Annotated in this window: 104 protein-coding genes, 7 pseudogenes, 1 riboswitch and 4 other annotated features (2 of these 116 only partly in view); of the genes and pseudogenes, 83 read left to right on the forward strand and 28 right to left on the reverse strand. The window is 34.5% G+C overall.

Features of this window, described 5'->3' with window-relative positions; genetic code table 11:
• Positions 1 to 192, forward strand: the 3' end of a protein-coding gene (gene fumC, locus BGI23_RS08735; RefSeq protein ID WP_000456601.1) for a class II fumarate hydratase. Its footprint begins 1,197 nt before the window's first position; the window shows 192 of its 1,389 coding nt (coding positions 1,198-1,389); its start codon lies beyond the left edge, outside the window; the stop codon is at positions 190 to 192.
• Between the two features lie 64 nt (positions 193 to 256).
• Here the strand turns inward: fumC and BGI23_RS08740 are convergent, their stop codons facing one another.
• Together BGI23_RS08740 and BGI23_RS27210 are read right to left on the reverse strand one after the other, a co-directional pair.
• Positions 257 to 679 (reverse strand): PH domain-containing protein, encoded by a 423-nt coding sequence (locus tag BGI23_RS08740; RefSeq protein ID WP_000669080.1) that lies wholly within the window; start codon positions 677 to 679, stop codon positions 257 to 259.
• Positions 680 to 968: 289 nt separating this feature from the next.
• Positions 969 to 1,142, reverse strand: a complete 174-nt coding sequence (locus BGI23_RS27210) for a hypothetical protein (RefSeq protein ID WP_000153821.1) — start codon at positions 1,140 to 1,142, stop codon at positions 969 to 971.
• A gap of 225 nt (positions 1,143 to 1,367) precedes the next feature.
• Between BGI23_RS27210 and BGI23_RS08750 the strand changes: the two genes are divergently transcribed.
• Entirely contained in the window at positions 1,368 to 2,132 is a 765-nt protein-coding gene (locus BGI23_RS08750; RefSeq protein ID WP_001280289.1) for a DUF2087 domain-containing protein, read from the forward strand.
• A gap of 97 nt (positions 2,133 to 2,229) precedes the next feature.
• Positions 2,230 to 3,639, forward strand: a complete 1,410-nt coding sequence (locus BGI23_RS08755) for an MATE family efflux transporter (protein ID WP_070805700.1) — start codon at positions 2,230 to 2,232, stop codon at positions 3,637 to 3,639.
• A gap of 56 nt (positions 3,640 to 3,695) precedes the next feature.
• Here the strand turns inward: BGI23_RS08755 and BGI23_RS08760 are convergent, their stop codons facing one another.
• A complete protein-coding gene (locus tag BGI23_RS08760) occupies positions 3,696 to 4,394 on the reverse strand; it encodes a peptidase E (RefSeq protein ID WP_070805701.1) in 699 nt (232 codons plus the stop codon).
• 393 nt (positions 4,395 to 4,787) lie between these two features.
• On the opposite strand from BGI23_RS08760, the gene BGI23_RS08765 reads away from it, so the two are divergent.
• The 5 genes from BGI23_RS08765 (at position 4,788) to BGI23_RS08785 (ending at position 7,827) form a co-directional block, all read left to right on the forward strand.
• Complete coding sequence (locus BGI23_RS08765) at positions 4,788 to 5,186, forward strand: DUF3942 family protein (protein WP_001983153.1); 399 nt, start codon at positions 4,788 to 4,790, stop codon at positions 5,184 to 5,186.
• 102 nt (positions 5,187 to 5,288) lie between these two features.
• On the forward strand, positions 5,289 to 5,702 hold the full coding sequence (locus BGI23_RS08770) for a BlaI/MecI/CopY family transcriptional regulator (protein ID WP_070805702.1): 414 nt from the start codon (positions 5,289 to 5,291) through the stop codon (positions 5,700 to 5,702).
• 4 nt (positions 5,703 to 5,706) lie between these two features.
• Positions 5,707 to 6,519 carry a M56 family metallopeptidase gene (locus BGI23_RS08775; RefSeq protein WP_070805703.1) on the forward strand — a complete coding sequence of 271 codons (813 nt, stop codon included), beginning with the start codon at positions 5,707 to 5,709 and terminating at the stop codon, positions 6,517 to 6,519.
• A 55-nt stretch (positions 6,520 to 6,574) separates the two neighbouring features.
• Positions 6,575 to 7,129, forward strand: coding sequence for a TlpA family protein disulfide reductase (locus BGI23_RS08780; RefSeq protein ID WP_070805704.1), 555 nt, complete (start codon positions 6,575 to 6,577; stop codon positions 7,127 to 7,129).
• Between the two features lie 17 nt (positions 7,130 to 7,146).
• Complete coding sequence (locus BGI23_RS08785) at positions 7,147 to 7,827, forward strand: prolipoprotein diacylglyceryl transferase family protein (RefSeq protein ID WP_070807287.1); 681 nt, start codon at positions 7,147 to 7,149, stop codon at positions 7,825 to 7,827.
• A 50-nt stretch (positions 7,828 to 7,877) separates the two neighbouring features.
• Here BGI23_RS08785 and BGI23_RS08790 read toward each other — a convergent pair whose 3' ends face one another.
• On the reverse strand, positions 7,878 to 8,423 hold the full coding sequence (locus tag BGI23_RS08790) for a helix-turn-helix domain-containing protein (RefSeq protein WP_000427640.1): 546 nt from the start codon (positions 8,421 to 8,423) through the stop codon (positions 7,878 to 7,880).
• A gap of 150 nt (positions 8,424 to 8,573) precedes the next feature.
• Here BGI23_RS08790 and dsdA point away from each other — a divergent pair, with 150 nt between their 5' ends.
• Complete coding sequence (dsdA, locus tag BGI23_RS08795; RefSeq protein WP_070805705.1) at positions 8,574 to 9,908, forward strand: D-serine ammonia-lyase; 1,335 nt, start codon at positions 8,574 to 8,576, stop codon at positions 9,906 to 9,908.
• Positions 9,909 to 9,961: 53 nt separating this feature from the next.
• Here dsdA and BGI23_RS27220 read toward each other — a convergent pair.
• Positions 9,962 to 10,060, reverse strand: a pseudogene (locus BGI23_RS27220) (IS3 family transposase); the annotation flags it as partial.
• A gap of 407 nt (positions 10,061 to 10,467) precedes the next feature.
• Here BGI23_RS27220 and BGI23_RS08800 point away from each other — a divergent pair.
• Positions 10,468 to 13,284: an AAA domain-containing protein gene (locus BGI23_RS08800; RefSeq protein WP_070805706.1), complete on the forward strand. Its 2,817-nt coding sequence runs from the start codon at positions 10,468 to 10,470 to the stop codon at positions 13,282 to 13,284.
• Between the two features lie 159 nt (positions 13,285 to 13,443).
• On the opposite strand, the gene BGI23_RS08805 is transcribed toward BGI23_RS08800, so the two are convergent.
• Positions 13,444 to 13,671: a DUF3139 domain-containing protein gene (locus tag BGI23_RS08805; protein ID WP_000726844.1), complete on the reverse strand. Its 228-nt coding sequence runs from the start codon at positions 13,669 to 13,671 to the stop codon at positions 13,444 to 13,446.
• Between the two features lie 856 nt (positions 13,672 to 14,527).
• Here BGI23_RS08805 and BGI23_RS08810 point away from each other — a divergent pair.
• The 8 genes and pseudogenes from BGI23_RS08810 (at position 14,528) to BGI23_RS08845 (ending at position 20,631) form a co-directional block, all read left to right on the forward strand.
• Positions 14,528 to 15,076 (forward strand): TetR/AcrR family transcriptional regulator, encoded by a 549-nt coding sequence (locus BGI23_RS08810; protein WP_000949575.1) that lies wholly within the window; start codon positions 14,528 to 14,530, stop codon positions 15,074 to 15,076.
• A gap of 2 nt (positions 15,077 to 15,078) precedes the next feature.
• On the forward strand, positions 15,079 to 15,402 hold the full coding sequence (locus BGI23_RS08815) for a DMT family transporter (RefSeq protein WP_000995315.1): 324 nt from the start codon (positions 15,079 to 15,081) through the stop codon (positions 15,400 to 15,402).
• 23 nt (positions 15,403 to 15,425) lie between these two features.
• The gene (locus BGI23_RS08820; protein WP_041184198.1) at positions 15,426 to 15,767 is read left to right on the forward strand and encodes a DMT family transporter; all 342 of its coding nucleotides are present in this window, start codon (positions 15,426 to 15,428) and stop codon (positions 15,765 to 15,767) included.
• A 148-nt stretch (positions 15,768 to 15,915) separates the two neighbouring features.
• On the forward strand, positions 15,916 to 16,563 hold the full coding sequence (locus tag BGI23_RS08825) for a glycoside hydrolase family 18 protein (RefSeq protein ID WP_044790516.1): 648 nt from the start codon (positions 15,916 to 15,918) through the stop codon (positions 16,561 to 16,563).
• Between the two features lie 32 nt (positions 16,564 to 16,595).
• Positions 16,596 to 16,835, forward strand: a complete 240-nt coding sequence (gene dltC / locus BGI23_RS08830) for a D-alanine--poly(phosphoribitol) ligase subunit DltC (RefSeq protein WP_000807386.1) — start codon at positions 16,596 to 16,598, stop codon at positions 16,833 to 16,835.
• On the forward strand, positions 16,832 to 18,007 hold the full coding sequence (gene dltD / locus BGI23_RS08835) for a D-alanyl-lipoteichoic acid biosynthesis protein DltD (protein ID WP_000812862.1): 1,176 nt from the start codon (positions 16,832 to 16,834) through the stop codon (positions 18,005 to 18,007). Before dltC ends, dltD begins: the two co-directional genes overlap by 4 nt.
• A 460-nt stretch (positions 18,008 to 18,467) precedes the next feature.
• A pseudogene (locus BGI23_RS08840) lies at positions 18,468 to 19,220 on the forward strand (D-serine ammonia-lyase); the annotation flags it as partial.
• 163 nt (positions 19,221 to 19,383) lie between these two features.
• The gene (locus tag BGI23_RS08845; RefSeq protein ID WP_070805707.1) at positions 19,384 to 20,631 is read left to right on the forward strand and encodes a DUF445 domain-containing protein; all 1,248 of its coding nucleotides are present in this window, start codon (positions 19,384 to 19,386) and stop codon (positions 20,629 to 20,631) included.
• 32 nt (positions 20,632 to 20,663) lie between these two features.
• On the opposite strand, the gene exsE is transcribed toward BGI23_RS08845, so the two are convergent.
• Genes exsE through BGI23_RS08865 form a run of 4 tightly spaced genes read right to left on the reverse strand, consistent with a single transcriptional unit; the run spans position 20,664 to position 23,602 of the window.
• On the reverse strand, positions 20,664 to 21,620 hold the full coding sequence (gene exsE, locus BGI23_RS08850) for an exosporium protein ExsE (protein WP_044790512.1): 957 nt from the start codon (positions 21,618 to 21,620) through the stop codon (positions 20,664 to 20,666).
• Positions 21,617 to 22,687, reverse strand: coding sequence for a hypothetical protein (locus BGI23_RS08855; RefSeq protein WP_070805708.1), 1,071 nt, complete (start codon positions 22,685 to 22,687; stop codon positions 21,617 to 21,619). The genes exsE and BGI23_RS08855 overlap by 4 nt, the downstream gene beginning before the upstream one ends.
• The gene (locus BGI23_RS08860) at positions 22,680 to 23,123 is read right to left on the reverse strand and encodes a hypothetical protein (protein ID WP_070805709.1); all 444 of its coding nucleotides are present in this window, start codon (positions 23,121 to 23,123) and stop codon (positions 22,680 to 22,682) included. The genes BGI23_RS08855 and BGI23_RS08860 overlap by 8 nt, the downstream gene beginning before the upstream one ends.
• Positions 23,120 to 23,602, reverse strand: coding sequence for an RNA polymerase sigma factor (locus tag BGI23_RS08865; RefSeq protein ID WP_265153271.1), 483 nt, complete (start codon positions 23,600 to 23,602; stop codon positions 23,120 to 23,122). Before BGI23_RS08865 ends, BGI23_RS08860 begins: the two co-directional genes overlap by 4 nt.
• Positions 23,603 to 23,885: 283 nt before the next feature.
• Between BGI23_RS08865 and BGI23_RS08870 the strand changes: the two genes are divergently transcribed.
• The 6 genes from BGI23_RS08870 to BGI23_RS08895 all read left to right on the forward strand — a co-directional run bounded on the left by BGI23_RS08870 (position 23,886) and on the right by BGI23_RS08895 (position 30,308).
• Positions 23,886 to 24,524, forward strand: a complete 639-nt coding sequence (locus tag BGI23_RS08870; RefSeq protein WP_070805710.1) for a response regulator transcription factor — start codon at positions 23,886 to 23,888, stop codon at positions 24,522 to 24,524.
• Positions 24,525 to 24,528: 4 nt separating this feature from the next.
• Positions 24,529 to 25,629: a sensor histidine kinase gene (locus tag BGI23_RS08875; RefSeq protein ID WP_070805711.1), complete on the forward strand. Its 1,101-nt coding sequence runs from the start codon at positions 24,529 to 24,531 to the stop codon at positions 25,627 to 25,629.
• A gap of 123 nt (positions 25,630 to 25,752) precedes the next feature.
• Positions 25,753 to 26,691: an ABC transporter ATP-binding protein gene (locus tag BGI23_RS08880; RefSeq protein WP_070805712.1), complete on the forward strand. Its 939-nt coding sequence runs from the start codon at positions 25,753 to 25,755 to the stop codon at positions 26,689 to 26,691.
• Positions 26,692 to 26,728: 37 nt separating this feature from the next.
• On the forward strand, positions 26,729 to 27,838 hold the full coding sequence (locus tag BGI23_RS08885) for an ABC transporter permease (protein WP_070805713.1): 1,110 nt from the start codon (positions 26,729 to 26,731) through the stop codon (positions 27,836 to 27,838).
• 1 nt (position 27,839) lies between these two features.
• Positions 27,840 to 28,985 carry an ABC transporter permease gene (locus BGI23_RS08890; protein WP_000651868.1) on the forward strand — a complete coding sequence of 382 codons (1,146 nt, stop codon included), beginning with the start codon at positions 27,840 to 27,842 and terminating at the stop codon, positions 28,983 to 28,985.
• A gap of 111 nt (positions 28,986 to 29,096) precedes the next feature.
• Positions 29,097 to 30,308, forward strand: a complete 1,212-nt coding sequence (locus tag BGI23_RS08895) for a phospholipase D-like domain-containing protein (protein WP_070805714.1) — start codon at positions 29,097 to 29,099, stop codon at positions 30,306 to 30,308.
• A 54-nt stretch (positions 30,309 to 30,362) separates the two neighbouring features.
• On the opposite strand, the gene pyrH is transcribed toward BGI23_RS08895, so the two are convergent.
• The gene (pyrH, locus tag BGI23_RS08900; RefSeq protein WP_070805715.1) at positions 30,363 to 31,106 is read right to left on the reverse strand and encodes a UMP kinase; all 744 of its coding nucleotides are present in this window, start codon (positions 31,104 to 31,106) and stop codon (positions 30,363 to 30,365) included.
• 376 nt (positions 31,107 to 31,482) lie between these two features.
• On the opposite strand from pyrH, the gene BGI23_RS08905 reads away from it, so the two are divergent.
• The 6 genes from BGI23_RS08905 to BGI23_RS08930 all read left to right on the forward strand — a co-directional run bounded on the left by BGI23_RS08905 (position 31,483) and on the right by BGI23_RS08930 (position 41,617).
• Positions 31,483 to 32,754 (forward strand): cation:dicarboxylate symporter family transporter, encoded by a 1,272-nt coding sequence (locus BGI23_RS08905; protein WP_000713288.1) that lies wholly within the window; start codon positions 31,483 to 31,485, stop codon positions 32,752 to 32,754.
• 24 nt (positions 32,755 to 32,778) lie between these two features.
• Complete coding sequence (gene aspA, locus BGI23_RS08910) at positions 32,779 to 34,218, forward strand: aspartate ammonia-lyase (protein ID WP_070805716.1); 1,440 nt, start codon at positions 32,779 to 32,781, stop codon at positions 34,216 to 34,218.
• Positions 34,219 to 34,293: 75 nt separating this feature from the next.
• Positions 34,294 to 36,006, forward strand: coding sequence for an oxaloacetate-decarboxylating malate dehydrogenase (gene malS / locus BGI23_RS08915; RefSeq protein ID WP_070807288.1), 1,713 nt, complete (start codon positions 34,294 to 34,296; stop codon positions 36,004 to 36,006).
• A 65-nt stretch (positions 36,007 to 36,071) separates the two neighbouring features.
• Complete coding sequence (locus BGI23_RS08920) at positions 36,072 to 37,370, forward strand: sensor histidine kinase (RefSeq protein ID WP_083322689.1); 1,299 nt, start codon at positions 36,072 to 36,074, stop codon at positions 37,368 to 37,370.
• 2 nt (positions 37,371 to 37,372) lie between these two features.
• On the forward strand, positions 37,373 to 38,305 hold the full coding sequence (locus tag BGI23_RS08925; RefSeq protein WP_070805718.1) for a response regulator: 933 nt from the start codon (positions 37,373 to 37,375) through the stop codon (positions 38,303 to 38,305).
• A gap of 117 nt (positions 38,306 to 38,422) precedes the next feature.
• Entirely contained in the window at positions 38,423 to 41,617 is a 3,195-nt protein-coding gene (locus tag BGI23_RS08930) for a DEAD/DEAH box helicase (protein ID WP_070805719.1), read from the forward strand.
• Between the two features lie 94 nt (positions 41,618 to 41,711).
• Here the strand turns inward: BGI23_RS08930 and BGI23_RS08935 are convergent, their stop codons facing one another.
• Positions 41,712 to 41,846, reverse strand: a complete 135-nt coding sequence (locus BGI23_RS08935; protein ID WP_061657016.1) for a DUF3934 family protein — start codon at positions 41,844 to 41,846, stop codon at positions 41,712 to 41,714.
• A gap of 405 nt (positions 41,847 to 42,251) precedes the next feature.
• Positions 42,252 to 42,510: a binding site (T-box leader), on the forward strand.
• Positions 42,511 to 42,580: 70 nt separating this feature from the next.
• Here BGI23_RS08935 and asnA point away from each other — a divergent pair.
• A complete protein-coding gene (gene asnA / locus BGI23_RS08945) occupies positions 42,581 to 43,564 on the forward strand; it encodes an aspartate--ammonia ligase (RefSeq protein ID WP_070805720.1) in 984 nt (327 codons plus the stop codon).
• A gap of 141 nt (positions 43,565 to 43,705) precedes the next feature.
• Entirely contained in the window at positions 43,706 to 44,143 is a 438-nt protein-coding gene (locus BGI23_RS08950; protein WP_070805721.1) for a helix-turn-helix domain-containing protein, read from the forward strand.
• A gap of 194 nt (positions 44,144 to 44,337) precedes the next feature.
• Here the strand turns inward: BGI23_RS08950 and BGI23_RS08955 are convergent, their stop codons facing one another.
• A complete protein-coding gene (locus tag BGI23_RS08955) occupies positions 44,338 to 44,790 on the reverse strand; it encodes a VOC family protein (protein WP_070805722.1) in 453 nt (150 codons plus the stop codon).
• A gap of 348 nt (positions 44,791 to 45,138) precedes the next feature.
• The gene (locus BGI23_RS08960) at positions 45,139 to 46,368 is read right to left on the reverse strand and encodes an aspartate kinase (protein WP_070805723.1); all 1,230 of its coding nucleotides are present in this window, start codon (positions 46,366 to 46,368) and stop codon (positions 45,139 to 45,141) included.
• Positions 46,369 to 46,567: 199 nt separating this feature from the next.
• Positions 46,568 to 46,754, reverse strand: a riboswitch (Lysine riboswitch).
• Positions 46,755 to 46,945: 191 nt separating this feature from the next.
• Between BGI23_RS08960 and BGI23_RS08970 the strand changes: the two genes are divergently transcribed.
• The 3 genes from BGI23_RS08970 to BGI23_RS08980 are packed head-to-tail and all read left to right on the forward strand — an operon-like array spanning position 46,946 to position 50,094.
• Positions 46,946 to 47,854, forward strand: coding sequence for a DoxX-like family protein (locus tag BGI23_RS08970; protein ID WP_070805724.1), 909 nt, complete (start codon positions 46,946 to 46,948; stop codon positions 47,852 to 47,854).
• A 3-nt stretch (positions 47,855 to 47,857) separates the two neighbouring features.
• On the forward strand, positions 47,858 to 48,463 hold the full coding sequence (locus tag BGI23_RS08975; protein WP_070805725.1) for a DUF4166 domain-containing protein: 606 nt from the start codon (positions 47,858 to 47,860) through the stop codon (positions 48,461 to 48,463).
• Positions 48,464 to 48,468: 5 nt separating this feature from the next.
• The gene (locus tag BGI23_RS08980; protein WP_070805726.1) at positions 48,469 to 50,094 is read left to right on the forward strand and encodes a YndJ family protein; all 1,626 of its coding nucleotides are present in this window, start codon (positions 48,469 to 48,471) and stop codon (positions 50,092 to 50,094) included.
• A gap of 29 nt (positions 50,095 to 50,123) precedes the next feature.
• Here BGI23_RS08980 and BGI23_RS08985 read toward each other — a convergent pair whose 3' ends face one another.
• A complete protein-coding gene (locus BGI23_RS08985; protein ID WP_000070008.1) occupies positions 50,124 to 50,609 on the reverse strand; it encodes an 8-oxo-dGTP diphosphatase in 486 nt (161 codons plus the stop codon).
• Between the two features lie 170 nt (positions 50,610 to 50,779).
• Here BGI23_RS08985 and BGI23_RS08990 point away from each other — a divergent pair, with 170 nt between their 5' ends.
• From BGI23_RS08990 to BGI23_RS09005, 4 genes are all read left to right on the forward strand, one after another.
• Positions 50,780 to 52,024, forward strand: coding sequence for an N-acetylmuramoyl-L-alanine amidase (locus BGI23_RS08990; protein WP_070805727.1), 1,245 nt, complete (start codon positions 50,780 to 50,782; stop codon positions 52,022 to 52,024).
• 255 nt (positions 52,025 to 52,279) lie between these two features.
• A complete protein-coding gene (locus tag BGI23_RS08995; protein WP_048551857.1) occupies positions 52,280 to 53,692 on the forward strand; it encodes an S-layer homology domain-containing protein in 1,413 nt (470 codons plus the stop codon).
• Between the two features lie 195 nt (positions 53,693 to 53,887).
• Positions 53,888 to 55,150, forward strand: coding sequence for an MFS transporter (locus BGI23_RS09000; RefSeq protein WP_070805728.1), 1,263 nt, complete (start codon positions 53,888 to 53,890; stop codon positions 55,148 to 55,150).
• Between the two features lie 29 nt (positions 55,151 to 55,179).
• On the forward strand, positions 55,180 to 55,458 hold the full coding sequence (locus tag BGI23_RS09005; protein WP_000905834.1) for a hypothetical protein: 279 nt from the start codon (positions 55,180 to 55,182) through the stop codon (positions 55,456 to 55,458).
• A gap of 19 nt (positions 55,459 to 55,477) precedes the next feature.
• Here BGI23_RS09005 and BGI23_RS09010 read toward each other — a convergent pair whose 3' ends face one another.
• Positions 55,478 to 55,942 carry a hypothetical protein gene (locus BGI23_RS09010; RefSeq protein WP_070805729.1) on the reverse strand — a complete coding sequence of 155 codons (465 nt, stop codon included), beginning with the start codon at positions 55,940 to 55,942 and terminating at the stop codon, positions 55,478 to 55,480.
• A gap of 91 nt (positions 55,943 to 56,033) precedes the next feature.
• Here BGI23_RS09010 and BGI23_RS09015 point away from each other — a divergent pair, with 91 nt between their 5' ends.
• From BGI23_RS09015 to BGI23_RS09035, 5 genes are all read left to right on the forward strand, one after another.
• Positions 56,034 to 56,342, forward strand: coding sequence for a hypothetical protein (locus BGI23_RS09015; RefSeq protein ID WP_000661601.1), 309 nt, complete (start codon positions 56,034 to 56,036; stop codon positions 56,340 to 56,342).
• Positions 56,343 to 56,614: 272 nt separating this feature from the next.
• The gene (locus BGI23_RS09020) at positions 56,615 to 57,409 is read left to right on the forward strand and encodes a polyphosphate kinase 2 family protein (protein ID WP_070805730.1); all 795 of its coding nucleotides are present in this window, start codon (positions 56,615 to 56,617) and stop codon (positions 57,407 to 57,409) included.
• Between the two features lie 194 nt (positions 57,410 to 57,603).
• Positions 57,604 to 58,143, forward strand: a complete 540-nt coding sequence (locus BGI23_RS09025) for a PadR family transcriptional regulator (RefSeq protein WP_000678338.1) — start codon at positions 57,604 to 57,606, stop codon at positions 58,141 to 58,143.
• A gap of 35 nt (positions 58,144 to 58,178) precedes the next feature.
• A complete protein-coding gene (locus BGI23_RS09030) occupies positions 58,179 to 59,927 on the forward strand; it encodes an MFS transporter (RefSeq protein ID WP_070805731.1) in 1,749 nt (582 codons plus the stop codon).
• A 214-nt stretch (positions 59,928 to 60,141) separates the two neighbouring features.
• Positions 60,142 to 61,407, forward strand: coding sequence for an MFS transporter (locus tag BGI23_RS09035; RefSeq protein WP_070805732.1), 1,266 nt, complete (start codon positions 60,142 to 60,144; stop codon positions 61,405 to 61,407).
• A gap of 50 nt (positions 61,408 to 61,457) precedes the next feature.
• Here the strand turns inward: BGI23_RS09035 and BGI23_RS09040 are convergent, their stop codons facing one another.
• Positions 61,458 to 62,441, reverse strand: a complete 984-nt coding sequence (locus BGI23_RS09040; protein ID WP_070805733.1) for a ketoacyl-ACP synthase III — start codon at positions 62,439 to 62,441, stop codon at positions 61,458 to 61,460.
• 174 nt (positions 62,442 to 62,615) lie between these two features.
• Between BGI23_RS09040 and BGI23_RS09045 the strand changes: the two genes are divergently transcribed.
• Together BGI23_RS09045 and hflX are read left to right on the forward strand one after the other, a co-directional pair.
• Entirely contained in the window at positions 62,616 to 63,170 is a 555-nt protein-coding gene (locus tag BGI23_RS09045) for a cobalamin biosynthesis protein CbiN (RefSeq protein ID WP_070805734.1), read from the forward strand.
• A gap of 483 nt (positions 63,171 to 63,653) precedes the next feature.
• A complete protein-coding gene (gene hflX / locus BGI23_RS09050; protein WP_070805735.1) occupies positions 63,654 to 64,913 on the forward strand; it encodes a GTPase HflX in 1,260 nt (419 codons plus the stop codon).
• A 41-nt stretch (positions 64,914 to 64,954) separates the two neighbouring features.
• Here hflX and BGI23_RS09055 read toward each other — a convergent pair whose 3' ends face one another.
• On the reverse strand, positions 64,955 to 66,595 hold the full coding sequence (locus BGI23_RS09055) for a peptide ABC transporter substrate-binding protein (protein ID WP_070805736.1): 1,641 nt from the start codon (positions 66,593 to 66,595) through the stop codon (positions 64,955 to 64,957).
• Positions 66,596 to 67,112: 517 nt separating this feature from the next.
• On the opposite strand from BGI23_RS09055, the gene BGI23_RS09060 reads away from it, so the two are divergent.
• From BGI23_RS09060 to BGI23_RS09080, 5 genes are all read left to right on the forward strand, one after another.
• Positions 67,113 to 68,468 carry an RNA-guided endonuclease TnpB family protein gene (locus BGI23_RS09060; RefSeq protein ID WP_070805737.1) on the forward strand — a complete coding sequence of 452 codons (1,356 nt, stop codon included), beginning with the start codon at positions 67,113 to 67,115 and terminating at the stop codon, positions 68,466 to 68,468.
• Between the two features lie 339 nt (positions 68,469 to 68,807).
• The gene (locus BGI23_RS09065) at positions 68,808 to 70,019 is read left to right on the forward strand and encodes an MFS transporter (protein ID WP_070805738.1); all 1,212 of its coding nucleotides are present in this window, start codon (positions 68,808 to 68,810) and stop codon (positions 70,017 to 70,019) included.
• Between the two features lie 10 nt (positions 70,020 to 70,029).
• Positions 70,030 to 70,947: a cysteine synthase A gene (gene cysK, locus BGI23_RS09070; RefSeq protein ID WP_070805739.1), complete on the forward strand. Its 918-nt coding sequence runs from the start codon at positions 70,030 to 70,032 to the stop codon at positions 70,945 to 70,947.
• A 77-nt stretch (positions 70,948 to 71,024) separates the two neighbouring features.
• Positions 71,025 to 71,537, forward strand: a complete 513-nt coding sequence (locus BGI23_RS09075) for a GNAT family N-acetyltransferase (RefSeq protein WP_070805740.1) — start codon at positions 71,025 to 71,027, stop codon at positions 71,535 to 71,537.
• Positions 71,538 to 71,618: 81 nt separating this feature from the next.
• Positions 71,619 to 72,443, forward strand: coding sequence for a DUF4037 domain-containing protein (locus tag BGI23_RS09080; protein WP_070805741.1), 825 nt, complete (start codon positions 71,619 to 71,621; stop codon positions 72,441 to 72,443).
• Between the two features lie 39 nt (positions 72,444 to 72,482).
• On the opposite strand, the gene BGI23_RS09085 is transcribed toward BGI23_RS09080, so the two are convergent.
• A complete protein-coding gene (locus tag BGI23_RS09085) occupies positions 72,483 to 74,117 on the reverse strand; it encodes a putative polysaccharide biosynthesis protein (RefSeq protein ID WP_070805742.1) in 1,635 nt (544 codons plus the stop codon).
• Positions 74,118 to 74,337: 220 nt separating this feature from the next.
• Positions 74,338 to 74,560 (forward strand) — a binding site (T-box leader).
• 300 nt (positions 74,561 to 74,860) lie between these two features.
• Here BGI23_RS09085 and BGI23_RS09090 point away from each other — a divergent pair.
• On the forward strand, positions 74,861 to 76,198 hold the full coding sequence (locus tag BGI23_RS09090; protein WP_001088183.1) for a sodium-dependent transporter: 1,338 nt from the start codon (positions 74,861 to 74,863) through the stop codon (positions 76,196 to 76,198).
• Positions 76,199 to 76,238: 40 nt separating this feature from the next.
• Here the strand turns inward: BGI23_RS09090 and BGI23_RS09095 are convergent.
• Positions 76,239 to 76,944: pseudogene (locus BGI23_RS09095) on the reverse strand (polysaccharide deacetylase family protein).
• Positions 76,945 to 77,275: 331 nt separating this feature from the next.
• Here BGI23_RS09095 and BGI23_RS09100 point away from each other — a divergent pair.
• From BGI23_RS09100 to BGI23_RS09115, 4 genes are all read left to right on the forward strand, one after another.
• Positions 77,276 to 77,539, forward strand: coding sequence for a CD3324 family protein (locus tag BGI23_RS09100; protein ID WP_000878319.1), 264 nt, complete (start codon positions 77,276 to 77,278; stop codon positions 77,537 to 77,539).
• A 158-nt stretch (positions 77,540 to 77,697) separates the two neighbouring features.
• The gene (locus BGI23_RS09105; RefSeq protein WP_001015532.1) at positions 77,698 to 78,384 is read left to right on the forward strand and encodes a DUF421 domain-containing protein; all 687 of its coding nucleotides are present in this window, start codon (positions 77,698 to 77,700) and stop codon (positions 78,382 to 78,384) included.
• Positions 78,385 to 78,494: 110 nt separating this feature from the next.
• Positions 78,495 to 79,136: a FusB/FusC family EF-G-binding protein gene (locus BGI23_RS09110; RefSeq protein WP_070805743.1), complete on the forward strand. Its 642-nt coding sequence runs from the start codon at positions 78,495 to 78,497 to the stop codon at positions 79,134 to 79,136.
• 109 nt (positions 79,137 to 79,245) lie between these two features.
• The gene (locus BGI23_RS09115) at positions 79,246 to 79,446 is read left to right on the forward strand and encodes a hypothetical protein (protein WP_070805744.1); all 201 of its coding nucleotides are present in this window, start codon (positions 79,246 to 79,248) and stop codon (positions 79,444 to 79,446) included.
• Positions 79,447 to 79,610: 164 nt separating this feature from the next.
• Here the strand turns inward: BGI23_RS09115 and msrA are convergent, their stop codons facing one another.
• On the reverse strand, positions 79,611 to 80,147 hold the full coding sequence (gene msrA, locus BGI23_RS09120) for a peptide-methionine (S)-S-oxide reductase MsrA (RefSeq protein ID WP_070805745.1): 537 nt from the start codon (positions 80,145 to 80,147) through the stop codon (positions 79,611 to 79,613).
• A 194-nt stretch (positions 80,148 to 80,341) separates the two neighbouring features.
• Positions 80,342 to 80,587 (forward strand) — a binding site (T-box leader).
• A gap of 67 nt (positions 80,588 to 80,654) precedes the next feature.
• Positions 80,655 to 80,894, forward strand: a binding site (T-box leader).
• A gap of 152 nt (positions 80,895 to 81,046) precedes the next feature.
• Between msrA and ilvE the strand changes: the two genes are divergently transcribed.
• From ilvE to ilvA, 6 genes are read left to right on the forward strand one after another with little or no spacing between them, the layout of a single operon-like run.
• Positions 81,047 to 81,946, forward strand: coding sequence for a branched-chain-amino-acid transaminase (gene ilvE, locus BGI23_RS09125; RefSeq protein ID WP_070805746.1), 900 nt, complete (start codon positions 81,047 to 81,049; stop codon positions 81,944 to 81,946).
• Positions 81,947 to 81,968: 22 nt separating this feature from the next.
• Positions 81,969 to 83,684 (forward strand): acetolactate synthase large subunit, encoded by a 1,716-nt coding sequence (gene ilvB / locus BGI23_RS09130; protein ID WP_070805747.1) that lies wholly within the window; start codon positions 81,969 to 81,971, stop codon positions 83,682 to 83,684.
• Positions 83,681 to 83,911 carry an ACT domain-containing protein gene (locus BGI23_RS09135; RefSeq protein WP_000019911.1) on the forward strand — a complete coding sequence of 77 codons (231 nt, stop codon included), beginning with the start codon at positions 83,681 to 83,683 and terminating at the stop codon, positions 83,909 to 83,911. The genes ilvB and BGI23_RS09135 overlap by 4 nt, the downstream gene beginning before the upstream one ends.
• A 14-nt stretch (positions 83,912 to 83,925) precedes the next feature.
• Positions 83,926 to 84,933, forward strand: coding sequence for a ketol-acid reductoisomerase (gene ilvC, locus BGI23_RS09140; protein WP_070805748.1), 1,008 nt, complete (start codon positions 83,926 to 83,928; stop codon positions 84,931 to 84,933).
• A gap of 46 nt (positions 84,934 to 84,979) precedes the next feature.
• Entirely contained in the window at positions 84,980 to 86,653 is a 1,674-nt protein-coding gene (gene ilvD, locus BGI23_RS09145) for a dihydroxy-acid dehydratase (protein ID WP_070805749.1), read from the forward strand.
• A gap of 31 nt (positions 86,654 to 86,684) precedes the next feature.
• Positions 86,685 to 87,947 (forward strand): threonine ammonia-lyase IlvA, encoded by a 1,263-nt coding sequence (ilvA, locus tag BGI23_RS09150; RefSeq protein WP_070805750.1) that lies wholly within the window; start codon positions 86,685 to 86,687, stop codon positions 87,945 to 87,947.
• A gap of 79 nt (positions 87,948 to 88,026) precedes the next feature.
• Here ilvA and BGI23_RS09155 read toward each other — a convergent pair whose 3' ends face one another.
• Both BGI23_RS09155 and BGI23_RS09160 read right to left on the reverse strand, forming a co-directional pair.
• Positions 88,027 to 88,254, reverse strand: a complete 228-nt coding sequence (locus BGI23_RS09155; protein ID WP_048527275.1) for a hypothetical protein — start codon at positions 88,252 to 88,254, stop codon at positions 88,027 to 88,029.
• Positions 88,255 to 88,306: 52 nt separating this feature from the next.
• Positions 88,307 to 89,410 carry a CapA family protein gene (locus tag BGI23_RS09160; protein WP_070805751.1) on the reverse strand — a complete coding sequence of 368 codons (1,104 nt, stop codon included), beginning with the start codon at positions 89,408 to 89,410 and terminating at the stop codon, positions 88,307 to 88,309.
• Between the two features lie 212 nt (positions 89,411 to 89,622).
• Between BGI23_RS09160 and BGI23_RS09165 the strand changes: the two genes are divergently transcribed.
• The 3 genes from BGI23_RS09165 to BGI23_RS09175 all read left to right on the forward strand — a co-directional run bounded on the left by BGI23_RS09165 (position 89,623) and on the right by BGI23_RS09175 (position 92,592).
• Positions 89,623 to 90,339: a DUF554 domain-containing protein gene (locus tag BGI23_RS09165; RefSeq protein ID WP_070805752.1), complete on the forward strand. Its 717-nt coding sequence runs from the start codon at positions 89,623 to 89,625 to the stop codon at positions 90,337 to 90,339.
• Between the two features lie 18 nt (positions 90,340 to 90,357).
• Entirely contained in the window at positions 90,358 to 91,209 is an 852-nt protein-coding gene (locus tag BGI23_RS09170; protein WP_070805753.1) for a GNAT family N-acetyltransferase, read from the forward strand.
• Positions 91,210 to 91,377: 168 nt separating this feature from the next.
• Positions 91,378 to 92,592 (forward strand): multidrug efflux MFS transporter, encoded by a 1,215-nt coding sequence (locus tag BGI23_RS09175; protein ID WP_070805754.1) that lies wholly within the window; start codon positions 91,378 to 91,380, stop codon positions 92,590 to 92,592.
• A gap of 53 nt (positions 92,593 to 92,645) precedes the next feature.
• Here the strand turns inward: BGI23_RS09175 and BGI23_RS09180 are convergent, their stop codons facing one another.
• The gene (locus tag BGI23_RS09180; protein WP_044790449.1) at positions 92,646 to 93,407 is read right to left on the reverse strand and encodes a DODA-type extradiol aromatic ring-opening family dioxygenase; all 762 of its coding nucleotides are present in this window, start codon (positions 93,405 to 93,407) and stop codon (positions 92,646 to 92,648) included.
• Between the two features lie 202 nt (positions 93,408 to 93,609).
• Between BGI23_RS09180 and BGI23_RS09185 the strand changes: the two genes are divergently transcribed.
• The 8 genes and pseudogenes from BGI23_RS09185 (at position 93,610) to BGI23_RS09220 (ending at position 100,531) form a co-directional block, all read left to right on the forward strand.
• Complete coding sequence (locus BGI23_RS09185) at positions 93,610 to 94,533, forward strand: alpha/beta hydrolase (protein ID WP_001102550.1); 924 nt, start codon at positions 93,610 to 93,612, stop codon at positions 94,531 to 94,533.
• A 247-nt stretch (positions 94,534 to 94,780) separates the two neighbouring features.
• Complete coding sequence (locus tag BGI23_RS09190; protein WP_000389713.1) at positions 94,781 to 95,425, forward strand: LytTR family DNA-binding domain-containing protein; 645 nt, start codon at positions 94,781 to 94,783, stop codon at positions 95,423 to 95,425.
• A gap of 127 nt (positions 95,426 to 95,552) precedes the next feature.
• The gene (locus tag BGI23_RS09195; protein ID WP_000429781.1) at positions 95,553 to 97,067 is read left to right on the forward strand and encodes a succinyl-CoA:acetate CoA-transferase ScpC; all 1,515 of its coding nucleotides are present in this window, start codon (positions 95,553 to 95,555) and stop codon (positions 97,065 to 97,067) included.
• A 213-nt stretch (positions 97,068 to 97,280) separates the two neighbouring features.
• Positions 97,281 to 97,724: a GNAT family N-acetyltransferase gene (locus BGI23_RS09200; protein ID WP_070805755.1), complete on the forward strand. Its 444-nt coding sequence runs from the start codon at positions 97,281 to 97,283 to the stop codon at positions 97,722 to 97,724.
• A gap of 27 nt (positions 97,725 to 97,751) precedes the next feature.
• Positions 97,752 to 98,111, forward strand: coding sequence for a YunG family protein (locus BGI23_RS09205; RefSeq protein ID WP_000342916.1), 360 nt, complete (start codon positions 97,752 to 97,754; stop codon positions 98,109 to 98,111).
• Between the two features lie 53 nt (positions 98,112 to 98,164).
• Positions 98,165 to 99,490: a bifunctional S-methyl-5'-thioadenosine deaminase/S-adenosylhomocysteine deaminase gene (locus BGI23_RS09210; protein ID WP_142237735.1), complete on the forward strand. Its 1,326-nt coding sequence runs from the start codon at positions 98,165 to 98,167 to the stop codon at positions 99,488 to 99,490.
• A 196-nt stretch (positions 99,491 to 99,686) separates the two neighbouring features.
• Positions 99,687 to 100,064 (forward strand): annotated as a pseudogene (locus BGI23_RS09215) (HNH endonuclease); the annotation flags it as partial.
• 14 nt (positions 100,065 to 100,078) lie between these two features.
• Complete coding sequence (locus tag BGI23_RS09220; RefSeq protein WP_001015689.1) at positions 100,079 to 100,531, forward strand: SMI1/KNR4 family protein; 453 nt, start codon at positions 100,079 to 100,081, stop codon at positions 100,529 to 100,531.
• A 38-nt stretch (positions 100,532 to 100,569) separates the two neighbouring features.
• Here the strand turns inward: BGI23_RS09220 and BGI23_RS09225 are convergent.
• A pseudogene (locus BGI23_RS09225) lies at positions 100,570 to 100,893 on the reverse strand (nuclear transport factor 2 family protein).
• Positions 100,894 to 101,134: 241 nt separating this feature from the next.
• On the opposite strand from BGI23_RS09225, the gene BGI23_RS09230 reads away from it, so the two are divergent.
• The 5 genes and pseudogenes from BGI23_RS09230 to BGI23_RS09250 form a co-directional block, all read left to right on the forward strand.
• Positions 101,135 to 102,763, forward strand: coding sequence for a peptide ABC transporter substrate-binding protein (locus tag BGI23_RS09230; RefSeq protein WP_070805757.1), 1,629 nt, complete (start codon positions 101,135 to 101,137; stop codon positions 102,761 to 102,763).
• Positions 102,764 to 103,107: 344 nt separating this feature from the next.
• Positions 103,108 to 103,908 (forward strand): annotated as a pseudogene (locus BGI23_RS09235) (ABC transporter ATP-binding protein).
• Between the two features lie 123 nt (positions 103,909 to 104,031).
• Positions 104,032 to 104,412 carry a BA_1872 family lipoprotein gene (locus BGI23_RS09240; protein WP_044790445.1) on the forward strand — a complete coding sequence of 127 codons (381 nt, stop codon included), beginning with the start codon at positions 104,032 to 104,034 and terminating at the stop codon, positions 104,410 to 104,412.
• A gap of 307 nt (positions 104,413 to 104,719) precedes the next feature.
• Positions 104,720 to 106,765: a class I SAM-dependent methyltransferase gene (locus tag BGI23_RS09245; RefSeq protein ID WP_070805758.1), complete on the forward strand. Its 2,046-nt coding sequence runs from the start codon at positions 104,720 to 104,722 to the stop codon at positions 106,763 to 106,765.
• 117 nt (positions 106,766 to 106,882) lie between these two features.
• Positions 106,883 to 107,155: pseudogene (locus tag BGI23_RS09250) on the forward strand (SPASM domain-containing protein); the annotation flags it as partial.
• A gap of 121 nt (positions 107,156 to 107,276) precedes the next feature.
• Here BGI23_RS09250 and BGI23_RS09255 read toward each other — a convergent pair.
• Positions 107,277 to 107,807 carry a GNAT family N-acetyltransferase gene (locus tag BGI23_RS09255; protein ID WP_070805759.1) on the reverse strand — a complete coding sequence of 177 codons (531 nt, stop codon included), beginning with the start codon at positions 107,805 to 107,807 and terminating at the stop codon, positions 107,277 to 107,279.
• A 142-nt stretch (positions 107,808 to 107,949) separates the two neighbouring features.
• Here BGI23_RS09255 and BGI23_RS09260 point away from each other — a divergent pair, with 142 nt between their 5' ends.
• From BGI23_RS09260 to BGI23_RS09275, 4 genes are all read left to right on the forward strand, one after another.
• Positions 107,950 to 108,648: a response regulator transcription factor gene (locus BGI23_RS09260; RefSeq protein WP_070805760.1), complete on the forward strand. Its 699-nt coding sequence runs from the start codon at positions 107,950 to 107,952 to the stop codon at positions 108,646 to 108,648.
• Positions 108,638 to 109,705 carry a sensor histidine kinase gene (locus tag BGI23_RS09265; protein WP_070805761.1) on the forward strand — a complete coding sequence of 356 codons (1,068 nt, stop codon included), beginning with the start codon at positions 108,638 to 108,640 and terminating at the stop codon, positions 109,703 to 109,705. The genes BGI23_RS09260 and BGI23_RS09265 overlap by 11 nt, the downstream gene beginning before the upstream one ends.
• A gap of 82 nt (positions 109,706 to 109,787) precedes the next feature.
• Entirely contained in the window at positions 109,788 to 110,648 is an 861-nt protein-coding gene (locus tag BGI23_RS09270; RefSeq protein ID WP_070805762.1) for a M23 family metallopeptidase, read from the forward strand.
• Positions 110,649 to 110,661: 13 nt separating this feature from the next.
• Positions 110,662 to 111,510 carry an alpha/beta fold hydrolase gene (locus BGI23_RS09275; protein ID WP_044790441.1) on the forward strand — a complete coding sequence of 283 codons (849 nt, stop codon included), beginning with the start codon at positions 110,662 to 110,664 and terminating at the stop codon, positions 111,508 to 111,510.
• Positions 111,511 to 111,578: 68 nt separating this feature from the next.
• Here the strand turns inward: BGI23_RS09275 and BGI23_RS09280 are convergent, their stop codons facing one another.
• Positions 111,579 to 112,874, reverse strand: coding sequence for an Nramp family divalent metal transporter (locus BGI23_RS09280; RefSeq protein WP_070805763.1), 1,296 nt, complete (start codon positions 112,872 to 112,874; stop codon positions 111,579 to 111,581).
• Between the two features lie 478 nt (positions 112,875 to 113,352).
• On the opposite strand from BGI23_RS09280, the gene trhO reads away from it, so the two are divergent.
• Positions 113,353 to 114,312: an oxygen-dependent tRNA uridine(34) hydroxylase TrhO gene (trhO, locus tag BGI23_RS09285; protein WP_000246212.1), complete on the forward strand. Its 960-nt coding sequence runs from the start codon at positions 113,353 to 113,355 to the stop codon at positions 114,310 to 114,312.
• Between the two features lie 226 nt (positions 114,313 to 114,538).
• On the opposite strand, the gene BGI23_RS09290 is transcribed toward trhO, so the two are convergent.
• Positions 114,539 to 115,343, reverse strand: the 3' portion of a protein-coding gene (locus BGI23_RS09290) for a hypothetical protein (protein ID WP_070805764.1). It continues 671 nt past the right edge of the window; only the last 805 of its 1,476 coding nucleotides appear in the window; its start codon lies beyond the right edge, outside the window; it ends in the stop codon at positions 114,539 to 114,541.

The following is a 115,343-nucleotide window of genomic DNA, read 5'->3' on the forward strand; positions in this document are numbered from 1 at the left end:
GTGAATCGTTCATTAATGCTTGTTACTGCATTAAACCCGCATATCGGATATGAAAATGCAGCGAAAATTGCGAAGCATGCTCATAAAGAAGGGTTAACTTTAAAAGAAGCAGCATTGCAATCTGGATTACTAACAGAAGAACAATTTGATGAAATTGTCGATCCGAAAAAAATGATTGCTCCGAAAGAGTAATAAAAACGCCAAGATTCTTTGTTTAGAATCTTGGTTTTTTTATTACTGTAAGTGCCAAAATATATTATTTGTTAGCAGACATATTCAATATTTTCATATGTGGGCAGTTTTCTTTTAAAAGTGCAATGAATTTTTCTTCTTCTTGTGGTACGAAAGTTGTCACAGAGTCGAATAAATTATAATGGATTTCTAATTGCTGTCTAGTCCATTTCTTTGAATGAAGTTTTTTACCAGAGTATTTAATGTGGCGAATATCTTCAAAGGGAATTTCAGTACGTAGTATGAAACCATGTTTTACGAAAAGAGATGATTCCGTTACGTTATAGTGAGAGAAATAGAATGAAGAAAGATTCACGATATTTAGCAGCATCATGAGGGTGAAAAAAATAGAATTTTCATTTTGGAAAAATAGTGAAATGAAAAAAATCATGATAAATAATGTAATAAAAATGACGTGAAATGGATTTTTTTTCGCTTTAAATTTCAAGTTAGTCACCTCGGTATACGTGTACTTTAACTAAATTAAATCATAACATCGTAATAAAACGTGTGAATATGCATAATTGCATATTCACACGTTTTATTATTCATGTAAAATTTCTTGATGGGATAAATTCAAAAGAAGTTTTGTAATAGTGGAGTGGCATGAAGTGACTTACAAGAATAGAAAGATAGTGTTAGTCATAATTAGTTGTATGATGATTATGGGGAGTTGTGCTAATACATTTGTTGAAGATAGAAACCGAAAGCATACATTTGTACAAGCAAGTAAGGTTTTAGTTGAGACTGTAAATAGAATCTTTAAAAGATAAAGGTGTTTTCGTATACGGAAACACCTTTTTTGTAGTTAAAATTGAATGTACTTTCTCCCAATGTCCATATTCACTAATTGCATATGTATTTTGGGCAATTTGTTTAACAGTAAACCAAGGGTCGTGCAGAATAGTCATGTTTTGTTTCACATCCTATCGTAATTTATTTATTAAATACATTCGCTTTTTATTGCTTCATGTCCTTTTTGAAGAATATTTTATAGACGTTTTTTATAAAGGTCTGAAAAATAGGTAAACGAAACATTGAAATGTTTATTTCGTTTATGTTAAGATGATGAAGTGATAATAAACGTTATTGAAATTTGTTTATTTTAAAACGGACATTTTAAAGGAGTGTTTAGTATGAGCGATATTTCGGAGAAGTTTTGGGATGCGTCGGTAGAGGAATTGAAAAAAGGGTATGTGTTTGATGAGGAAACGGAAGAGTATATTTGTTTAGCTTGTGGAGAAACGTTTATTAAGGGTGTTATTTATCAAGATAATCAAGTTTTGTATGAAGCAGAGAAGTTTGTACAATTGCATGTGCAAAACGAACATACATCTATGTTTGACTATTTATTAAACCTTGATAAGAAGTATACGGGTTTAACGGATTTGCAAAAGAAGATGGTTCAGTTTTTCCATATGGGGCTGAATGACAAAGAGATTGTGAAAGAGATGGATGGCGGAAGTACTTCAACCATCCGCAATCATCGGTTTACACTTCGAGAGAAAATGAAGCAAGCGAAAGTGTTTTTAGCGTTAATGGAACTGTCAGAAGAAAAATCAAAAGTACAAACGAAATTTGTACCCATTCATAGAACAGCAACGATGGTAGATGATCGTTACAATATTACAGAAGAAGAAAATGATGAAGTATTAAAAACGCATTTTACAGAGGGATTAGATGGACCGCTTTCTAAATTTCCAAAAAAGCAAAAGCGTAAATTAATTATATTACGTCATTTAGTGACGAAGTTTGATAGTCATAAAAAGTACACTGAAAAAGAAGTAAATGCTATTATAGAAAGCGTATACCCGGATTTTGTAACTTTAAGAAGATATTTAATCGAATACGGGTTTTTAGATAGAACAGCTGATGGAAGCCAATATTGGGTGAAGTTATAATATAGGGAGAAGAAAATGAATAGAAGCACACCGTTATAACAACTATACAAAGAGATAGAAGTTGAAAAAAGATTTTTAATAAAAGGAGAAATGAAATTTGAAACCACCTACAGATAATAATAAAGAAGGTGCGGAGTCACAGAAGTTAAAAAGTGAGAGTAAACCGATTTGGAAATCGATGTCGATGTTTTTGGTACCGTTACTATTAAGTAATGTATTACAATCGGTTGGACAATTATTCGGTATGGTAGTAGTAGGAAGATGGCTTGGAGTGAATGATTTAGCGGCCATATCGGCATTCTTTCCTCTATTTTTCTTACTCGTTTCATTTGTAATTGGTATTGGTTCAGGTAGTTCTATTTTAATAGGTCAGGCATTTGGGGCAAAAAACGAAGATCGTTTAAAAGCGATTGTTGGTACGACGTTGACATTTACTTTTATTATTGGAGTTGTGTTAGCGATAGTAGGTAGTATTTTTGCAATGGATATTATGCGCCTTATGGGAACGCCAGAAAATATTATTGAAATAAGTGTACATTATGCACGTATTTTATTTATATCGATGCCAATCTTATTTTTATATTTCGCATACACAACGTTTATGAGAGGTACAGGAGATTCTAAAACGCCATTTTACTTTTTAATTGTAAGTACAGCGCTAAATATGATCTTATTACCAATCCTTATTTTTGGATGGTTAGGAGCTCCGAAATTAGACGTTTATGGAGCAGCCTATGCCTCTGTTATATCTACAGTTATTACGTTTATTGTCATGTTAGTGTATTTAAAGAAGAAAAATCACCCACTACAATTAGATAGTACGGTAAGGAAATATCTTCGAATGGATTGGGGTTTATTAAAGCTATTACTACGACTCGGTATTCCAGCGAGTATTAATATGATATTAGTTTCATTATCAGAAATTGCGGTAATCGCGTTTGTAAATCGTTACGGTTCGGATGCAACAGCGGCATATGGCGTTGTGAACCAAGTTGCAAGTTATGTACAAATGCCAGCCGTTAGCCTTGGTATTACAGTCTCCATTTTTGCTGCACAATCAATTGGTGCGAATCAATTTGATCGATTGCAGAAAGTTGTGAAGGCTGGAATTATTATGAACTACGTCATCGGTGGTGTGCTAATATCTCTCATTTACTTGTTCTCAAGAGACATTCTAGCACTATTTTTAACGAGTCAAACTACAATTGAAATTGCTCATAGCCTAGTTATGATCACATTATGGAGTTATTTAATTTTCGGTCATGCGCAAATTATTAGTGCGACAATGCGAGCAAGCGGTACAGTATTATGGCCAACTGTTATTGGCGTCGTATCAATTTGGCTTGTTGAAGTACCTGTAGCGTATTACCTTTCTTACCATACAAGTCTTGGCATAGAAGGGATATGGATTGGATACCCAGCAGCATTTATTGTTAGCTTAATCTTGCAATATGCATATTATAAGCTTTCATGGCAGAAGAAACGAATTACACGATTAGTGAGTTAAACACTAAAAATGTCCCTAAGTTACTATACTTAGGGACATTTTTTATAAGTGCAGATTTACAAATAGCTTTTTAAAGTAATATCAAAATGTTGTCTAATGAGTTTATTATTACTCATGTAAAACTCCCACGCTTTTTCTGGTTCACCGATAATTTCAAAAGATTCTTCTGTAATATATAAGGCGCAATTATCCTCTAGTGCAATGCCTTCTATATTACCTTGATGATTTTGTAAAAAGGAATGGAAGGCGTTCATTCTATTTAATTGATTATAATGTGGACAAAACCTTTTGTTCACAATGCCCCAGCCGTTGCTCTCTATATAACCAGATCCTTCATAATCTGATCGAATGCTAGATGTGAACCAACACATAGCACCAGCGCTGCATCCTGCAATGAGCGTTCCTTGTTGCAAAGCATATAATAATTTCTCATCTAGTTTATGTTCTTTCCATTGTGTAAGCATGTGAATATAGTTCCCGCCACCGAGATAAATTAAATCAGCTGACTGAATCATTTCGTCTATTTCATATTTAGAAGGTGTATCGGCTATAATACGTAAAATTTGTACGTCACAGTGTAATTGTTTTTCGAATGTGTCTAAAAATAATTTTATATAGCTTTCATCATCATGACTAGCTGTAGGAATGAATAATACTTTCGGATACTGTTTATTTGTTAATTCTATAAGTCGCTCATTAATAGGCGAGTGATTTGAATCTTGTAAATCACCGCCACCAATGACAGCTAATTTCATAGTAAAGCACCACCTAATCATTTTCGTTATATAAAAATTCGATAGAAGAGAGTTACATTCCTTCTGTGATGTAATGATTAAGTAGAAAATATAGTTTAAATATATCGGAATAATAAAGCAAAGGCTGGTTATATTGGGAAATGAATTAGAAACAATTTATTAATATATAATACTTCATACTATTGTTTCAAAATATGGAAACAATATGTTTAAATGGATATAAAGAAGCATGTATTCATATTGAATGAGTGATTATCCTTTAAAAAAGAATTGAAAATAATAGAGATTTTACAAATGAGTTTTTACTTTTAATAGGAAGTTGTATTACAATATGGTAAAATTATTTCAATATATTTATTTAATATAAAAATACAAAGAGGGAGCGTGAAAAAAGTGGATTTTCGATTTGAATTTACAACGAAGGTGAAGGAATACTTGGATGATGAGAAGGATGAAAAAATAATAAAAGATGGACATAGAGATATCATTTTTCAATATTTATATCCGCTAGAGAGTGAAATTGGTATTTATAAAAATCCTAACTTTACTTTTTTTGCATCAGGAAGACGCTCACATATCGTATTAGAAAACATTGAATTTAAAACAGAGGTAAATGTAAAAAGTAACATCATTGAAATTACAAAAATAGTGGATAATGTCGTTATCCCGTTAGATACTATCGTAGCGAAAGATCGGGAATTGTTTGCACTTGGACGTAATGAGAAGTTTAGTGTACAAATATTAGAGCAGTATCTCTTTGATACATTTGGTGAAAAATTAGGTTTAAAATGAATGGAATTGCCTATGATAGGTAGTTCATTTTTGTATATATCATTTACGTTTGACCTTTCATGTAATTTGTACTACAATTCGTAGTGTGAAAGGAGCCGCATTATGTTTACTCAAAACTATAAGCTAAATGAGCAAGGGTTAAATCATTTCTTTGGACCGCTTGAAGCAAAAATTATGGAGATTGTTTGGTCTAGCGAGGGTATTACGATTAAAGAAGTACAGCAGAAATTAAGCGAAGAATCACCTGTGAATTTTAATACTGTGATGACAGTTATGAACAGGTTAGTAGAGAAATTACATTTAGAAAAACAGACTGTGAAAAGAAGTGGCATATATCGTGCTGTACAAACAAAAGAAGAATTCTTATCCAATCAAACGAAGAAAATGACACAGGAATTGATGGGGGAATTTGGAGATTTAGTTGTAAATCATATGCTAGATGAGTTAGAGCAAGTTGATCCGACTTTAATAAAAAAGTTAGAAGATAAATTGATTCAGTTAAAAAAAGAGGATTAATGAAATGAAATGGCAAATGCGTAAAATCGTATTGTTAGCAGTCATTGTTAGTTCCCTCTTTTTTAGTATGCTATTGTATTACGTTACATATCCATTTCTGTTTCAAAATAAGGCGTTCTTTCTTTCGAATTTTTGCTTGTTTCAGTTAGAAAAACATATGAAAGAATTATCGCTCATTCGTATTATAATTGCTGGATTTTTACTACTTACTGTGTTTATCGTGTGCAAAAGAATATGGCGACAATTTTTCGATACTAAAAGATTACAAAAAGTACTTATCGCCTTCGTTCGAAAAGGAAAACAAATATATATATTGCCGACTGCGGAAGTTGCGGCATTTACAATTGGATTATTTCGTCCGAAAGTTGTCGTGTCAGAAGGGATGCTTCAAACATTTTCAGATGAAGAAATGGATGCGATTATTTTTCATGAAGAATATCATCAAAACAATCGAGATCCGCTAAAATTATTTTGTTTTACGTTATTAGCAGAAGGAATGATGTACATACCGATATTAAAAGGGTTGTTACAGCGGTATCATACGTATCAGGAGCTAGCTGCTGATAAATATGCGATGCAAAAAATGGAGTCTTCGTTTGAGTTAGGTAGCGCGTTATTAAAATTAATTAAAATAAAGGCAATGGAAAACCGATGTGTGACAGCTTCATTTGCAAAAACAGCAATAAATTTACGAATTGAGCAAGTGTTACATGAAAAAGTTGTTAAGCTTACTATTCCGTTACATACGAATTCGGTATATGTAACAGTAGGTTTATTCTGTATGTCGGTTGTACTGATTGTCGGAGAGTGCATATAGCCTCTTTTTTTTAAGAATTAACACTACTTTATGTAGTGTTTTGGGAGGAAGAAAAGTGAAGAAACTAATTGCTATTATACTGGCTGGGGCATTAATTTGGGCCGGAGTGAATTTTTATAATACAAAGAAAGAAGAAAAAGAAAGAAAAGCGAAACAAGCGGAATTACAAAAAACAGAAGTATTACCACAAGTAGGATTTAAAGCACCAGACATAACATTAAAAGGATTAGACGGGAAGCTGTATTCGTTAAATGATGCAAAAGGTAAACCATATCTTATTAATTTTTGGGCATCATGGTGTGGTCCATGTGAAATGGAGGCACCTGACTTAGTTCGTATGTATGATAAATATAAAAAGGATGTTGAAATCTTTGCGGTAAATGCAACAATAGGAGATCCAGTGCAAGAAGCGAGCGCTTTTGCGGATCGTCACGGATTTAAGTTTCCTGTTTTACTAGATATGGACGGAGTAGCCGGATTAGATTATAAAGTGTTTTCTTTACCAACTACATTTTTTGTTAATAAAGATGGAATTATCGTAGAGCAAGTACGAGGCGTACTACCTCCAGATCAATTAGAAGAGAAATTCAAGAAATTAATTGAGAGTTAAGAGGGGATTTCATAGTGATGGAGTGGATCGTGAGGTTACAACCCGTATCTCTTATAATTGGAAGTTTATTTGGATTTATGTTGATGAAACGAAAGATGAAGAACGAAAGTGTACCATATGAAAAAATGATGGATGCAGTAACAAATGCTTTTCTTATCATCGTATTTGTATGGAAATTTGCACCGGCAATTTTAAATCCAGTATGGGCTATTAGGTCGCCACTGCAAGCATTATTAGCTATAGGAAGTACGAAACATATTGTAGTAGGATGCATAATTGCAAGTGTATACATTGTTTGGAAAAGTAAAAAGGGGCAATTTTCGCTTCGTACTTTACTTGATGCATTACCTATTGCGCTATGTATGAGTATTATTTTTTATTTTTTATTCCACAAAAAAGTAGGAGTACAAACGACATTGCCTTGGGGTGTGACAGTATATGAATCTAATTTTTTATATCATCCTATATTCGCATACGAGATCATTCTGGCTCTTTGTATAGTGGGCTTGTTATGGATGAAAAATGAAAGGCTTGGAAATGGAAAGAATATAAGTGTTTTTCTAATTATTGAGGGGTTTGCTCATATTATTATTTCGCTTGTTAGTGAACAGAATTCGGTTCTATTTGGTTTATCGATGCAGCAAATACTAAGTTTTTGTGTTATGAGTTTAGGGATTTTGTTCGTTCCGAAAAGATAAAAATAGCCATGTATGGAGGAATCCGCACGTGGCTATTTTTATTACATCTATTAAAAAATCGGCGGAGTAACAGAAAATAAAACAATGGCATTTTTCTCGAATTGATTTACCCATTTATGTTTTAAATAAGCGGGTATTTTTACGCTATCACCCGTTTCTAATATGTATTCTTCTTCATTTAAATGTAATGTGATTTTCCCTTCTAATACAAATGCTAATTCTTCACCTTTATGTTCTAGTACATTTTCTGATGAAGCTGTATTCGGCGGGACGGTCATAATTGCTGTTGCTAAATTTCCTGTGAAATCAGGTGATAGCATTTCATATGATAAATTATCGATAATCATTTTTTTGCGTTTATGAGAACGTACAATTAAATCGTCTGTATTTGTATCCTCAAGTAAAAAGCTAAATGTTGGAACATCAAGAGCCTTAGCGAGTACTTTTAATGTTTGGATAGAAGGGTTAGCAGATCCACGCTCTATTTGACTTAACATAGATGGTGTAATATCAGCCATCTTTGCAAGTTCTTTACTCGTTAAACCTTTTTCTTTTCTTTGTTTTTCAATTTTTTTACCAATATCTATATTTTCCATAATGAAAATCTCCTTACTAATTATTAAATTATATTTAAATAAATTAAATTAAAATTAACAAAAGTGGATAATTTATGTTAAACTATATTAAAATTAATTTAATTATAATTTATTAAATCGCAAGCTACAAGGTGATGAGGAGGAAGAGGAATGAAGGAAATAGAGAAATTAAAAGAGGAATATCCACTATTAAATAAATTGATTGAAATAGAAGAAGTGTTTTGGCTGAATCCGAACATGGAAAAGTATGAAACGGCAATAAAAGATTCGCCACTCAGTGAAGAGAATGTAAAAGATGCGGAGGAGAGGTTAAAGCGTTTTGCATCATACATTGCGAAAGTTTTTCCTGAAACGAAAGACACAGGCGGTATTATAGAATCACCTTTAGTGAAGATACCTTCTATGAAACAGTCTTTAGAGAAAAATTACGAGCAACCTATATTAGGAGAATTATTATTAAAATGTGATAGTCATCTCCCGATATCAGGATCAATTAAAGCTAGAGGCGGCATTTATGAAGTGTTGAAACACGCTGAACAATTAGCTTTGCAGCATGGTATGTTAACAGAAGAAGATGATTATTCCATTTTAGATAGTGATACATGTAGAGAGTTTTTTGCCAAATATTCAATTGCGGTCGGTTCAACAGGGAATTTAGGGCTAAGCATTGGGATTATGAGTGCGAAACTAGGTTTTAACGTAACGGTTCATATGTCAGCAGACGCGAAACAATGGAAAAAAGATTTATTAAGAAGTAAAGGTGTAAATGTTATTGAATATGAAGCTGATTACAGTAAAGCTGTAGAAGAAGGAAGAAGGCAAGCAGATGCAGATCCTAGCTGTTATTTTGTAGATGATGAAAACTCACATGATTTATTTTTAGGATACGCAGTAGCAGCATCGCGTTTACAAAAACAATTAGTAGAGTTAGAGATTGTAGTGGATGAAGAACATCCGTTATTCGTTTATCTACCATGCGGAGTAGGGGGCGGGCCTGGCGGCGTCGCATTTGGTTTAAAGTTATTGTATAAAGACAACGTACACTGTTTCTTTGCCGAACCTACGCATTCTCCATGTATGTTACTCGGTTTAATGACAGGACTTCATGATAAAATTGCCGTTCAAGATATCGGAATCGATAATGTAACAGACGCGGACGGACTAGCGGTAGGAAGACCGTCTGGATTTGTCGGTAAAACGATAGAACCATTTTTGAGTGGAAATTACACAGTAAGTGATGAAGAGTTATATAGATTGTTGAAAGAGCTAGCAGATACAGAAAATATTTATTTAGAACCTTCTGCATTAGCGGGTATGATAGGGCCAGTGAAAGTATTCAAAGAAGATACGTATTTAAAAAAACAACAGTTAATAGAGAAGATGAAGAAAGGTACTCATATTGTGTGGGGAACTGGTGGAAGTATGGTTCCCGAAGACGTGATGAATGGGTATTATAAAACAGGGGTGGAAGTAACGTATAAATAAAAATGGGGCTGTATAAACTGGTACCTATGTCAAGGACACACTAAAAAAAGAGATTAAGCAATTAGAAGATGATTCCTATATTGAATAGGGGTCATCTTTTTTAAGTTCCATTGATATCGATAATTGTTATAGTAAACCATATAATGGTTTATTTTTGCCTTTAATTAATTCTGCATCGCCTTTATCAGCTGCTCAAAAAAAACGGTCGTAAATGTCATAGGTATAAGAAGATGACCGTCTTAGATATTCTAGGGATTGTGTATAAAACGACGGTAAAGCATAGACAAGCTGCCTAGCGAAAAAATCGCATTTTAATAGGCTTCTTTAGCATGCCTACTTTTTTAACACTTGCTAGTTTTGAAACAAGAATCATTTCGTATCTAGTAATTTAATTGGTTAGCTTGATGGGCATGTGGTGCTACCCCAGGTTGTGAAATTATTACAAATAAAAAACTAGTGTTAGCTCCTTATAGGGGAATTAGAAATAATGTGCCTATATTCTAATAGAATTTTTGGTATAATTTAGGTGGAAATATATTTTTAACAAAGGAGATTCATAATGAGAGGTTTAAAGAAAGTATTTTCTTTAATTTTTAATAGTAAAAAGAAAGAAATTAAGAATAACAACCATAAAGAACTAGCCTCAAAAATAATGAACTATTTTATTGAACTAGAACATTTTAACTTTATGAATTGTGATAAAGAATCATTAAGCCTTTTTAATTTAAAAAATTATTTTCATAAAGAACCAACTATTGATTACTTCAACTTTATAAGGCCTAATGGTTTACCTCAAAATTATATGCAAATATTTCTACAAAAAAAGAGAGAAAGTGCAAAAGGTAAGTATTTAATGGATGCAAAAGCATCGTTATTCTATTTACCTGTTGCAAAAGAAGAAGTGCTAAGATACTTTTCTAATGAATTTGATAAGAAAATTAGTTTTACTGATTTTCAAGGATTTCCTAATAGTTTTCTTATTCATATTCAATTAGATCATATGCTTAAGCGAATAAAGGATACAACGATAGAATCCAGTGTGGTAGTTAGTCCTATAATTAAGTATTTTCTCCGACCTGGAAAAAGTTTGAAAGAATTAGAGATGGATTTAATAAGTACAATAACGTCAGTAATCGAAGGTGGAAATTATAGTAAAATAAGTAATGATTTAGAGTTTACTGAGTCTGAAGAACACATAGAATTGGCCAGGGCTATAAAATTTATACATGTTAGATATAAAAACTGGTTAGAACTTTCTCGAAACATTCAAAGCACATTGAAATCATACATAAAACATAGCCACTTCGATAAAGAGGGAGTTTTTCGATTTTCTAGTGATAAGAATTACGAAAAGAATATTCGACTTACATACAAAGAATATGTTGGAGTAAATAGTTTCTATATTGAAGATTTAGAGGAAGTAAAATATAACATTAAGCATGAAAAGGTAGGTAAAGCATTAAAGACATATTTAGCCTTAGATAACTGGGAACTATTAAAAAATTCAGGAGAAAGAGTAGACTTTTTTGATAATAACAGTGTTAGTGAGATAAAAAGAATTTTACGAAATATCCCAATAACAAGATGGCCTTCAGGTTTTCCTCTAGGACTTATGCAGCAGGTAGCTTTAAATCTTATAATTGCAAATTCAAAGGAAAAAGAGGGTTTTATTTTTTCTGTAAACGGTCCTCCCGGTACTGGTAAAACTACATTATTAAAAGATGTGTTTGCAAATATTATTTTTGAGAAAGTAAAGTTTTTAAAGGAAACACAGGATTTATTTACAAAAATACAATTTTCTGAGGGACAAGAGGATTATTATTATTCATTTCATTCAAAACTTAAAGAATACCGTATTTTAGTAACATCAAATAATAATGCTGCTGTTGAAAATATAAGTATGGATTTGCCTAAAGATGAGGACTTAATGAAAAACAATTACAAGTTTTTAGGATATAGTAAGGTCGAAAGTCGCTGGGGGAAAATATCAGCCGCAATGGGGAAATCAGCAAATATAAAGGAATATTTTCAAAATATTTCAGATGAGCTTAATGATCTGTGTAATATACATGAAGATGCTGAGTATTCCTTTGATAGTTTAGAACAACAGATATCAAGTATGATTAAAACCGTGCAAGTAAACGATAACTTTGATGATATAGATGACGAAAAGTGGCAATCATCACAAAAACAATTTGTTAATATTGATGGTGATAATAAAGAAGATCGAATTAATTGTGTTCGGAGTAAGCTATTCAAAACAATGATGGATGAATATTGTACTTTCTTAATTGAAAATCAGGACAAAATAGAAAAAAATTTAACTTTAGCAAGGGCTTATTTTTTAGGTGGGAAAGAAAAAGCGAATCTTGATTCTCAAATTAATGAAAAGCAAAGGGAAGAATTCATTCAAGCAATGTTTGATACCATATTCCTACTTACACCTATAATTTCTTCAACCTTTGCGTCTGTTTCAAGATTTTTAAGGGATTTGAAAACGGAAGATATTGGTTGGCTGTTTATTGATGAGGCAGGTCAAGCTACACCACAATCTGCAATTGGAGCCATTTGGCGTTCTAGAAATGTTGTGGTGGTAGGTGATCCATTACAAATACCTCCGGTTGTAACGTTGAGTGATGATCAACTCAAATTAATAGCAAACGAAAGTGCTGGAATTACGAGTGAAAGCTCATTTTTCCATCATTTAACTAGAAGTGAAGTAAGTGTACAAGAATTTGCTGATCTTAATAACAAATTTGGTGGAACAATGATTGACTCCAAAAATAACACAAAGTGGTTGGGCTCACCGCTTCGTGTTCATAGACGTTGTGACAGCCCTATGTTTGAGATATGTAATAAAACAACATACCAAGACAAAATGTTACATGCGACTAAGAACAAAGATATGGTACAGGACCCAATGTACATGAGTCAATGGTTGAATATTGGAGGAAGAACTACTGGTTCAGGAAATCACTATATTTCAGAGCAAGGAAAAAAAGCAATTGAGATTGCCAATAAGTTTACGCAAAATAATCCAGGGAAAGATTGCTACATTATTTCACCTTTTGTAAGTGTGGTTCAAAAGTTAAAACAGTTAAACAAAAATTCAGTAGAAAACAAAAAAATAGAAATCGGAACGGTTCATACTTTCCAAGGAAAAGAAGCCCCATTAGTTATTTTAGTTTTAGGAGTAGATGATCAGCAAACAGGACCGTTAGATTGGGCATCCAGCACTCCGAATCTATTAAACGTTGCAGCAAGCAGAGCAAAAAAATATTTTGTTGTAATTGGGAATTCAGATACTTGGGGAAAAAAGGAATATTTTGATACAGCTTTTAAATATTTATCGAAAGAAACTGTAAAGATAGAATAAGGGTGTTACCTTATTTTTTTCTATCTTGATTTTATTGAAGTTGCTAACTAATTTGGTATAAGAGATATAAAACTAAGAATCTTATAAAATAAAAAAGAGATGTAGAATAATCTACATCTTTTTTGTGTATTAGAAATATAACTTAACTCTGTATTATTATTAGGAACAGCAAAATGTTGCTTTTCTAAGAGAACTTTTTGGAATATAAACTTTACCGTTTTCAATTTTGTATTCAATATCATTCTCTTTCAATTTTTCAGTGTCGACAGTATGTATACTATCGCCCCATCTAACGAATTCTTCATTTTGATTATTTTGATAAAAATAATATGCTATTAACAAACAAAAAATTAACAAGCATAAAAGAATAATAATTTTCTTTTTCAAATCTATCCCCCTAATTGATTTAAATTATAACATCGTTTATTGGACTGAACTTCCTGTTAGCGGAAGAAGAAAAACTGAAATAATAACATTTTGATTCAATTTTTTTATAAACGGTACGACATTATTTCGATTTTACATTAAGGGGTACCAACGTAAAAACGCGGCTATTATATACTAAGATATTTTTAGAAGTAAAAACCCTAACATAAAAAAAATTATTTACGACGCCTTCTCCTTGCTTTTTTTCGCTTATTTATTTGACTATATTTTTTCATATGAGTGCTTTTGTTCCTACAAAAATTAGGTAACTTAAATATAAGAACAGAAATCGCAGAAAAAATGCAAAATATAAGCATTGCAATCATCCAAAGGTTAATATCATAGTCATATAGGGGTCACCATATCATTTCGGGAAAATTGTACGCTAAGGACTACAAAACCTTATCTTTAAAGGATTTTCATAGATAATTACATGTTCAAAAAGAAAAAAATCAAGTTTAATTGAACATTTATTTACACGCTTTATGAACACGATTATAGATAAAAAACGTTGATATTATTGATTTTCACCCTCTGTTCATAAACATACAATTTTCTGAACACTAAAAAATGCCCACATTCTTTTAACTTTATAACACATATAGAAAACATTACTTTTTGTACATATATTGTTTTTTTTTGTTCATCTTTCCTTAGGAGGAATAATCAAAAAATAAATAAGGTTTTTCTAAAATCAAAGAAAAAAATTATGAATTGACAAACTAGAGGACAAATTGTATCTTAAAAAAGACCAACCAGACGGTTTTTTATTCTGGGAGATTTGAATAAACCTATAAAAGAAAGGAGAAAGTAAAATATGCTATCAAAATCTGACCTAAAAAGAAAACTTATATTAGATACCACTAGTGAATTTATAACCGAAAATGGGATTCATGCTGTGACTTTGGATGCTATAGCTAAGAAAGCGGGTATTAGTAAAGGGGGGTTATTACATCATTTTCCAAATAAAGAATCTTTATTAAAGGGGATAGCAGAATATATTTGCCATGAATATGAACTTGCTATCTATAAACAAGCTGAGAGCGATCCAATTTCATTAGGGAAATGGTCCCGTGCATTACTTTCAGTTGCTGAATCTGACTTAGAACATAATGCTCAATTAAACACAGGAATACTTGCAACCTCTTTGTTAAACCCAGATGTGGCTAAAAGTATAATCGAAAGTTATCAGTCCGTTTTAGCAAAAACAGAGCAGGATGGGTTAAATCCTATAACTGCAACTATTATTCGATTAGCGATAGATGGTCTTTATTATTCACAATTGTTAAATGTAGCTCCTTTAGATAAAGAAATGCAGCAAAAAGTAATTGAACAATTAGTTGATATGACAAGAAATGAGGAATAAAAATGAATGCTTATATATTATTAATTACGTCGGTTCTTTGTGAAGTATTTGGCGCTTCCATGTTGAAATCCTCAAATGGATTTAAGAAGCTTTTCCCTTCACTTGGCGTCGCAATTGGATATGGATTAGCTTTTTATATTCTCTCCTTATCACTCAAAACACTACCAATAGGTACAGCTTATGCGATATGGGGCGGATTAGGAACAGCTTTTACAGCGTTGATAGGAATGACGATATTTAAAGAAAATAAGAACCCTAAAAAGTTACTTGGCCTACTTTTTATTATAGGAGGAGTTATGATTTTAAAATTTGGAGGGAGTCATTGATTATGATGAAAGGAGAAAAGAATATGAAAAGTTATATTGCTTTAGCGATTGCTATTATCACAGAGGTATTTGCAACTTCTATGTTAAAAATGTCTGAGGCTTTTACAAATTTGCTCCCTTCTATTGGGGTAATTCTTGGTTTTGGGCTTTCGTTTTACTTCGTGTCACTTGCCCTTAAGACCATTCCTTTAAGTATAGGATATGCAATTTGGTCAGGGGTAGGAACCGTATTAACAGCATTAATTGGAGTTTTAGTTTGGGACGAACATTTTAATGTTTTTATTTTTGGGGGTATCGTAACAATTATAGTTGGGGTTGTATTAGTAAACTCACAAGGTAAATCAGAAGTAGAAAATCAAAGGTAGTTTTAATGTTAGATTTTTTTTAAACTACAACTTTATTTTATATTGTCTAAAAGAAAAATTAATCCTTGCAAACCTAATATATATCGTATACATTATGTATACGAAATGTATACCGTCTGTATACAAAATATATTAAGAGGTGAAAGTGATGGCAGAAACATATCGTAAAGCCAAGGTGTTAAAATTCCTAGAAAAATTGCGTGAAATGAAAGAGATGAATTTAAAATATTCACAAATGTATTTGATGAATTTAAAAGAATTAAATCTCCATATGGAGAAAGACATGTTGTTTCTGGAAAATGTAGAAGAAATGGAAGAGATTTTAGAAAATCTACAGTTTAAGAAAAATGCAGAAAACATTATTTTATCAACAGATCAACTAATGTCTTTTAAAGAAGCAACTAATGCAATAAGAACAATTAAAGATATAGATATTATTTTAGAAGAAGCTGGAGAGTTTTTTGACTTAGATATTCCTGAAAGGAAAGTAAAATCTGAAATGGTAAATTACACGATTCAATCTATTGACCCAATGGATATGACTGGTATTAAAAAGCAATATTATATTATGTTAGGAGAAATCGGTGTATCATACCCTGATGGAACAGGGGATGAAGAATTTGTAGCGGCCGCAAATAAAGTATTTCTGGAGTACGTTACACAAAAAGACATTACAAAAGTAGATGATGGGTTTATTGTTTCGCTACCAGTATATGCTTCTCATCAAGTGATAAAAGATTTAATGAATGCAGAACTATCAGTTCTTGCAATGGTTCCTATAAAAGAAAAAGAGTAAAATATAGTAGATAATAAGGGGAAAATAAGTAAATGGCTGAATTTAGAAATAAAGTATTAGATATTTTAGAAGAAATATGTGAAACCGGCATAGTAAAAGAAAATCTAGATGTTGAACTATTTGAAGAGGGTATTCTTGATTCCTTTGGTACGGTGTCCTTATTAGTAGAGTTTCAAGATCGTTTGGGTATTGAATTATCTATTTCTGATTTTGAGCGCGATCATTGGACAACGCCAAACATGATCGTTAGTAAACTGGGAGAAATGAGATGAAGCAACCAAAGTTTGGTCCGCTATTTTTAGCTTTATTTCTCTTTTTTGGAATGTTATTGATTCCACTTTGCTTTCTTACGCCATTAGTTAGTGAACAAAAGGTTGAAGATGCAACCACTTCACTAAAAAAAGAGATGTTTCAAGGAATTGTTTTACAGCAAAAAATGCTAATGGATCAGAAATATCTTCCTATGTATGGCTCATCAGAGTTTTCACGTTTAGATGTGTACCACCCCTCAAACTATTTTAAGATTAACAATCAAGGCTTTATCCCTTTTTTAGTTGGACGAGGTGGAACACAAAGTTTGACTCATGTACTAAGTCTTTCTGCATTAATGGATAATTTAGAAAACCGAAAAATGGTATTTGTACTCTCACCACAATGGTTTGTGAAAGAAGGCTTGGATGAATTACACTTCGCACCAAATTTTTCATCTCAACAGGCCTATCATTTTCTTTTCAATGATGAATTACAACCTGAGATGAAAAGACAGATCGCTAAACGCCTTTTAGAATTCGAGATTGTACAAAAAGATAAACTGTTAAAAAACTCATTAGAGGGTATTGTATATAATGACACAATTCATTCCCTAAAATCTACGATTTCTAAGCCGTTTGCATATCTATACCGTAATATCTTAGATCGCAAAGACTTAATGATGTCAATATTTGATATTAAATCTCGTAAGGCAAATGTTGATCCTGAATTAAGATTGCTTACCTGGGAAAAAATTCGTAACCATGCGGAGAATACTGGAGAAATGGAATCGGATTCTAATGCATTTGGTATTGTAAATCATTACTATAACAAAAATATTAAAAGTAAGTTAGATAACTTAAAAGGTTATCGAGCGCATGAGTCATATACGGAATCACCCGAATATCAAGATTTTCAACTTATATTAGATATTTTAAAACAAAAGAAAGCAAAACCACTCTTTATATCCGTTCCATTTAATGGACCATGGTATGATTATGCAGGCGTTCCAAAAGAGCGACGTGATGAGTATTATAACAAAATATATGCACAAATCAAAAGGGCTGGATTCCCCATTGTAGATTTTTCTAACCATGAATATGATAAGTATTTTTTAAAAGATACAATTCATATAGGTTGGAAGGGTTGGGTATATTTTGATGAGGAAATTCAAAAATTCTATCAAAATAAATAATGATTATTAATTGGATTTAACATAAATGATGCTTTCTGTTACTCTATTTAAGTAAAAAAATATCATGGTGAAAAATGAATCTCAAAAATATTCTCTGTAAGAGAAGCGTTCCAAAATAGTGAAATGATTAACCGGCTTCATAATATATAAGGAACCAATTATCATAACAAATGTTCCTAGTAAGAAACTAGCTATATGTCTTATCAAGTTCAGTTCTCCTTTAATTATGTTTTCTATATAAATTCATATGGAATATAACGTATTTCTGAAAGATTGTCTTTATTTAAAATAATAATATAAATTTCTATTAAGTTGATAGTGCATGTAGTCATTTCATGGAAATGAATATCTAAATTGAATATTTTAAAAAGCGTAGAAAGATTAAATTCCTACGCTTTTTCTTCTTAAGAAATATTTATTGTTGTTCTAAATTTCTTATATAAGATTTTACAGCTTGTAAGACGCAAAAGAATGGAAAAAAGATTTATTAAGAAGTAAAGGTGTAAATGTTATTGAATATGAAGCTGATTACAGTAAAGCTGTAGAAGAAGGAAGAAGGCAAGCAGATGCAGATCCTAGCTGTTATTTTGTAGATGATGAAAACTCACATGATTTATTTTTAGGATACGCAGTAGCAGCATCGCGTTTACAAAAACAATTAGAAGAGTTAGAGATTGTAGTGGATGAAGAACATCCGTTATTCGTTTATCTACCATGCGGAGTAGGGGGCGAGCCTGGCGGAGTCGCATTTGGTTTGAAGTTATTGTATAAAGACAACGTACACTGTTTCTTTGCAGAGCCAACACATTCACCATGTATGTTACTTGGGTTAATGACAGGACTTCATGATAAAATTGCCGTTCAAGATATCGGAATTGATAATGTAACAGACGCGGACGGACTAGCGGTAGGAAGACCGTCTGGATTTGTCGGTAAAACGATAGAACCATTTTTGAGTGGAGATTACACAGTAAGTGATGAAGAGTTATATAGATTATTAAAAGAACTAGCTGATACGGAAAATATTTATTTAGAGCCTTCTGCATTAGCCGGTATGATAGGACCAGTGAAAGTATGTACAGAAGATGCGTATTTACAAAAGCAACAGTTAATAGAGAAGATGAAGAAAGGTACTCATATTGTGTGGGGAACAGGCGGTAGTATGGTTCCGAAAGATGTGATGAATGGATATTATAAGAAAAGTTCGGAATAAGCACCAATAAGAAGAATGAGGCTAATTATAGCCTCATTCTTTCATGTACATAAAAATCTTTGTTATTTTCACAATAGTTCTTTATAGTATATATAAAGGATAATTAATATTGTATAAATACAACAAAAAGCTTTATTTTACATAATAAGAGGATGTGTATACGATGTCATTACAGACTAAATATATAGCGGGTATTTCGCTTGGGGTTATGGGGGTAGGTTTTGCGGCTTCTATTCCTTTTCAAGGGTCGGTAGCTGGTGAGATTATTCAAGGTGGATTTGAAGCTGGGTTAGTTGGTGGACTTGCGGATTGGTTCGCAGTTACAGCTTTATTCCGTCACCCGATGGGAATTCCAATTCCGCATACAGCTTTGTTACCTAAAAACCGAAAGAGAGTAACGAAAGGGCTCATCAATACGTTAGAAAATGAGTGGCTAACGAAAGAAAGTATTACGAATAAAGTAAAAGAAATGCAGCTAGCACAAATGGTGCTGCAAATTGCAGAGAGAGAAATGCAGTCTGATGCTGTGAAAAAAGGGATTGTAACGATTGCGGAGAAAGCGATTGTTTCAATAGATACGGAAAAATTAGCGGTTATTATTGAAAAAGAATTAAAAACATATTTGCATACAATGAATACAAGTAACATTTTACAAGTGCTTGTTGATCAATTAGTTGTGCAAGAATATGATGAAAAGACACTTGATTACATATTAGTAAAAGTGAAAGACTGGACAGCGCAAGATGAAGCGCGTTACCAACTCGGAAGCTTAGGTATGAAGGCGATGGAAAATATAAAAGTAGATGGATTCTTGCAGTTTACTTTGAAATCATTTATGAATATTGTAGATGAAGATAAAATTGGCGGCATTTTGCAGAAGTTTATTATTAGTAATATTAACAGCTTACAAGATGCTGATAATAGCACGAGACAACTTATATTAGCGAAAATTCGTCAAGAAATTATAAATGTAAAAGAAAATGAAGCGTTGCTACAGGAATTAGAAAAATGGAAAGAAAAGTGGATTGCAAATTGGGATGGTACTGAAAAAATAAAAGAAATGCTTGAGCAAGTACAACAAAAAGCAGTTGCCTTTGTAAACAATGAAGAATTTGCGGATAAGTATGTTATTCCATTTTTACAAAAACAAATGAATAAAATAAAAGATGACGAAGTGACTGTTCAAAAAATAGAAGATTGGTTACAAAAACAAGTTGTGAAGCTTGTTGAGAATAACCATTCGAAAATCGGAAAGCTTGTGCAAGAAAATCTTGATAAGTTAGATGATAAAACGTTAATTGAAATGATTGAAAATAACGTCGGTAAAGATTTGCAATGGATCCGAGTAAACGGAGCTGTTTGCGGATTTATGATTGGCTTAGTGTTAGAGGGAATTAAAGCGATTATATGAGAAAAACCTTCCGCAATTGCGGAAGGTTTTTTTTATTTTTCAATAACGCTCATATTTAAATTGTAAGCTTTCTCAATATTTAACTTGTATGTGCCATTTCCAGTTTTAATCGAATTTTTATACCAATGTTCTTGCCCGTTTAATTCTGGATTTTCTTCTGAAGTATTCTCTTCTTTTTTTGTTACATCTTCAACTTGTTCCCAAGGTGTGCTACCATGTGGTTCTTTTTGATTTGTTACTGCTGTTAAAAATACATCACTCTCTTTTGCAAGATGGACAGACACTCTTGAGCTTTCTTGTACAAACCAATTATTTTGTAATTGCCCTGGATAAAGGGATAGTTCGTTATTTGAAGCACGAACTTCTACATTTTTATTTTGTGGAAGAACGAGTGTCGGTTTGACCTGTGGTGCGGAATTCCATAACGTATGTTGAACTGGTAATGATTTTAAAGTGATATACATTGTTTCCCCGGCTGTTTGAACGGAAAGAAAATCTTCTTGTTTTAAATTAAGTTTTTCATTAGCTTTCGTCGTCATTTCATATGTTCCAAGAAGATGAATTTGATTTGTATCATTTCCCTCTATTGTTAGAGGGTGCTGTCCTGCATCCACTACAATTTTCTTTATAGATTCAGGTATATTAAGTTGTCCACTTGGAATATTACTCGTTTGGCGAGTGGTATGAATAGAATGACGAACCTCATCTAGTAATCCAGTTGATAATAAACAGTAAAAAGCAATGCCAACACTTCCTAAAACACCGATAAAGAAAATACTAAAAATATCATATTTAATAAATGATTGTTCCTTCTTAGAAATTAGAAGGTAAAGTAAAATTTCCACGCCAAGTATAATAAGTAAAACAGGCCACCATGCTGTTAAGGAATCTAATACCTCAGTACCTTTTATAACTGAAAATAGTAAGAAGCAACCTAATGCAATAATAGAAAGCCCCATTGAAAATGTTCCAACGCGCCATGTTCTCATTCTTTCGTACCACCTTTGTTTTCTTTATTTCCAAGTAACAATTTAAAGCCACCACCAATTAAGAGGAGTGCAACGATAGATGTTTGGAAATAGCGATAATATAGCTCACTAAGATGAATGTTAAATATAGTTGCAAAGTAATCATTCAAAATAGGAAGGAGTGTTTGATCTAATAAATAATAACCACCGAGTGTAATTAACCCAATACCGATCCATCTTTGATGATTGATAAAATAATCAATGATAGGTTCGTCATGTACACGTTCTTTTCCATACTTTGCAGTTTGCTGTAAAGCGTCAAAGAAGCTATAGAACCAAATGATTGGAACTAAAAATAAAAACGCAGAAAGTCTTAATAAGTCAAGTAAATAGATAGAAAGTAAAAAGGCTGCCATAAGCTGAAGGCCGCGGCGTTGTAAGCCTAAATACATATGTCCCGCTCCGGGGAACATCGCTAAAATAGAAGCGAATGTTTTATTCTTCTTTCCTTGTTCACGATGCTCTTCAAACTCTTCGAAAATAGTACGATCATCTAGTTGCTCGCCACGTTCTTTTTTCTGGAGTTGCTGAACAACATCGAAGAAATTGTAAATCCATAAAACAGGTAACGTAATAAGGAAGATAAGAAAACTTTCTTGCGATGTTAAAAGTGCAACGAAAATAATCATACTTCCGATTCCTGTACAAGCTACTAAAAATGTAAGTCCACGTTGCATAAGCCCTAATTGAAAATGTCCAAGTCCAGGGATGATGGATAGAAGAATGATATAAAATCGTTCGCTCTCTTTGGAGGACTCTGTCAATTCTCCGGTTGCTTGTTTTTTTGATTGATTAATAATGGTGATAACTAAATCTAATAAATTGATTGCCCATAACACGAATAATAAAAATAGTGAAAGAAAAGCAATATCACGCGCTCCCAATGCTATTGTACAAAATGCTGCAAAGATAAATAGAAATACAGCACCTCCGCTATATAAAATAAATCGTCCCAATTTCTTTAAATATAAATGTCCAAGCCCAGGAATTAGCCCTAATACAAGTGCTAAAAAGGGATTTTTATTCATGCTTTGAACCTCCGTCCTTTTTTGATGTGTCTACCGATTTGTTTACAATTTGTTGTGAGATAGAAGACTCGTTATGTTTTGAAGATTTCTCGAAATTTGATGTCGCTGTGAAAATATATTGGAATAAACCACTTACCATAAAAATAATTGTAGCCGCGGTTGCAATTATGTAGTGAATAATCGTTCGCTTTAATGAGTTTGTTTTTATATTTTCATTAGGTTGTAGCGTTTCAAAATCAATTTGCGTCATAACTTCATTCGTAAATGAATCATCATTTATCATTGGAAGGTTTTCATGCTGTTCATCAATACTTTCCATATAAAGTGCTAAACAATGATCACATTCATAAAGGTGTTCTTCCATAGATTCACGTTCATTGCTTTCTATACAATCTAAAGTATAATTGCGCCAAGCTTCTTTTGAATAATGTGTCATAGAAACTCTTCCTCCTTCCAATGTTTTTTAATCCATTTTCTTGCCCGATACAGTTTCATTTCGACTGTTTTCACTTCGATGTTTTCCTGCAAAGCAATTTCGTGATAACTTTTTTCTTCTAAGTAATGTGCGAGAACGACGTCACGATAATTTTCAGGAAGTTCTCTCAGTTTTTGAGCAATGAGTAATTTTTGCTCTTTCGTCAATAATAAAGCCTCAATATTTTGAGAGGATTTTATATTTTCCTCAGTTTCTTTACATAAGGAGAGTTCTTCGTTTTCTCTAGCTTTTTTTCTCTTATAATCAATAGCGTGATTGGTGGCAATACGTGCCATCCACGTTTTTAATCCGCGAAATTGATAATTTGGGAGAGAGGCGTGAATTTTTACGAATACTTCTTGTGTAACATCTTTCGCATCTTCTTCATGTCTTAAAATAGAAAAGATAACTTGGAAAATATAGTGACGATATGTTTGCACAAGGATACGAAAAGCATGTTCGCTTCCTTGCTGTGCTTTTTCAATTAATTGTTTTTCCTCAATGGGTCTCTCCCTCCTTTTTGACGCATTCTATTATATAGACGTAAGAAATGACTGGTCCCCCTACACATGTTGTAAAAAAAGAATAATATATTTTTAGAAAGGAGGCTATATGAAAAAAGGTGTGAAAAAATGGTAAAGAGAAGTATATAATGAGCAAGTGGGAAATGTTATAGGAAGAAAGGATGTGAATGTTAGTAGGGGAATGTCCATACTAACAAACATGAAAATAAAAATATTAATAGCAGATGATAATTCTTTTATTAGAGAAGGCATGAAAATTATTTTAAATACATATGAAGAGTTCGAAGTGGTAGATACAGTAAATGATGGGAGAGAAGCAGTGGACTATTGCAAAAAGAACGACATTGATATCGCCCTTTTAGATGTTCGTATGCCAAATATGAACGGGGTAGAGGCGACGAAATTCATTTGTGAAGAGACGAAAACGAAGCCACTAATTTTAACGACGTTTGATGATGATGAATATATTTTGGACGCAGTGAAGAACGGTGCAAAAGGTTATTTATTAAAAAATAATGATCCGGAGCGTATTCGTGATGCGATAAAAGGAGTATATAACGGCCAAACTGTTATGCAAGATGTAGTTCTCGATAAAATTAAGTCTAATTTAATGGAAAGTAAAGAGGAAGAATGTAAAATAGATACAAGTCTTTTTACTGAAAGAGAGCTGAGCATTATCGCATTAATTGCAAAAGGCTTTTCGAATAAAGAAATCTCGAAGCAACTTTTCATATCAGAAGGAACAATTGCAAATTATATTACATCAGTTTTAGGGAAAACCGGACTGGAACATCGCACACAAATTGCAATTTATTACTTAACAGGGAAAGTAGATTAAAGATATGGAATTTTGGTTAATTGTAAGTAAATTAATTGTCTTTATATATATTGTGTTTAGTTACATTTATTTAAATGTAGAGAACTTACCATGGATTATACTTACTTTGCTTTTATATCTTTCTGTAAACGTGCTGATCTCTATATTTAAAACAGATACGTACAAAAACATATTAACTTGCGTATCAATTGGTCTAGTTATGTTATTTACATGGAAGATTCATTCGTTCTTTATTTTGTTTTTACCAGTGAACTTATATGAACTTATATTCCGTTATATAGAGAAGAAATGGCAACTCTTCATCATGATGATGATTCCTATTATATTTACAGATGAAAGTATTCGAATGACATATGGATTAATTGTTGCATTTTCTTTTCTCGTATTAACCATGGCAGAACGGTATATATCGCGTGTATTAAAACTTGAATCACAAAATGATAAGATGCGAAAAGATATGCAGCGATTGACGAAAAGCTTACATGAAAATAAAGAGTATATAAGGCAATCAGAATACACATTTAAGTTAGAAGAGAGAAATCGACTTTCTCAAGAAATTCATGATAAAATTGGTCATTCGATGACGGGTGCGCTAATTCAAATGGAAGCAGCAAAGAGATTAATGGCGATAGATAAAGAAAAATCTGCTGAGTTATTACAAAATGCAATTCATATTTCGAAAGATGGAATTGAAAGCATTCGGATTACATTAAAAAATATGAAACCACCAACTGAGCAAATTGGTATTCATCGTATGAAATTATTCATAGAGGAATTTGCCGGTAAGCATGATGTGAATATTCCTTTCGTTTATAAAGGGAATTTAGATATGATTTCTCCTATACAGTGGAAGATTATCGGTGAAAATGTCACGGAGGCATTAACAAATGCGATGAAATATGCTGATGCGACAGTCATTTCAATCGATATTCATGTACTGAACAAGATGGTAAAGGTACAAGTGAAGGATAACGGAAAAGGTGCAGTGCTTGTTAAAAAAGGTCTCGGTATTATGGGGATGGAGGAACGAACGGCGTCTGTAAATGGTAAAATTATTGTAGAGGGAACAAGTGGTTTTTCAGTAACAATGTTGCTGCCGATATGAGAATGAATCATCTCATATGAAAAAAGTGAATAATCTCATGTGAAAAGAATGAACTTCTGCACTGAGCAGGTTCATTCTTTTTGTTTATACTAAGAGCAGAGAAACCGAAATAGGGGTGAAATGATGAATACATTAGAAATTAAAAATTTAACGAAAAAGTTTGGTGATTTCATCGCGGTAGATAATATGTCTTTATCTATTAAAGAAGGAGAGATATTTGGCTTTTTAGGATCAAATGGTGCTGGTAAAAGTACAACGATAAATATGATTGCTGGTTTGCTAAGAAGTAATGAAGGTGAAATTAGCATATTAGGAAAAAATATAAAGAAACATAATCGATTTGCGAAGATGAATATCGGTATCGTTCCGCAAGATATTGCGATTTATGAAGAGTTAACTGCCTATGAAAATGTGAAATTCTTTGCTGGACTGTACGGGTTAAGAGGGGCCGAACTAAAAGCAAGGGTAGAGGAAGCACTTCAATTTGTAGGACTTAGCGATAAACAGAAAAGCTATCCAAAGAACTTTTCTGGTGGGATGAAGCGAAGACTGAATATTGCTTGTGCGATTGCACATAGACCGAAGTTAATTATTATGGATGAGCCGACAGTTGGAATTGATCCACAGTCAAGAAATTATATTCTCCAGTCTGTTCGAAAATTAAATGAAATGGGAAGCACGATTATTTACACGAGTCACTACATGGAAGAAGTAGAAGAGATTTGTACGAAAATCGCAATTGTTGATCACGGTAAAGTAATTGCAGAAGGCACGAAAGAACAGTTAAAAGCGATTATTACTGATACGAAAGACATTTGGATTGAAGTGAAGTCAGTAGAAAATTTAGATGTAGAACAGTTAAAAGAAATAAATGGAGTGAAAGCTGTTCAAATTGATGAGAACGTAATTAAAGTAAACTCGGATGCAGGGTTAAACAATTTAAATAAAATTATTCAGCACTTTATTAATCATGACATTGAAATTCGTTCGTTAGAGGAGCAGGCTCCAAACTTAGAAACAGTATTCCTTACGTTGACTGGAAGAAACTTACGAGATAAATAAAATGTAAATGAAGAAAAGGTAAAGGGAGGTTCATCAATTGAACATCTTCAATATTGCAATTATGCATATGAAAAGAGATTTCAGGGACGTAAGAACTTTAGTTTTTATGTTAGCATTTCCGATTGTGCTCATGCTCGTGTTAGGTACAGCATTAAGTAATGCGTTTAATAGTGATAGTCATTCAATTAAAAACATACAGGTGCTATATAAAGATGAAGCAAGTAGCACATTTTCTCAAGCATTTGAAGCATTTACGAAAGAAGTTGATAAATCGGGTATTCATTTTAAAAAAGCTTCTGGCAGTATAGATGGGAAAGAAGAAGTGAAGCAAAATAAATATGCTGCTTATGTAGAGTTAAATAAAGATGGCGCAAAATTGTATGGAAGTGACAAAAGTAGTATTGAGGGAAGTATTGTGGAAGGCATGCTTACAACGTTTGTTGATAAGTACAATGTAGTAATCGAAGTTGCAAAAGTAGACTCTAGTAAGGTGAGCGCAGTTATTTCAAATGGAAATCATAATGATTATATAAAAGAAACATCTTTACAAGCTGCGAAAAAACCAGGTTCTATGGATTACTATGCAATTGTAATGACGACGATGATTGCATTATATGCTGCGATGGGAGCCAGTTCTTTAATTCGAGGAGAACGAATACGTAAAACAGGAGATCGTCTCATTGCTGCTCCTATAAGTAAGGCTGAAATTTTCATTGGGAAAGTGCTTGGTAGTCTTGTAGCAAACGCCCTGTGCATATTGCTCGTCATGTTATTTAGTAAATTTGTCTTTCAAGCGAATTGGGGCGATCATCTTGGAATCATATTTCTTATTTTATTAACAGAAGTCTTTCTAGCAATTAGCTTCGGTTTAGGGATTGGATATATTACAAAAACACCTGAAGCGTCTAGAGCAATTATTATGGTGGTAGTGCAATTAGCTTCTATTTTTGGCGGTGCATATTTCGTAATAGAAGAAAATTTCGTTACGAATTTATCACCATTAACGTGGGCAAACACAGCTGTTATGAAAATTATTTATGCGAATGATGTAGGGGCAGCACTACCAGTCATTTCTTTAAACATTGGAATATCAGCACTCTTTTTATTAATTGCAATTATTGCATTACGTAGACGGGAGGGGCTATAGTATGAAAGATATTTTATGGCTCATACAAAAAACGTTATCTGTACTTTTGAAAAATAAAAAAGGGTTAATCATTATTATTAGTTTGCCAATAATCGGGACGCTCATCTCTTTTTCGATATACGGAAATGCAGGGCAAGGAACGTTAAATATCGGGATTGTAAATAAAGAAAATGAGCCGATAGCAAACGATACGATAAAGTTTTTAGAAGGATTAAATCATGTGAATGTGAGTAAGGTTAAGGAGTCTGAAGTAGAGGATAAACTCACTTCCAAAAAACTTGATGGAGTTATTACATTAGCTTCTGGTTTTTCAAAAAGTGTTCGAGAAGGGGAACCAGATCATATTGAACTTGCATCGATTAAAGGTGATCAAGTAACGGGGTTTATAAAATCATATTTATACAACTATATAGATAATGTAGCAGCTATTAGTAAAGTAGCAGGAACAGATCAAAGTGCATTTAATAGTATGTACGCAGGGTATCAAAAAAGTTCATTTAAAATGAAAACGGAGACGCTAGAAGATACATCGAAAAATAAAGATATGACAAATCAAACGATGGGTTATCTTATTATGTTTATGCTGTTTTCAGCAGTGAACTTATCAGGATTTATTTTAAAAGAAAAAGAGAATAGAACGTACTTTAGATTATTATCAACACCAATTGACGGAAAGAAATTTATATTGTCCAACGTCGCGGTAAATATGATGATATTAACATTGCAAATTGTCATTGCAGTATTATTTCTGACGAATGTTTTTCATACAAATATTAATATGCCTTTCATAGTAATGATTGGTGTGCTAATGATCTTTGCCTTAATTGCAATTGGTTTATCATTAGTTATTGTGTCGTTCTCAAAAAGTTCAGCTGCTTCAAATGCAATGCAAAATTTAGTGATAGTACCAACATGTTTGCTTGCTGGATGTTATTTCCCGTACGACATTATGCCAAAGGCGGTACAAAAAGTAGCTGATTTTCTTCCGCAGCGTTGGTTATTAGATACGATAGCAAAACTACAACAGGGAATACCGTTCTCAGAGTTGTATTTAAACATATTAATCTTATTTGCTTTTGCAATTGCATTCTTCTTAATTGCGATTTATAAATTTGGAAGAAATAATGATGCGAGGAACTTTGTTTAATATAAAAAAGGGTGTGACGTTAAGTCACATCCTTTTTTGTATGAAGCATGAAATCTAAATTTGAATGACAAAATAGAAAGGCGGAAAGAAAACGAGCGGAAGGAAATTAAAATGATTAAAAAAATATTGCGAGTTACTTCTATTATTATTGCTATTTTCGTTTTTATTTTAATTTGGATGCATATTGACGTTACCTTAGGAAGGAAAATGGAAGCTGGGAAAAACATGCCGACAGAGTATGCACCTCATCATAGTGACTTTCAATTATATGTAGAAGGGAAGTCTTTTTATAAACAATTATTTACTGATATAAGAGAAGCCAAAAGCTTCATTTACACGTATTTCTTCATTTTGTCGGATGATAAAAGTAGCCATACTTTTTTAAATTTATTAAAAGAGAAGGCAAAAGAAGGAGTAAACGTCTATTTATCAGTGGATCGCATTAATGATTTATCATTTGAAAGAAAGATGATAAATGAATTGCGGGAAAGTGGTGTACATTTTACGTATAGTAGAAAACCTGAATTACCATTCGGGTTTTATTCACTTCACCATCGTAATCATCGCCGTATTACGACAATTGATGGGGAGATTGGTTATACGGGTGGTTTTAATATAGGGGATGAGTACTTAGGGAAAGATAAACACTTTGGGTACTGGCGAGACTATCATGTACGGATAAAAGGAGAAGGCGCAAAAGATTTAGAAGAACAATTTGCTTTAGATTGGAAACGAGATACGAAAGAAGAGATAAAGAGGAGTACGAATAAAGCTAGTAAAGGGAATACATTACATACTATGACGAGTTACAATGGGCATTACGTTGCTGAAAAATATATAGAGCTCATTAAACAAGCTCAGCACTCCATTGTAATTGCAACGCCGTATTTTATAGCGAAAAATAAAGAATCAATGAATGCTTTAATTGCAGCACAAAAGCGTGGTGTTACAGTAAAAATACTTTGGTCATATAAACCAGATTTACCTCTTATAAAAGAAGCGGCGTATCCATATATACGTCAAGCTGTTAATAATGGGATTACTGTATATGGGTATAAAAAAGGAATGTTCCATGGAAAATTAATGCTTATTGATAATGAATTAACCGTTATTGGCACAACAAACTTTACTTCGCGTAGCTTCAATATAAATGATGAAATGAATTTTTATATTCATGGCGGTCCTATTGTAGGGCAAGTTAATAAGGCGTTAACAGAGGATTTTCGTGATTCAAAAGAAATGAGGAAAGAATTTTTTGAGAAGTTATCTTTTTGGGATCGTTGTAAGGAGAAATTTGCGGGATGGGTTGATTTTTATTTGTGATGATAAAGGAAGAAAGGGTGTCTAGAAAAGACGCCCTTTTTTGATGGGAAATAATTATTTTTCATGCACAAGCAATGAAGCATCATCATTAATCAACGTCCCCACATGTTCACCTAAGCAAATTCTTTTCATTACTCCAGGCTCATCAAAGTTAAAGACGTGTGCTGGTAAATTATAATCACGGGCAAGCAATAAAGCAGCTTGATCCATTACTTGAATGTTTTGCCTAACAACATCGTTATAGTTTAGTTTTCGATACATTTTTGCTGCTTTATTATGTTTTGGATCACTAGTAAAAACGCCGTCGACTCCTTGTTTTGCAACTAATATGGCGTCACTATTCATTTCAATAGCCCTTTGAACACTTGGGTAATCTGTCGTAACGAACGGTTGCCCGTTACCACCTCCAAAAATAACGATATACCCGTTATCTAAATGGTGGACTGCACGTAGGCGAATGTATGGTTCAGCTACAGCATTAAACGGGATGGAAGTCATAACGCGCACTTCTGTATTTGTTTTACTTGTTAAAACGCCGCGTAGCATTAAGCTGTTAATGATTGTACCTAACGTACCGATATTGTCAGCTTCTACACGATCGATTCCCCATTCTTCCGCTAGATGACCTCTAAAAATGTTCCCGCCACCGATGACGATGGATACTTCGATACCTAAATCAACAATGGATAAAATTTCGTTTGCGATATGTTCTAATCGTTTGGAGTTAAAGCTATTTCCGGTTTGATCGGCAAGTGCACCGCCGCTTAATTTAATTAAGACACGTTTATATGGCTTCATAACAATTCCCCCTATATAGATCGCAATTAAAAAGGAACAAAGGCAAATGCCTTTGTTCCTTTTTAAGAAAATGAAAAAGAAAAGAAGAAGATAGAACGAATTTTTGCACATAATTTTTCATATCATCCACTCCTTTTCATTTTGATTTGTTGTAAGTATATATCTTTTTGATTATACGAAACAATCTGATTACTTATCAAGTATATTTTATAGTTTTTTAACAAAATGGTGTCAATGAAAAAAAGAAGAAAAATATTTGAATTTTTTATGACGAACTTGTAGGTTTTTGTATGATTTTGTAGGTTCGCTTATAAGATGTGTGAGTAGCTTTTATAAATTCAAATTGAAAGCGTTCGCATGAAGGGGATGAACATAAATGAAAAAATTCGGATTGGCAACACAAATTTTTGTCGCGCTTGTTTTAGGGATTGTAGTAGGGGCAGTCTTTTATGGCAATAAAACGGCGATTTCTTATATCACACCAATTGGGGATATATTTATTCACTTAATTAAGATGATTGTAGTACCAATTGTTATTTCAGCATTAATTGTTGCAGTAGCTGGTGTAGGAGATATGAAAAAGCTTGGAAAACTGGGCGGTAAGACAATTCTTTATTTCGAAATTATTACGACGATTGCTATTTTAATGGGATTACTTGCGGCAAATATATTCCAACCGGGTACTGGCGTTGATATGAATAACTTACAGCAAAGTGATATTTCTTCTTATAAACAAACAGCCGATGCAACCGAGAAGAAAGGTTTTGCTGATACAATTGTTCACATTGTACCAAAAAACGTATTTGAATCGATTGCACAAGGTGACTTATTACCGATTATTTTCTTCTCAGTATTATTCGGTTTAGGAGTTGCGGCAATTGGGGAAAAAGGAAAGCCTGTCTTTAACTTCTTTGAAGGTGTACTCGAAGCGATGTTTTGGGTTACAAATCAAGTTATGAAATTTGCACCATTTGGTGTATTCGCATTAATTGCGGTTACGGTTGCAAAATTTGGTGTAGCAACATTACTTCCTTTAGGAAAACTAGTGCTAGCTGTATACGTAACTGTTATACTATTCGTTGTGATTGTATTAGGTATTAATGCACGAATGGTTGGCGTAAATATTTTTACATTAATGAAAATTTTAAAAGAAGAACTAATTCTTTCATTTACGACAGCAAGTTCAGAAGCTGTTTTACCTAATATAATGAGAAAAATGGAAGAGTTCGGTTGTCCAAAGGCAGTTGCCTCTTTCGTAATTCCGACAGGTTATACATTTAACTTGACTGGATCGGCTATTTATCAAGCGTTAGCGGCATTGTTTGTTGCACAAATGTACGGTGTGCACATGTCACTGACAGAGCAAATAACGTTATTATTCGTTCTCATGTTAACATCCAAAGGTATGGCGGGAGTTCCAGGTGCATCGTTCGTTGTTGTATTAGCAACGTTAGGTTCAATGGGGTTACCACTAGAAGGTATCGCGTTAATTGCGGGAATTGACCGCATTTTAGATATGATTCGCTCATCTGTCAATGTATTAGGAAATGCATTAGCGGCCATTGTTATGTCGAAGTGGGAAGGCGAATTCGATAATGAGAAAGCAAAACAATATGTAGAAACAGTCAAAGAAACAAAAGCAGCATAAGAAATCGTTAAGGAGTGGATAAGTATGGCAACATTAACTGAAGTTAAAAATGGTGTTCGAATTGAAAAAGACTTTTTAGGTGAAAAAGAAGTACCAAACTATGCATACTACGGCGTACAAACAATGCGTGCAGTTGAAAACTTTCCAATTACAGGATACAAAATCCATGAAGGTTTAATTAGAGCGTTCGCAGTTGTAAAAAAAGCTGCAGCGCTTGCGAATACAGATGTAGGAAGATTGGAATTGAACAAGGGCGGCGCGATCGCAGAAGCTGCTCAAGAAATTCTCGATGGAAAATGGCATGATCATTTTATCGTAGATCCAATCCAAGGCGGAGCAGGTACTTCAATGAACATGAATGCAAATGAAGTCATTGCCAATCGTGCGCTTGAATTATTAGGGATGGAAAAGGGAGACTATCATTATATTAGTCCAAATAGTCATGTAAACATGGCACAATCAACAAACGATGCATTCCCAACGGCGATTCATATCGCAACATTAAACGCATTAGAAGGTTTATTACAAACGATGGGTTATATGCACGATGTATTTGAATTAAAAGCAGAACAGTTCGATCATGTGATTAAAATGGGTCGTACACATTTACAAGATGCTGTGCCAATTCGTCTTGGACAAGAATTTAAAGCATACTCTCGTGTACTTGAACGTGATATGAAACGAATTCAGCAATCACGTCAACACTTATATGAAGTGAACATGGGGGCAACTGCAGTTGGTACAGGTTTAAATGCAGATCCAGAATATATTGAAGCAGTTGTAAAACATTTAGCTGCAATTAGTGAACTACCACTTGTTGGTGCAGAAGACTTAGTAGATGCAACGCAAAATACGGATGCATACACAGAAGTATCAGCAGCACTTAAAGTATGTATGATGAATATGTCTAAAATTGCAAATGACCTTCGCTTAATGGCATCAGGTCCACGCGTTGGCTTAGCGGAAATTATGCTACCAGCTCGTCAACCAGGTTCATCTATTATGCCAGGAAAAGTAAATCCTGTTATGCCAGAAGTAATTAATCAAATTGCGTTCCAAGTCATTGGTAACGACCATACAATTTGCCTTGCTTCAGAAGCAGGACAATTAGAATTAAACGTTATGGAACCAGTACTTGTTTTCAACTTACTTCAATCAATTAGTATTATGAATAACGGTTTCCGTGCCTTTACAGACAATTGCTTAAAAGGAATTGAATCGAATGAAGATCGCTTAAAAGAGTATGTTGAGAAGAGTGTAGGAATTATTACAGCCGTGAACCCTCATATCGGTTATGAAGCAGCAGCTCGCGTTGCGAAAGAAGCAATCGCGACAGGGCAATCCGTTCGAGAACTTTGTGTGAAAAATGGTGTACTGTCACAAGAAGACTTAGAATTAATTCTAGATCCATTCGAAATGACACACCCAGGGATTGCAGGAGCAACTCTTTTAAAGAAAAATTAAAAGAAGAGGGGGGACAAGCCCCTCTTTTTTGTTTACAATATAGAAATGCTATATATGAATAGAGGTAGGGATGTTATGAGCAAGTTTACAGTAGCTTCTAATGGTTCATTAGAAACGACATTAAGAGGAGTAGAAGTATTATCAACACCGCTTTTAAATAAAGGGGTCGCTTTCACGCAAGAAGAAAGAGAAGAATTAGGTTTAAAAGGGTTATTACCGCCAGCAGTTTTAACATTGGAAGAACAAGCACGCCGAGCATACGAACAATTTTGTTCTCAGCCGGATGATTTATTAAAGAATGTATACTTAACAGCGTTACATGATCGAAATGAAGTATTATTTTATCGTATTTTAACAGATCATTTACGCGAAATGTTACCAATCGTATATACACCAACTGTTGGTGTAGCGATTCAAAGATATAGTCATGAATATCGTAAACCACGAGGTGTGTATTTATCAATTAACGATCCGTCAGGTATTGAAGAAGCGTTTGCCAATATTGGTGCAACAGCAGAAAATATTGATTTAGTCGTTGTAACAGATGGAGAAGGTATATTAGGAATTGGTGACTGGGGCGTTGGTGGTATTAACATCGCAATCGGAAAATTAGCTGTTTATACGGCAGCAGTTGGAATCGATCCTAGCCGCGTATTACCGGTAATTTTAGATGTAGGTACAAATCGTGAAGAATTATTAGACAATCCATTTTATATTGGAAATCGTCATCCTCGTATAACTGGTGAAGCTTACGATGAATTTATTGATACGTTTGTACAAGCGGTAAGTAACCAATTCCCGAAAGCACTTTTACATTGGGAAGACTTTAGTTCTAGAAATGCACGAAAAATTCTAGATAAATATCGTCATGATATTTGTACGTTTAATGATGATATTCAAGGTACAGGTGCAGTTTCACTTGCTGCTGTGCTATCGGCAGTGAAAGCTTCGGGTGTACCACTAAGTGAACACCGCGTTGTTGTATTTGGTGCTGGTACGGCTGGAATCGGTATCGCAGATCAAGTTAGAGATGCAATGGTCCGCGTAGGTGTATCAGAAGAAGAATCGTATAAGCGTTTCTGGTGTATTGATCGTAACGGATTAGTTACAGATAATATGAAAGATCTTCTTGATTTCCAAATTCCGTATGCAAGAAAAGAAGCGGAAGTAAGTGAGTGGAAGCAAAATGGTGTAATCGGACTTGCTGAAGTTGTGAAACATGTAAAACCGACAATTTTAATCGGTACATCAACTGTTGCAGGCGCATTTAAAGAAGAGATTGTTAAAGAAATGGCTTCTCACGTAGAAAGACCAATCATTTTACCGATGTCGAACCCGACGCCACTTGCTGAAGCAAAACCAGCGGATTTAATCAAGTGGACAGAAGGAAGAGCGTTAGTTGCAACAGGAAGTCCATTTGAACCAGTTACATATAACGGTGTAACGTATGTGATTGGACAATCAAATAATGCACTTATTTTCCCAGGTCTTGGTCTTGGAACAATTGTCGTACGTGCAAGCGTTATGACGGATGGAATGTTCGCAGCAGCAGCTGAAGCAGTTGCAAGTATGGTGGACACAAGTCAGCCAGGAGCACCTATTTTGCCAGAAGTTGAAGAATTACGTAATATCTCGGAAATGGTAGCAATTGAAGTAGCGAAAGTTGCTGTTGCAGAAGGTGTAGCTAGAGAGAACTTAAGTGATAACGATATTAAGATTGCAGTGAAAGAAGCAATCTGGGAGCCTGAGTATCGCCAAATAAAAGCGGTAGAAAAGGTTAGAATATAGAAATAAAGCCCGTTTATAATATAAGCGGGCTTTCACTTTTATTACTGAAAAAAAGAGTATAGGAAGTGGCACCTTTGAGTTGGAATCAATTATGGAAGAAAGATATATCCCTTTTAATTATATTAATGGTAGTTGTTCCGATTGCAGGAGAGCTTAATTTTCATCCTTTTAATGATACGTTTCGGGTTAGCTTTGGGACGCCGTTATTCTTCTTTTTATTACTATTTTTAAGAAGAATACCAGCAGCTGCTGCAGGTATTCTTGTCGGTATATGTGTAGTCTTATTCCGCGTATGCCTTGACTGGGTCATGCAAGGCTCATTTCATATGACAGAATCATTTTATTTGCGTTATCCTGTGTTCTTTTATTATTTTATTTATGGAAGTCTTTTTTCACTTTGTAGGGTGAATAAGTTTCATCAGAAGCCAATTGTTATTGGGTGCCTTGGAATTTCAATTGAAATTGTTGCAAGTATGTCGGAACTTGCGTTTTATCACATGTTAGTACTAGGTACAACAATAACAATTTCTGAAGTAAATAAACTCATCATTATTGCTATTTTCCGTAGCTTCTTTGCACTTGGCTTTTTAAATATGATGAATTTATATGAAACGAAATTAAAAGAATCACAAGTTCGAAAAGAAAATGAAAAAATGTTCATGCACCTTTCAAATTTATATGTAGAATCTGTTCATTTGAAAAAAACGTTACAAAATGCAGAATTAATTACACAAGAAGCGTATCAATTATATCGGAATTTACAAGCGAATGATGATTCCAGCAGTAAAACAGCATTGAAAATAGCAGGAGAAGTGCATGAAATAAAAAAAGATAATCAAAGAATTTTTGCAGGGTTATCTAAACTGTTATTAGATAAAAATGTGGCTGAATACGTAGAAGGTCATGAGCTTACAGAAATGATTGCAAGAATAAATGAAAAGTATGCTGAAATGCTAGAGAAAGATATACGTTTTTCTAAACATATAGAAGGCGAGCATGCTGCATATCACGTGTATACAGTGCTATCAATTTTTAATAACTTAGTTGCGAATGCAGTTGAAGCAATTGAAGATAGAGGTCTCATTCGTATTAAGTTATATAAAAGAGAACCAAATGTAATCTTTGAAGTAATTGACGATGGCCCTGGTATTGCACAAAAGTATAAGAAATTAGTATTTAAGCCTGGGTTTACTTCAAAGTATGATCAAACAGGAACACCGTCCACAGGTATTGGACTTTCTTACATAGACGAAATGGTAACAGAGCTCGGCGGAGAAGTAAGGTTAGAAGACAATGAAAATGGGAAAGGGTGTAAGTTTATCGTTTGTTTACCGGAGTGCAGTTTAAAGCGGGAAGGGGAATAGGTTTGTTTTATTATATTGTAGATGATGATGAAGTTTTTCGTTCGATGCTTTCGCAAATTATTGAGGATGGCGATCTTGGGGAAGTAATTGGAGAATCGGAAGATGGAGCGTTTATTGAAGCGGAACAGCTAAATTATAAAAAAGTGGATATTTTATTTATTGATTTATTAATGCCGATGAGAGATGGCATTGAAACAGTTCGCCATATAGCATCTTCATTTACTGGGAAAATTGTTATGATTTCCCAAGTTGAATCGAAACAGCTCATTGGTGAGGCATATACACTTGGTGTGGAATATTATATTACAAAACCACTAAACAAAATAGAAGTAGTATCTGTTGTACGAAAAGTGATAGAACGTATTCGTTTGGAACGTTCTATATATGACATTCAAAAATCATTGAATAATGTGTTTCAGTGGGAAAAGCCGCAAATGCGTAGTGAAACAGTGCAAGAAGGGAAAAAGATATCAGATTCAGGACGCTTCTTACTATCAGAACTCGGTATTGCGGGAGAGAATGGAAGTAAAGATTTACTTAGTATGCTGGAATATTTATATGGACAAGAAAAGGCGCAAACATTTGAGTTTGGATTTCCTGCTTTAAAAGATATCTTTCACCAAATAACAGTAAAAAAATTAGGGGAACTAGCTTCAGATGCAGATATAGAGAAGGAGAAAAAAGCATCTGAACAACGTGTAAGAAGAGCAATTTATCAATCATTAAATCATTTAGCTTCCCTTGGACTAACAGACTTTTCAAATCCGAAATTTGAAAGTTATGCTCCGAAGTTTTTTGATTTCACTGTAGTTAGAAAACGGATGACAGAAATGACAAAGGATGGGGTAGCGACTTCTGGCCATATACGAATTAATACGAAAAAATTTATTCAAGTGTTGTATTTTGAGGCGAAACGACTGATGGAGATAGAGTGAAAAGGTGCTTATAAATAAGCATCTTTTTTTGTTAAATCAACATTTTATATTTTCTCGTGAAGCATGTAAAATGTTAAGTAAGAGAAAATGGTTTTACATTAAGGAAGTGTCAAAACAATGAGTTTTACATTAAATAAATCGATTATTAAAGAAGTATGTGGAGAAACCTCATATAAAAGAGGCGAAGCTTATTATAAATCAAATAAAGTAATCGTGAATTACTATGATGAAACGAAAGAAATTTGTGAGGCGACGGTAAAAGGGAACGAGGATTTCCATGTTACAGTAGAAAAAGCTAAGAAAGGTGATGTTGTTGCGAGATGTAGTTGTCCTTCGTTAGCATCTTTCCAAACGTACTGTCAACATGTTGCAGCTGTATTGATACAAATAAATTATAACCAGCAAACGGGTGGAATGGGCTCTGTTAGTAGCAGAAATGATCAATTAACAAACGGGATGTTTCAGTTGTTTGCAGATAAACCACTGAGGCCAAAAAGTAAACAACATCGGTTTGATACACGTGAAATATTAGATGTTGCGTTTATATGTTTACCAGTAGCGACGAAAAGCGGTGGGGCTCTTCTTGGAATTCAGTTAAAACTTGCGAAAACATATTTTATAAATCATATTAGAGAATTTCTTTCTAAAGTGGAGAAGAGAGAGACTTTTCATTGTTCCAATGAATTTACATATACGCCAGATGTACACAGTTTTAAACAAGAAACAGACGCGATTATACAACAACTCATTAAAATATATCATAATGAAAAAATGTATGAAGATGCACTAGAAGTACATGCGAAACAAGATGAAAGTATGATATTTATACCGCCAGCTTCGTGGAATGATATGCTCTCTGCACTTTCTAGAGCCGAGTATGTACAGCTGAAACAAAATGAGCAACTGTTTCAGGGATTACACATTTCAAAAGGGGTATTGCCATTACATTTTGAGTTTACGAAAGGGAATAATGGCGGGTTTACCCTTCATATAGACGGTCTAAATCGTGTTCGAGTTATGGAGATGTATAACAACGCTCTTTACGATGGGAAATTATATCATTTATCTATGGAAGATTGTATGCGACTTATTGAATTGCAAAAGATGATGAGTCGCTCAAATAGCAATCAGTTTTATATTCCTGAAAATAAGATGGAACATTTCGTAGCGAAAGTTGTGCCTGGATTAATGAAACTTGGAACAGTGCGCATTGATGAAGTAATATCCGATCGTGTTGAAACGCCGTTGCTAAAAGCAAAGCTGTATTTAGATCGAGTAAAAAATCGTTTGCTAGCAGGGCTCGAATTCCATTATGGAAACGTCGTGATTAATCCGCTAGAAGAAGACGGGCAACCTTCTGTTTTTAATCGTGATGAGAAAAAGGAAAAAGAGATTTTAGACATTATGAGTGAAAGTGCTTTTGCGAAAACAGAAGGTGGCTACTTTATGCATAATGAAGAAGCTGAGTATAACTTTTTATATCACATCGTTCCAACGTTAAAAGGTTTAGTTGATATTTACGCGACAACAGCAATCAAATTACGTATTCATAAAGGGGATACAGCGCCACTTATTAGAGTGAGAAGAAAAGAAAGAATTGATTGGTTATCATTTCGTTTTGATATAAAAGGAATACCGGAAGCGGAAATTAAAGGTGTGTTAGTGGCTCTGGAAGAGAAACGCAAATATTACCGACTAGCGAATGGTTCTTTATTATCACTAGAGAGTAAAGAGTTTAATGAAATTAATCAGTTTGTAAAAGAATCAGGTATTCGAAAAGAATTTTTACGTGGGGAAGAAGTGAATGTTCCGCTCATTCGAAGTGTAAAATGGATGAACGGACTTCATGAAGGTAATGTTTTAAGTTTAGATGAGTCTGTGCAAGATCTAGTGGAAAGTATTCAAAATCCGAAAAAATTAAAGTTTACAGTGCCACAAACTTTACATGCTGTAATGAGAGAGTATCAAGTATACGGATTTGAGTGGATGAAGACACTCGCCTATTACCGTTTTGGCGGTATTTTAGCAGACGACATGGGACTTGGAAAAACGCTGCAAAGTATTGCTTATATAGATTCTGTTCTGTCTGAAATTCGAGAGAAGAAGCTGCCTATATTGGTCGTTTCTCCATCGTCTCTAGTTTACAACTGGTTAAGCGAGTTGAAAAAATTCGCGCCGCATATTAGAGCGGTTATTGCAGATGGAAATCAAACAGAACGACGAAAAATTTTAAAAGACGTAGCGGAATTTGATGTCGTCATTACGTCATATCCATTACTGAGAAGAGATGTAAGATCGTATGCGAGGCCGTTTCACACACTATTTCTTGATGAAGCACAGGCGTTTAAAAATCCGACAACGCAAACTGCAAGAGCAGTGAAAACAATTCAAGCTGAATATCGTTTCGGACTAACGGGAACGCCTGTAGAAAATTCATTAGAAGAGCTATGGTCTATCTTTCACGTCGTATTTCCAGAATTATTACCAGGAAGAAAAGAATTCGGTGATTTAAGGCGTGAAGATATTGCGAAGCGCGTAAAACCGTTCGTATTAAGACGACTAAAAGAAGATGTATTACAGGAGCTTCCAGATAAAATAGAGCACTTACAGTCATCGGAGTTATTACCAGATCAAAAGAGACTATATGCTGCTTACTTAGCGAAATTAAGGGAAGAAACATTAAAGCATTTGGACAAAGATACGTTACGTAAAAATAAAATTAGAATTTTAGCCGGCTTAACGAGATTACGACAAATTTGCTGTCATCCCGCTTTATTCGTTGATGATTACAAGGGAAGTTCAGCTAAATTTGAGCAACTGTTAGACATATTAGAGGAATGTAGAAGTACTGGTAAGAGAATTTTAATCTTTTCTCAATTTACGAAGATGCTGTCCATTATTGGTCGTGAATTAAATCGTCAAGCAATTCCATACTTTTATTTAGACGGAAATACATCTTCGCAAGAACGTGTAGAACTATGTAATCGATTTAACGAAGGAGAAGGGGAACTATTTCTCATTTCTTTAAAAGCTGGTGGTACGGGGCTTAACTTAACGGGTGCCGATACGGTTATATTATACGATTTATGGTGGAATCCAGCTGTTGAACAACAAGCAGCAGATCGGGCATATCGGATGGGACAGAAAAATACGGTACAAGTTATTAAATTAGTAGCACACGGAACAATCGAGGAAAAAATGCATGAACTGCAAGAAAGTAAGAAAAATTTAATTGCTGAAGTGATTGAGCCGGGAGAAGAGAAATTATCATCAATCACGGAGGAAGAAATACGAGATATTTTAATGATTTAATAAAAAAGCTATGCTTTCACATGTATGAGAGCATAGCTTTTTTCGTGTAATAATTATAATTTGTTTTGAACAAAGTAAAGAGATAATACAGAATTTACTTTTTATTCCCTTTACTTTTATATGGCTTGGCAGCTGCCTTCTTCTTTGCACTTGATTGCCAACGGTTCCATCCTTTACTTCCTGTACCTTGTCCTACACCTTTTTTCGGTTTTGCTTTCGTTTTACTCATATGATCACTCCGTTATATAAAAATCTTATTTGATAATAGTCAATGATTTAGAACATACTCTTTATAAATGACTATGATTGCTTTAAGTAAAAATAAACTGCTTGAATGCTATAGTATAACACGAATTTGCACGTAAACTGAAAGGAATTACAAAGAAAATGAAAATAATACGAAATACTGCGGATTCTATATTTCGGACGTTTACATTACTTGTTGTGTATATGTTAGTTTCGGTTAGTGAAACGTTTTTTGGATTGACGAAGCAAAAGAAGTGAAGATGTTATATTGAAAACAATCAATAAAGACGTAAAATAAAGAATTGAAAAATATTTTTAAATTTTTGTTGACTTTCTTTATTTTTTGTATAGAATAATCATTAATAAAATGTTTCAGAGATGTGACAACAAAACGACTATGAAAGGACGAGTAGTAGTAGGACGTAGTTTAAGCGAGTCAGGGGTGGTGTGAGCCTGATACGAAGCCTATTATGAAGAACCTCCTGGAGTTGCTAACCGAAATCCTTTATAGGAAAGTAGACTTAGCCGGGAACTTCGCCGTTACAAGAAGAACAGTATCGAGATATTTCATCTCCGTATTGTATAAGTGAGCAACCTCTGTTGCTAATTTGGGTGGTACCGCGGAACCAAAGCCTTTCGTCCCAGTTTTTTGGGAAAGAAGGGCTTTTTTTGTTGGCTTCTTTTCACAACATCCAAACATTTTAGGAGGAAACCACCATGTATCAATCATTAATGACAGTAAGAGAGACTCAAATCGCAATTAAGGAAGTTAAAACATTTTTCGAGGACCAATTAGCAAAACGCCTTGAACTATTCCGCGTATCTGCACCATTATTCGTAACGAAAAAATCAGGATTAAACGATCATCTAAACGGTGTAGAACGTCCAATTGAATTTGATATGTTACATTCAGGAGAAGAATTAGAAATTGTTCATTCACTAGCGAAATGGAAACGATTTGCATTACATGAATACGGATATGAAGCTGGTGAAGGTTTATATACAAACATGAACGCGATTCGTCGTGATGAAGAACTTGATGCAACGCATTCCATTTATGTTGACCAATGGGATTGGGAAAAAATCGTTCAAAAAGAATGGCGTACTGTTGAATACTTACAAAAAACAGTACAAACAATTTATGGAATATTCAAAGATTTAGAAGATCACTTATTTGAAAAATATCCGTTCCTTGGAAAGTATTTACCGGAAGAAATTGTTTTCGTTACTTCTCAAGAATTAGAAGATAAATATCCAGAATTAACACCGAAAGATCGTGAACATGCAATTGCAAAAGAACACGGTGCAGTCTTCATTATCGGAATTGGTGATGCACTTCGTTCAGGTGAAAAGCATGATGGACGCGCTGCTGATTACGATGATTGGAAATTAAACGGTGATATTTTATTCTGGCACCCAGTACTACAATCTTCATTCGAATTATCATCAATGGGAATTCGTGTTGATAGTAAATCACTTGATGAGCAGTTAACGAAAACAGGTGAAGACTATAAACGTGAGTATGATTTCCATAAAGGTATACTAGAAGACGTACTACCATTAACAATCGGCGGTGGCATTGGACAATCAAGAATGTGCATGTACTTCTTACGTAAAGCACATATCGGTGAAGTTCAATCTTCTGTATGGCCTGACGATTTACGTGAAGCTTGCAAGAAGGAAAACATTCATCTGTTTTAATAGAAGGGAGAGGATAACTTAAATATAGAGCTATTCTCTCTTTTTTTACTGTGTAAACGAATGGTTTACAGTGAGTTTTACTAATGGTTTCTTTCTTTTTTGGAACCTTTTATGTAATAATTTGTTAAAGGAGGCGACGTTATGAGCTTAGGACAACAACTTAAAAGATTACGAGAGTCACAAGGATTTTCACAGGAAGATGTTGCTAAGAAAATTGGTGTGATAAGGCAAGCAGTGTATAAGTGGGAACATGATAAAAGCTGTCCGGATATTGATAATTTAATTTTGCTTAGCGAAATGTATAATGTCACGCTAGATGAATTAATAAAAGGAAACGAAAGCTTTAAAGAGAAAATACATATTGATGAAGATGAGGATTTTGAGAAAGAGAATGAGTTTGGTTTTTATATTGGGTTTGGTTTGCTAATTGTGAGTGCTTTCGTAGATTATGAAGGAATGCAAGAGATATTATTAGGAATAGCATTATTCATGATGGTTTTTTATTCTGACGTAAAGAAAGTTATGTTGAATGAGTTCAAATCGTTTTTCAAAAGAAAAGATATATATGATAAGAAGTGAGAAGAGTCAGTTATATTTCCTAGGAAAGATTATAACAAGTAACTGAATTGTTTTATGGTAATTTTGAGATGTTGATAGTATGTTAAAAAGTCCAAACAAGCATAACCCCGTTCTAAAGTTAGGACGGGGTTTAAAATCTAAGTTTTATTGATTGTAAATTTCTTCCAAATATTTTTAATTCAGTAAAACATTACTTATTTGTTACCGAGTTCTTCCGCTAAACCGATTAAAATGCCTTCCGTTCCACGAATGTAGCAGAGTCGGTAAGAGTTCTCGTATTGAACTACTTCACCAACAAGCTGAGCACCATGCTTAGTCAGTCTCGATACCATTTCGTCAATGTCCTCAACGGTGAACATGACACGTAAATAACCAAGGGCATTTACAGGAGCTGTTCGATGATCTGCAATAGTAGGTGGTGTGAGAAATCGCGAAAGTTCAATTCGGCTATGGCCATCTGGAGTCACCATCATAGCAATCTCTACGCACTGCGAACCGAGTCCGGTTACGCGACCAGCCCATTCACCCTCTACAGTGGCGCGCCCTTCGAGTTTTAACCCAATCTCCTCGAAGAAAGAGATTGCATGATCAAGGGATTCTACAACGATGCTAACATTGTCCATTCTGAGTAATTTATTTTTTGACATTGTCTTTATCTCCTTATATGTAAAAGTGTATTATCTAATCATCATCTTCATTATACTATTAAAAAGTTATAAATTCCTTTCAAACAAAAACACCTTGTCACAGTTTAGGAAAATGTGACAAGGTGTTTTTAAGTATGTCATATAGTATCTTGTTAACAAACAATACCGCAATTTCCCCGGAAAATGTTTCTACGCTGTATGCTCTTAAAGGGCCCGATCGTTGTATAGAATGAAGTGTATTATTTAAATGATAAATACATTTCTTATTACTCTATATGCAAATAGCTTTCTATTTATATAGGAAAGAAGTAGATTCATATAATTCGTTTTAATTTTTACTAGTAGAAATTAGCTCATCTGCACTAAAGGCTCAATTTTCGCCATAAATGATTGATGCAGCGCCTCGACACCTGTTACTAAATGAAGGCGGTCAATAACGACAGACACTTTAATTTCTGATGTACTTACCATTTTAATATGAATATCTTCTTCTTTTAAAGTAGTGAACATATTCGCAGCAACACCTGGATTAGATACCATACCAGATCCTACAATTGATACTTTTGCTAAATGATTTTCATATTCTACTGATTCATAGTGAAGTGCCTCTTGATTTTGTTCCAATACTTCTAATGTTTCTTTTAAATCATTAGAATGGATGGAGAAGGAGAGATGAACAGTTCCTTCATTTGTAATACTTTGAATGATGATATCTACATTAATATGTGCCGCTGCTAATGTAGCGAAAACTGTTGAAAGCGAGCCATGTTCCAATCCTTTCAATGTGATACGTGTAATATTATCTTCAAATGCAATACCTTTAACGATTGATTGTTGTTCCATGTTACATTCTCCTTTTACAATTGTTCCATTTTCTTGTTCCATACTTGAGCGAACTTCTAAAATGACATTATGATTTTTAGCAAACTCAACAGCACGCGGGTGTAATACACCAGCACCGAGATTTGCAAGTTCTAACATTTCGTCATAAGAAATTTCATCTAATTTATAAGCATCTTTTACAACTCGTGGATCCGTCGTATATACGCCGGTCACATCTGTGTAAATATCACATTTTTTTGCGTTCAGTGCAGCAGCTAATGCAACAGCAGTTGTATCAGAACCACCGCGTCCAAGCGTTGTAATTTCATGGTTTTCACTAACGCCTTGGAAGCCAGCTACGATAACAATCGTACCTTCAGCAATATAAGATTGAATTCGATCTGTATGAATGTCAGTAATCCGTGCACTATTATGTACAGATTCTGTCGTAATACCAGCTTGCCATCCTGTTAATGAAATTGCGTTATAACCTTTTGCTTGAAGTGCCATCGTTAATAATGAAATAGTCACTTGCTCTCCTGTTGATAGAAGCATATCCATTTCGCGTTTACTCGGATTTTCTGTAATCGCGTTAGCGAGTACGACAAGTTCATCTGTACTTTTTCCCATTGCCGAAACGACAGTGACGATACTATGTCCTCTTTCATATTCTTCAATAATTAAATTTGCTACATGTTGAATGCGTTCAACGCTTCCGACAGAAGTGCCACCAAATTTTTGTACAATCGTTTCCATTACGAATTCCTTCTTTCATCCATTTTTAAGAATAGATTAGGACATATATAAATCCCAATATTCCTGTAGTTACCAGAGAAAAACAAAAAACACCATCTCAAATAAGTGAGGATGGTGCTGTTACAGGAAAAGGGAAACAGAAAACGGAGCTAATAAAAAAACCGCCAAAAAAGGAATACCATAAAAATGATATCTCTTTTTTGTAGATAGCTCTTCATACGTACATGTCTGTACATATGACAGTTCTGTTTCTATTCGAAAACAGCCCCAATCGATACATACAGAGAAATATATCGATTTCGGCAATACTTCCTTTCATCTAATTTCATAGACATCTCTGTGTCTCCATTAGAATACTCATAAGTATCGCAACCTCTATCTCACGTTTTAGGCGAGAGTGTTTGATTTATGAAGTTGTTGGTAACATTTGTTTTATAATAATTTAAATTTTTCGAGGAATCAAGTGTTTTATATATATTTTAAAAATTCTATCTTTTTATGAGGAAGTTTGTGAAAAATATAGCAAAATAAATATATTACATGTACATTAAAATTATAGTGCATTGGAGGTGGAAGAATGAAGGGGAAAAAGCCTATTTATGTTTCGGCAGAAATGAACACAACAATGGAGAAATTATGGGAATACACGCAAGAACCACATATACATACAGAATGGGATGCTCGCTTTACTGAAATTTCGTATTTAGAAAAACAAGAAGGAGAACCACAGAAATTTTTATATAAAACAAAGATCGGATTTGGACTTGAAATAGCTGGAGAAGGTGAATCGATAGGTGAGATAAGAAAAGAAACGGGAGAACGTATTTCTTCTTTAAAATTTTGGACGGATAATACATTATCTCTTATTCAAATAGGGCGTGGTTATTGGAAGTATACACCCTGTAAAGAACATATTCATTTTGAGACGCAATATGATTATGATACGAGGTATGGTCGTATAGGGAATGTAATAGATTTCTATATGTTTCGGCCGTTATTAGGCTGGGCAACTGCTTGGAGTTTTGATGCTTTAAAATTATGGTTAGAAAAGGGGCTTCACCCTAGATTACTAATTAGAAAAACAATGACATATTGGCTCGTATGTTTTTTATTTGCATTTGTATGGATGTATCAAGGGATCTTCCCAAAAATAATTTTCAGTCATCCAGAAGAGATGAAGATGCTTTCTGCGAGTATTGATTCAACTGGAAATAGTATTGCAATTCTTAAAGTAATAGGGATGTTAGAAATTATTTTTGGTATCATATGGATATTTCCAGTTCCAAAACAAAAATTATTTATACTACATATTTTTATGTTAATAGCTTTAACGATAGTGGCAGGATTTACGAATATCGTAAGCTTTACAGAGCCGTTTAATCCAATTACATTAAACGTTTTACTAATGGGGGTATCGATTGTCGGTTATATAAATAGTTTTGATTTACCAAGTGCAAAAAATTGCAAGAGGAAGAGAAAGGGATAATGTATGGCTAATATGTATGAAAGACTATTAGGGGATTCTTATAAAAAACTTCATCCAAAATTACAGAAACGCTATGAGATTACAGAAGAAAATAGCTTTACTGGAGAAGGAAAGATGGATGAAATTTACGGAGGTTCTTTTTTCGTAAAATTGATATTAAAAATTGCATCGAAGTTTCGAATGTTTTTCCCTGAGCGTGGGAAGAAAGTGCCATTTACAATACATAATACCGCTGAGCGAGATGAACATGGAAAGGAACTTGTGCGGTGGAATCGTACTTTTTACTTTCGTAATAAGAAAAGATATTTTAATGCGGTAATGAAATTCGATGAAAATGAAATTGTAGATTATTTTGGTGAACCACACATACTTGTTTCTACACTGAATTTTCATATTGATGAGATGGGGGCGATGCATATTTCTTCAAAGAAACAATGGTTTTACATGTTTAGAAGAAAAATCCCGTTACCTAGATTCTTATACGGAGAGGCCAACATTGTAGAAAGTTATGATGAAACAAAACAGTGCTTTCGAATTCATGTACAAGTATGCAATCCGTTAATTGGTTCATTATTTTCATATAGGGGAACATTTGTGGAGAGGAAATAAATGATATGAAAAATATAATAGTTGGGCTTGCTTGTTATATTATTTTTCTAATATGTGAGTGGTCAAATGTAAACCCAGTTGAAGCAATTATTTTATTATCTATTTTGTTATGTATACCGATGTCTTTTTGTATTATTGATAAAAGAGCACGAAATGGATCGTATTTATTATTTTATAAATCCGTATCGTTTTTATATCCGATAGCAGCGATTTGTGCAATGTTAGCTTTCGTAACAAATCAATATATCTTTGCGATAATTTGGTTTGTATATACGGGGATCGTTGCGTTATTTGGTATAAATAGATTACTAGAAAGAGGATGGACACCGTTAGAAGAGACAGCTATCGATAGTGCGTTTATTTATTTGTTTTTAGGTGGTTTTTGGTTTTTTGCTTCTGTAGCAAAGATTTCGATTATGCAGTTTACTTCTGACATTGTTTTACTCACAGCTGCACACTTTCATTATTCGGCGTTTCTATTGCCATTATCAGCTGGTTTAATAGGGCGGAAGAGAGAAAAGAGCAGTAAAGTATATGATGCAATTATGTTTATTATAGTCATTTCACCGATGACAGTTGCGATTGGAATTACGCACTCAAGGGTATTTGAATTTTTTGCAGTGTTCCTATATTTATGTGCGATTTATGGGTATGGAATTTATGTTTGGCGGGCGAAATTTAATGCTATCAGCGCAAAAATCCTCCTAATCATATCGTCTAGTACACTCATGGTAACAATTATGTTTTCACTTATATATTCGTATGGGAATTTGAAACATGTAATGACGATTACAATTGCTCAAATGGTTTGGATTCACGGTGTTGTTAATGGAATTGGAGTAGCGTTGCCGGCATTTGTCGGCTGGATGATTGAAAAGAGTGTTCCGAACTATAAATATTACGGGAAACCAATGAGCAAATTAAGAGGAGAGGCGACAGTTGGTGAAGCATTTTTACATAACAGAAATGTAATAGATAGCAAGGAATACAAAGGTTTAGTTGATAAAATGAATGATTTCCATAGTGGGATATTTGATAGGGCCAAGATTCCTGTAAGTATTATTCGTTTTTATGAAAATACAACAGAGTATGAATTACAATCGCATATTAAATGGACTCGCTGGTTCCGCCCGTTTGCATTTTGCTATGAGAAAATGAGTAAGCGTGTAGGACAAATACATTTAGGAATGGGCGGCAAGTGGGAAACGATGCACGGCTCTATCATAGGGATAATGGATGAGAAGGATGGAAGGGAGAATGTAAGAGCTTGGTTAAGGAAAAATGAAGCAGGAGCATCTATTTTTGTAGCTCTTTACTCAAAACATACGTATAAGAATGAGACATATATGAATATCGCATTGCCTCTACCATATTCGAATATGACGGGGGTTTTAAAATTACGTAATGATAATAATAATTTAATTATTACTAGTAAGCTGAGGAGAAATGGTAAGGGAGATGAGGGGATCTATATACATACTCGTTTCTTTACAATCCGTTTACCGTTAGCTGAGACGTTTATTATTAAAGAGGGCACCAATCAAATGTTAGAAGCTAACCATAAAATGTGGATATTTGGAGTTAAGTTTTTAGAAATTGATTATGAGATTAAGAAAATAGAGGAGAAGTAAGAAAAGCTTGGAGAGATTCCAAGCTTTTTTTACGTATGGGTAATTGTCATAGCGACTTGTTTATCTAAGTCTTTGTCCCAAACACGTTGAATTTCAAATGTACCTTTTTCAAAGAATAATGGAAATCTTTCTTTAAACCAATCTTGCATAGGAAGATTTAGTGCTGTAGCGATTGGTACCCATAATAATTTACCTTCAGGAGGGTCCACAAGAAGCTCACCTTCAAATGAATCTGTCCAATAGTTAAATACCATATATCGAACATTTTCTTTCGGATTTACGTATTCATCTAATCCCTTAAAGGTTAAGGTTGAAACAAGTAATCCAGTTTCTTCTTTTACTTCCCGTTTAGTAGCTTGAACGATACTTTCTGGAAAATCTACTTTTCCGCCAGGAGCGATGTAACCAGGGAAGCCAAGGTGATTGGGGCGCTGTATTAACAATACTTTGTTATTCCGCTGAATCATACACATTGTATACATACGGTGCTCTATATCTTTCCAATTGTTGCTCATATGAATCTCTCCTCTTAATAAAATCTTATAGTTTTTAACTATAGTTATGTATGACAAAAAATACAATAATAATACAAAATTATACAATTTTCAATTGACTATTACTAATTTTCAGAACTATAATTAGTCTGTTACATCAATACATCGTACTTGAGAGGGGAATATATTCTATGAAAAATAGAATAATCGCAGCAGGAGTAATTGCAGCTAGTATATTATCTTATTCATCTGGTAGTTTCGCGCAAACGAAAAAATTTCCAGATGTCCCAGCTAAACATTGGGCAGAAGACTCTATTTACTATTTAGTAGAGAAAGGTGCAGTTACAGGTAACGAAAAAGGAATGTTTGAGCCAGGAAAAGAAATCACTCGTGCAGAAGCAGCTACAATGATGGCTCAAATCTTAAACTTACCAATCGATAAAAATGCTAAACCATCTTTCGGTGATTCTCAAAACCAATGGTATACCCCATTCATCGCAGCTGTAGAAAAAGCTGGCGTTGTAAAAGGGAAAGGAGCGGGCGTATTCGATCCAACTGGGAAAATTGACCGAGTTTCAATGGCCTCTCTTATTGTAGAAGCTTACAAATTAGATTCTAAAGTAAATGGTACTCCAGCAACTAAATTTAGTGATCTAGAAAAAAGTTGGGGTAAAGCAAAAGCTAACATTCTAGTTGAATTAGGGATTTCTATTGGAACTGGTGACAAATGGGAGCCCGAAAAAATTCTAACTAAAGCAGAGGCAGCTCAATTTATAAAAAAGGCAGATTCTCTTAAAATAAGTAACCCTTTAGTAGAAAAGGTAGTTATTATTGATCCTGGTCATGGAGGATTTGATCCAGGGAATCCAGGGCAAGGTGTAGAGGAAAGTAAAATCGTATTTGATACATCTTTAAGATTACAGAAGTTGTTAGAAAAAAATACACCTTTAAAAGCTTTATTAACACGTGAAGAGAACGGAAATCCAGGAAGTAACAAAAATGAATCTCTTGCGAATCGAGTGAAATTTGGTCAAGAGAACAATGCAGATATATTTGTAAGCATTCATGCAAATTCTTCTGAAAATCATGATGGTCATGGAACGGAAACGTATTATTATAAAAAATCCAAGCGTGGAGAAGAGACACAGATTGAAAAGGATAGTGAAGTGTTAGCAAAGAAAATTCAAAATAGAGTAGTAGAAGCACTACATACAAGAGATAGAAATATAAAAGACAATCACTCACTTTATGTAGTAAATAATAATACAGTACCAGCAGTTTTAACAGAGCTTGCCTTTATTGATAATGATATAGATAATGGTAAATTAGCTACTGAATCAGGAAGACAAATTGCTGCTGAGGCAGTTTATGCTGGGATTTTAGATTATTATGAGTGGAAAGGTTTCGATGTTGAAAAATATCGTTTAGCTAAATAACAATATTGATTGCTAAGTCCATCGTCTACATAGAGATGGGCTTTTTATATGATTTTATGTAATTTTGTATCGAAATAAAAAGATATATCGTATTATGTTGATTATAAATAAAATAATGGTAGATTAGTTGATTTTTATCACGTATACTTTTACTGTTGACTATTTAAGAGTGTGTTAGTTTAATAGGGAAAATTATACGATAAAGGGAGGCAAGTTAACACGGGACAAGCATATAAAAAACGTGTTAAAAAATTTATGAAAAAAGTTATTTCTAATGTGTTAGCAGTGACAGTCGCGCTTCAAGTAGTGATGGCTCCAGCAACTTCGTTTGCATCTACAAAAGAATTTCCAGATGTTCCAAAAAATCATTGGGCACTTGAAGCAATTAATGATTTAACGTCAAAAGGGATTATTGCAGGTTACGATAATGGTAAATTCGGCTTCGGAGATGTTGTAACTCGTGAGCAAGTAGCAGCATTAATGTATCGCGCATTAAAACCAGAAGCAAAAAGTGATTATAAAAATCCATACTCTGATATTAGTGCAGGAACGACAATGTTCCCAAAGGAAATTTTAGCATTAACAGATATGGGGATTTTCGTAGGTGATGATAAAGGAACGTTTAGACCGAAAGAATCATTAACACGTGCGGAGATGTCTGTTATTTTGCAAAAAGCATTTAAATTAGAAGTAAAAGCACCACATACATTTGATGATATAGATGCAACATATTGGTGGGCAAAGGAAGCAATTAGTGCATTGCAATCTAATGGTGTAGCGGCAGGGAATGGACTTGGAGGATTTGATCCATCAGGTGTATTAACGCGTGAAGGCTATGCACAACTTTTATATAAAGCGATGCAAATAAAAAAGGATGTTCCTGTTGAACAACCATCATATATTAATCTAGATGTGACATTACCATCTAACGTAACAGCGCAAGAGATTGATAATTATATTCAAAGATTCCATCCAGATAGCCCGTTAGTTGGAATTGGACAAGACTTTATTAAAGCGCAAAATGAGTATGGTGTGAATGCACTATACTTAGCTGCACATGCAATCTTAGAATCTGGTTACGGTAAATCAGAAATTGCATATCGTAAACATAATTTATTTGGTTTAAGAGCATATGATCGTGATCCATTTGCATATGCAAAATATTTACCGTCATACGGACTAAGTATTTCATATAACGCTGATTATGTAAAAAAGAACTACTTAGAAGATGGTGCAAGATATTTCAAAGGTTACACATTGCCAGCAATGAATGTTATGTATTCAACAGATACAGCATGGGCTGGGAAAATCGCTAATATCATGGAACGCATTAAGCCTTTTAATAAAGCAGATTACCAAAATGCAAAACGACTACCGAAAAACCCTAATACATTAAATGTAGAAGTATTAAGTGAAGCGATTCCTTATACAGATTATGCAAAAGATGCAAAAGCTACTGTCCAATCGGTAGGATCTTACTATCAAGTTCCATTCCCGTTTAACAATCCAATTAAGAGTGTACCAAATGTGACACAAAATGAAGTTGGAAAACTAGAAAATGGTACAAAAGTAAATGTATATCGTGAAGATCCAAATGGCTGGGTAGAATTTTCATTTGAAAATGCGCAAGAAAAATATTGGACATTGAAGAAAAACTTAAAATTATAAATAAAAAAGGTGTTTTCACTTATGAAAACACCTTTTTTATTTATATTTAACATGTAATATTTTTAGATTCAGTATGAGTTTCTTTTTTATGTTTTTACCAATAATTAAACCGTTTCATATATAATTAAAAGTGTTGAAGATTGAATTTTCTGTTTTTGTTTTATTGTTAACTTAATTTGAAAAGAGGAGAGGTATATGCAAGGAGAAATACCAACAGAGAAAAGTTTAAGTTATATCGGTAAATTGTTATTGCCGGTTAAAGCGTCACCACATTTTAAATTTTTATGGATCGGGCAATTGCTTTCGACTTTAGGTAGTTCGATAACGATGGTTATTTTGCCAGTCGTTGTGTATTCATTAACTGGTTCAACAGTTGTAATGGGAATGACTATGGCAATGTACATGCTTCCTAATATTCTTGCGTTACCGTTTGCTGGATTAGTAGTAGATCGAATGGATCGGGTGAAAGTAATGTTATTTACAGATATAATTCGCTGCGTATTAATGCTATTACTTGCAATACTTATATTTATGGATGTTTTAACAATTCCACTTCTATATGTACTTGTAGCATTATATGGACTTATGGAAGGGATATTTCAGCCAGCATATGCGGCTGTAAGAGCGAAAGTATTTGTACCAGAAATTCGAAATGCAGCTAATTCATTAACGCAAATGAGCAATCAAGGTATACGACTAATTGGACCGGCTCTTGGAGGATTGATCGTTTCAGTTGCATCTGCCGGAATAGGGTTTGGACTAGATGCAGTAACATATTTGTTATCATTTTTTTGTTTATTATTTTTAAGAGAAATAAAGTTTAAAAAAGTAAAACCTATTGAAAAGAAAAAAGTCGATTATAAACAAGAGTTTATGGAAGGTGTTTTTGTTTTAAAAAGTCATCCGTGGCTATGGATTACAATTTTAGTCTTTTCTTTCATCAATATTTGTTATGCAGGAATTATCGTCGTATTAATTCCATGGTTATTTAATGTTCATCATCATTTTGAAGCATATGTGTATGGATTAGGAATGGCATCCTCTGGTGTTGGAGCTGTAGTTGCTGCGCTAATATTCGGCGGGAGAGAACGGTGGTATAAGCGGGGGATACTTGCCTATGGTGGTGTTTTAATAAGTGGTTGTGCGCTTTTAATAATGCCGTTCATTACTTGGGCACCTGTTTTAATTGTATTAATGGCAATTGAAGGGTTCGGTATGATGATATTTGGACTCATTTGGGAAACGAGTTTACAAGAGCTCGTGCCAGAAGAAGCATTTGGAAGAGTGGCAAGCCTTGATATGTTAGGTTCATTTGCTTTATTGCCACTAGGTTATGTAGTTGTAGGATGGTTAGCTACTGTCATAGGTGGCGAGATAACGATTATAACATTAGCTATTTTAGTACTTGTAACAATTGGAGTAGCATTATGTGTGCCGAGTATTCGAAGATTTGATTGATGATATAAGGGAAGGTGGGAACGACTTATATGCTTATAAAAAATTTGAACGATATAGTCGCAAAGGAATGGGACAACCAATATACTTTGCAGGAAAAGATCTTTGAAGCAAAAAATTTCACAGTCTATATTGCTACCCATAGAGAAAATAAGCTAGCATATAATCAACTAGTATTAATAAAACATTTTTGTAACGAAAAGCCTTCCGTGCATATTTGGCATAAGAAAATTAGCACCGATGCAACAAAACTGGACATCACAAAAGAAGTGACAGAAGCCATTCAAACTGGTTTTGTAAATGAAGAGTAAGCCCTAATTAAATTAGGGCTTACTCTTCATTAAATACAAATGTTTGTTTCAGTTTTTTACTTTCATTTACTGGATGGCCGTTGTAAGAAAAGTTCTTTTCTTCCCAAGTAATCACAACTTTAAAATTATGGCTATTAAAGTCTAATGGGAATACCATGTAGTCAAAGCTTGTATGACTTTTAGAAATATTTTCATTAGATGTAGTAGGTTTAAAGGTAGCTTTAGAGGTAGGATTGTTATCAAGTATTTCCACGGATACGTTTGATACATCATGACCGATGTTTTTTACGAGTAAACTATATGTATCAAATACACCTTGTTTTGGCTGGATTGCTTGCTTGTTTACGTTATGAGATTTATCAATTTCGATATACCATTGTTTAGACTTTGATGCAATTGGTAGTGATTGAAATGTGTATGCACTAGCTTGTATTGGTAGTGCTAAGCATATAAGCGTAAAGAGAGTTAATATTTTTCGTTTCATTTTTTGAGAGCTCCCATTCTTTAATGAATTTGTTTGTTATTTTCTTCTCTTTTTGAGATAATATACCATGCGATTTAGGGGGGAGGATATATTGAAAGAACTCGTAAGTATGGGAAGCAGTATTTTTCTACAATTATTATTTTTGTATATATTTATTTCTGGTGTTTTATTAGAACTCAATCCATGGTATGCAGTAGTTGTTTATGTGACTATTGCTATAATAAGTCTTCTTCTGGGGGTATACTCGATGATTTTCTCTATGAAGAGAAGGCCGAATACTCTTTTTCTAACATTACCAGGTGGAATTATAATAACATTATTTTCAATGTTAATCATTGGATTTACAGTATTTGCTTATTTTTTACCAGAAGGAGGTATTCCGCCTGTTATTCGTTTGTAGTATGATGAATCGATGGAGTTCCTATTTTTATTGTTAGTCTTTCTAAGTAAGCGACATATATCTTAAAAAAGGAAACTGTGTAGAGATTTTTTTGCATAGTCTCCTTTTTTGTTTTTGTAATTAATAATAGGTGTGCTTAAAAGTTATATTGGTGAAGTTAATTTATCGATATAAAAAAGTAGAGATTGTTTTTCGAAAAAAATTTTAATTTGAAAAAAATCCCAATGGATATGTTAAAATAACAGTGTCATACAACAAGGGGGATTTGTTTTATGGAAAATGGAGTTCTTGCTAAAGTAGATGTAACGAAAAGAATTGAATCGAAATCTAAGTACAATAAGAAACTTGAAAAATATCAAAGGCGCTTATTAGCGTTGCAGCAAATTGTAAAAGAAGAAAAAATTGCAGTTATGCTCGTTATGGAAGGCTGGGATGCGGCTGGAAAAGGTGGGGCGATTAAACGAGTGACGGAACACCTTGATCCGCGTGGGTTTCAAGTAAATCCAATTGGAGCACCAGCACCTCATGAAAAACGATACCATTACTTGCAACGTTTCTGGCGTAAACTTCCTCAGTACGGGCAAATTACTATTTTTGATCGCTCATGGTACGGCCGTGTGTTAGTGGAGCGTGTTGAAGGTTTTGCTACAAAGGAAGAGTGGACGAGAGCGTATGACGAGATTAATGATTTTGAAAAACTACTAACAGATGATCATTATATAATCGGGAAGTTTTTCTATCATATTAGTAAAGATGAACAGTTAAAGAGGTTTAAGGATAGAGAGAACAATCTTTTAAAAAGATGGAAAATTACAGATGAAGATTGGCGTAACCGTGAAAAATGGGACGAGTATGTTGAAGCGATGGAAGAAATGTTTGAAAAAACAAATAGACCAAATGCGAAATGGCAAATTATCGCGAGTAACGATAAATTATTCGCTCGTTTGAAAACGTTAAAAGTGATTATTTCGTTAATTGAGGATTACCTTTTAGAACATAATATAGAATTACCTTCGTATTATTATGAGATGAAAGAGGGTAAGACAGAAGATTTTAAAACGAATTAAGATGTAGTTGTAAAATAGTACAAAGTTTGTTTATGAAATATAAAGTAGAAATACCCTGTAATTTTGAACAATAAAATTACAGGGTGTTTTTTATTTAGAAACATTTTACAAATAACAGAATAAGGTATATAATCAATAATCATATTAATAATGTTAATATGATTATTGATTATATACTATGTGGGGGTCTTATTTTGAAAGGAAGAGATGTTGTTTTAGGTTTATTAATGGGAAAAGAATTGTCTGGTTATGATATTAAAATTGTGTTTGAAGATGTATTTACTCATTTCTTTGATGGAAGTTTTGGGATGATCTATCCAACGTTACGTCAGTTGGAAAAAGAGGGGAAAATAAAAAAAGAAGTTGTTATGCAAGAAGGGAAACCGAATAAGAAAATGTACTTTATTACAGATGCAGGGCGTGAAGAGTTTTATCAATACATGCAAACGGATGTAGAGAAAGATGTTTTACGTTCAGATTTTTTAATGAGGATGTATTTCGGTAATTATAGCGATGGTCAGGCGATAAAAAAATGGATTAAGGACGAAATTGAAAGGAAAGAAGCATACATTGCGGATCTACGTCTGAAATATGAAAAGTGGAGAGAAGGTATTACTTTTGTTGAGGAAATTTCACTTGATGTAGGAATCGCATCGTATAGTGCTCAAGTAGAGACTTTGAAAAGAAAACTAGAGCAACTAGAAGCAAAAGAACACAATAAAATGGAAGAGTGAAAAAACGTTCATAATAAATAAAGGGGTAGAAGAACATGGAACAATCAAAGGGTATTAAGATTGTCTTTTTAATGTGCTTAGGTATATTTCTTTGTATGATTGATACGACAATTATGAATATAGCTTTACCGGCGATACAAACGAGTGTAAATACTTCATTAGAAAAGATGTCTTGGGTATTAAATGTTTATACAATGACAATAGCTGTACTCGCTATTCCGCTAGGGCGGATAGCTGATATCTTTGGAAAAGCAAAGATGTATATTTTTGGTCTGGTGATTTTTGGTGGTGGATCGGTACTTTGTGCTTTTGCTAATACGGGGGATTTTCTTATCTTTTCTCGCTTTATACAAAGTGTAGGGGCAGCGATTTTATTTCCAACTAGTATGGTAATTGGTGTATCAGCTATGCCATTAGCTAAGAGGCATGTTGCACTAGCAATTTTAGGCGTAACACAAGGATTGTCAGCTGCAATGGGACCAGTAATCGGTGGAATTATTACACAAAATTTCGGTTGGAGATGGGTGTTCTTCGTTAATGTTCCAATTTGTATTCTTGGAATCATTTTATGCTGCTTTATGTTACAAATAAAAAATGAAGAACGTATTATCTCAAAAATAGATTGGATAGGATTGCTATTAAGTAGCACAGCAATTTTTTCTTTTACTCTCATATTAGTAAAAGGTAATACATGGGGATGGCAAAGTAATATAGCTTTGTTTTGTTATGCAATTAGCACTATTTCTCTTATTCTATTTGTTTTAGTAGAACGAAAGATTCATAATCCGATGGTGAATTTAAATTTATTTCAAGATCGAATGTTTGTTGGAGCATCTATCGTTGTTATATTAAGTAATGTATTTTTAATTGGAGTTACTGTATTGCTTCCGACGTTCTTGACGAAAATACAAGGTCGAACGGAAATTGAAGCAGCTTTTTTAGTGACACCTATTTCAGCAATGATATTTTTTGTCTCACCAGCTGCAGCAACTTTAATTAAAAAACTCGGAAAAGTAACTATTATTTTGTCAGGCTTTCTTGTTATGGGCTTATCTTATTATTGGTTGCAAATGATTGATGTTAATTCAACAAATATAGAAATTATTATTCCATGTATGATATTGGGTGTTGGGTATGGTTTAGTAGTAGGTCCAATTACAGTTTTAAGTGCTTCTTCGTTTGAAGGGGAATTATTAACTGCTTCTCAAAGTGTTGTATCAATGTTGCGGCAAGTAGGTATTGTTTTAGCGGTCGCAATATTTGTATCTAACTTAACTCACAACTTAACTGTAAATAAAGAGAATGTATATCGTTATGCAGAAGAAAAGGTGCGTAATATTCATGTAGGTAATACTCAGCAAGCGGAGATATTACAAATGACAAAAGAAAAAATAGAGAATCAAAGTATAGAAACGAATGTAGAAAAGCATCAAAATGAAAAATTTGTAGGGTTACATAAAGAGAAAAAAGACGAATTAATTCACCAAAAAGTAGATGAAGTGTTAAATGCTGTTCCAGTAGAATATAGAGATATAAAAAGAGAAGAAGTTATGAATCAAGTGACAAATGAAGTTGAAAAACAAGAGGAAAGTATAAAGAAAGAAGTACTCGCATTTTCGAATGATGTAAACTATTATGCTAAGAATCAGATGGCGATGAGTTTTACAGATTTATATAAAGCGAGTGTGCCAATTATTTTAGTCTTTGCTTTAGTGAGTTTGTTATTTTGGGAAGGAAAGGCTTTGAGTAAAAAGAGAGGAGAAAGAGTTGTAGGGGGAGTGTAAGGGAAATAATCTAAAGGTGAGTTATACTCAAATGATGGAATGCTAGCTGTGAAAAAATTAGTATAATTATTATGGGAACCCTTCGGTAATGAGTGAAACGTAAACCGTGGGGTTCTTTACATGTATAAATAAATTTCAGCATTATAAATTTGGGGATTTTGCTGTTCTATAGTACATTAACAAGGGGGATTAGTTTTATAGAGAGGGTGAGGAAATGATAGATACAGCCGATGTTTCAATAAACAATCGTATGTATACAGAAGAAGAGCAACAAAAATTATACAAAAGAACATTAATAATCGTAAGTATTTCACAAATGTTCGGCGGAGCTGGGTTAGCTGCTGGGATTACAGTAGGTGCACTTCTTGCGCAGCAAATGCTTGGGACAGATGCATTTGCAGGTTTACCGGCTGCTATGTTTACGATGGGATCTGCGATAGCGGCTTTCTTTGTTGGGAAGTTATCGCAAAAGTATGGTCGCCGCGTAGGGCTTGCAGGAGGTTTTATAGTAGGCGGGTTAGGGGCTATTGGAGTTGTGATGGCAGCTTTAATAAATAGTATTATTCTTTTACTAGTTTCTTTACTCATATATGGCGCGGGCACAGCTACAAATTTACAAGCGCGTTATGCTGGAACGGATTTAGCGAATAAGAAGCAAAGAGCAACTGCCATTAGTATTACGATGGTAATGACGACTTTTGGTGCAGTCGCAGGTCCCAATTTAGTAGGTGTAATGGGAAGGTTTGCTCATTCAATTGGAATTCCTGAACTTGCTGGTCCGTTCATCTTATCAGCAGCGGCATTTATACTGGCGGGTCTTGTTTTATTTGTTATGCTTCGTCCCGATCCGTTACTTATTGCTAATATGATAGAATCATATAAACAAGAACATACATATAAAGGGCAAGCAATAACAGAAGAGCCAATAGAAAACAAGCGAGGTATTACTGTTGGAGCTATCGTAATGATACTTACTCAAATCGTGATGGTTGCAATTATGACGATGACGCCAGTTCACATGGGACACCACGGTCACGCTTTAAGTGCAGTAGGTCTTGTAATTGGTTTTCATGTCGGTGCAATGTACCTTCCATCTCTCGTTACGGGAATGCTAATTGATAAAATTGGAAGAACTACGATGAGTATAGCTGGCGGAGTAATTTTATTAGCAGCAGGTGTCATAGCGGCGTTAGCGCCGAGTGATTCTTTAATACTATTAATCGTTGCTTTGTCTTTACTCGGATTAGGATGGAACCTCGGTTTAATCAGTGGTACTGCTCAAATTGTTGATGCAACTATACCTTCCACACGTGCAAAAACACAAGGGAAGATAGATGTGTTTATTGCGTTAGCTGGAGCTTCTGGTGGAGCGATGTCAGGAATGGTAGTAGCGAATTCAAGTTATGCGGCATTGTCATTAGCTGGAGGAGTGTTAGCTTTCATGCTTATTCCTGTTGTGATATGGTCTCGAAAAGGATAACGAAATTGAAGTGAGGTTCTAGTTACTAACTAGAACCTCTTTTTATAAACTTAAATTAAATTCCACTCCACAATAAGACCTAAATGTGTAAGACCACCACCAAATCCGTACAGTAAAAGTGTGTCTCCGTTATTTAATTTCCCTTCTTTTCTAGCTAAATCTAGAGCGAGTGGAATAGAGACAGAAGATGTATTCCCCATATATTCCACGCTCGTTAATGTTTTTTGTATTGGAATTTGAGATTTTTCACAAATAGATTCAATCATTCGTAAGTTAGCGCTATGAGGAATGAACCAGTCTATATCATCCATTTTCATATTTGCAGTATGTAACATTTCTTTTATACCTACTGGCACTGTACGTGTTGCCCATTTATATACTTCTCTCCCATTTTGAACGATTTTTTCATTTGTTTGTAGTTGTGTGCCATTCATAGTGGTAGATAAATTTGTTCTGTATAGGTGAATTCCGCCGTCACCGTTTGTGCCCATGTGATACGCGATAAAGCTCGTTTTGTTTTCATCTCTTTCTAATAAAATAGCTCCAGCACCATCGCCAAATAAAATGCAGGTCGTTCTATCGGAGTAATCAGTAACTTTTGATAATGTCTCTGTCGCTACGACAAGTACTTTTTTATGTGATCCAGAAGTAATCAAGCTATTACCGACGTGCAAGCCATATGTGAAACCAGCGCAAGTGGCATTTAAATCAAATGCCATTGTATGAGGTATGTTGAAGTATTGTTGTATTTGGCAAGCAACACTAGGGAAAACGTAATCAGCAGTAGTAGTAGCGACAATGATACAGTCGACATCTTCTAAGTTTTTCTTATATGTTGTACATAAATTTTCAATTGCTTTAATGGCTAAGTTTGAGGAGTATTCGTCTTCGCAAGCAATTCTTCTTTCCTTCATTCCGGTTCTTTGTACAATCCATTCATCATTCGTATCGATCATTTTTTCTAAATCATTATTAGATAATATTTGATTTGGAACATGAGTGCCAATTGCAGTAATACGGGATTTAGAATTCATAGGAACAGCTCCTAACTTTATTTTATAACCTGATACTAATATCAGGTTATAAAAATGTCAATATAGATTTTTAGTGTATTGAACGACTTAGCTTACTATGAAGGAATTTAGCGAGTGTTGTAAAAATAATATACGAGAAGTTTCTAAAATTGATAATGAAGTGAGTTGAGCTCCTTGAAAACAATTTTACGCATGTTGCCTTTTGCCATTATTTGTAGCTTTATTTTTATTATTTTTCCAGAGAAATCTTATGCTTGTGATTGTATTAACGTATCAGCAGAAGAGGCTTTTCAAAAAAACGATGTAGTGTTTGAGGGACAAGTAATTGAGGTTGGAAGGAAAGAAGGAGGTGGAATTGAAGTATTATTTGAAGCGAAGAAAATTTGGAAAGGGACAAATTCTTCGCAAATTATTGTATATACAAATGGTGGTGATTGTGTGTTTCATTTTGTGGAAGGAGGAGAGTACTTAATATATTCTTCTCAAAGAGGATCTGAAAAACAATTACACACAAATAGTTGTAGTGGAACGAAGAGATTAGATGAGGTAGGGGCGGACAAAGTGGCTTTACGTCAAATTGCAAAAGAGTCTGTTCCAACGAAGAAAGTGGATTTAAAAGGGGAGATGGTGAGCGGTTTCAGTAGGTGGCAAGTTGCTATCATTTCTATAGGTCTGTTACTGATAGTAACTCTTGTGATTTTTATCGTGAGAAGAACGCGCAAAAAATGACGATTAAAGTAAAAATATAAAGATTTTCTTTCGTGTGATATAGGTTGTTAAACCTTGTGAAAGCGAATTACTTATGCTACACTTTATGTAACTTAAAATGAACGGAGGGGCTTCCTTTGATCTTAATCAGATTACGTCTCAATACTTTGTGCCAATAATTGAATAGCGCTCAAAGGCTCTGTCTGTGTACAGAGTGAACGGGATTGGTCTGCCTATTTTAAAGGAACCCTTTATTAAGCTTATATGTGAAAAAGAGGGAGGGACGAATACGCCCTCTTTTTGTTTTGCCTTTATAAATAGAATGGGATCGTATAGGTGAACACTTATTGTGGATACGTATATGATTTTGGGACTTATTGACTATGAGATAGGATGAAAGTATAGCTTGCTCCTGTTTCTTTGGTGAACCCTTATCCGTTTACGAAAACACAGGCAGCGACCTGTGTTTTTTATTTTTCGTAATCGAAATGGAGGAATAAATATATGGAAGAATTATTACAAAGAGCAGTTTTAGTTGGAGTAAATTTAGGTAATGAGGATGATTTTGCATATTCGATGGAAGAGCTAATGAATCTTGCAGAAGCTTGTGATGTAGAGGTAATTGGACAAGTGACGCAAAATTTACAACGTGTAAATCCATCCCATTATATTGGAAAAGGAAAGATTGAAGAAGTAGCAGCCTATGTAAATGAAGTAGGTGCGAATATGGTCATCTTTAATGACGAATTATCGCCTTCTCAAATTCGAAATTTAGAAGCAGATTTAGATTGTAAAGTAATTGACCGTACCATATTAATTTTAGACATTTTTGCGCAACGTGCGAAAACGAAAGAAGCGCAGTTGCAAGTAGAAGTGGCCCACCTTCAGTATATGATGCCTCGTTTAATTGGTCTTCGTGAATCGTTAGGAAGACAGAGCGGCGGTGTTGGTACGAAAAATAAAGGTGTCGGTGAGAAGAAATTAGAGTTGGATCGTCGTAAAATTGAAGAACAAATTTCAGTTTTAAATAAAGATTTAGAAGCTCTTGTTGCGCAGCGTCAAACGCAGCGAAAACAACGTAAGAAAAATGAAATTCCTGTTGTAGCATTAGTAGGTTATACGAACGCGGGAAAATCAACGACGATGAATGCGATGCTTGAAATTTACAATGGTACAGAAGAAAAACAAGTATTTGAAAAAGATATGTTATTTGCAACGTTAGAAACATCGGTGCGAAATATTGATTTACCAGATAACAAATCATTCTTATTAACAGATACAGTTGGATTTGTAAGTAAATTACCGCATCATCTTGTGAAAGCATTCCGGTCAACATTAGAAGAGGTAGCGGAAGCAGACCTACTTATTCATGTTGTAGATTACGCAAATCCAAATTATGAACAGTTAATTGATATTACAAATGAAACGTTAAAGAAAATTGGAGTAGAAAATATCCCAACAATTTATGCTTATAACAAATCAGATATGGTAGATGTTGAAATTCCGAAAGTACAAGAAGACCGTGTTTATTTATCAGCGAAGAAACACGTTGGAATTGAAGAACTTGTAAAAATGATTCGCTCACACATCTATAAAGAGTATACGAAGTGTGAAATGTTAATTCCATATGATCAAGGACAGGTAGTTTCTTATTTCAATAATCATGCGCACGTTCTATCTACAAGTTATGAAAACGAAGGTACGAAACTAGAAGTAGAATGTAAGACGAGCGATTACGAAAAATATAAGCGTTTTGCAATTTAATAAAAAAGGCGATCCTAATATGTTTTAGGATCGCCTTTTTCTTATTCTGTAATAGAGGACCATTTATAAGAATAAATTCCTGCAAATGGACGAACAACAACACCTTTTACGGTTGGACGTTCTAAATATACAAGCCCTGATTGGAAGATTGGAGCGATAGCTGCATCATCTTCAAGTAAAATTTTCTCAGCATCTTGGAACGCTTTCCAACGTGCTGGTAAGTCAGTTACTAAAATAGAGCTCGTTTTTTCAATTAATTCGTCGTATTGTTTGTTTGAGTAACTCATCTTATTAAACGGTCCGTCTGTAACGAACATATTTAAAAATGTTGTAGGATCAGGATAATCTGGTCCCCATGTAGAAAGTGAAATGTCATAATCACCATTTCCTTCACGATCTAAAAATGCTTTTACTGGAAGTGGTTGTAATGTGATTTTTAATCCAGGTAAGTTTTTCTCCAGCTCACCTTTTAAAAACTCACTAATTTTTTTATCGTTAGACTCATCTGTTGTTATGATTGAAAGAGAAGCGTTTTGTAAGTTTGTTTCTTTTTTCGCAGTTTCCCATAGTGTTTTAGCTTCTTTCACATTTGTTTCTACTTTTACATTACTTGTACTGCGAAAATCTTTATTGTCAGGTCCTTTTACGAATCCTTTTGGAACGAATGCATTCGCAGGTATAGAACCATTGTTTAAAATCGTTGTTGCGATTCCTTGTTTATCAAAAGCAAGCGAAATAGCTTTACGAGCATTTTTGTTTGCTAACAAAGGGTTCTTTTGACTAAATCGGAAAAACGTTACAGAAGGACGTTCCATCTTCTTTAAGCTCGGATCTTTTTGATATTTATCAACAAACTCTGAATTAATCGTAATTCGGTCTACTTGTTTACTTTCAAATAAATTAACAGCTGTTGAAGTATCTTTTACGATATTTACATTAATTTCATTTAATTTCACATTTTTATTATCCCAGTAGTTCGGGTTTTTTGTCATTTTATAACTTGTATCATGTTTCCATTCACTTAATTGGAAAGGTCCGTTATAAACTACATTTGCAGCTTCAAGCCCGTAATTTTTCCCTTGTGCGTCTACAATCTTTTTGTTTTGAGGATAAAATGTTGCAAATCCCATTAAACCTAAAAAGTATGGAACAGGGTGTTCTAACTGTACTTCTAATGTTTTATCGTCAATTGCTTTTACACCAAATGAGTCAATTGGCAATTCTTTTTTATTTATTTTTTCTGCGTTTTTAATATCGAACATAATATGTGCGTATTCAGAAGCAGTTTCTGGATTTACGGCACGTTTCCATGCATATTCAAAATCATGAGCAGTTACTGGATCGCCATTTGACCATTTTGAATCGTGTAATGTAAATGTATATGTTTTTCCGTCTTCGCTCAGTTTGTATGATTCAGCTGCTGCAGGAACAGGTTTATTGTCAGGACCAGGCATATATAATCCTTCCATTACGTTGTTTAAAGCAGCGTAAGAAAACCCATCGGTTGCGATAGATGAATCAAGTGTAGAAATTTCCCCAGCTTCTACAATGTTTAATACTTGTTTTGAAGATTCTTTTTTCTTTTCTCCAGTAGTTGTTGCCTCTTGTTTTTGACCACATGCTGTTAAAAACATAGATAATGTGATTGAGAGTGCAACGATTCCCTTTGTTTTTTTCTTCATAGTTGTCATCCTTTCCTTCATCTCTGCCTTAGTATAAAAGAAAATATAGAAAATTTCTATAAACAAATCCGATAAAGCATATAGAAAAAATATATTATGTAAGAAGTGATATTTCTGGAAAAAGAAATGAAACCAGTATAGAATAGAAATGTTTCAAAAGTCAGAATTTATCGCGGTTAAAGTTTTACTTTATCCTTTTCGGCAAGAAGACTCCATCTGATTTGTGTTACGGGTGAAACCCAACAAATCAGGTGGAGATGAATTGCCGTCAGAAGGTAGGCTGAACCCTTTTGTTTCGTTCATAACAAATTTCTCGGGGCGAATATTTGTTTCTTTTTGTCCTACGATACAATCTGTCCCTAGATAAGGAGGGAATAGATCTTAAGATACCGAAATTGGATAATGATCATTCGGTTACTTGCACCAAAAGGAATTAAGATGAAGACTATTTTTACATTTCGCTCCAAATGTTGAATTGTCAAAAGTAATGAACTTTCTAAGAAAGGTGGTGAAAACAATGGCTAGAAAGAAAGCGGTGAAAGTATTACGTAAACAAAAGAAAAGAGAAACCATGCAACGCTTCACGCAGAAGCAGAATATTGGACGAGCTTGCCTGACTGCAAAAGAATTTCGTTTACTTCAGCGCATGTCGCATAGTTCAAAAGCATTGCGAAATGTTGGGTTGTACACGATGAAACAAAGTTATTTGAATCATAATAGAATGGCTACTGTAAAGGAAGTGGATACCGCCATGCAAGCCGATATGAACTACTGGGGCATACAATCAAACTCTGTCCAAGCCATTCGTAGAGCCTTATATGCAGAAGTAAAAAGCTTTTTTAAGGCATTAGAACAGTGGAAGAAAAAAACTGAAACATTCACAGGTCGTCCTAAGTTTCCGAATTATTCTCGTTCCACTGACAAACGAATCATTGAAATCTATCAAGCTCCAAAAGTGGATGAGAACGGATATTGGATGATCCCGATGAGTGTTGCGTTCAGGAAAAAATTCGGTTCCATTAAAATACGTATGCCAAAAAATATAAGAAATAAAAAAATCTCCTACATTGAGATTGTACCGAAGCAAAAAGGTCGGTTCTTTGAGGTGCATTACACATATGAAATGCACGTTTCTCAAATGAAGAAACTATCCACGACTACTAGTAACGCTTTGAGTTGCGATTTAGGTATAGACAGATTAGTAAGTTGCGTGACAAATACAGGTGATGCCTTCTTAATTGATGGAAAAAAATTAAAATCCATTAACCAGTACTTCAACAAAATGATACGTAATCTACAACTGAAAAATGTAGAAAATGGACTTTCTAAACGAGTTGTAACGAACAAAATGTCTGCACTTTGGCATAAACGAGAACGACAAATAAACGGTTATATTTCACAAACTGTAGGCCTGTTATTTAAAAAAGTGAAAGCATGTAACATAGATACGGTTGTAGTAGGATATAACGTTGGTTGGAAACAAAAATCTGATATGGGGAAAAAGAATAATCAAACATTTGTTCAAATCCCGTTTCATAAACTGCTTGCAGCAATTGAGAATAAATGTGTAAAAGAAGGTATACGATTTTTCAAACAAGAAGAAAGCTATACTTCAAAAGCTAGTTTTCTGGATAAAGATCCGGTTCCAGTTTGGTCTAAGGATGATAGGACCCATTATCGCTTTAGTGGCAAACGAATGACTCGTGGTCTGTACCAAAGTAAATCAGGGAAATGTATTCACGCTGATATTAATGGTGCGCTGAATACGTTGGAAAAATCAAGAGTTGTACAATTGGTTGACAACCTCAAAGTGAAAACACCGATTCTATTAGAAGTACAAAAACGTAAGGCTGTTGCTTCGCGCATAGCTTAGTGGGTGCGTCAACCATCCATGTGTACTCGACTTGTCGGGGCTTGTAGCACACGCCAGATTCATCTGAGTGGTGGCTTCTTCCATAAGGAAGAACTGCTCTTTTTCGAAAGGGTGGTGCAAGTGGGAAAACAATCGTTCGTTGCCAGTACCAACCAAAAACTTACTTGAGGTGTTACCGTATGGTGGCATGAATGCTAGAGCGTCAAACTGTCTAGCGATAGACGAAAAGACCTAGCGTTCTAACTCAAGCCCCCACTGAAACGCCGTATCTCAGTGGGGGTAGTTGACTACACCTACTGTAATAAATATATATTTTGTACAGGAAGGAGAAATACATATATGCAGGTAGTTTCGCAAAAAAACACAGTAGAAACACCGACAATATATCGAATATTATTTGCGATTAGTTTCGGTCATTTTTTAAATGATTCGATGCAAGCAGTTGTGCCCGCGTTGTTTCCTATTTTGGAAAAAACGATGAATTTATCCTATATGCAAGTAGGGTGGATTGCGTTTGCGTTAAATATGACATCATCGATTATGCAACCGGTTTTTGGTATGTATTCGGATAAGAAGCCGTCACCATTTTTATTACCGCTCGGTATGTTTTCGAGTATGCTTGGGATGATTGGACTCGCGTTTGCACCGAACTTTATTATTGTTATTATTTCTGTTTTATTTATCGGATTAGGTTCCGCAGTCTTTCATCCAGAAGGCGCCCGAGTTGCTTATATGGCAGCAGGGACGAAACGAGGTTTAGCGCAAGCGATTTATCAAGTGGGAGGAAATACAGGTAATTCTCTAGCTCCTATTTTTACAGCGTTAATTTTCGTTCCGCTTGGGCAAATTGGTTCTTTAGGTTTTACGGCCTTTGCAGCGGTAGGAATTGTATTATTAATTTTCGTATCAAATTGGTATAGGAATGAATTAGCGACTGGCGCTGTGAGGAGAAAAAAGAGGGCTGCGCTTGAGGCGGAAAATGCGATTGTCAGTACACATATTAAATTTGTTATTTTACTTCTTGTTTTCCTTACTTTTGTACGCTCTTGGTACGGTGCTGGTATCGGGAATTTTTATCAATTTTACTTAATTGAGCATTACGGTTTATCTATAAAAAATGCCCAGTATTTCGTATTCGCATTTATGATTGCTGGTGTATTAGGAACTTTCTTTGGTGGTCCACTAGCAGATCGATTTGGAAAGAAAACAATTATTGTATTTTCAATGCTAGGTTCAGCGCCACTTGCACTTTTATTACCTCACGTTTCGCTCGTGTGGGTCGTACCGCTATTTTTATGTATCGGTTTTATTAGTTCAAGTAGTTTTAGTGTAATTGTTGTTTATGCACAAGAGCTTGTTCCTGGAAAAGTAGGAATGGTATCTGGATTAATTGTAGGGCTTGCGTTTGGACTCGGCGCTTTAGGATCTGTAGTCCTTGGGAAATTGGCGGACATATATAGTCTACAATTCATTATGTTACTATGTAGTTGTCTACCATTAATTGGACTTACTTCTTGGTTATTACCAAGTGATAAGAAAACGATAGAATAGGGGATGCGCCATGAAATTATGTGAAAACGTAACAGAATTAATAGGAGATACACCTGTCGTCCGATTATCTAAATTTATTCCAGAAGACGCAGCAGATGTGTATGTCAAACTAGAAATGTTTAATCCATCGCGCAGTGTGAAAGACCGTGCTGCCTATAATTTATTGCACGTTGCAGAAGAGAATGGTCTCATCAAACCAGGAGATACAATTATTGAACCGACAAGTGGAAATACAGGAATAGGCTTAGCAATGAATGCAGCCGCAAAAGGATATAAAGCGATTTTAATTATGCCAGATAATATGTCAAAAGAGCGTATAAATTTATTAAAAGCATACGGAGCAGAAGTAGTTTTAACACCAGCAGAACAAAGAATGCCAGGAGCAATTGCAAAAGCGTTAGAATTGCAAAAGCAAATTCCAAATAGTTTTATTCCGCAACAATTTGAAAATCCGGCAAATCCGAATGTTCATCGTTATACAACTGCACTTGAAATTTATGAACAAATGGATGGAGAGCTTGATGCATTCGTAGCAACGGCAGGAACTGGTGGAACGATTACTGGGACTGGTGAAACGTTAAAAGAGAAACTACCAAATTTATATGTTGCAGTAGTAGAACCGAAAGGATCTCCCGTACTATCCGGAGGTGTTCCAGGTCCTCATAAACTAGTAGGAACAAGTCCAGGGTTTATCCCAAAGAACTTAAATACAGAGGTGTATAACGAAATTATTCAAATTGCAGACGAAGAGGCTTTAACGACAATGAGAAACTTAGCTAGACAAGAGGGGTTATTAGTTGGGCCGTCTTCTGGTGCTTCTGTTTATGCAGCGATTATGATTGCAAAACGATTAGGCGCTGGTAAAAAAGTTTTATGTATTGCACCTGATACAGGGGAGCGTTATTTGAGTATGGGATTATTTGAATGAAAATGATAGAAACCCCTTAATGGTGAAAGAGAGCTATTAAGGGGTTTGTTGTAGGTTATTTAGAGAGGAGAAGCGCAATGAAACTATTAAAACCAACATATGAATATAGCAAACAAATTATGGAGTATCGCGATGCGTTTTTACATGCTGATGAACAACCACACGGCAGTAGTTCTTTACAAAATTTTGATTCTCTCGATGAATGGTTTGAAAAAGTGAGTATACAAGAAGCGGGAGAAAACTTACAAGGTAATCGAGTACCGTCTAGCCAATTTTTAAGTTTTGAAAAAGGGGAACTTATAGGTTTTGTAAATATTAGACATCGGTTAAACGAAGAATTATTGCGGGAAAGTGGTCATATTGGATATAGTGTCCATCCAAATAAACGTCGCCAAGGTTATGCGACGAAACAATTGAAACTTGCATTGGGTGAAGCGCAAAAATTAGGATTGAAGAAAGTGCTAATAACTTGCGATAAAGTTAATATCGCTTCGGCTAAAACAATTCAAAAGGTTGGCGGTGTGTTAGAAGATGAAGTGGTTTCTTCTCATACAGGCGAAATTGTTCAGCGTTATTGGGTAGAAATATGATCTAGTAGGAATTTGAAAAGCTAATATCGAAATAGATAAATGAAAAAGTAAAGTTGTGCTGCAATTATAGGGGGAAATGAAGTGGAATTAAAAGAGAAAGCGATAGAAATGTCGGAGATTTATAGGCAAACTCCGAAAGTGGAGGCTATTATTTTAGCTGGTTCAGTAGCTAGAAAGCTAGAAGATGAACATTCAGATATAGAACTACATATTTTATGGTCAATGCCACCAGAGGATGAGGATCGTAAAGGGCCTATTAACTATATTGGTGGAACAATTTTGTCATACCATCCTTACGAGGAAGAAGAATGGTCGGAAACATATTTGACGAAAGAAGGAATTAAATTAGAGATTAGTAACTTTTTAACAGAAACAGTAGAGAAAGTTATTGAGGATGTGGTGGTTCAATATGATATAAGTTATGAAAAACAATGTATCGTATCATCCGTGCATGATGGAGTTAGTTTGTATGGGGAAGAGAAAGTAAATGAATTAAAAGATAGGGTGATGGCATATCCAGAAGACCTAGCGAAACGGATGATTTCAGAAAATCTTTGGTTAAGTAATCGCTGGCATAATCGAGAGGCACTTTTAAAACGAAAAGACTGGCTTATGCTATATGATGTTATTTGTGAAGCACAAAGAAATATATTTGGGGTCTTATTTGGTTTGAATAAAATGTATGTACATCACCCGGCGTTTAAATGGATGCCATATAATGTGGAACGAATGATTATTAAGCCTGAAAACTTATATGAGCGTATGGCGAATACGTTAATAGGGAAACCAGAGTATAGTATACAGGAGTTAGGAGTGTTAATCGAGGAGCTATTACAGTTAGTAGAACACCATGCTCCGGAATTACATATTGCTGAACAGCAAAAGCGTATTCAATATGCGAAATAAAAACAAAGAGATGTAACCCTTGTTACATCTTTTTGTTTTTTATTTTACTAATTTCCCCAGTATAGGTAAGCGTTGAATTCTATCACCGAGAATATGTGAAGCAAGTCCACTAGTTAATACGAATAAAAGGTAAACAAGCCCTCCTACAGCGCCGCATATAACGACAATGAGAAGTGATTCCATATAAGTTTGTCCAGGAATTAACCATGTTAAAATTGATTTTAATGCCATCACAACAGCAGACATTGCTGCGGAGTAAATTGTAATAAGAAATACTGTTTTTGCTGTCTCACCAATTTTAAATTTCGCAAACTTAACGATGCAGTACAACATAATACTATTGGAAACGAGGTATCCAAGAATGGTTCCAAGTACAGCACCGTGTCCGCCAAATAAATGTAAGAGCGGTGTATTTACTACAACTTTAACGAGAATCCCGGCTGAGAATGCAATCATTGTTTTTCTTTGATAATCGATTCCTTGTAAAATAGCTGCTGAAACTGTGAAAATCGCACTTAATATAGCAGACGGTGCGAATGAAATTAAATATTGTGATCCACCAAGTGCGATTTCAGGATTTACATAAACCATGCGGAATGCATCGTAAGCGATGCTAGCAAGACCAAATGCAGCCGGGATCGTGAAGAATAACAAGACTTGAAATATCTTTGAAATTTGTTCTTGTAATTCTTCTAATTTCCCGCTTGTATAAGATTTCGTTATAGCCGGAATGATCGTTAAGGAGAATCCAGTTGCAAGTGAAGCTGGAATCATAATTAACTTTTGGGCATAGTTCGTTATATAAGCGAAAACTGCATTTGCTGTTTCTAACGGATCTCCCATCGCTCTAAGGACATCAGCTACAGTATATTGATCTACTAACGTGTAGAGTGGAATTGCGATGCCGACAAATACAATTGGGATGGCATATCGAAGTAATTCTATATAAATATTTTTTAATGGAATATTGGATGCTCTTGATTTTAATTCACCTTCGGGAGGTTTTAACCCATTATATTTTTTCCAGTACATCATTAAAATAGAGACACTTGCAAGTGCTCCGATAACAGCTCCAAACGTAGCAACTGCAACAGAAGAGGCTACGGAACCTCCTAATAGTTTTGAGACGATAAAGCTACCAACTAAAATGAAAACAACGCGTGCAATTTGTTCTACGACTTGAGAAACAGCGCTTGGTTTCATATGTTGAAATCCTTGGAAATAACCACGTGTAACGCTCATTGCTGGTACGATAATAAGTGCGAAACTTAATGCTCGCATCGTAAGTGTTACGTCAGCGATAAATTGTGGATCTGGCGTTTTCGAGCGAATAATAAATTGTGATATGTATGGTGCTCCAATAAATAAAACTAAAAACCCTAAAAATCCCATAAATAACATTAATTTTACGCTAGAGTTGTATAATTTTTTGCTTGTACTATAATCACCAAGCGCATTATGCTTTGCAACGAATTTGGAAACGGCAATAGGAATACCCGCTGTTGAAAAGCTTAATAAAATTCCGTACCAAGAGTATGCATATCCATATAAAGCGACCCCTTGTGTTCCGACTAATAGTTGAAAAGGGAAGAAGTATATAAAACCTAATATACGTGAAATCATTGTTGCGCCGCTTAATAAAGCAGTTCCTTTTAAAACTTTTGAAGTAGACAAAATTCTTTCCTCCTACTCGTGCTGTCTTACGTTTATCGTATATTACTATAAACCTGTTAGAGTAGTTAATATAGTATGGAACATAAATATTCTAATATTATTCACTTAAAAGTCATATTTTACATTTTCAAATAGAATGTAATACGTAAAAATTCAAAATATAAGTTGACACTATTTTTAATGTGTGATAAAAATGATAGTAATCAATTCGGAAAATAATATTTGGGCAATGAAAGGGTATAGTAGTGAATATCTCCCTATTACAGAGAGCTGATGGTTGGTGTGAATCAGTATATAGATTATTCATGAAGTTCGTCCTGGAGCATCTTTCATAAATCTCACATTATGAGGAAATGAAAGACGGTAGTTTATACCGTTATCAAATAAAGTGGTGAAGATTGTTTCACAACTAGGGTGGTACCGCGATATTTATCGTCCCTACGTATTTACGTAGGGACGTTTTTTATTTAGGTCTTACTTTGTTGTGGCTTCATAACTAGGGTGGTACCGCGATAATTTATCGTCCCTACGTATTTGCGTAGGGACGTTTTTTATTTAGGTCCTAACTTTGTTGTATCTTCATAACTAGGGTGGTACCGCGATATTTTTGTCGTCCCTACGTATTTACGTAGGGGCGTTTTTTATTAGTAGAGAGGAAGTGAACGTATTAGAAAAGAGTGTGGATAGAACAATATAAATACCGAATTGTAAAACAGAAAAAGATAAAGAGAGGAGATTAACAAATGAATTCACAGCAATGGACATCGAAATTAGGTTTCGTATTAGCTGCGGCAGGTTCAGCGATTGGTCTAGGGGCAATTTGGAAGTTCCCGTATATGGCCGGAATTGGAGGGGGCGGCGCGTTCTTTCTTATTTTCATCGGTTTCACATTATTAATTGGTTTACCGCTATTATTAGCTGAATTCGTAATTGGAAGAAGTACACAAAAAGAGGCTGTTGATGCGTATAGAGAAATCGCACCAAAAACATTATGGCCATGGTTAGGGAAATTAGGGATTGTAACTTGTTTCATATTACTTTCTTTCTACAGTGTTGTAGGAGGCTGGATTTTATTATATTTATGGAATGCAATTACAGGTAGACTATGGGAAGGAAATGGCGCATACGAAGCTACGTTTGGTGAAATCATTTCCAATCCGTATTTAGCCGTTGGCTCACAGCTATTATTCATCCTTATTACTATTTTTATCGTAAGTAAAGGTGTACAAAATGGTGTTGAAAAAGTAAATAAATATTTCATGCCAGCACTATTCGTTTTATTCTTTGTATTAATCGTTCGTGCACTTACGTTAGATGGTGCTGGAGAAGGCGTTCGTTTCTTCTTACAACCTGATTTCTCACATGTAACATCAGAAGTGATTTTATATGCGATGGGACAATCGTTCTTCTCACTATCAGTCGGAGTAGCAGTAATGGTAACGTATAGCTCATACTTACCGAAAGAAGAAAGTTTACCGCGTTCAGCATTTTCTATCGTAGCTTTAACGCTTGTGATTACATTACTTGCAGGACTTGCAATTTTCCCAGTAGTGTTCGCATTTGGAATGGAACCATCTCAAGGACCGGGACTATTATTTATCGTACTGCCAGCTATTTTTAGTAAAATGGCATTCGGAAAATTATTCTTCATCGTTTTCTTACTACTATTCTTCTTTGCTACTATTACATCAGCAATTTCGATGTTAGAAATTAGCGTTGCATCTTTAACTGCAAAAGGTAAAGGGAAACGTGAAAAAATGGCTTTAATCGTAGGTTTATTAATCTTCGTTGTTGGAGTACCATCAGCACTATCATTCGGTATATTAAGTGATCTAAAGATTTTCGGAAAGACAGTCTTTGATTTAGCTGATTATGCAGTTAGTAACGTATTAATGCCACTTGGTGTTTTATTAGTTTCTATCTTTGTTCCTTTAAAAATGAAGAAAGATGTATTAATGAAAGAGCTTGGGGTAAGTAAAAATAAAGGCTATAAATTATTCGTATTATGGCTATTCTTACTTCGCTTCATCGCACCAATTGCGATTATTATCGTATTCTTAAATGTACTGGGCATTATTTAAACAAAAAGGTAGCGTATCATACAATGATACGCTACCTTTCTTACTTTGTTCTTTTTTGTAGTTCGTTTACTGTTACGAACTGATAGCCCTTCTTAGATAAAGAGTCTAAAATACCTTCAATGGTCTGTAAACTTTCATTAGACTCATCATACATAGAGTGCAGTAAAATGATAGAACCTGGTTTTACATTTTTATTAACATATTCAATTTTATCAGCAGCAGAATTATAAAAAGTATCAGGTTCAAGATCCCATGTAATCGTTTCGATATTATTTTTATTTAAATAATATGGTAGTCCAATTAATTTTTTTCCATTAGGTGGTCTAAAATCAATTTCGCCTGTAAATCCTATTCGGCGGATTAATGAATTTGTTTTTTCTATTTCTTCTTTAATAAAAGAAGGTGTTTTAAAAACCATTCTGTTATGAGAATATGTATGGTTTCCAATTTGGTGTCCAGATTGTACGATAGATTCTCCAAACGATAGGTTTTTCTCTAATTCATTTCCAATTAAAAAGAAAGTAGCTTTTGCATTGTATGTATCTAGTAGCGGTAATATTTGTTTTACATTGTTAGTAGGGGCCATCATCAAAAGTTAAAGCAATCACCTTTTCATTTGTTTCTACTCGATTTGTTAAATCTCCAAATAATTGAAAGCTTCTTGCATTCATCAATTTGTATGTTCCGAATAATGCTACAGTAATAATGAATATTGTAAAGATTGTAATGATTTTTTTCTTCTTCATAACGCAACCTCACTATAGTTTTTGATTGGACTAAAAAGTATTATATCAAACTAAGTAATTTCATGCTTTAAAAAGGATGTGGATGCAAGGGGAAGGAATTTATCATATAATGTAATGAAAAAGGTATATTAGGAGGTGTTTACATGGCGATTATAATTCAATTGCCAGACACTGCAGCGTCTCATGCAAAGCCAAGTATGGAAATGGCGATACTTTGCGTGAGGTAGACAAGTAATATACAATTCATCGCCAAAATGAGCTTGTATCATTTTTTTGTATTTGGCTTTGCACCTTATTGAAATGAACCATAAAAAATAAGGGGCGAGCAGAAATGAAATACGTAAAAGCTAAGGCAGTTTTACCAGAGAGTTTAATTACTGAAATTCAAAAGTATATACAAGGTGAAACAATTTACATTCCAAAACAAGAAACGAAACATTATAAATGGGGGACACGATCTGGAGGAAGAAAACAGTTAGATGAAAGAAACAAAGCCATTAAAGAAGCGTTTAAAAGTGGAATTGCTATTCATCAACTTGCAGAAGAGTATTTTCTTTCCGGAGAAACGATTAAAAAGATTGTGTATTCTAAATAAGAGGAAAAGAGTCTGATTCATATTACTTTGAATCAGACTCTTTTGTTTTATATGTATTGGATATATGAGATGTGAACGGGCATGATAATATAAAAAAATGTGCCGTTTTTTTATAAAATGGTATACAGAGCACTTGAAAAGTAGAAAGGTGAACATATATGAATCATATTGGACAAATAACGATAGAGCTTTTAATTGGTTTCTTTGTTCTATTAATTGCTACAAAAATACTAGGGAAAACACAAATATCTCAGCTAACACCCTTTGATTTTATTTCTGCTATCGTCCTTGGTGAGCTCGTTGGAAATTCAATATATGACCCTAAAATTAAAGTGTGGTCTATTTTATATTCAGTATTTGTTTGGGTAATTTTAATTTATACAATAGAAGTGATAACGCAAAAAATAAGAGGAACAAGAAGGTTTTTTGAAGGATATCCTTCAATTATTATTCGTAATGGAAAGATTGATCGTGAACAATTAAGTGTAAATCATTTGGACATTAACCAATTACAACAAATGCTTAGGCAACAAAAAGATATATTTTCAATCCGAGAAGTTGAATATATGATACTAGAACCTAACGGAAATATAAGTGTTCTGAAAAAAAGTAAATACGAATCTCCCACTATAAATGATTTAAGTTTAAAACATAAGCCTGTATACTTACCAATTTCATTAATTAGTGATGGAAAAGTAGTGAAAGATAATTTGAGAGAAGCGGGCTTTGATGAAGGATGGCTGTATAAGCAAATAAAGCAAAAAGGAATTACTAAATTTGAAGACGTGTTATATGCGGAATGGAAAACAGATGATGGCTTCTTTTGTCAGGAAATGGAGCGGTAAAATATAATCGATGTATGTAATATTCGTTTCTAAGTTATCTTTTACATACCAAAAAGCTAAATCATTGTATACAATAAGATTAGATCAACAATTTGTATGGAGTGATAAAGATGGAAGCTTTTATTAGAAGTGATCAATATAATTTTATAAAATCACAAGCTTATATTTTAGCGAATGGGCACGCAACGGCAAATGATAGAGGTGTCATTCAAGCGTTAAAATCATTAGCAATTGAAAAGATAATACATGTATTTGAGAATTTAACGGATGAGCAGAAAGAGTTAATCGATACGGTATTAACAGTTCAAAATAGAGAAGATGCAGAATCGTTTTTAATGAAAATAAATCCGTACGTCATTCCGTTTCAGGAAGTTACAGCACAAACATTAAAAAAATTATTTCCTAAAGCGAAAAAGTTGAAACTTCCTGATATGGAAGAACTGGATATGAAAGAATTATCTTATTTAAGCTGGATTGATAAAGGGTCAAGTAGGAAATTTATTATAGCGAAAAATGATAAAAATAAGTTTGTTGGTCTGCAAGGAACGTTTCAAAGTTTAAATAAAAAGAGCATTTGTTCTTTATGTCACGGACATGAAGAAGTAGGGATGTTTTTAGTTGAAATTAAAGGTGATATACCAGGAACTTTCGTGAAAAAGGGAAACTATATTTGCAAAGATGCCGTGGCCTGTAATCAGAATATGAAATCACTTGATAAATTACAGGATTTTATTGAGAGATTGAAGAAATAAAATGGAAAACCTCTAGTGCTTAAACTGGAGGTTTTTTATTTAAGAAACGGTAATAGATTTCTTTTTTAAAAGATATAATTTATAAATAAAACATAGGAGAGCTAAAGAAATGTTTAAAAAGTTTTTACTTTCTTTACCGGATGTTTTACTTATATGTATTGTTATCTACATAACATACACAACTACTCTTAGTTTTGTACAGATGTTAGTAATTTCAATTACAATCGGAATCGTTGGTGGTCTTGTTATAAGAATTTGTAAGGATTTATTTGCTTTTATGAAGTGGACAATTAAACAAAGGAAGTCTTGACTATGTTTAATTGCTATACTAGGAGAAACGAAATGACTAAGAAAAAGAGTAGAGTGAAAAACGAAATCGCACTTTGGACATTAACAGCGGTTGTTCTCATCATTGTATGGTACTTTTTTCAAAGATAAAAATGCATCGTACTTAAAAGGTACGATGCATTTTTATTATTTTTTTTGCCAATTTTCTTTTATAAAGTCTGCACGGCCAGATTCTTTTTGCTCAGTAGCATATTTTTCTGGATTCTTTTTATAGAAGTGTTGATGGTATTCTTCAGCCTCATAAAAAGGTGCAGCCGGGCGAATTTCAGTTACGATTGGCTCTTTAAACATACCGCTTTCCGCAAGAGTTTGTTTTGATTTTTCAGCAAGCTCTTTTTGTGTTTCAGTATGATAAAAAATAGCGGTGCGATAAGATGGACCACGGTCAAAAAATTGTCCGCCATCATCAGTTGGATCGATTTGTGGCCAATATAAATCTAGTAATTTTTTATATGGAAAAATAGAAGGGTCGAATGTAATTTGTACGACTTCTAAATGACCAGATGTACCCGCTTTAACTTGTTCATATGTTGGGTTTTCTACATGACCACCTGCATAGCCGGAAAGTACTTTATGAATACCAGGAAGTTCATCAAACGGCTTTACCATGCACCAAAAGCAACCGCCTGCGAAGGTTGCGAGTTCGTATGTTTTTTCGGACATTGTTGTAATCCTCCTAAATATATATGTTTTATATAGTATTATATAAAAAGTTTTATTGCGCAATAAAAAAGATTCGAAAATATATGTATTATTAAAAATATTTTTTAAAAAACATGTTGACAATGAAAAGAACAACGTCCTATAATACGTGTAACAAATAAAAGTTAATTAAGAATTTTCTAACTTTATATATTGTATATGCAAAGAAGAGGAAAGTAGATGATTATGATCGTTTCAGAGAGCTACTCCAAGGCTGTGAGAGTAGTAACAATCGAATCATTGAAGATCACCTCGGAGCATCGCTTGCGAAAGGGAAACTGAGTAGAGGGCGACGGCATCGTCTCCGGTAAAAGGACGGGGGTCTAATTGGACCTACAGAGCTTATATTTCGTGAGAAGTATAAGGAAGCTGAGTGGTAACGCGAAACTCTCGCCTCAGCAATCAAAGCTACTAAATTGTAGTAGTTGATTGCTGAGGCGAGAGTTTTTATTTTGAAAAATAGAATAAGAAAATGCGTAGAAGAGGAGAGTAAATGATAAAAATTGTTTCAGAGAGCTACCCAGATGCTGTGAGGGTGGTAACAATTTCATCATTGAAGATCACCCCGGAGCACTACTTTTGAAAACTAGTAAAAAGTTGCGGAGTTGTTTCCGATAGAAAAACAAAAGTCTAATTGGACTTGCAGAGCTTACATTTCGTGAGAAGTGTAAGGAAGCTGAGTGGTACCACGATTCCCTCGTCTCAGCAATGGATTGCTACAAGTATGTATGTAATCGATTGTTGAGACGAGTATATTTTTAAGATTTATATACTGAATATTCTGTTAAAAACACTCATCTCAGCAATCGATATAGAAATAGATTGCAAAAATAGAGAGAAAAAAAGAGGAGCGATGTGAGATGGGAAATCAGTCCATTTATATGAATGGGGAATTTGTAGAAAAAGAAAAGGCAGTTGTTTCAGTATATGATCACGGTTTTTTATACGGAGACGGTGTATTTGAAGGGATTCGTAGTTACGGTGGAAATGTATTTTGTTTAAAAGAACATGTAAAACGATTATATGAATCGGCAAAATCTATTTTACTTACAATCCCGCTGACGGTTGACGAAATGGAAGAAGCAGTTTTACATACACTTCAAAAAAACGAATACGCTGATGCTTATATTCGATTAATTGTCTCAAGAGGAAAAGGTGACTTAGGGCTCGATCCGAGAAGTTGTGTGAAACCGAGCGTTATTATCATTGCAGAACAATTAAAGTTATTCCCGCAAGAATTTTACGATAACGGACTAAGCGTTGTATCTGTTGCATCACGACGTAACACACCAGATGCATTAGACCCACGCATTAAGTCAATGAACTACTTAAATAACGTACTTGTAAAAATTGAAGCGGCACAAGCAGGAGTGCTAGAGGCTCTTATGTTAAATCAACAAGGATATGTTTGTGAAGGATCTGGAGATAATGTTTTCGTTGTGAAAGATGGAAAAGTATTAACCCCGCCATCCTATTTAGGAGCATTAGAAGGTATTACAAGAAATAGTGTTATTGAGCTATGTGAGCGACTTCATATTCCATGTGAGGAAAGGCCATTTACTCGCCATGACGTATATGTAGCAGATGAAGTGTTTTTAACGGGAACGGCAGCAGAATTAATTCCTGTTGTAAAAGTTGATTCAAGAGAAATTGGAGATGGGAAACCAGGAAGTGTAACAAAACAATTGACAGAGGAATTTAAAAAGTTAACGAGAGAAAGAGGAGTACGTGTTCCAGGATTGGCGGAAAGCTTACTGTAGGTAGGGAGAGGAGTTAATTAAAATGGAGCAACAGTATACAACATATGAGAAATTACAGCGTGAAGATGTGACAGGAGCTGGACACGTTATTCAATGTTTGAAGAATTTAGGCGTAACGACTGTTTTCGGTTATCCGGGCGGAGCGATTTTGCCAGTGTACGATGCGTTATACGGAAGTGGTTTAAAGCACATTTTAACTCGTCATGAACAAGCTGCTATTCATGCGGCAGAAGGATATGCGAGAGCTTCTGGAAAGGTCGGGGTAGTCTTTGCTACCTCTGGCCCAGGGGCGACAAATTTAGTTACGGGCTTAGCAGATGGTTATATGGATTCGATTCCTTTAGTTGTCATTACAGGGCAAGTTGCAACGCCTTTAATTGGTAAAGATGGATTTCAAGAAGCGGATGTTGTCGGAATTACAGTACCTGTTACGAAGCATAATTACCAAGTTCGTGATGTGAATCATTTATCGCGCATTGTACAAGAAGCTTTTTACATCGCCGAAAGCGGGCGGCCAGGACCAGTATTAATTGATATTCCAAAAGATGTTCAAAATGCAAAAGTCACCAGTTTCTTTAATGAAGAAATTGATATTCCGGGGTACAAACCAGAACTCGTACCAGACAGCATGAAACTTAGAGAGGTGGCTAAAGTAATTTCAAAATCAAAACGCCCACTTCTTTATATCGGAGGAGGGATCATTCATTCAGGTGGATCTGATGAACTAATCAAATTTGCAAGAGAAAATCGTATTCCAGTCGTGTCAACTTTAATGGGACTGGGTGCGTATCCGCCGGGAGATTCATTATTTTTAGGAATGCTCGGTATGCATGGAACGTACGCTGCAAACATGGCAGTAACAGAATGTGACTTATTACTTGCTTTAGGTGTTCGTTTTGATGACCGTGTAACAGGGAAATTAGAACTCTTTTCTCCGCATTCGAAAAAGGTACATATTGATATAGATTCTTCGGAGTTTCATAAAAATGTAACTGTGGAATATCCAGTTGTTGGAGATGTGAAAAAAGCGTTACACATGTTGTTACATATGCCGATTTGTACACAGACAGATGAATGGATTACGAAAACCGAGGAATGGAAAGCGGAATACCCTCTTTCCTATATTCAAAAAGAAAGTGAGTTAAAACCACAGCATGTTATTAGCTTAGTAAGTGAATTAACGAATGGTGAAGCGATTGTTACGACAGAAGTAGGACAGCATCAAATGTGGGCTGCACATTTTTATAAAGCGAAAAACCCGCGGACTTTTCTAACATCAGGTGGATTAGGAACGATGGGATTTGGCTTCCCGGCGGCAGTTGGTGCTCAGCTTGCAAAAGAAGAAGAACTCGTTATTTGTATTGCAGGTGATGCTTCTTTTCAAATGAATATTCAAGAACTACAAACAATTGCTGAAAATAACATCCCTGTAAAAGTATTTATTATAAACAATAAATTTTTAGGGATGGTAAGGCAATGGCAAGAAATGTTTTATGAAAATCGATTATCAGAGTCGAAAATTGGATCGCCAGATTTTGTGAAAGTGGCAGAAGCTTATGGAGTGAAAGGGTTAAGAGCGACAAATTCAACTGAGGCGAAACAAGTGATGTTAGAAGCATTTGCTCATGAAGGACCTGTCGTAGTTGATTTTTGTGTAGAAGAAGGTGAAAACGTATTTCCGATGGTTCCACCAAATAAAGGGAATAACGAAATGATTATGAAGAGGTGGGAAGAATGAGTCATACTTTTTCACTCGTTATTCATAACGAGCCAAGCGTCTTATTACGTATAAGTGGGATTTTTGCTCGGCGTGGTTATTATATTTCTTCTTTACATTTAAACGAAAGAGATAATAATGGTGTTTCTGAAATGAAACTCACAGCAGTTTGTACTGAAAATGAAGCGACATTACTTGTTAGTCAGTTGAAAAAATTAATTGATGTACTACAAGTAAATACATTATAAGGAGTGTATGGAATATGAAAACGTATTATGAGAAAGATGCAAATGTAGATTTACTACAAGGGAAAACTGTTGCAGTAGTTGGCTATGGATCACAAGGTCATGCACAAGCGCAAAATTTACGTGATTCTGGTGTAGAAGTTGTAGTTGGTGTTCGTCCTGGTAAGTCGTATGAAGTAGCGAAAGCGGATGGATTTGAAGTAATGTCTGTATCAGAAGCGGTTCGAACCGCACAAGTTGTACAAATGTTACTGCCAGATGAACAGCAAGCTCATGTGTATAAAGCAGAGGTAGAAGAGAATCTTCGTGAAGGACAAATGTTACTTTTCTCACATGGATTTAACATTCACTTCGGCCAAATTAATCCGCCAAGTTACGTAGATGTAGCGATGGTTGCGCCAAAAAGTCCAGGTCATCTCGTTCGCCGTGTATTTCAAGAAGGAAATGGTGTTCCAGCATTAGTCGCAGTGCATCAAGATGCAACGGGCACAGCTTTACGTGTAGCACTTGCGTATGCAAAAGGTGTAGGGTGTACACGTGCAGGTGTAATTGAAACGACATTCCAAGAAGAAACCGAAACGGATTTATTCGGAGAGCAAGCTGTACTTTGCGGAGGGGTAACTGCACTTGTGAAAGCTGGTTTTGAAACATTAACGGAAGGCGGATATCGCCCTGAAATTGCATACTTTGAATGTTTACATGAATTAAAGTTAATCGTTGATTTAATGTACGAAGGTGGTTTAACGAACATGCGCCATTCTATTTCAGATACGGCAGAGTTTGGGGATTATGTAACAGGATCGAGAATTGTTACAGATGAAACGAAGAAAGAGATGAAACGAGTACTTACAGAGATTCAGCAAGGCGAATTCGCGAAGAAATGGATTTTAGAAAATCAAGCAGGGCGTCCAACGTATAATGCGATGAAAAAAGCAGAACAAAATCATGGGTTAGAAAAAGTAGGAGCAGAGCTTCGTGAAATGATGAGCTGGATTCATGCACCGAAAGAATTAGTAAAGAAATAGAGTAATAGATTGTAAGTGAAAAATACGTAAGAGGGGATTTGACAAGATGAGAAGTGACATGATTAAAAAAGGTTTTGATAAAGCGCCGCATCGTAGTTTATTAAAAGCAACTGGTTTAAAAGATGAAGATTTTGATAAACCGTTTATAGCTATCTGTAATTCTTTTATTGAAATTATTCCAGGTCATAAGCACTTAAATGAGTTTGGGAAACTTGTTAAAGAAGCAGTGCGTGCAGCAGGTATGGTTCCATTTGAATTTAATACAATTGGAGTAGATGACGGTATTGCAATGGGGCATATCGGTATGCGTTATTCGCTTCCGAGTCGTGAAATCATTGCAGATTCAGTAGAAACGGTTGTAAATGCACATTGGTTTGATGGCATGATTTGTATTCCAAACTGTGACAAAATTACACCCGGTATGATGATGGCTGCACTTCGTATTAACATTCCAACTGTATTTGTTTCAGGTGGTCCGATGGCGGCTGGAAAAACATCTAAAGGAGACGTTGTCGATTTAAGTTCTGTTTTCGAAGGAGTAGGAGCTTATCAATCTGGTAAAATTTCAGAAGAAGAATTAAAGGATATTGAAGATCATGGTTGTCCATCTTGTGGTTCTTGTTCTGGTATGTTTACAGCGAACTCTATGAACTGTTTATGTGAAGTGTTAGGTTTAGCTCTTCCTGGTAACGGAAGTATTTTAGCTATTGACCCAAGACGCGAAGAATTAATTAAACAAGCAGCAGAAAAATTAAAAATTTTAATTGAAAGAGATATTAAACCACGAGACATTGTAACGGAAGAAGCAATTGATGATGCGTTCGCGCTTGATATGGCGATGGGCGGTTCAACAAATACAGTGTTACATACATTAGCACTTGCACATGAGGCAGGACTAGATTACGATATGAGCCGTATTGATGCCGTTTCAAGACGTGTACCACATTTATGTAAAGTAAGCCCTGCGTCCAATTGGCATATGGAAGATATTGATCGCGCGGGCGGGATTAGTGCCATTTTGAAAGAGATGAGCCGAAAAGAGGGAGTACTTCATCTAGATCGTATTACTGCTACTGGGCAAACCTTAAGAGAGAACATTGCTCATGCAGAGATTAAAGATAAGGAAGTTATTCATTCTCTTGAAAACCCTCATAGTGAAGAAGGTGGATTACGTATATTAAAAGGAAACCTTGCGAAGGATGGGGCAGTTATTAAAAGTGGGGCAACTGAAGTAAAACGATTTGAAGGACCATGCGTTATTTTTAATTCGCAAGATGAGGCGCTTGCAGGCATTATGCTTGGGAAGGTTAAGAAAGGGGATGTAGTTGTTATTCGTTATGAAGGACCAAGAGGCGGTCCTGGTATGCCGGAAATGTTAGCACCAACGTCAGCGATTGCTGGCATGGGATTAGGTGCAGATGTTGCGTTGTTAACCGATGGTCGTTTCTCTGGTGCTTCACGTGGTATTTCAGTAGGGCATATTTCGCCAGAAGCAGCTGCGGGCGGAACGATTGCACTTCTCAAGCAAGGGGATATCGTTTGTATCGATGTTGAGGAAAGGTTGTTAGAAGTAAGAATTAGTGATGAAGAATTAGATAAGCGTAAAAAAGAATGGAAACGACCAGAACCGAAAGTGAAAACGGGATGGCTTGGGCGTTACGCACAGATGGTAACGTCGGCGAATACAGGTGCAGTCTTAAAAGTCCCAAATTTTGATTGAGCCAATATAAAAGAGATAAGGATGATATATAATGGTGCAAAAGGTAAAGGAGAGAGTGAAAATTGAAGATATCTTAATGGCTCATAATTGCATGAAGGATATCGTTATTAAAACACCGTTACAACGTGATACAGTTTTATCTGAGAAATATGATTGTGACGTTTATGTAAAACGAGAAGACTTACAATTAATTCGCTCTTTCAAAATTCGTGGTGCGTATAATCTAATTCAAAGTTTACCGAAAGTGCAATTACAAAACGGTGTTGTTTGTGCAAGTGCTGGTAATCATGCGCAAGGAGTAGCTTATACGTGTAATTTATTGAAGATTCCGTCAAAAATTTTCATGCCGACGACGACACCTAAACAAAAAGTGTCACAAGTACAATTTTTCGGTGGTGATTTTGCGGAAATTGTATTAGTTGGTGATACATTTGATAGCTCTTTCCAAGAAGCACAGCGTTATTGTGAAGAAAATAGAATGACATTTGTTCATCCGTTTGATGATCCGTACGTAGTTGCTGGTCAAGGGACAGTGGCAGTTGAAATTATGCATGATATGGAGAAACCGGTTGATTATATCTTTACAGCAATTGGTGGTGGTGGATTAGCATCAGGTGTTGGTACATATGTGAAAGGTGTTAGTCCTGCTACAAAGGTTATTGGGGTAGAGCCAATGGGAGCAGCATCTATGAAAGAGGCTTTTCTTCAAAACGATAATGTCACATTGGAGAAAATAGATAGTTTTGTTGATGGGGCAGCGGTTAAAAAGGTAGGAAAGTTAACATTTGAAACTTGTAAAGATGTAATTGATGACATTGTTTTAGTACCAGAGGGAAAGGTTTGTACGACGATTTTAGAACTGTATAAGAAAAATGCGATTGTAGCTGAACCGGCTGGTGCACTCTCTATTGCAGCGCTTGATTTATATAGAGATGAAATAAAAGGTAAAACAGTTGTTTGTACGCTAAGTGGTGGAAATAATGATATTGATAGAATGCAAGAAATGAAAGAACGATCTCTTATTTACGAAGGGTTAAAGCATTATTTCATCATTGAATTCCCGCAGCGTTCAGGTGCGCTAAGAGAATTTCTTGATAAAGGATTAGGACCAGAAGATGATATTACTCGCTTTGAGTATATTAAGAAACATAATAAGGAAAATGGTCCAGCATTAGTCGGAGTAGAATTAAAACATAAAGAAGATTACGAGCAGTTAATTACCCGTTTTAAAGAAAATAACATTCAATTTATGGAGCTTAATAAAAATCCTGTTTTGTTTGATTTGCTTATTTAATAGAAGGAAAGAGTTAGCACCCAAATAAAAAAGATAGATACAAGCGGGGAAATATAATGCTTGTTCTATCTTTTTTAAGTTAAACTAGATACTCATTAAATTCAAGAAGAATAAAGCTAGTTAACCAAAAGAGTATCGCAATACGAATGATGACATACATAGTAAATTCAAAGGTAGTCAGCTTTCGTTCACGTTTTATTTTTTTTAGAAGTCTAACAGAGAAAAATGAACATAAAAGTAGAACGGCTATAGAAATTTTATAAATGTTTTCTAACAAACTTACATTTTCTAATAAATCTTTCAGCATATTCATCACCTATTCTATAAAGTGTATTACAGAGAAATAGATTTTGTGCTGTCTAGTTCCGTTTGTTTTTTATGTTCCCTGTATCATCAATTTCTACATCAGTTGAAATTGTTTGTAAGTATTGTAGAGCTTTTCTCTTTTCCTCCTCATTCACAGGGGAAACTTGGTTGTTACGAATGATGTAAGGATTGAATGACATTTGGACATCCTTTCCTTTAAAAGTTAAAGTTAATACGCCAGTTTCGGCACTTTTTCCGTTCACATAACTTGGGAATAAAAAGTTTCCTAATGAGTAAGCGATAGGAACTTTATTATAATACTCAAATCCTTGAAGCCAATGTGGGTGACTTCCGACAATTGCGTCAGCCCCTGCTTCAACCATTTTAGGTACATATTGTTTTTGGTATTCTACAGGACGATTTGATTTCTCAACGCCCCAATGCATATAGACGATTAAATAGTCTGCATCTTTCTTTTGTTCTTTAATTGTTTTTGTTACAAGATTTAAATCATACCCATTCGCAACACCAGGTTTATTGTCACCAGCTACCCAATTCGTATCAGGCATAAATCGAACAAAGGAAAGAAATTTGAACTTTTTCCCTTTTACAGTCATTTCTCGTGCTGTATATGTATCTTTTGCATTTTTCCCGGCTCCGATATAAGGGAACTTTAATTTTTCTACATGAGAGATTGTATCTAATAATCCATCTTGCCCATAATCAAGTGTATGGTTATTCCCTATATTTACGATGTCATAACCGGTGTTTTTTATAGCTTGAAGCGTGGATGGATCACTTTTAATCCAAAACAGTTGTCCAGGAGCTTTCTTTTCTCTCGTTGTAAATGCTGACTCTAAATTAACGAAGGAAATATCAGCTTTTGTTATTTCTTCTTTTACATGCTGGAATGGATAGTCAGCCCCGTTTTTTTCGATTACCGGACGTAATTGCCAATCGAACATTGTATCACCAGAGAAGGTGAGTGTGATTTCCGGGTCTTCTATTTTCTTTTCACTTGTTGAAGCGGTTTTACTAGATTTGTTTTGCAAATCAGGTTTGTCTTTCGCTTTTGAAGTAAAAGAGTAGTTAATTAATAAAACAATTGGTGTAATGCAAAAGGCTATTAACAGAAATCGTTTTAGTAAAGTTTTCATAAATACCTTCCCTTTTGAGTTTATCCCGCAATTAAATTAGCAATGAGTCTACAAAAAGTAATTGGTTTATGTACAGATATAAAAAATGCGGTTTATGTATTGAAAAAATATTTGTTAATATTCTCAATATTAAGTTAACATATAGATAACCTGTAAATCAATGAATAAACCAAAATATAGAAATAAAGAATTCGAAGGGTGAAGAATGAGAAATGGTTATATTAGGAGCAGTTGTAAATGGGATTTGCATTATATTTGGTACTTTACTAGGTAAATTATTTAGTAGAATACCAGAAAGTATGAAGGGAACAATTATGCATGCAATCGGTTTAGCGGTTACTGTACTTGGACTTCAAATGGCATTGAAAAGTGAAAATTTTCTTGTTGTCATACTAAGTTTAGTGATTGGTACGGTCATTGGGGAATGGCTACAATTAGAGGGAAAGTTAAAACAGTTAGGAGATTGGCTAGAAAATAAAGTTGGATCGAAAGGGAAAGGGAGCATATCAGAAGGTTTTGTAACAGCTACTTTAATATTTGCAATTGGTGCGATGGGCATACTTGGTGCACTCGACAGTGGGATTCGCGGAAATCACGATATTTTATTTACAAAGGCAATTATCGATGGATTTATTTCTATTATATTAACGACAACCCTAGGAATTGGTGTAGTATTTTCGGCAATTCCAGTTATTTTATACGAAGGAGGTATTGCGGTTTTTGCAACACAAATTAATAGTTTGGTCCCGAAAGAATTAATGAATCAATTTATAGTAGAAATGACAGCTACAGGTGGTATTATGATAGCTGCTATCGGATTGAACTTACTTAGTATTATTAAAATTAAAGTGGCAAATTTACTGCCAGGTATATTGGTAGTTGGAATAATCGTTTCACTTATTTATGGTTACGGTTTAATAGTAAAGTAGTAGGGAATGGAGATACATATGGAGGAATTTCAATTTACAAAACGTGTGCATAACATATTGAAGAGTGCAGCAGAAGAGACAGAATGTAATATCATTCAACCAGTTCATTTATTTATTGGCATGTGTAAAGAAGGTACTGGCGTATGCAGCGAGTTGTATATGTATTTGTTTCGTAACGTGGGTACGGATTTTTTAGAAAAATTTTCATTACGAAAACAATATGATTTAACGGATCAAGATTATAAAAAAATAGGACAATATAAATTATCCCATAAGACGCTAGAAATTTTACAAATAGCGAAAAAACGTATGGAACGTTTTCAGCAAGTAATAATTAATGAAGGACATGTTATATATGCATTATTTCGTGTAAATCCAGTTGTTGAAAATGCACAGATTCAAAGAGATATATTACGTATTATAGCTGAGCCAAGAGATTTAGCAGTCGATTTAAAAGGTTTCGTTCCTATTTATAATGATTTAACTTGTACTGTTAGACAGGCTACCCCTTCTGATTTTGAAAAATTAGCAAGTTTTGTTAATGAGGAATTTAGTGAACGTTGGTTACGTTCAATAGAATATGGATTTCGTACATATAAAGAAAATGTACCTATTTATATAGCAGAACAAGAAGAAGTGATAGTAGGTTTTGCTTGCTATGATGTAGTGAGAGGAAAGAAAGGATTGTTTGGTCCAATGGGCACAGCGAAACAAAATCGTGTGAAAGGTGTAGGGAAGCAATTGTTACATCGTTGTTTACATAGTATGAAGCAAGATGGATATGAATATGCAATTATTGGACAAGCGGGTCCGGTTGAGTTTTATGAGCGATGTTGTAATGCGCGTTTAATACCAATAATGGATAACTAGCCAACTTCATTTAAGTGGAGTTGGTTTTATTATGAAAACAATGTGGAAATGTAGTGATTTTTACTAGAAAATAGCGGGTTTTGTAGTAAATCTTACAAATAAAGCAAATTACTAAACTTTTTACAAGAAAGGGTGTAGAATGGGTATCTAAAGAAAGAAGGTGTGAAAATGGCCAGCTGGAAACGAAATTTAATGATTTGTTGGCTAGGTTGTTTTACCACTGCAGCCGGTATGAGTTTAGTAATTCCTTTTTTATCTTTTTATATTGAGGAATTAGGAGTAACTGGCACTTCAAGTATTGCACAGTGGTCGGGACTTGCATTTGGTATAACATTTTTAATGGGTGCGATCGTATCACCAATATGGGGAAAACTTGGTGATATACATGGACGGAAATTGATGCTTATTCGTGCGAGCCTAGGTATGGCGATTATTATGACGCTTATGGGATTTGTAACGGATGTGTATCAACTAGTCGCACTAAGATTTTTAATGGGAGCAGTATCTGGTTTCCTTTCAACGGCGATGACATTTATTGCGGCAGAAACTCCAAAAGAGCATTCAGGCTGGGCAATTTCTACAATTTCAACTGGTGGAGTGAGCGGTTCTTTACTTGGTCCATTACTTGGAGGATATTTGTCTGAGTTAATTGGAATGCGCCATGTTTTTCTTGTTACAGGAGCTTTTTTATTCCTTTCTTTTCTCATCGTTTTTTTCTTCCTACATGAAGAGAATCACTCCGCTCAAGCAAAAAAAGTACAACCGAAAAAAGTATGGACGATGGTTCCAGCGAAGCATTTAATTGTTAGTTTGTTTGTAACAACATTTATTATTCAACTTGCTAATATGTCTGTTCAACCAATTGTTACATTATACGTAAAAAATTTAGTAGGTCCTCATACTGCACATATTGAAACAATTGCGGGTGCAGTTATGTCAGCGACAGGGTTAGCAGTTATTTTGGCAGCACCAAGACTCGGACGATTATCAGATCAAATTGGTCCTCAAAAAACGTTAGTTGTAGCGTTGTTTGCTGCAGGAATTATTTTTATCCCGCAAGCATTTGTAACCTCAGCTTGGCAACTATTAATTCTTCGATTTTTATTAGGTATCGCACAAGCAGGATTATTACCTTCCGTACAAACTCTACTAAAACAACATACACCAACCCATGTAACGGGACGAATATTTGGGTATAATCAATCGTTTCAGTTTTTAGGAAATATGATTGGACCAGTACTTGGTGGACAAATTGCAGCACATGCAGGCTTCCAATATGTTTTCTTCTCTACATCATCACTATTATTTATTGCGTGCATTTGGGTTTATTTTCATAATAAGAACGAAGAGGTATCAGAGAAACGACATTTGGAAGTTAGTTAACTAGGTGAATGAAAAAGAAAAGGATGAAGCAATGATTGCTTCATCCTTTTTATTTAAAATTGGAGGCAAAGATAACTTAACGTACCAAGCTCGTAACTGCGGTGAATGACTTCACCACTATTTTCACCACTTCCCATAGCGATAAATAAAGGAACAAAATGCTCTGCTCTTGGTACAGCTAATTGAGCATGAGGGGCATTTTTCTCCCAATTAAATAATGCATCCTTATTGTTAGTTTGCATATGTTTTATAATCCAATCATCAAATTCAATTGCCCATTGTTCGGGTGTACTTTGATTCCATTTCAGTGCTCGTAAGTTATGAACGGTAACACCGCTACCGATTACTAAAATATCTTCTTGTCCAAGTCCTTTTAATGCTTCTCCAACCTTAAATTGCTCTTTTGCAGGAAGGAATGGATTGACTGATATTTGTACGACAGGAATATTTGCTTCTGGATACATACGGTGCAAGAGTGTCCATGAGCCGTGGTCTAAACCTCTCGTCATATTATGATGGACTGGAATACCTTTGTTTTTAAATTTTGTTTCTAACATGGATGCAATGTTAGAAGAGCCTTTCGCACGATATTTGATTTCGTATAACTCAGGGGGAAAACCTCCAAAATCATAAATTGTTTCATATTCGTTATCTGATGAAGAAATCGTTAGTACTTCGCTTTCCCAGTGAGCGGTGAAAATAACAATTGCTTTTGGTTTATATGTTTCTCCAAGCGTTTTTAAAAACCTTGTATATTCTGTATCTTGAATAGCGAGCATCGGTGAGCCGTGTGCTAAAAATAATGATGGCATCATAGTAGAACCTCCTAAAATTATATAGTTACTTTATGTTAGTAACTATATAATTTTATTTTATGTTCGTCAATAGAATAGTTTGACAGCTAATCGGAAAAGGAAGACGTTTGTCATAATGACAGCAATTGCATATAATACATAATAAGAATAATGAATGGATATTCATTTTTTGAGATACATAATAGAGTTGGGAGCTGACGAAATGAACGTACAGGCAAGTTTCGTTACGGCAAAGGATGGATCAGAAATTTATTTACGTAAGTGGTTACCAGAAGGTGAACCGAAAGGGATTATTCAAATTGCACATGGTATGACAGAACATGCAGGCGTTTATACAGACTTTATTGATGCGTTATTAGAAGCGGGCTATGGTGTTTATGCGCATGATCATAAAGGTCATGGGAAAACGGTGAAGAGAGAAGAAGATTATGGTCATTTTAAACCCAATGTAGGTTGGAATGAGGCTGTATCTGATGTTATCTTTGTATCTGAAACGATAAGAAAAGAGCAGACATGCCCGTTATTTTTACTTGGACATAGTATGGGTTCTTTTTTATCAAGACGTGCTGTACAACTGAAAGGTGAATTATATGATGGATTCCTTATTTCAGGAACTGGTGGGAATCCAGGGTTTTTAGGAGTTATCGGGCATAAAGTAGCGACAATTGAGATGAAATTACGTGGGGAAAAAACGAAAAGTCCGATGCTAAATTTTTTATCTTTCGGAAACTTCAATTCACACTTTAAACCAAATCGTACAAAATTTGATTGGTTATCTTCAGATAATAATCAAGTAGATAAATATATTGCGGATCCGTTATGTGGATTCATTTGTACGACGAGTTTTTATCGAGAATTATTTTCTGGTGTATTAGAAGTAAATAAACTAGAAGAGTTCAAGAAAACACCGCAAAATCTTCCAATACATATTTTTTCAGGAAATCGTGATCCTGTTGGGGATATGGGGAAAGGCGTAAAAGAAGTATACGAGAATTATAAAAAATGTGGCGTGAAAGATGTAACACTGCGTTTATATGAAAATGGAAGACATGAAATGTTCCATGAAGTAAATAGAGAAGAAGTATTTAAAGATGTGATTTCGTGGTTAGAAGAACATAATAAATGAGAATGAAAGCTAAGTCCAGACTGTTTATAGTTTGGACTTTTTGTTTGTAGGTGTTGCAAGTATTTACTGATGTAGTGTTCATATCATTTTTACATATTTGAAGGTAGGTTATATTCTATATAATTAAATAGATAGAAAGCCTTGTGCAAATGAGGAGATAAATGTATAAAATTAATAATCAAACTTTTTATAAAGCAACAGAGTCAATTCATAATAGTAGTATAATAGTGAATGAGGTGTTAATAGAATGGAAGATAAAACATTAGGTTTACTATTAGATGTTGTTGGGGAATTATTTTCAGATGAAATTTCAATTGCTGTATCGAATACGAAAGAATATATATACTATCGGCCAAGTAAACGAATTGATTTAAAGATTAGCGTAGGGGATCCTATTAAGGAAGGAACAATTGCTCATAAAGCAATGGTGACGAATCAAAAAACCTCTGAGTTTATGAATCGGGATGTTTTTGGTATTCCTTATCATGGTATGGCAGTGCCATTTTCAAACAATGGAAAGCTTGAAGGTTGCGTGACAGCTATTTACCCAGCTTTAACGGACGGAAAATCAGTCGTTACTTTAAAAACAACGGACGGCTGGATTCCGGTTCCTTTTTCAAAAGTCATGTATTTAGAGGCGAAAGATAAAAAGACGTATGTAAATGCAGAAGAGTTAACAGGGACACATAAATACTCTTTACAAGAATTCGAATACTTACTTCCGAAAGATTCATTTATTAGATGCCACCGTTCCTTTATTGTAAATGTGAATCATATTAAAGCGATTTATCCTGATACGCATTCAACTTTTTTACTTTCTATGGATAATGGTGAAAGGGTACCAGTGAGTCAGTCATACGCTAGTTATTTTCGTAAGCTTCTAGGATTTTAAATTATTCTGCTTTAGAGGTTAGATTCGCTGTTTTGTCTGAATTTTTGCCATTGTATACTAAAATCCCTATTTAGATACTGTTAAAGTGTAAAATAATTATGAATATTCATAGGGAGAGGGATTACATATGGAGAATAATTTGGATAGAATTAGGGATGAACGTCTGAAAGATCGCGTAGTTACACCTGAAGAAGCAGCTTCATGGATTGAAAGTGGAATGACTTTAGGCTTAAGTGGGTTTACACGTGCAGGTGATGTAAAAGCAGTCCCATTTGCGCTTGTAAACCGAGTTAAGAATGATACATCTTTTAAAGTAAATGTTTATACTGGTGCCTCTTTAGGTTCTGATGTAGATAAATTATTTGCGGAAGCAGGAATTTTAGGGAAAAGATTGCCTTTCCAAGCTGATGCGACTATGCGAAAAGGAATTAATAACGGAGATTTTTTATTTGTGGACCAGCACTTATCTCATACATCAGAGTTACTTCGCGCTGACGTTATGGATGTAGATTTTGCTATTTTGGAAGCGGTTGCGATTACTGAAGATGGCATGATTATTCCAACAACTTCAATAGGAAATTCTTTAGCGTTTTCTTTAAATGCTAAGTCCATTATTATTGAAATGAATATGGCTCAATCCACGCAGTTAGAAGGACTGCATGATTTATATGAACCAGGTAAACAAGGAGAAAGACTTCCAATTCCGATTGTGAAAACGGATGATCGAATTGGAACGATTGGCATTCCAATCGATGTTGAAAAGGTGAAAGGGATTGTGTTTACGAACCAATTAGACTCACCATCGACAATTGTTCCTCCGGATGAAGAAACTGTTATTATGGCACAGCATTTAATAGAGTTCCTTCGAAAAGAAGTCGAAGTAGGCCGATTAACAAATCGTTTAGCACCGTTACAATCAGGAATTGGCTCAGTGGCTAATGCTGTTCTTCATGGAATGTTAGATTCGGAGTTTGAAGATTTAGAAGTGTATTCTGAAGTTTTACAAGATGCGGTCTTTGATCTTATGGATGCTGGAAAAGTCAATTTTGCTTCATGCTGTTCAATCACACTCTCTGAGGAGAAAATGCAAAAAGTATTTTCCAACTTTGAAAAATATCGTGACAAATTAATGATGCGCCCGCAAGAGATTTCTAATCATCCTGAAATCATTCGTCGCCTCGGATTAATCTCGATTAATACTGCTTTAGAATTAGATATATACGGAAATGTGAACTCTACTCACGTTTTAGGCACAAAAATGATGAATGGTATCGGTGGTTCTGGTGATTTTGCGAGAAATGCTCGCCTAGCTATCTTTGTTACGAAATCGATTGCGAAAGGTGGCAACATTTCAAGTATCGTTCCTTTTGTTTCACATGTGGACCATACGGAACACGATGTAGATGTTATCGTCACTGAACAAGGGTATGTTGATCTAAGAGGACTGGCCCCAAGAGAAAGAGTGGAATTAATTATAGAGAATTGCGCACATCCAATGTATCGTGATCAGCTAAGAGCTTATTACGAAGAAGCTAAAACGAGAGGTGGACAAACTCCTCATGTTTTAGAAAAAGCTTTTTCTTGGCATATGAATTATGCTAAAAATGGAACAATGCTTGAAGCAGTAGTAGAAACTGTATAGGTGTGTATCGTTAGAAATAGTAAAACGAAAGATTGAGTTTGAAAAAATTTTAGAAGAAGAAAACGCCAACTTTCAAAGGTGGCGTTTTTTTCTTTAAATATATTGTTACAGGCCGTACTGATTATAATAAAGATTTATGAAAATAAGAGGGTTTTTTAATTACTTTTCGAATCATTTTAATAGTTTACATATCGAAGGTGAGGAGAAAGAATCATGAAGATAAGAGAAGCGTTATTAAGTGAAGCAAATGAATTAAGTGAACTCGCACTACAATCAAAAGCGACGTGGGATTATAGTGAAGAATTCATAATTGCCTGTAAGGAAGATTTAACTATTACAGAAGAGTATATAAATAATAATTTTGTATATGTTTTTGAAAACGATAATACGAAGATTGGATTTTTCTCATTTTTACGTAATGATAAAGCTCTTGATTTCCTGTACATTCATCCTCGTTACAAAGGGAATGGGTACGGGAAAATACTTTGGGAGTATGTATTAGAAAAAGCAAATGAACTAGGAATAAAAAGTTTTACAATTGATAGTGATCCGAATGCAAAAGGGTTTTACTTGAAGATGGGCGCACAGTTAATCGGAGAGACACCATCAACGGTTTTTGAGGATCGTTTACTGCCTCTTTTGAAATATGATGTGTAAAACTATTAATAGTAGGGGAAGATTAGAGTGGATGATGTAAAGGAAAAAAGAATATATGAAGCATTAATAAGATCGTGGTCGATTGAAACAAGTTCAAAGTGGACGACTGAGAATCCAGCAAAGGGACAGTGTGGTGTAACGGCTTTGGTCGTTCAAGACATATACGGAGGAGAGATTAAAAAGACAAAAGTAAGAGAGGCGTGGCACTTTTATAACTTTATAGATGGACAGAGGTTTGATTTTACAGAGGCTCAATTTAATGAAAAACTGAATTATATGGATATAGAATCAAATCGAGAAGAAGCATTTGCTGATACAAATGAAAAACAATATTGCATGTTGAAGAAAAAGATAACGAAAGAATTGAAATTATCTTTTGACTCTTAATCTTTAATAAGTTACTATAATGGTGGTAACTTATTAAAGGGAACTTCATAGAGTTGAAAGGGGAAATACTTTTGAAAACAACTTATGTAAACGCTACAATCGTAACGATGAATGAACAAAATGAAGTGATAGAAAATGGATATATCATTGTAGAAAATGATCAAATTATAGATGTAAAGAGTGGAGAATTCGCTAATGATTTTGAAGTAGATGAAGTAATTGACATGAAAGGAAAATGGGTTTTACCAGGGCTTGTCAATACACATACACACGTTGTAATGAGTCTCTTAAGAGGTATTGGTGATGATATGTTATTACAGCCGTGGCTTGAGACAAGAATTTGGCCACTTGAAAGTCAATTTACTCCAGAACTTGCGGTTGCTAGTACGGAATTAGGATTACTTGAAATGGTGAAAAGTGGTACAACATCTTTCTCTGATATGTTTAATCCAATTGGAGTAGATCAAGATGCAATTATGGAAACGGTATCAAGGAGCGGGATGCGAGCTGCTGTTTCAAGAACTTTATTTAGCTTCGGAACGAAAGAGGATGAAAAGAAAGCAATTGAAGAAGCTGAGAAATATGTGAAGCGTTACTATAACGAAAGTGGTATGTTAACTACGATGGTTGCACCGCATAGTCCATATACATGCAGTACAGAACTGTTAGAAGAGTGTGCACGTATTGCAGTAGAAAATCAAACGATGGTTCATATTCACCTTTCCGAAACAGAGCGTGAAGTACGTGATATTGAAGCGCAGTACGGAAAACGTCCAGTAGAATATGCGGCAAGTTGCGGATTGTTTAAACGACCAACAGTGATTGCACACGGTGTAGTATTAAATGACAATGAGCGTGCATTTTTAGCGGAGCATGACGTTCGAGTAGCTCATAATCCGAATAGTAATTTAAAACTAGGGTCTGGTATAGCGAATGTAAAAGCGATGTTAGAAGCAGGAATGAAAGTAGGAATTGCAACAGATAGTGTTGCATCTAACAATAATTTAGATATGTTTGAAGAAATGCGCATAGCGACTTTACTACAAAAAGGTATTCACCAAGATGCAACAGCGTTACCGGTTGAAACAGCTCTTACACTTGCAACTAAAGGAGCGGCTGAAGTAATCGGCATGAAACAAACAGGATCACTTGAGGTTGGAAAGTGCGCTGATTTCATTACAATTGATCCGTCTAATAAGCCTCATTTACAACCAGCAGATGAAGTATTATCGCATCTTGTATATGCTGCTAGTGGAAAAGATATAAGCGATGTAATCATTAACGGAAAACGTGTCGTTTGGAATGGCGAATGTAAAACGTTAGATGAAGAGCGTATTATATTTGAAGCAAGTCGATATAAACGAGGTTTGCAAAGATAGGTATTTTTAGGCTGTGGAGAAGGTTTTCTCCACAGCCTGTTTTTGTGTTTGAACTTTTTTGGTGCCAACATTGATAAAAAGAGGGAAAGGATAGATTTTTTATGAGGGGAGCTTAAAAAATGATTGTGAGTAGCGTGTATCTGTGTAAGTAGAAGAGTTAATTCTGCAAAATCATTTCTTTTGTGTGATTTAAGCAACAATTCGTTTGCGAAAAGGAGACTTAGCAGGAGACAAGCACCCAGTTACAGGAATTCCATACGATGCTGACGGATTTCCTATTTTTGAATCAAAAGGTGAGGTACTATTAAAAGAGGCGGATTTCAAAAAGTCTAGAACAACACAGTCTAGAAAGTGTAGTAAGGCATTATATGAACAAATAATGGAAAATCCTGAATTAGCTTTAAAATTCACAGAAGAAGAAATTCAATTATTTAAAATAGGTAAAACGCCAGAGCATTATACATGGCATCATCATCAAGATGCCGGGAGAATGCAACTTGTAGATTATCAGACTCATCATGATACCGGTCATACAGGTGGATATAAAATTTGGGGAAAAGATAGCGATAAATAGGGAGGTACTTAGTCATGAATCACATTACATGGATCAATGCAAATGAGAATAAAATAACAAATAACCAAATTAAACAATTAGAACAATACTTTAATATTAAATTTCCTAATGATTTTATAGAGTGTGTACAAAAATATGATGGTGGATATCCTACGCCAGATACTTTTAATATTCCAAATCAAGATGAAAATTCACTCAATAATCTTTTAACCCTAGATTCTAATAAAAAATACTCCATTCTAGAAACATATAATAATACGAAAGATAGATTACCTGATAAAATTTATCCTTTTGCTAGGGATCCATTCGGTAATCTTTTATGCTTCGATTATCGAAATACGAGTGATTCACCATCAATCGTATTCTGGGATCATGAGGAAGAAGACATAGAGGAAGCAATATATCCAGTTTGCTCAACATTTACAGAATTGCTTGCTAGTCTACGTGATTTCGAAGAAGAAGATTGAGGGAACTAAAAAACGACCTAGAATTCTAGGCCGTTTTTTTATGATTTACTAATTTTCCAACCATCATCCATTTTTTCTAGTTCAATTACGATTACTTTTTTAGGGTAACCTTTATATACAGCATTAACAATTACTGTAGCAATTTCGTTTTTCTCTTCGCTTTTTTAGATTTTATAGTTTTTAAGATCTTTGCTAACTGATTTCATTAGATCTGCATTTCCGCCCACAAAAGTAACGGTTTTCTTCGCTTCAGGAGTGAATAACTCTTTGAAATCTTTTGCGTTTCCTTCTTTTTCATCTTCTTCGGGATCATGATTATTTTCACATGCTGTAAATACGCTGCGAGAAGATACAAGAGTAATTAAAATTAAAGATGGACGGCCAGTTGGATATGTGGGGATTATAACCAAAAATTCACCTTATTATTTTATATGTGTTTTTTGTTGAAAATCAAAAAGATTCCAAGATAGTCCGTACCCTGTTAAATAAGAAAACTTTTTTCTTGAACGAATAAATATTCAAAAGAATGTCGCATCTTTCTGCTAGCATTTCTGCTATAATATATAACGTTTTATAATATTATATTTTTAAGGAGAACAACTCATGAAGCGAAAGAAGAGCCATTTAATGGTAATGGCACTTGTTACATCTTTATTATTAACAGCTTGTAATAATAAGGAAAATAAAAGTGATAAAGAGGCAAAAAAACAAGTATTAAATGTAACAGTATCAGAAGAAATTCCTTCTCTTGATACAGCGAAAACGATGGATGGTACGTCAGCGCACGTTATGCAGAACATATTTGAAGGGTTGTATGTATTAGATGATCAAGATCAGCCTATTCCAGCGGTAGCAAAATCGTTTAAAAGAAGTGAAGATGGTAAAAAATATACATTTGATTTGCGTAAAGATGCAAAATGGTCAAATGGAGACAGTGTGACAGCAAATGATTTTATGTTTGCGTGGAAACGTGCAATTAAACCTGAAACAATGTCTCAATATGCGTACATGCTCTTTCATGTAAAAAATGCGAAAGAGATAAATAAGGGAACAATGCCTCTTGATGAACTTGGGGTTAAAGTTATAAATGATTATAAGTTAGAAGTGGAACTCGAACAGCCAATCCCGTATTTTTTACAGCTGTTAGCACTACCTATTTACTTACCACAGCATGAATCATTTTTGAAAGAACAAGGAAAGAATTATGCATTAGAACCTAGTAATCTCATATATAATGGGCCATTTGTATTAGAGAAATGGAAGCATGAACAAGAGTTTCAATTAAAGAAAAATGCTACATATTGGGATGAAAAGAAAGTGAAATTAGACGAGATAAACTTTCAAATTGTAAAGGATACAATGACCGCTGTTAATTTATACGAAGCTGGTAATTTGGACCGGGTGCCTATTAATTCTCAATTTGTAGACAAGTATAAAGGGCATAAGGAGTTACATATGTCGAGCGAACCTGCAATTGCTATGCTACGTTTTAATGAAAAAAATAGTGCGTTAGCAAATAAGAAAGTGCGTCAGGCTATTTCATTCGCGTTAAATAAAGAGGATTTCGTTACTCATTTTATTAATAACGGAGCAAAACCTGCAAGTGGACTTGTACCAGCTGGTCATATAAATGAAGAGACTGGTAAAGATTTTAGAAAAGAAAACGGAAATCTTTCTTCATATGATTTGCAAAATGCGAAAAAGATTTGGGAAGAAGCGAAAAAAGAGCTTGGGGTAGAACAAGTAAACCTCGAGTTATTAACGTTTGAACAAGATAATGCAAAACGTATGGCAGAATATATAAAAGGTGATTTAGAAAAGCATTTGCAAGGACTAACGATACAAATTAAACAACAGCCATTTAAGCAAAAATTACAGTTAGAACAAATAGGAGATTACGATATAACTATGGCAAATTGGGGACCTGACTATAAAGACCCAATTAGTTATTTAGAATTATTTACGACAGGTAATCCGAATAACAAAATGAATTACTCTAATTCTCGTTACGATGAATTAATAAAGAAAGCAAAAACTGATCTCGTACTAGAACCAGAGAAACGATGGGGAGCATTGCTAGAAGCTGAGCAGGTATTATTAGAAGATGCAGCTGTAGCGCCGCTGTATCATATTGGTTCAGCATATGTACAAAAGGATTACGTAAAGGGAATTGAAAAGCATCAATTTGGTGGTGTTTATACTTATAAGAATGCTTATATCGCTAATGAATAAATACAAAAAACCTTACTTTTTAAAAGTAAGGTTTTTTACAGAGGAGCAGGGAAATCCTTTGGTAGTGTTCCTAGCATATAAAGAAGGGAAGTGCAAAATTGTAGTTACACATTCATAAGAAGTTGCAACAAATACTATTGAGCAGTTTGTTTAAGTAAAAAGAAGAATAGAAATATAGCATACAAGGAATAAGGGAATGTAGTACAAATCAGTATACAAGCATTTTCTTTCTGTAACTATGTTTGTTTTTAATTATATAAAAAAAATATTAGATTATATATTTTGTCCTTGGTATACTTAAAAGGTAATTTGGGGTATTAAGATGAATTGATAGAGGTGTTTGTGTGGAATTATTTGAGTATTATAAAAAAAGGGGACGGTTTAAGTGTTTAATTGGGACAGGGATTTTTCTCTTTGGATTATATTGTCTGTATAATAGTTGGGGTGATGTTAATTGGGGAGAAATAATATTTATAGTTGTAGCTTCGTTTGTTTTTGGGGGAATTGGATTTTGGCAATTAAGAAAAGGGAATTTATTAAAAGAGAATATAGCTAAAAATGATTTGAAGTTTTGGGATATTGATACTTATGTTTTACTAGAATTACCTCAAAATAATAAACATTACGGTTTATATAATCCTGATGGGACCTATATAGTAGGAACAACTATGGTTTCAGCTGATATAATTTCTTCAAAATTACCTTTTTTAAAAAACAAGCAAGTTATTGGATTGGAAGCAAAGGATGGGGAAATTCTTGCATATTTTCATAGTGAAGTTGAAAACTATGATTGGGCTATTTAGGACTCAAATTATAATTGTGTAGGTATGTTTAAAGAAAATATGATACAAGGATTTGGAATGGTACGTGGTTCTTTAATAAATGAAAAAGAGATAAGACTTTCTGAAGTAGAAGTTGAATTTGATTTTTTCGAAACTTCTTTTCGTACAATGGATAACCGGATATTAATAAACTGTAAAAGAGGATATATGCCTTTGGAATGGAGCGAAAGATTCGGATTAAATGTACCTATTATTAAATTAGGTAATAATATTTCTAATGCTGAAAAGATATTTGGTTTAGGGGTTCTTTTCTACATTTTAGAAACAATTAAAGTAAGAAAAAGTAGGATTTTTAATGATTAGAGTTTCAAAAATTATTTAAAAAAGAAATTGAAGAAAAGCAGTAATTCTTTTTAGGTGTTGGTGTTTTTGAAATAGTTAAAGAATGGATCTTAATTCACATATACATAAAAAAGGGGGATTTCTATGAAATCATTACGTTTATTTATGATTCTCACTCTTGTTGTATTGTTAAGCGCGTGCAATACAGCAACACAAGTTACAAAGGTTCAAAAAAATGGCGAAACGACTTTAAAAATTGGTTCTCTGCAAGGGTATTACGATGTGCAAACGGTTAAAGCTGAAAAAGGAAATGTGGAAATTCCTTATGAAGCAGCCGTTGAGGAAGGTACGATTTTATTGCAAGTTACAAAAGATGATAAGGTTATTTATGAAGAAGAAGTTACTTCTCAAAAAGAAGGTCTGCTTTCTTTTGAAGCGCCAAAATCCGGATCATATGATTTAATTGTACGCGTGAAGGGTGAAAAAGAGAAAGCGAAAGAAATTCAAGTACATACTAAGCTATGAAAAAACGGCAAGTGGAGTGCACCCGCTTGCCGTTTCCATTTTCGGTTGATTCTATCACAACATATGTTTATCAATGTAAGAAGTGATCCGCTGAGTCTTACTGTTTATTCCACCGAAATTCTTGATGAAGTTAAAATAAGAGATGGACAAAAGAAAGTGTTACAAACTTGATAACTCTTTTTTACAAGAGAAAAAGACTGGGTTTGATACGTTTGTATTTGAAAGAGTTCTAGATGGTAAAGGGAGGCATAAGGTGAGGGTCTTTTTAGAGAAGGTGCCCAGACTTTACTACAGATATTGATTATAAATGGGGGTAAATAAGTTGAAAAACGTTGAGATTCTAAATAAATACATTGAAGGGTTTTCCGATACTCTCCCTACATGGTTAAAGTATTTAATTGAGGCAGAGGAGATACATCAAAACTATGAGAATGTACAAGTACTTGGAACATTGAAAACAGATGCGGTGTTGTACTATGTACACCGTACGCTACAAGTGTTAGATGGACTGCCTTTAGATGAAGAAGCGTATCGTATTATTGAAAAGGTCCTAACGTATAGTGAGCTTGCAAAGGTAGGATCTTTAAAACAGCGGGAGCAATGGAAGAAAAACGGGATTAATCTATTCGTACATAACGAGGGTTCTGCTGATATCTTTAGTGATATTCAGTTTATTGAACGTGTAGAGACAAACTTAAACTCTACTGAGTATTTGTTTATTCAAGATTTAATTAGAACACATGGATTAATCGGGCAGTATATACGCGGGGAGGCTCGTTTGGACTCTCATGTTGATTTAATTAACACATATAAAGAAGAATACGGAGACGTTAGGTTAAAGGAGATTCTATACTATCTTAACCAATGCATTATTGAAGGTGTATCAAAAGCTTTGTGGAGTGAAGTGAAGAACGATGTGAAGATTACAATTGATGGCCTGTTTGATGGTTATATGGAGCCATTTACTTCTCGTATACATAGACTCACGCCAAAACATAAGGAGTCAGTATTTGAAAAAGATATTATTATGGGGAGCGAGAAGAGAGGCATTCAAGCATTTTTATCTGATAAAGATTTGTGGTATGTAGAACCGTCTATGCATGCTCTTAGCTTTGAGGATATTTGGACAGTTTTTGTTATGTTAAAGAACGAGATAGGCACTAGAAAAGTTCAGCATATACATTTCGAGAAATTGATGCAGCAGTTGCACTATGATTTCAAAGGTGAGAAAAAGGACAACGTGTATCGTAAGCGGGTTATTGAGAAGTATCTACGGGAGTATCGTGAGAACGAGAAGCCAAATACAACGCATGTTTCTTTTCGGGTTAAAGTCGATGAAGATATGAAGACCGCGTATGTGTCGTTTCAGTTTTCTACTGTAGGTGAGGCGTTAATTACCTTCTGTGTAGAGGCAGAAAAGATAGATATGATGCATGCTCGGGCAAATGTGCTGCTGTTTGATTTCTTCGGGTTACGAAAGGATGCATATGATAGATTCCATAACGAAGAAGTATATCTGGAGCATATGAATAGCTCGGCTGATGATAAACGAATTATTCTTGATTATATAAAGGGAGATACGATTGTAGATGTCGGAGCTGGTGGTGGTGTCATGCTAGACATGATTGAAGAAGAGACCGAGGATAAACGAATCTACGGTATCGATATTTCCGAAAACGTGATTGATACGTTGAAAAAGAAGAAGCAGAATGAGGGGCGTTCTTGGGATGTCATTAAAGGGGATGCAATCAATTTAAGCAGCTCATTTGAAAAAGAATCGGTTGATACGATTGTATATTCTTCTATCCTTCATGAGTTGTTCTCTTATATCGAGTATGAAGGTAAGAAATTTAATCATGAAGTAATTAAAAAGGGGCTGCAGAGTGCTTATGAGGTGTTAAAGCCAGGAGGCCGTATTATCATTCGTGATGGCATCATGACCGAAGATAAAAGGTTAATGCGGGTGATTCGTTTTAAAGATGCAGGCGGAATGAAGTTCTTAGAGCAGTATGTTCATGAATTTAAGGGGCGTATAATCCAGTATGAGGTACTTGCAGACAATACAGTCAAAATGCCTATTAATGATGCAATGGAGTTCTTATATACATATACATGGGGCGAGGACTCTTTCGTTCATGAAGTGCAGGAGCAGTTTGGAATTTTTACGCCAAACGACTATAAGGACTTCGTAAAGGGTATCTTTGGAGATAAAGTAAACATCGTTCAAGCTATGAACTATTTACAGGATGGATATACACAACATCTTAGCGAGAAAATCGAGTTTAAAGATGAGTCTGGGAATGCTGTTGCGCTACCGGATAGTACATTCTTTATGGTTTTAGAAAAGAGGTAATGATGTTGGAAAACTTTAAAAATATAATTTTAAGAAACTTAATTTAATAGTCTGCAGTTAAAGAGCGTATTTTTAGAGTAATGAAAAATTCCTAAATTCTTAACTTTATACCGAGAAACATATCCAAGTGGGTTATTGCCGATTAAAACCGGGAATATTAGAACAAATTCGCTAGCTGAAATCTATCGAAACTCCCCTGTTTTTCAAAATCTTCGTAATCCTGACAAGTATAAGGGAAAGTGTGGTGTTTGTGAGTTTCGATATGTTTGTGGGGGATCTCGTTCTAGAGCATATGCAATGACGGGGGATTATATGGAAAGTGAGCCTTTCTGCGTATACGTACCAAAAGCATTGCGAAAACAGAAAAAGAACATAAAAAAAGGGACATGAGTAAAAGCATACTCATAGCCCTTCTTTAATGTTTTATAATGGAGAGTACTTCGCATCCTTCATTAAAAATTCACTACCTATATCTGCTGTATTGAAACAAGTTTTTTACACATGTATTCTATTAAACCGATTTTAATAAAGAATAAAAATTCGTATCATAAGGAATGTCATCTTGATACATATAATTTTTTAGAACGCCTTCTTTTTCAAATCCTAATTTTAATAGCACTTTATTAGAAGCTTCATTTTCAAGAAATACAATTGCCCCAATACGCTTTAAATGAATGGTATGGAAACCGTATGATATAACTTCAGAAACAGCTTCAGTTGCATATCCTTTTCCCCAGTGTTCAGGTAAAAAGGCATAACTTAAATTGGCCCGTTTATGCTCAGAAGACCAATCGTGAAAACCGATTGTTCCAATAAGTTCTTTCTGATCCTTTAATTCGATTCCCCATTTTATACCGCTTCTTGCATTATAACTCAACTTAAAGTTATGAATGATTTGTTTCACTTGATCAATATCCTGTAATGGTTTTTGGCCATAATAGCGCAGTACGTCAGTATTAGAAAAGCATTTTAGTATACTTGGTGCATCTTCTTCGGTAAGTTCTCGTAGAATGAGTCGGTCGGTTTTCAATATAGGAAACATGCTTTCACTCCATTTCTTTTGAAACTAGAATGTGTTGTTATTATATAATCTAGTCTGAAAATAAAGATTATTCAAGAGGGAAGTACGGTTTTAATTTGTGATAAAATTGATTGTGGAATATATTTCAAAAAGAGGTTTGTATATGGTGAAAAACTCAATTTTAATTGTAGATGATGATCAAGATATTGTTCGATTTGTTAATGCGAATTTAATGCAAGAAGGTTTTAAAGTTTTAAGTGCTCATAACGGAGAAGAGGCTTTAAAAATCATAAATAATAACAGTATTCAACTTGCTATTTTGGATATTATGATGCCACAAATGGATGGGATAGAATTGTGCAGAAGGATTAGAGAGAAACATAGTTTACCAATTATGTTTTTAAGCGCAAAATCATCGGACGTAGATAAGGTAATAGGATTTAGTACGGGAGCAGATGATTATATTGTGAAGCCGTTCAGTACAATTGAATTTATAGCGAGAGTGAAAGCTCAATTAAGAAGGTATACATATTTCAATCAAAATGCTGTCCAAGTAATAGAAAAGAAAATAAGTATTAGAGGTTTAGAAATAGATGAAGTGTCTAGAACAGTAATGTTATATGGAGAAACAATCAATCTTACGAAAACTGAATATGATATTTTGTATTTAATGGCAGCTGCAAAGAATCGTGTATTTACTATTGAAGAAATATATGAGAGCGTTTGGAAAGAAAGGGCTTATGAAAGCAATAATACAGTAATGGTTCATATCGCAAGATTAAGAAATAAAATTGAAGAGAATCCAAAAGAACCGAAGTTTATTCAAAATGTTTGGGGAGTCGGATATAAAATTGAAGATTAAATTATTACAAGGCATTAGAGCTAAGTTTTTTATCGCATTCATATGTAGCATCTTGTTAGCAACTATAAGTATAATAGTGTTGCAAATTTTAATTGGAAATATATATAGTCATGTTACTACGTTAGAGGAAAAATATTCATTTTTATATTTTATAGTTTTTTTGATTTTTACTACGACATACTTTGCATGTATGACAAAAACAATGATGAAAAGATTGTCTGAAATTAATAAGAACGTGAAGGAAATAAGTAATGGCAATTTGGAAATACATATACCTATTTCAAAAAATGACGAGATTGGTGAATTAGCGAAGAATGTAAATAGAATGGCCAAAAGTTTAAAAGAGTCTATCGAGAATGAAAAAAAATCGCAGGAAATGAAAAATGAAATGATTAGTAATATTTCGCATGACTTACGAACACCTGTAACATCTTTAATCGGTTACGCGGACTTGTTAGGAAGTCAGTTTCATACAAATAGAGCAGAATGTGAACAGTATGTAAGCATATTAAAGCGAAAAAGTTATGAATTAAAAAATCAAGTAGATGATTTATTAGAATACTGTCAAATAAATTATAGAGAGATTGAATTACATAAAAGTGTAGTAAATATGAAAGCATTAATGGAACAAATTATGATTGATTTTGTACCACAACTAGATGATGCCGATATGAGCTTTTGTATGAAGGGTGATAAGGAGTTACATGTGGAAATGGATGTAGCGCTTATGGTGAGGGGATTCGAAAATGTAATTAGTAATAGTATTATGTACGGGAAAGACGGAAAACAAATTTTGATTCAAATTTCTAAAAGAGACATGAATGTTGAAATAGAAATTAAAAATTTTGGGCAATGTATTCCGGATGAGAACCTTCCTTACGTTTTTGAGAAGTTTTATCGTGGTGAAAAATCACGCAGCTCTCATACAGGTGGAAAAGGAATGGGGCTTGCAATTGCGAGAAGTATAGCAGAGCTTCATAAAGGGGATATCACTGTGCGCAGTAACGAGAAAGAAACTGTTTTCACTATCGCTTTACCGCAGCATAAAGAATTGTAAGAAAGTCGTAAGTATTTCTTTTATATGTCGTAATTTTTAATTCGTATCATGTAGAACAAAGATATGAGAGTAGGGATACGACATGTGGAAGAAATATGTATTAGTAATTTTAGTTGCTTTTTTACTTACAAGTTGGAGTATAGTTTATTTAGCTAAAGGTGTTATATCAGTCATTGCTTGGTGGAGTATACAAGCCTTTAGCATAGTATCACTCTTTATTTTGATAGGGGTAACGTTACTATTTGTGTGGAAAGGCATTTTCAGAAAGCGAATAGATAGAACGCTACTCTTCATTGTGCTTTTTTCTATAATTGGAGCTTGGCCCTTAGGATGGTTCGCTAACATAGGCGGACTTGCTTACCCAGCAAATGTACAGTCTGTGAGCCCTAAAATAGTTGTTCGTTTTCCCTTGAATGAACGAGCATTAGTAGGATGGGGTGGCGATCGATTAGAAGCGAACTATCACGTTATAAAACCAAATGAACGATGGGCATATGATATTCTTATTCCACCTGCTGAAGTGAAAAGTAGTAAATTAAAGGCCTATGGAATATACGGAGCGAGAGTAATGGCACCAGCTACTGGAACAGTTGTATCAATTAATAATGATGAAAAAGATTTAGTTCCGGGATCGGATAATTTTCAGTCAATGGCGGGAAATCATATTTATTTACGACTAGATGAAACAGGGACATTTTTGGTTCTTGCGCATTTAAAGAAAGGGTCAATTAAAGTGAAGGAAGGACAACATGTAAATGAAGGAGAATTTCTTGCTCAGGTCGGTAACTCAGGAAGTTCAAGTGAGCCACATTTACATATTCATCATCAAAGGCAGGATCCATCCAAGGTAAGCATATTCCTTTCGGAAGGATTACCACTTTACTTTCGAACTGAGAAGGGTGTGATAATGCCGGAAAAAGGAGAATATATAAAAAGACATTAGGGGGGAAACGCTGATGTGGGAGAAATATTATATTGAAACTGATAGAGGGAAATTTGAGTATTTTCAAAAGGGAGAAGGAAAACCACTTTGTGTAACACATTTATACAGTGAGTTTAATAGTAATGGTAATTTATTTGCTTCTGCATTTACGAATCATTACACAGTGTATCTTATAAACTTAAGAGGATGCGGAAATTCTACACATGACACCACTAAATATAATTTGGGAATGGTAGATGCAGTACGTGATTTAGAAGCGATACGTGAGGCGTTGAATTTTAAAGATTGGACGTATGCAGGTCATTCAACAGGTGGAATGCTAGCTTTACAATATGCGATAATGTGTCCAGAGAGGCTTGTAAAAATTATAGCTGGCGGATTATGTGCATCAGCCGAGTATATGAATCACAAAAATAGTATTTATTGTAGAGATAATGATCAAAATGCTCGTTTAAGAGAAATATTTGCAGTGCTCAGGGACGTAGCTTCTACAATTGATGAGAGGCGTGACGTAAATAAAGAGTGGACAATGATGTCTTTATATAATGAATCAGCGTATGATGAAATGATTGCTAGACCGAACAGCGGTAAAACAGTATCAAAGCGTCTTGATTATTTTTCTTATAAGGAGTTACCTACATTTGATTTACGTTTACAATTAGAGAATGTAAATATACCAGCCCATATTTACGCTGGAATTTATGATGCGCAGTGTCCGTATGAATTTGCAGTGGAAGTAGCGGAGCTTATGCCAAATGCGATAATGTCGACATTTGAATACAGTAATCATTTTCCATTTATTGAGGAGGAAGAAGAGTTTATAAAATTTGTTGAAAGCACGGTCTGTCATGTAAATGGATGATGAAAATCTATAATTTAAAAAGAAGAAGGCTGTCTTCAACAAAAATTTGAGACAGCCTTCTTCTTTCATTATCCTACAAACGTTTGATACAGTAAGAAAATATTTAAAATGATAACAAGTATAGCAATGATCCAAGCGATAAAGGTAGTTATGCGGTGATTAACGAGTGCACCCATAATTTTTTTACTACTTGTAAACATAATAAGTGGTACTAATGCAAAGGCAATACCGAATGATAAGACGACTTGACTCATGACTAGAGCGTAAGTTGGATTTACACCTAAAGCGATAATAACTAATGGTGGAATCATTGTAATAAATCGGCGTAAGTATAACGGAATATGCATTCGAATGAAACCTTGCATAATAATATCACCTGACATTGTACCGACAGAAGAGCTAGATAGTCCTGCTGATAAGAGACCAATTCCAAATAAAGCAGCTGATACAGGACCGACTAAGTTGCTAAACTGGTTAAAAGCGACATCAAGATCTTCGACATGCAAGCCGTTTTTAAAGAATAGTGCAGCAGCAACAATTAACATACTTGCATTAATTGCTCCAGCGATAATCATTGCGATAATGATATCAATAAACTCGAAACGAAAAATCTTTTTCTTTTGTTCATCATTTGTTCCGACTACGCGGCGCTGTGTTAAGGCGGAATGTAAATAGATTGCGTGCGGCATAACTGTCGCACCTAAAATTCCGGCTGCAAGTAATATACTGTCTACGCCTTGGAATTTTGGGATGAAAAGTCCTGAAAGTAGAGGACTTAATTCCGGTTTTGCATAAAAGACTTGTACACCAAAAGCGATAACAACGATAAAAATCATTCCTGTTATAATCGCTTCTAATGGACGGAAGCCTCTACGTTGAAATTCGAGAATAATAAATGATCCAGCAGCTGTAATTAAAGCAGCTGGTAACATTGGAATTCCAAATAATAAATACAATCCGAGTGCTGCCCCGATAAATTCAGCTAAATCAGTCGCCATAATAACGAGTTCACCTTGTATCCATAAGCCGATGGAAACAGGTTTTGGGAAGTTTTCTCGAGCAATTTCAGGAAGGTTTCTACCTGTAGCGATTCCTAATTTAGCTGATAAAGTTTGGATTAATACAGCCATTAAATTAGAAGCGAGAATTACCCAGAGTAATAAATATCCGTATTGTGATCCAGCGGCAATATTTGTCGCGAAATTGCCAGGATCAATATAAGCGACTGAAGCGATGAAAGCAGGACCTAAGAATGGTAATAGTCTTTTTAAGCCTTTCGTTTGTCCGCTTAATGCTAAATGCGCTGATTGAACAGTTGTACTTTGAGAAGGGACATGTTCATCTTTTGATATGTCTTTATTCATAGTAGTTTTCCCCTTTGAAATGTTAACTTGATGAAATTATTGTAAGTATTCTTATTTTTTATTTCAATACATTTAAATGTACTAGGTTATATTTTTTATTTGAACACAAATGTTTCCTTAGTGCAAATTATATGCCTTTATACAATGAATGGTGTGGTGTTATTAAAAATTGGGAGTTTATGGTGTGATGAGGCGGGGAAACATAATGAATTAAAGGGCTGTTTTTGAAATTTATGTGAACATAAAGCCGATAATACAGCATATTAATTGATGGAATTGCATTTGTATGATATATAATATATTGGGATTACAACATAACCACAGTGTTTTGATGTGTAATCTTGTTTTTTTATTTTTGTTAACTGATAGAAAATAGTATAAAGAGAAGAAAATGGGATTCATTTTCTTATTATATATGTTTTGATATGAACGTTAACTTATACATGATTTTAAAAATTAGATAGGTGGTAGAAATACATTGGCAACTACAAAACCATACAGAGTATTACTATATTACATGTACACAACAATTGAAAACCCAGAAGAATTCGCGGCAGAGCATTTAGCATTTTGTAATTCACTTGAATTAAAAGGTAGAATTCTTGTAGCAAAAGAAGGTATTAACGGAACTTGTTCTGGTACTGTAGAACAAACAGAGAAATACATGGAAGCTATGAACAACGATCCACGTTTTGACGGCATCGTATTTAAAATAGATGAAGCTGATGGTCATGCATTCAAGAAAATGCACGTGCGTCCTCGCCCAGAATTAGTTACACTTCGTCTAGAAGATGATATTAACCCACACGAAATAACTGGGAAGTATTTAGAGCCAAAAGATTTTTATGAAGCAATGAAACAAGAAGATACAGTTATCATTGATGCGCGAAATGATTATGAATTTGATTTAGGTCACTTCAAAGGTGCGATCAAACCTGATATCGAATCATTCCGTGAATTACCAGATTGGATTCGTGAAAATAAAGAAGTACTTGAAGGCAAAAAGATTTTAACTTATTGTACAGGTGGAATTCGTTGCGAGAAGTTTTCTGGTTGGTTAGTTCGTGAAGGCTATGAAGATGTAAGTCAGCTTCACGGCGGTATTGTAACGTACGGAAAAGACCCAGAAGTACAAGGTGAGCTTTGGGATGGACAATGTTATGTGTTCGATGAGCGTATCGCTGTACCAGTAAACCAAAAAGAACATGTTATCGTTGGTAAAGACCACTTTACAGGTGAACCTTGTGAGCGCTATGTAAACTGTGCAAATCCAGAATGTAACAAGAAAATTTTATGTTCTGAAGAAAACGAAGCGAAATATTTACGTGCATGTTCTCACGAATGCCGTGTAAGCCCACGTAACCGCTACGTAATACAACATGAACTAACGGAAGAACAAGTAGCTGCTGCATTAGAGAAAATCGAAGCAGGGAAGTAAGCTATAATAGTGTAAAAAAGTACTCCAAACTAAAATTTGGAGTACTTTTTTATGTTTGTTTTTTTGTCAGTTTTTGTCGGTAAGTCGATATATCTTAAAAATCGCTGATATATTTGAAAAATCGCTGATATATTTCGAGTTGCGCTGATATAATCGAAAAATCGCCGATAAAAATTTCATTTACTGAAACGTGCACTGCGTATTTGTAATTTGAAAATAGCCTTCTTTACTTCTCCTCGTCTTTCTCTCTCACAGCAGAAAGTACAGTTTGTTTTACCCATGCTTTTCTTCGTTTATGTTGTATACTCCATTGGTATAAACTTTGCGCACCTAAAATAAGTGAAATGACGATGCCGCTAATTGCTATTAAAAGGGCGAAAAATTCAAGTGGCGATGATATTTTGTTTGAATCGGTGTTTCTTAACAGATCAATCATAGTAAACCCTAACATTTGGCCTACTACAGAGTAGAGCGTTAAAATTAATAGTAAAAGGCTATCTTTTTTTGAAGCAACATTTTCTTGATATTTAAACAAACTATCAAGATTTTGTTTTGCATTCGAATATAGTATCTCGATGTTAAAAAGCTTTCTTAAGCGGAAGAAAATATCTTCACTCTGTGATTGGGATACTAGCTCTAAAGAAAAGTAATTCGCCGTAAACGAATTAATTGAATAAATTAATTTCTCTATTTCATTTGTATCTTGTTCTATGTTTAATTCAGCATAAGCGTTTGCCATTTTCAATAAAACAATTTTATGAAATAGATTTAACAATAAAGCGTAATAAAACTCCCCATACATTTGACTCGCAAGTTTAGTAAATTCGCGTTCTCCTTCATTTGTTACACATGTGAATATATGTTCTTCCATTATGAAATAGCGATTCGGAGCCCATCTTTGGTAAGCGTGTTGTTTTAAATAATCATGAATATAAGGCAGATTATTTGCACTCACATATGCCTTGCCATCACTTGTTAACCCGGAAAGACTAGAAGTACGATAAACATCCACTTCATTCAGTTCCATATCT

It is taken from the genome of Bacillus sp. ABP14 (assembly GCF_001831375.1).
GTDB classification, from domain to species: domain Bacteria; phylum Bacillota; class Bacilli; order Bacillales; family Bacillaceae_G; genus Bacillus_A; species Bacillus_A paranthracis.

Excerpts from the sequence above, each read along its gene's own strand:
- BGI23_RS27210 (WP_000153821.1), bottom strand. The coding sequence starts at position 1,142 with ATGACTATTCTGCACGACCCTTGGTTTACTGTTAAACAAATTGCCCAA.
- BGI23_RS08750 (WP_001280289.1), top strand. The coding sequence starts at position 1,368 with ATGAGCGATATTTCGGAGAAGTTTTGGGATGCGTCGGTAGAGGAATTG.
- BGI23_RS08760 (WP_070805701.1), bottom strand. The coding sequence starts at position 4,394 with ATGAAATTAGCTGTCATTGGTGGCGGTGATTTACAAGATTCAAATCAC.
- BGI23_RS08770 (WP_070805702.1), top strand. The coding sequence starts at position 5,289 with ATGTTTACTCAAAACTATAAGCTAAATGAGCAAGGGTTAAATCATTTC.
- BGI23_RS08775 (WP_070805703.1), top strand. The coding sequence starts at position 5,707 with ATGAAATGGCAAATGCGTAAAATCGTATTGTTAGCAGTCATTGTTAGT.
- BGI23_RS08785 (WP_070807287.1), top strand. The coding sequence starts at position 7,147 with ATGGAGTGGATCGTGAGGTTACAACCCGTATCTCTTATAATTGGAAGT.
- BGI23_RS08790 (WP_000427640.1), bottom strand. The coding sequence starts at position 8,423 with ATGGAAAATATAGATATTGGTAAAAAAATTGAAAAACAAAGAAAAGAA.
- dsdA (WP_070805705.1), top strand. The coding sequence starts at position 8,574 with ATGAAGGAAATAGAGAAATTAAAAGAGGAATATCCACTATTAAATAAA.
- BGI23_RS08800 (WP_070805706.1), top strand. The coding sequence starts at position 10,468 with ATGAGAGGTTTAAAGAAAGTATTTTCTTTAATTTTTAATAGTAAAAAG.
- BGI23_RS08810 (WP_000949575.1), top strand. The coding sequence starts at position 14,528 with ATGCTATCAAAATCTGACCTAAAAAGAAAACTTATATTAGATACCACT.
- BGI23_RS08815 (WP_000995315.1), top strand. The coding sequence starts at position 15,079 with ATGAATGCTTATATATTATTAATTACGTCGGTTCTTTGTGAAGTATTT.
- BGI23_RS08820 (WP_041184198.1), top strand. The coding sequence starts at position 15,426 with ATGAAAAGTTATATTGCTTTAGCGATTGCTATTATCACAGAGGTATTT.
- BGI23_RS08825 (WP_044790516.1), top strand. The coding sequence starts at position 15,916 with ATGGCAGAAACATATCGTAAAGCCAAGGTGTTAAAATTCCTAGAAAAA.
- dltC (WP_000807386.1), top strand. The coding sequence starts at position 16,596 with ATGGCTGAATTTAGAAATAAAGTATTAGATATTTTAGAAGAAATATGT.
- dltD (WP_000812862.1), top strand. The coding sequence starts at position 16,832 with ATGAAGCAACCAAAGTTTGGTCCGCTATTTTTAGCTTTATTTCTCTTT.
- BGI23_RS08845 (WP_070805707.1), top strand. The coding sequence starts at position 19,384 with ATGTCATTACAGACTAAATATATAGCGGGTATTTCGCTTGGGGTTATG.
- exsE (WP_044790512.1), bottom strand. The coding sequence starts at position 21,620 with ATGAGAACATGGCGCGTTGGAACATTTTCAATGGGGCTTTCTATTATT.
- BGI23_RS08855 (WP_070805708.1), bottom strand. The coding sequence starts at position 22,687 with ATGAATAAAAATCCCTTTTTAGCACTTGTATTAGGGCTAATTCCTGGG.
- BGI23_RS08860 (WP_070805709.1), bottom strand. The coding sequence starts at position 23,123 with ATGACACATTATTCAAAAGAAGCTTGGCGCAATTATACTTTAGATTGT.
- BGI23_RS08870 (WP_070805710.1), top strand. The coding sequence starts at position 23,886 with ATGAAAATAAAAATATTAATAGCAGATGATAATTCTTTTATTAGAGAA.
- BGI23_RS08875 (WP_070805711.1), top strand. The coding sequence starts at position 24,529 with ATGGAATTTTGGTTAATTGTAAGTAAATTAATTGTCTTTATATATATT.
- BGI23_RS08880 (WP_070805712.1), top strand. The coding sequence starts at position 25,753 with ATGAATACATTAGAAATTAAAAATTTAACGAAAAAGTTTGGTGATTTC.
- BGI23_RS08890 (WP_000651868.1), top strand. The coding sequence starts at position 27,840 with ATGAAAGATATTTTATGGCTCATACAAAAAACGTTATCTGTACTTTTG.
- BGI23_RS08895 (WP_070805714.1), top strand. The coding sequence starts at position 29,097 with ATGATTAAAAAAATATTGCGAGTTACTTCTATTATTATTGCTATTTTC.
- pyrH (WP_070805715.1), bottom strand. The coding sequence starts at position 31,106 with ATGAAGCCATATAAACGTGTCTTAATTAAATTAAGCGGCGGTGCACTT.
- BGI23_RS08905 (WP_000713288.1), top strand. The coding sequence starts at position 31,483 with ATGAAAAAATTCGGATTGGCAACACAAATTTTTGTCGCGCTTGTTTTA.
- aspA (WP_070805716.1), top strand. The coding sequence starts at position 32,779 with ATGGCAACATTAACTGAAGTTAAAAATGGTGTTCGAATTGAAAAAGAC.
- malS (WP_070807288.1), top strand. The coding sequence starts at position 34,294 with ATGAGCAAGTTTACAGTAGCTTCTAATGGTTCATTAGAAACGACATTA.
- BGI23_RS08930 (WP_070805719.1), top strand. The coding sequence starts at position 38,423 with ATGAGTTTTACATTAAATAAATCGATTATTAAAGAAGTATGTGGAGAA.
- BGI23_RS08935 (WP_061657016.1), bottom strand. The coding sequence starts at position 41,846 with ATGAGTAAAACGAAAGCAAAACCGAAAAAAGGTGTAGGACAAGGTACA.
- asnA (WP_070805720.1), top strand. The coding sequence starts at position 42,581 with ATGTATCAATCATTAATGACAGTAAGAGAGACTCAAATCGCAATTAAG.
- BGI23_RS08950 (WP_070805721.1), top strand. The coding sequence starts at position 43,706 with ATGAGCTTAGGACAACAACTTAAAAGATTACGAGAGTCACAAGGATTT.
- BGI23_RS08955 (WP_070805722.1), bottom strand. The coding sequence starts at position 44,790 with ATGTCAAAAAATAAATTACTCAGAATGGACAATGTTAGCATCGTTGTA.
- BGI23_RS08960 (WP_070805723.1), bottom strand. The coding sequence starts at position 46,368 with ATGGAAACGATTGTACAAAAATTTGGTGGCACTTCTGTCGGAAGCGTT.
- BGI23_RS08970 (WP_070805724.1), top strand. The coding sequence starts at position 46,946 with ATGAAGGGGAAAAAGCCTATTTATGTTTCGGCAGAAATGAACACAACA.
- BGI23_RS08975 (WP_070805725.1), top strand. The coding sequence starts at position 47,858 with ATGGCTAATATGTATGAAAGACTATTAGGGGATTCTTATAAAAAACTT.
- BGI23_RS08980 (WP_070805726.1), top strand. The coding sequence starts at position 48,469 with ATGAAAAATATAATAGTTGGGCTTGCTTGTTATATTATTTTTCTAATA.
- BGI23_RS08985 (WP_000070008.1), bottom strand. The coding sequence starts at position 50,609 with ATGAGCAACAATTGGAAAGATATAGAGCACCGTATGTATACAATGTGT.
- BGI23_RS08990 (WP_070805727.1), top strand. The coding sequence starts at position 50,780 with ATGAAAAATAGAATAATCGCAGCAGGAGTAATTGCAGCTAGTATATTA.
- BGI23_RS08995 (WP_048551857.1), top strand. The coding sequence starts at position 52,280 with ATGAAAAAAGTTATTTCTAATGTGTTAGCAGTGACAGTCGCGCTTCAA.
- BGI23_RS09000 (WP_070805728.1), top strand. The coding sequence starts at position 53,888 with ATGCAAGGAGAAATACCAACAGAGAAAAGTTTAAGTTATATCGGTAAA.
- BGI23_RS09005 (WP_000905834.1), top strand. The coding sequence starts at position 55,180 with ATGCTTATAAAAAATTTGAACGATATAGTCGCAAAGGAATGGGACAAC.
- BGI23_RS09010 (WP_070805729.1), bottom strand. The coding sequence starts at position 55,942 with ATGAAACGAAAAATATTAACTCTCTTTACGCTTATATGCTTAGCACTA.
- BGI23_RS09020 (WP_070805730.1), top strand. The coding sequence starts at position 56,615 with ATGGAAAATGGAGTTCTTGCTAAAGTAGATGTAACGAAAAGAATTGAA.
- BGI23_RS09030 (WP_070805731.1), top strand. The coding sequence starts at position 58,179 with ATGGAACAATCAAAGGGTATTAAGATTGTCTTTTTAATGTGCTTAGGT.
- BGI23_RS09035 (WP_070805732.1), top strand. The coding sequence starts at position 60,142 with ATGATAGATACAGCCGATGTTTCAATAAACAATCGTATGTATACAGAA.
- BGI23_RS09040 (WP_070805733.1), bottom strand. The coding sequence starts at position 62,441 with ATGAATTCTAAATCCCGTATTACTGCAATTGGCACTCATGTTCCAAAT.
- hflX (WP_070805735.1), top strand. The coding sequence starts at position 63,654 with ATGGAAGAATTATTACAAAGAGCAGTTTTAGTTGGAGTAAATTTAGGT.
- BGI23_RS09055 (WP_070805736.1), bottom strand. The coding sequence starts at position 66,595 with ATGAAGAAAAAAACAAAGGGAATCGTTGCACTCTCAATCACATTATCT.
- BGI23_RS09060 (WP_070805737.1), top strand. The coding sequence starts at position 67,113 with ATGGCTAGAAAGAAAGCGGTGAAAGTATTACGTAAACAAAAGAAAAGA.
- BGI23_RS09065 (WP_070805738.1), top strand. The coding sequence starts at position 68,808 with ATGCAGGTAGTTTCGCAAAAAAACACAGTAGAAACACCGACAATATAT.
- cysK (WP_070805739.1), top strand. The coding sequence starts at position 70,030 with ATGAAATTATGTGAAAACGTAACAGAATTAATAGGAGATACACCTGTC.
- BGI23_RS09075 (WP_070805740.1), top strand. The coding sequence starts at position 71,025 with ATGAAACTATTAAAACCAACATATGAATATAGCAAACAAATTATGGAG.
- BGI23_RS09090 (WP_001088183.1), top strand. The coding sequence starts at position 74,861 with ATGAATTCACAGCAATGGACATCGAAATTAGGTTTCGTATTAGCTGCG.
- BGI23_RS09100 (WP_000878319.1), top strand. The coding sequence starts at position 77,276 with ATGAAATACGTAAAAGCTAAGGCAGTTTTACCAGAGAGTTTAATTACT.
- BGI23_RS09105 (WP_001015532.1), top strand. The coding sequence starts at position 77,698 with ATGAATCATATTGGACAAATAACGATAGAGCTTTTAATTGGTTTCTTT.
- BGI23_RS09110 (WP_070805743.1), top strand. The coding sequence starts at position 78,495 with ATGGAAGCTTTTATTAGAAGTGATCAATATAATTTTATAAAATCACAA.
- BGI23_RS09115 (WP_070805744.1), top strand. The coding sequence starts at position 79,246 with ATGTTTAAAAAGTTTTTACTTTCTTTACCGGATGTTTTACTTATATGT.
- msrA (WP_070805745.1), bottom strand. The coding sequence starts at position 80,147 with ATGTCCGAAAAAACATACGAACTCGCAACCTTCGCAGGCGGTTGCTTT.
- ilvE (WP_070805746.1), top strand. The coding sequence starts at position 81,047 with ATGGGAAATCAGTCCATTTATATGAATGGGGAATTTGTAGAAAAAGAA.
- ilvB (WP_070805747.1), top strand. The coding sequence starts at position 81,969 with ATGGAGCAACAGTATACAACATATGAGAAATTACAGCGTGAAGATGTG.
- BGI23_RS09135 (WP_000019911.1), top strand. The coding sequence starts at position 83,681 with ATGAGTCATACTTTTTCACTCGTTATTCATAACGAGCCAAGCGTCTTA.
- ilvC (WP_070805748.1), top strand. The coding sequence starts at position 83,926 with ATGAAAACGTATTATGAGAAAGATGCAAATGTAGATTTACTACAAGGG.
- ilvD (WP_070805749.1), top strand. The coding sequence starts at position 84,980 with ATGAGAAGTGACATGATTAAAAAAGGTTTTGATAAAGCGCCGCATCGT.
- ilvA (WP_070805750.1), top strand. The coding sequence starts at position 86,685 with ATGGTGCAAAAGGTAAAGGAGAGAGTGAAAATTGAAGATATCTTAATG.
- BGI23_RS09155 (WP_048527275.1), bottom strand. The coding sequence starts at position 88,254 with ATGCTGAAAGATTTATTAGAAAATGTAAGTTTGTTAGAAAACATTTAT.
- BGI23_RS09160 (WP_070805751.1), bottom strand. The coding sequence starts at position 89,410 with ATGAAAACTTTACTAAAACGATTTCTGTTAATAGCCTTTTGCATTACA.
- BGI23_RS09165 (WP_070805752.1), top strand. The coding sequence starts at position 89,623 with ATGGTTATATTAGGAGCAGTTGTAAATGGGATTTGCATTATATTTGGT.
- BGI23_RS09170 (WP_070805753.1), top strand. The coding sequence starts at position 90,358 with ATGGAGGAATTTCAATTTACAAAACGTGTGCATAACATATTGAAGAGT.
- BGI23_RS09175 (WP_070805754.1), top strand. The coding sequence starts at position 91,378 with ATGGCCAGCTGGAAACGAAATTTAATGATTTGTTGGCTAGGTTGTTTT.
- BGI23_RS09180 (WP_044790449.1), bottom strand. The coding sequence starts at position 93,407 with ATGATGCCATCATTATTTTTAGCACACGGCTCACCGATGCTCGCTATT.
- BGI23_RS09185 (WP_001102550.1), top strand. The coding sequence starts at position 93,610 with ATGAACGTACAGGCAAGTTTCGTTACGGCAAAGGATGGATCAGAAATT.
- BGI23_RS09190 (WP_000389713.1), top strand. The coding sequence starts at position 94,781 with ATGGAAGATAAAACATTAGGTTTACTATTAGATGTTGTTGGGGAATTA.
- BGI23_RS09195 (WP_000429781.1), top strand. The coding sequence starts at position 95,553 with ATGGAGAATAATTTGGATAGAATTAGGGATGAACGTCTGAAAGATCGC.
- BGI23_RS09200 (WP_070805755.1), top strand. The coding sequence starts at position 97,281 with ATGAAGATAAGAGAAGCGTTATTAAGTGAAGCAAATGAATTAAGTGAA.
- BGI23_RS09220 (WP_001015689.1), top strand. The coding sequence starts at position 100,079 with ATGAATCACATTACATGGATCAATGCAAATGAGAATAAAATAACAAAT.
- BGI23_RS09230 (WP_070805757.1), top strand. The coding sequence starts at position 101,135 with ATGAAGCGAAAGAAGAGCCATTTAATGGTAATGGCACTTGTTACATCT.
- BGI23_RS09240 (WP_044790445.1), top strand. The coding sequence starts at position 104,032 with ATGAAATCATTACGTTTATTTATGATTCTCACTCTTGTTGTATTGTTA.
- BGI23_RS09245 (WP_070805758.1), top strand. The coding sequence starts at position 104,720 with ATGGGGGTAAATAAGTTGAAAAACGTTGAGATTCTAAATAAATACATT.
- BGI23_RS09255 (WP_070805759.1), bottom strand. The coding sequence starts at position 107,807 with ATGTTTCCTATATTGAAAACCGACCGACTCATTCTACGAGAACTTACC.
- BGI23_RS09260 (WP_070805760.1), top strand. The coding sequence starts at position 107,950 with ATGGTGAAAAACTCAATTTTAATTGTAGATGATGATCAAGATATTGTT.
- BGI23_RS09270 (WP_070805762.1), top strand. The coding sequence starts at position 109,788 with ATGTGGAAGAAATATGTATTAGTAATTTTAGTTGCTTTTTTACTTACA.
- BGI23_RS09275 (WP_044790441.1), top strand. The coding sequence starts at position 110,662 with ATGTGGGAGAAATATTATATTGAAACTGATAGAGGGAAATTTGAGTAT.
- BGI23_RS09280 (WP_070805763.1), bottom strand. The coding sequence starts at position 112,874 with ATGAATAAAGACATATCAAAAGATGAACATGTCCCTTCTCAAAGTACA.